Here is a 113,519-nt window from a genome sequence, read left to right on the forward strand (position 1 = left end):
TGAGCGGCGCACGCCCGCCGGCGCGGTCATGTCCAGTGGTGCCGGATCCGCCGGTACGCCTCGCCGAGCGGCAGGCCGGGCCGGACGGCCGCGGACTCGACGACGCCGAGCGCGGCGTCGAGGAACGGCGCGCCGTCGGGCAGCACGCGCGGGTCGTGCTCGATGCGGAAGATCAAGGGAGCGTCCATGTCCTGGACCAGCCGGACGCGCAGCGGGAACCGCGCGGACTGGTCATCCGGCTCCATCTCGGCGGCCAGTTCCGGCGGACACGGCAGGATCCGCAGTCCGGCGGCGGCCGGCCGGCCCAGCGGGGGAAGGAAGTTGAAGACGGCGATGCGGTTGTGCTCGCTCGCCGGGGTCTCCAGTTCGCGCAGCGAAAGACCGTGGAACGGCGGCGCACCGGCATTGGCGCGTACGAACCCGGTCAGCCAGTCGCCGAGCGTGCCCGCCTCCTGCTCAGTAGGGACGGTGACGGCGTGCTCGGCCAGCGGGCCCGGGACATTGAGCCACTCACGCAGGTGGCGGCCGTTGCGGAAATAGTTGAACGGTACAAACCGCGGCTCGCTCTCGTCGGTCCAGGCGTTCAGGACCAGCTGCACCGCCGCGAGCAGCAGTCGGTGCCGGTCCGAACCGACGCCCTGCGCAACGGAGTTGAGCCTCGCGACGTATTCGGCATCCAGGGCCCGCTGCGCGGCGGCGTCGGTGCTGAAGGAGACGACGCCGCTGTCGGCTGCACCGGGGAAGCGTGGCCGTCGCCGGACGTCCTCGGCCCGGGCGAGAGCCGTCGTCCAGTACGCCCGGGACACGGCGCGCCCGGGGAGCGCTTCGCCGAACTGCCCGGCAAAGGTGCCGAACGAGGGCAGCCTGGCCGGGGCCGGGACCTGCTCACCGGCCAGCACCGCGTATCGGTGCAGCAGATGACGGACGAGGAGCACCAGAGTGCGGCCGTCGGCGCAGGCGTGGTCGAGAGCGATCAGCAGCAGATGCTCGTCCGGTCCCGTCCGCGCGAGCAGAAACCGGGCGGCCGGATCGTGCTGGAGGTCGAACGACGCCTCGGCCGCCTCGCGCAGCACATCCCGGATCACCTGGCGCGGCGGACCCGGCTCGATCTCCTCGAGCCGGGCCGTCGGACGGCCCAGATCCGGCAGCCAGCGCACCGTGCCGCCGCACAGGCGCAGCCGGCCGCGCAGCACATCGACGCCCTCCGTCGCCTGCCGCACGGCATGAGCGAGCAGTCCCGGGTCCAACGGGCCGCGCAGCAAAAGGAGTTCATGCACCGGCGGATAGCGGTGCCCGGTCGGATGACCGTCGGTGCCGAACTCCGCGCGCAGCAGCATCTCCCGTTGCAGGCCGTACGGAAGGGCGCCCGGCAGCGGATCGACGGCGGGCGCGCGGCTGCTGCGCCCGTGCGGCACGGTGTCCATCGGCTATCGCTCCTCGGCCGTGACGGCGGCTGCGGGCTCCGGATCGGGGCTCGGCTTCCGGGCGCTGAGCAGCCCGGGTGCGAGCAGCAGCGCGGGACCGGCCATGACGAACGCGATCAGCGCGGCCAGACTCAGCTCGCCGAAGCCGGTCAGCGCACCCGAGACCCAGACGCCGAGCACCAGGAACGCATCGCACAGCGGGATCAGCAGGGCGAAGTAGCGTCCGGTCATCCGCGGGGCGAGCCGGCTCTGCACCTCGGCGTAGAAGACGACCGTGCCCACCGCCTCGAACGCGCCCGCCAGCACGAGGACCGCAATCGCCGGGGCCGGATGGTCCAGCAGCGGCAGCATCAGCCAGCAGATTCCCTCGATCACATTCACCGTCATATAGACGGCGCCCTGCCTGAAGCGTCCGAAAGCGGCGGCGAGAAAGCCGCCGAGCGACGCACCGAGTCCGATTCCGGCGGCCAGATAGCCGAACATTCCCGGGACTTCGGAGTAGTGGTGGAGGGCGTAGAGCGGCAGAAAGAGTTTGCTGATTCCGAAGCCGAACATATACGTGAAGGAGGTGAGCGTCATCACCGCGAGGAATCGGTCCTTGGTGACGAGCCGCGTCAGCTCCCGTACGTTGTCGACGAACATCCGACGCAGCGTGGCCGACAGTGTCTGTCCGCCGGGAACCGCCTTGACGTCCTCGTCCGGCGGCTCAGGAGCGGGCATGCCGACCAGCAGCAGCGCCGCGACCAGTGCGAAGGCCGCGTCCGTGAAGAACAGCACGGAAAGACCGAACGGCACCAGCGCGCCGGCGACGGCGGGACCGAGCAGATTCGGCAGCCGCTGGGCCGAGACCAGCATTGCGTTCCCGCGCAGTTCGGCCCCGGCGGGCACGGCCACCGTGCGCAGCGACATCCGGGCCGGCACACCGAAGGCGTACGCCACACCCGAGGCGACGGCCAGCACCTGGACCTGCCACAGCTCGTTCGCCGCCGGCAGGAGCGGGATCACCAGCGCGCCGCCGAGTGCGCCGCCCATCGCATAGCGCCGCGGGTCGCCGCGGTCGACCAGATCCCCGACCACCGCGCCGAACAGCACATTCGGCAGCAGCTCCAGAGCGAGCGTGAGCGCCGCCTGCAGCCCCGAGCCGTACTCCTGGAGTACCAGCAGTGGCAGACCGACCGCCGTCATGGTCGCGCCGAGCCGCAGCGTGAACAGCGAGCTCGCAAGGCGCAGAAGCGGCCAGTTCCGCGGTGACTCACGCATAGTCGCGCTCCTGTTGAACGTTGCGGACGGCCGCTGCACGCTAGCGGGACGGCCTCGAGAACAACTGGAGGCGAAGCCTCTGCCTCTGGGCGATCAGCTCCGGACGGTCAGTTCCAGGTGAGGACGGCGTTCTCCGAGGCGCCGAACGCGCTGACGCTGACCACTCCGGCCGCCTCGGGGTTCGGTGCCGCGTAGTAGCGGGCCATGCAGCCGCCGGGGCGGTCGCCGAAGAGCATCGGGCTGAGGACGGGAGCCACCTGCGCGGTGAACGTCGAGGTCCCGTCGGTGAGTTCGATGGGGCAGACGGCGGGCTCGACGTACTCCTGGACGATGCTGTGTCCTGTCGCGAACGCAGCATCGACCGCCGTCCGCCAGTCCTCGGGCTCGGCATGACGGCCGACGAGTACTTCGCGGCCCATCATCCCGATGGCCTTCTTCAGCACGAACCGCTCCGGCTCCGCGAGGATCAGTCCGGGCAGCTCATGTTCCAGGCCGTGCCATCTGGTGCGTCCCGGGATGGTCAGCCGCGTCCACGGCAGATGCCGGTCGGCCAGGGCGCGTTCGGCCCGGGTCATCCACGGACGGCCTTCCGAGACGAGTGCCAGTGCTTTCTTGTTGGCGAGGAGGCCGCTGCTCTGCGGCGGGAGCAGGAGCATGCCGGAGCGTTGTGCGTCGCGGACCGGTTCGAGGCTGATGCCGCGTTCCGTCCAGTCCGCGGGTGCGAAGTTGCGCAGTCCGAGCGGGTAGCGGAGGCTGCCTGGCCTGCCGAGTGCTTCGGTCAGCCGGTCGGGTTCGAAGAAGTCGGCGGTGAAGCCACGCCGCCGGAACTGAGCCAGCTCCCGCTCCTGGAAGCGCGTGTCCGCCGTGTCGAGCAGATCGCCGATACTTCCGACGATCGCGACCGCCCTGGGCAGTCCGCGGCTCGCGCACACGTCCTCGAAGGCCTCGACCCGCGCGGCCAGTGGATCGTGCCCGAAGAGGGTCTCCCGGTGGGTGTGCCGCCAGACCTCGGTCAGACCGTGGGTCTCGTTCGGCCCGCCGAAAGTGCCGCTGACGTTGAACTCCAGTAGCTGCGGGCCGTTTTCGCCGATGACGATGTCGGGCCGCGCCATCATCGAGCAGTACGCAGTCTCCGTGTTGTCCTGACCGGAGAGCAGCGGATAGTCGTCCGGATCCGCTCCCAGCGCCTCGACGCGGCCGGGCCAGCCGCCGTCGAGCGCGAGTACGGCGCGGCGCACCAGCGCCAGCAGCGTACGGGCGACGGTGAACAGCTCCTCGTACGAACGCCGCGGCAGCACGAACGGCTGGGCGGGCAGCGGTCCTTCGAGCGGCACGCTCAGGCCCGCCAGTTGCCGGTGCAGCAGCTCGTACGTCTCGGCGGCGGACAGCCGCCGCAAGGACGCGGGATCAGGACGGTCACCGTCCCTGAACCACGGGTGGACGGTGCCGGACGGCGTGGACGTGGTGCTGGTCATGGCCCCTCCTCGGCTGACAGGCCCCATCGGACTCTCTAGCGGACGAACTCGCCGCGCAGAGTGCCGGCTACGGGCTCGGCGAGGTCCGCTCCGGTGCCGGTGATGCGGTTCTCGCTGTCGACGAAGACGACCCGCGGGCGATGGGACTCCAGCTCCGAGTCGTGCAGCATCCCGTAACCGATGATGATCACCAGATCTCCGGGCGAGACCAGCCGGGCGGCCGCGCCGTTGATGCCGATCACACCCGACCCCGGCTCGCCCTCGATCGCATATGTGGTCAGCCGGGCACCGTTGTTGATGTCCACCACGTCGACCTTTTCGCCGCTGACGAGGCCGGCCGCGTCCAGGAGTTCGGTGTCGATGGTGATGGACCCGACGTAGTGGAGATCGGCGTGGGTGACCGTGGCGCGATGGATCTTCGATTTGAGCAGTTCCCTGAACATGCTTGTTCCCTCCGGGAGTTCGGCCGTCGGCATCGTCGGCATCGTTCGGCTGGTGCGGGTGGCTTCTCGGCGTCGTGCCGCGCTCACCCCCAGCCCGCGCGGACGAACCGGCACGCCTCGGCCGTCGAGATCTCCGGCCGCCGGCCGGCAAGAGCGATCACGTCCAGCAGCGCGGCGACGAACGGACCGCCGTCGGGCAGCACCCGTGGATCGTGGTCGACATGCAGCACCAACGGCCCCTCGAGGTCCTGGAGCAGCCGGACGTAGATCCCGAAGCGGTTCCTCGCGTCGTCCGGTTCCAGCGCGTCGGACAGCTCCGCGGAGCAGGGCGTCACCCGCAGCCCCTCGGCGCGCAGCCGGCCCAGCGGAGGAAGGAAGTTGAACAGCACCAGCCGGTCGGCCTCGGTCTCAGGTGTCTCGAACTCGCGCAGCGCTTGCCCGAAGAACGGCGGCGACGCGGCGTTGGCCGCGGCGAAACCGGCCAGCCACGCGCCGAGTCCGTGAGGTTCCTCGCCGTGTGCACTGTCCGGTGCGACAGTCACCGCGGGCTCGGCGAGCGGTCCCGGCACATTCAGCCAGTCGCGTCGATGGCGGCCGTTGCGGAAGTAGTTGAGCGGTACGAAGCGTGGCGCGCCGCTGCCGTCCTCGCTCTCGCACCAGGCGGAGACGACCAGCTCGGTCGCGGCGAGAAACAGCTGATGCCGGTCGGTCCCGAGCGCCGCGGCCGTCTCCCGTACGCCTCGCAACTCCTGCTCGCTCAGCGCATGCCGGGTACGCAGCTCGGTGAAGCGGTCGTGCAGCGGCTGCCAGCGGCCGCCGGGAAAGGCGGGCCTGCGGCGGCCGGGCTCGGCCGCAGGGCGCAGCGCCCGGTACCAGTACTCGGCGGCCGCCGACCGCTCGCGGGCCATTGCGGCGAACTGTCCGGCGAACTCGAGGAACGACGGAAAGCCGCCGGGCGCGGCGCCCGGACCGCCGCACAGCGCGGAGTACCAGCGCAGCATCCGCCGGATCAGCAGCACCAGAGTGCGCCCGTCGGCGCAGGCGTGGTCCAGCGCGATCAGCAGCAGATGGTGGTCCGGCGCTGTCCGCGCGAGCAGGAAACGCGCCGCCGGATCGTTCTGCAGATGGAACGGCTCGTAGGCCGGGGCGCGCAACGAACGAGCGGCCACCATCAGCGGCGGGCCGGAGTCGACCTCCTTGAGACGGACCGGCGGTCGCTCCGGCCCGGGCACCCAGCGCACGGTGGAGCCACAGGTGCGCAGCCGGCCGCGCAGGGCGTCGACGTCATCGGTGGCGAGCCGCACGGCGGCGGCGAGCAGTTCACGGTCCAGCGGGCCGTGCAGCTCGATGAGTTCATGGACCGGTGGATACCGATGAAGCGCCGGATGTCCTTCTTCGTCGAATGTGGCGCGCGCCAGAATGGCCCGCTGCAATCCGTACGGCTCGACACCGGGAAGGGTTTCTCCGGTCAGGTTGCCGCGAGCGGGAATTGAGGGTGTCGCCTTTTTATCGAGAGGTAATTCTTCGGCCCGCTCTCTCTCCTTCTGCCTTCTGGACACGTATTCCTTCTTCTGTTTATCCTCTGATTCATCGCTGCACCGGGCTGAGTTGCGCGCTCTCGTGCCAAGAGCCGCAGGCAAGTTAGTCGGACCCTCTCGAGAACGGCTGGAGGCGTCCGGCTGCCCCGGTTCCGTCGGCCCCGCCCGACATCCCTGTGCCGCGAGGAGACAGCTCGATGAGCCATCCGTCCATGCCAGTTCTGGAGTCCTTCACCCGCACCTGGCCCAATCTCGAAGCCGCGCACGAGAAGGCGATGCGGTCCGCCTCCGCCCTGCTGAGCTGCCGCGACGAGGTGCTGTCGCTGCTGACCAGGGTCGCCACCTACAGCAGTGCCCGGGACGAACTCCTGCGTTCCGTGGGCGCGTTGACCGGAGCTCCCTGGGAGCTGGCGCGCAACTGCCCGCCGCAGCTGTCACGACTCTCGGTGTTTCTGCCGTCGAACAACATCCTCTACTCGTACGCGCTCTACGGACTCATTCCCGCGCTCTACTGCGACGAGGTGATCATCCGGCCCTCCGCCCGCATCCGGGACACCGCGTACGCCGTGCACAAGCTGATCAGCAGCCGCCTCGAACCCGATGTCGCGCAGCGGATCAAGATGGTCGATGTCTCGCAGCGGCAGTTCAAGCCGATCTGCTCGGAGTCCGACGCGGTCGTCTTCACCGGTCAGCCGTCCAATGCCTATGACGTGATGAAGTCCGTCGGCGACCGGCCGCTCTTCTTCGTGATGGGATCCGGCCCCAACCCGCTGGTCATCGGACCGCGCACCGACCCCGGCGCCGCCTGCCGCGCCATCCTGCGTGCCCGGCTCTACAACTCCGGCCAGGACTGCCTGTGCCCCGACGTCATCTTCGTGCACCGGCTGCGGCTTGACGCGATCGTGGAGCAGCTGCGTGCCGAGCTGTCCGTGCTGACCGTCGGCGCGCGCAGCTGGCCGGACACCGTGCTGACGCCGCTGGTGTACGAGGACGCCGCCGAAGGCGCGGCCCAGTTCCTCACCGAGAACGCGGACCAGGTGGTCAGCGGCGGCGACGTGGATGTGGAGCGGCTGCTGGTCGAGCCGTCGCTGCTGGTCTTCCCGGAGGGCGTGGACTTCCATCCGCCGGAGCTCTTCTCGCCGGTCTTCTGCATCGTGCCGTACGAGGACCCGGAGATGCTCCGCGAATGGGCGCGCAGCCCCGAGGAGCTGGAGCGCGGCATGTACGTCTCGGTGCTCGGCGAGCCGCGGCTGACGGGCGAGACGCTGGGCACCGGCGTCATCGGGCGCAACGCCACCACGTTGGACGCGGAGGACGGCAACCAGCCGTTCGGTGGCTACGGAGTGCACGCCAGCAGCGTCCGGCGGGACGGCCGGCTGATCGGCCGGCCGCTGCTGCTGTCCGCGGAGGCCGGGCTGCGGCAGTCCGTCATCACCGGGCCGCTGCGGTGAGCGTCGCGACCGAGGCGCACGGCAGCGGGCACGGCGCGGGCGCGGACCTCGGGACAGCGGCGGGCTTCGCCGGGCCCGCGGTCGCCGGGACGGGGCGGCCGGGCCCCGGAACCGTACAACTGGTCACCCGTGTCCTCACGGCGCTCGTGGCGGAGACCGGTCCGCAGCGGCACGCGCCCATCGTGCTCGCCGCGACCGACCACTGCCTGCGGGCCGTTGCGGAGTTCGTGGCGAAGTGCGAGGACTCCACGCGACGGCTGCGCCCCTCGGTGTCGCTCGCGCTGGAACCCTCCCTGCTGCTCGGCCGGTTCACCGTGGAGCAGGACTGGGCGGCGCCGTGCTACGCACTCGTGACGCCGGGCGGCGCCGGCGCGTCCGCGCTGCGGTGGGCGACGGCGGCGGTCGGCAGCGGCACCGCGCCCGCGGTGGTGGTCTGCGAGGTCGTGCACGCCCAGCAGGCCGACGGGGAACGGGTGGTGGCGCTGGCCGCGCTCATCGGGCCGGGCGGCAGCGCGGCGACCGAGGTCCGGACCATCGACGACGACGTGCTTGAGGACGGCCTGGACAGCGCACTGCGGCGGGCGGCACTCGGCGGCGTGGAAGAGGGGACATGAGCGGCATCCCTTCCGCCTGGCGGCACGCCGCCGACGCCCTCGCCGAGGCGGGCTGCGAGACCGTCTTCGGACTCCCGACCGATGAACCGGGCCTGCTGGACGCGGCCGACGAACACCCGAAGCTGCGTGCCGTCGGTGTGCGCGGCCATCGGGCCGGTGCCTGTATGGCGATCGGCCACGCCCAGGTCACCGGCCGGCCCGTGGTGCTCGCGCTCGGTGCGGGACCGCCGTTCGGAGACGCGGTCACGGCCCTCGTCGAAGCCGACTCGGTGTGCGCTCCGGTGATTGTGGTGACCACCCGCATCCCGGCCGACGGTGTTGGCCGAGGCGGTTTCCAGGACGTCGACCAGGCGGCCCTCGCGGCCGCGTTCACCACCACCTACTTGCGGGTCCAGGACGCGGACACGCTGACCTGGGCGCTGCGCAGAGCGGTGGGCATGTCGGTGAACGGGCGGCCGGGCGTCAGCGTCGTCGAGGTCGCCCACGAAGCCACCGAAGCCGCCTTCCCCGTCGACGGTCCCGCAGGCAACGGGCCGGTACGCAGGCTGCGTTCCGTGCCGGACGAGGCCGAGCTGCACCGCGCCGCCGCGATCCTGGCCGCCGCAAAGCGGCCGCTGCTGCTTCTCGGCGGCGGCGCTCGTGCGGCCGGAGCGGGCCCCGCAGCCCTCGAACTCGCCGAGCGCTGGGCGTCCCCGGTGATGACCACCGCCGCGGGACGCGGCACCGTGCCCGAGGACCATCCGCTCGTCTGCGGATCGGTCGGCCTGTACGCCACGCCTCCGCTGGAATCCGTGCAGTGTGGCGCGGACACCGTTCTCGCGGTCGGCAGCAGGCTGGAGGAGACCGCTCGCATGGGCTGGGACACGCTCGAAACGGTCCGGCTGGTGCAGATCGACTGCGACCCGGCCGCGTTCGGCGCAGGAGTGGCGGAGCCCGTCGCCGCGCTGCTCGGCGACGGGGCCGCGACGCTGGCCCGGCTCACCGCGCTGCTGCCCGTGCCGAGCGCCGGCCGGGCCGGCTGGGTGGAGCGCGCCGCGCAGGCCCGCCGTACCGCCTGGCTGAGCTGGACGGCCGACGGGGACCTCGCCGCGTCGCCCGCCCGGACCGCGCTGCACGCGCTCGCGGAGATCCTCCCGGACGCGACCACGGTCCACGACAACGGCATGAACGACATCTGGTCGTACCACTGGCCCGTTCACCGGGTCGGGCCGCGGTCACGGACCGTCGTCCCCGGCGAGCAGACCATGCTCGGCTTCGGTGCGGCCGCCGCGGCCGGCGCCGCGCTTGCCTCCGACGGCCGGCCGACGGTGGTGATCTGCGGCGACGGCGGCGTGGAGATGGGCATCGACGCACTGCCGACCGCCGCCGAACTCGGCCTCGGACTGGTGCTGTTGGTCTTCGACAACGAGGGCTACGGCTGGCCCCGGCTGCTGCGGCAGCAGCTCGACGCCCCCGCCGGGCTGACCCGGTTCGCCCTGCCGCTGCCCGTGGACGACATCGTCCGCGCGCTCGGCGGACAGGCCGAGACGCCGGACAGCGTTGCCGGGATACCGGACGCGCTGCGCCGGGCGCGGAAGGCCGCGGCCGCGGGACGTATCGCGCTGGTGCGGATCAAGGTGCCCGACGACGATGTGCCGCCGGGCATCAGGCGGCTCTTTCTGAGCGAGGGAGACGGGAAGGGGGACAGGCCATGAGAGGCGTTCCCGGTCCACTGGTCATCGACGGCGACATCGTCACACCGGGCGTACTGGGCACCGCGGTCGAGCGGACGGTCGCTTCGCTGCGGCGGATGTCCGCCGGTTCCGCGCGGGCGGTCGGCGTCGACGCGACGACCGGGCCCGCGGTGATCGTCACCGCGCTGGCCGCGGAACGGTTGCGGCGGCCGCTGTTCCTGCGCGGTCACTCCGCCGCGGTGACGTCCTGGCCGCCGCAGGTCGGCGTGGTCGCCTCGCCGAACGGGCGGGACCTCGCGCCCGTCGTCGAGCCCACCGTCGCCCGCCCGGACGCCGCTGCGCTCGACCCCGGCACCGGCGCGGTGTTCTGGACGTCCGGCAGCTCCGGTGCGGCCAAGGCGGTCGAACTGTCGTGGTCCGCCCTCGAATACCAGGCCGAAGCCACCGCTCGCCATCTCGGCATCGACAGCGGCGACAACGCGCTGCTGCTGCCGCTGCCGCTCAACCACGCCTACGGCTTCAGCGTGCTGGGCATCTGGCGACGCTTCGGCGGCGAGCTCAATCTGCACACGCTGCTGCGCCCGGAGGCGGTCGCCGCCGATGTGACCGGACGACGGACGACCTCACTCGACGGTGTGCCGTTCCTCTACACGCTGCTCGCCAAGGCAGCAGGATCCGATCGCCGACTGCGGGCATCGCTGGGGGAGTCGACGGTACGCGGTTGCGGCGGCGCGGTTCTGCCCGCCACCGTCGCGGAACACTTTCTCGACGTCGTGGGCGCGCCCGTGCACGACGGCTACGGACTCACCGAGGCGGGCCCCAATGTGGCCCTGTCCTCTTCCGCGGTCTGCCGTGCGGGCACGGTCGGCACGCCACTGCCCGGCACGGAGGTGCGGATCGCTCCGGGCACGAACGAAGTCCTCGTCCGCGGGCCCGGTCTGATGACCGGCTACCTGGGCCGCCCGGACGCCACGCGGGAGGCGCTGCCCGGTGACGGCTGGCTGCGCACCGGAGACACCGGCGCACTCGACGCCGACGGACATCTGAGCGTGCTCGGCAGGCTGAAGGACATCATCATCGTCCTCGGCGAGAACCACGCGCCGGCCACGATCGAGGACGTACTGCGGACGGACGAACAGGTCGCGGACGCGGTGGTCGTCGGAGTGCCGACGCAAAAGGCCCACGGAGACGCGGTCTTCGCCTTCGTCGAGCCGGCCGACCCGCATCGCCCGCCGACCGAACGCGCCCTGCGCACCCGCTGCTACCAGGGCCTTCCGCCGCTGCTCCGACCCCGCGCCATTCACGTCGGCACGCTGCCCCGCCTGCCGGGCGGCAAGGCGGACCGCCAGCGGCTGCGACGCCTGGCCGCGACGACGGGAGCACGCTGATGACGGTCATCACCGGCATGGGCCTGATCACCGCGTACGGCTCCGGCACGGCCGCGTACTGGAAGGCCCTGCTGACCGGGGCCCGCGCACTGCGCCCCCATCCCGCACTCGCGGCCGAGGGCTTCGAGCGCACGGTGACGGCGGCGATCGACGACGCACTGTTCGGCGACGCCCCTGCCGTCCGCGTTCCCGCCGCCCGCGTCCTTGGCGGCACGGCCGGCGATCAGGCCCGGGCACGGGACGAAGGCCCGGCCCGGCGCAGCCGCCTCGCCCGTGTCGCCGCTCAACAGGCCCTGGACCATGCCGGGTTGACGGGTCTCGGCCACGCCGCGCTGGTCGTGACCGTCGGCCAGACTCCGTACGCCGAACCCGGCCCCAACCCTCGCTGGCGCAGCCACGATCTCGCCGGGCCCCATCCCGACGAGCTGCCCGGACTGTCTCCGCACACCGAGACCGTCTATCTCTCCCAGGCCTGCGCCTCCGTCTCCTTCGCCCTCGACTACGCCCGCAGCTGGCTCCGCTCAGGTTGCGGCACCACCGCTCTCGTCGTCGGGACCTCCGTGCTCAACGCCTATGAGTACGCGGGCATGGCCATCACCGGGGCTCTCAGCCCTCTCGGGGCCCGGCCCTTCGACACCGGACGGGACGGGACGAGCCTCGGTGAAGGTGCGGGCGCGATCGTGCTGGAGCGGGCGGATGCCGCCGAGCGGCGGGGAGCGCGGGCGTACGCCGTGCTCGCCGGCGTTGCCGCGCGGATCAACGGACGCAGTCCGGCCGCGTCCGACGAGGACGCCATCGCCGACTGCGTGTCCGCCGCCCTCGACGACGCCGGGCTCGACCGCGTCGGCTATGTCCACGCCCACGCCACCGGCACCGTGCAGGGCGACACCGTCGAGCTCGCGGCTCGACGCCGTGGGCGGTGGCCGCGGCTGGCACGCCGTGCCGGTCAGCGGCCACAAGGGCGGCGTCGGTCACCTCATGCACGCCTCCTCCGCCCCCGGCATCGCCGCCGCCCTCGGCTTTCTGCGCACCGGCACCGCTCCCGGCACTCCGGGACTGCACCACCCGGAACCGGCAGGCCCGGCCCTGCGGTTGCTCACCGCGGCCGAGCAACTGACCGATGCCCCGCGCAGCGCCCTCGTCAACAGCTTCGGCTTCGCCGGGAACAACTCCTCCCTCGTCCTGACCGCACCGGATGGGAGCACCGCATGATCCGCAGGCTGCGCGCCCGCGCCGACTACGCCTGGCGGCACAGCGCCGAGCCCGCCGTCGCTCAGCTGCGCCGGCTGTACGAGGGCGAGCTCAGGGCCGCGCTGCCCCGCCGTGCCGTGCACACCCGCGGCGCGGACGGCGGACCGACCGCCTCCTACACCGGCCCGTACGAGATCGGCAAAGGGCTCATGGCGCAGGTCGAGACCCACACCGGAAGCGCCGGCGCCCCCGCGGCCGGCGGTCCCGAGCTGGTGCTGGTCGCCGCGTCGGCGCGCCGCCTGGCCGCCCTGCCGCGCGCCCGTGCACTGCTGCTGCCCGCCCGGGTCCATCAGATCGTGCCGATCCGGGGCGACCTGGCGACCGTGCTGGCCGGCCGCAGCCGCCGCAACCTCGACGGATTCCGGCGCAACCGGCGGAAGCACGGCTGGACCTTGGAGCACGCCGGGAGTGATCAGGACCTCGACTTCTTCCACCGCCGGATGCTGCTGCCCACCGTCCGCGACCGCTACGGCGCGTACGCCGTCAGCGAGGACCCCACCGTGATGCGGGAGTGCCTGCTGCGCCAGGGACATCTCTTCTTCGTACGGGCGGGCGGGCCGGACGGCGAGCGCATCGCCGGAGCACTCTGCCGCTGGGACGAGCGGCGTCGCACCCTGCGCTTCCGGCTCACCGGCGTCCTGGACGCCGATCCGGCGCTGCGCAAGGCGGGCGCGCTGATCGCCGCCGAGTACTTCGTCTTCGACTGGGCGTGGCGCAACGGCGTCGCCGCCGTCGACCTGTCCGGCGGCGCGCCCTTCCTGGCCCGTCCGATCGTCCAGTACAAGATGCGCCTCAACGCCGAGCTGGTCCCCGCGCCGACTCCCGTACGGCATCTGGCCGTCCGTCTCCATGCCGCGCGGGACACCCCGGCGGTACGCGACTTCCTCAGCGCCAACCCCCTGCTCGCCAAGGCGGCCGGTGGCGGGCTGGAAGCCGTCTACTTCCACGACCGGACCCGGCCCGTCCGTGACGACGTGGCCTGGCGAAGCCCCGGCGTCGTCCGCTCGCGCATCGTGGACCTCGATGAATTCCTCACCGGGCAGCCGGAATTGGACGGTGGATCGAGCAGTGCTCCAGCGCCGGCTGCCACGGTTGTGGCAAGCCCGCCAACCGCAGGGCTTCCCAGCACATTCCACGAAGGAGGCCGACGGTGGCACACCGGACGCTCATAGTGGCTCGGATGGAGCCGGGCAAGGCCGGCGACATCGCCAAGATCTTCGAGGAGTCGGACTCGAGCGAGCTGCCCCACATGATCGGTGTGACGAGGCGGTCGCTGTTCACCTTCCACGATCTGTATTTCCATCTGGTCGAGGCCGACGAGGACATCAGCCCCCGCCTGTACCAGGCCCGCAGCCACCCGCTGTACGACGACATCAACACCCGGCTCGCCGAGTGCGTTTCGCCGTACGACCCGAACTGGCAGGAGCCCAAGGACGCGATGGCGCAGTCCTTTTACATCTGGACCAAAGAGGGAGGAAGGATCCAGTGAGCGAGTTCACCCTGACGGAGCTTGCCGACAAGCTCCGCGAATGCGCCGGCGAGTCCGAGGGCATCGACCTCGACAGCGACGCCGTGCTGGACGTTGCCTTCATCGACCTCGGCTATGACTCGCTGGCGCTGCTCCAGGTCACCGGAGTCATCAAGCGCGAGCGCGGCGTCGAGCTCTCCGACGACGCTGTGGTGGAGGCCGAGACCCCGCGGCTCCTGCTGAAGATGATCAATGCCAACCTCCCTGAGGCGGCATGAGCACGGAAGATGCCCTCACCTCGGGACTGGCCGGCAAGCGTGTGCTCATCACCGGCGGGACCCGCGGCATCGGACGGGCGACGGCTCTGGCCTTCGCCCGTGCCGGGGCACAGGTGGTGGCGGGACACAGCAGGGACGGCGAGGCCGCCGAGTCCCTCGGGCGGGAGCTGGACGAGATCGGCCCCGGCCATGTGACGGTGCGCGCGGACGTCACCACCGCTGACGGAGCCACCGCGCTCGCCGACGCCTGCCGGGACGGCTTCGGCGAGCTCGACGTGCTGGTGAACAATGTCGGCATCGATGGTCACGCCAAGTTCGGCGACCTCGAACCCGCCGAGTGGCAACGGCTGTTCGACCACAATGTCACCTCCGCGTATCTCGTCACCCAGGCCGTGCTCGACCTGCTGACCGAGGGCGCGTCCATCGTCAACATCGGCTCGTCGGTCGCGCTCCGGGGCCGCCCGTTCAGCGCGCACTACTCGGCCTCCAAGGCGGCCCTCGTCGGCTTCGGACGGGCGCTGTGCAAGGAGCTCGGGCCGCGCGGCATCCGCGTCAACACCGTCGCGCCGGGCGTCACCGAGAGCGAGGCCGGCGAGGACCTGCCGCCGCAACTGCGGGAGCGGATCGCCGCGATGACCGCTCTCGGCCGGCTCGGCCGGCCCGAGGACGTGGCCGGGGCCGTGCTCTTCCTGGCCGGGGACGCCTCCCGCTATGTCTCCGGTGCCACGATCACCGTCGATGGAGGAATCTGATGCCGTACGCAGCGATCACCTACCGGGTCAAGCCCGGCCACGAGGACGAGATCGCCGAGATCTTCTCGCAGTTCACCCGGGTCGACACACCCGACTACAAGGGCGACGACGGTGCGGCCGCCGGACGCCTGCTGGGCACCGGCGTGTTCATCAAGGACGACGTGATGGTGCGCGTCATCCACTACGAGGGCGACTTCGCCGCCGTGGGACGGCACATGGCCACACAGAAGGGCGTGCACATCCTGGAGGAGAAGCTGCAGAAGTATCTGGCGGAGGAGCGGGACACCTCATCGCCGGCGGCCTTCGCGCAGTACTTCCGCAACGCCACGATGCGCTCGATCGCGCAGCTCACCGTCGACTCCCACCCGGCGGGGGCCTGAGCGTCATGACCGAGGTGCTGGGGACAGCGGTTCTCCTCGGCAGCGGTCTCACCGCGGGCGTGCTCTTCGCCGTCGCGCTGAGCGTCCTCCCGGCGCTCTTCGCCATGGAGACGGGCACCTACGTGTACGCGCACAAACTGCTGGGCCGCAACTGGGACCCGACCATGCCGGTCGTCGTCCTCACCACCACGCTGCTCGCCGCGGTGCTCGCCCTGACCGCCGACGACGGCGCGGCCCAGAGCCTGTTCGGCGCCGCCGCGGTACTGCTGCTCGGCGTTTCCGCCGTGTCCCATCTGTGCAATGTCCCGATCAACCGCCGGGTGAAGTCCGTGGAGAACCCGGACGAGCTGCCCGCGGACTGGGAGGACCCGCGACCGCTGTGGCGGCGCTGGCATCTGCTCCGCACGCTGCTCGCGGTGCTGGCCCTGGCGCTCAACGCCGTGGCGGTCACCGCGCTGTGAAACGGCCCTGTACGGAACATGCGAAACGGCCCTGTACGGAAAATCCGTACAGGGCCGTTCGCTGTGCCGGTCTCAGCCGACGATCTCCATCTGGCCCATCATGCCCATCATCTGATGGCCCAGCATGTGGCAGTGGTACATGTACGGCCCGGTGTAGTCGGTGAACCGCAGCGCGATCTCCGCGGACTGCCCGGCCATCACCGTGATCGTGTCCTTCAGCCCGGCCTCGTCCGGTCCCGGAGCCCGCCCGTCCCGGCTCAGCACCCGGAACTGCTCCAGATGCGGATGGATCGAGTGCGGTATGCCGAGCGAGTCGGTGTTGCGGATCGTCCACACCTCCGTGACGTTCAGCCGCGGACGGATGTCGATCCGGTTGATGTCGAACGCCTTGCCGTTGATGAGATGTTCACCGCTCGCCGGGTCGAAGGCGAGATGCAGATCCCGCCGCACCTGCGGTGTGCCGAGGTCCGGCGCCGGACGCAGGGCTGGCGGCACCGAGCTCGGGTCGGCCGCCGTGCGCACCACGTCGAAGCGCATGACCTCCGGCGTCTCGCCCTCGAACGCGGCCAGATTCTCCAGCACCAGCTTGCTGCCCACCGGATAGCGGGAGAAGTCGACGACGACCTCCTGGCGCTCGCCGGGCCACAGCCCCAGCGCACCGGTCGGCGCGGGTGCCGGCAGCAGTCCGCCGTCGGTCGCGATGTGCACCAGCTCGCCGCCGGCCTGCGTGCCGTCGTTCAGCCGCAGGAAGAAGCCGCGCTCATTGGCGGTGTTCACCAGCCGCAGCCGGTACTTGCGGGCCGCCACCTCGAAGTACGGCTTGGGACGGCCGTTGACCAGGATCGTCGGCCGGTCCTCCGGCTTGTGCATGTCGTAGACGAAGGCTCCGCCGCCGTCGAACTTGGCGTCCCGCAGCTGCAGCACCACGTCGTACTGCCCCTTGGGCAGCGGCAGTCCCTCCTCGAACCGGTCGGTGAGGAGATAGGTCGCCGCGAGACCGCGGTAGATGCTCTCCGCGTGCGCGTGATGCGTGTGGTCGTGCATCCACAGCGTCGACGCGCGCTGCGTGTTCGGATAGAAGTAGCTGCGCCGCTCGCCCGGTTCGATCTGGTCCCGGGGATGGCCGTCGGAGCGCACCGGGACATGGCCGCCGTGCAGATGCAGCGCGAACGGCTCGGCCAGCCGATTGCTCAGCTCGACCAGTACGGGACGGTCCCGGCGGGCCACGATCAGCGGGGCCAGCGCGCCGTTGAAGCCGCGGATCCTGGTCCGGGTGCCCGGCAGGATCGTCACTTCCGCTTCCCGCGTCGCCAGCTGGTACAGATCGTGGCCGGCCAGCCGCATCGGCCGCAGCGGCTTCGGCACCGTCAGCGGCACCGTGAACGGATCGGTGGCGGCGGCGACGGCTTTGCCGGGCCGCCCGCCCACGATCAGTCCGGCGGGCGCCGCGGCCAGCAGCCCGACGGCCGCGCCTCTTCTGAGTAACTGCCTGCGGTTGAGCACGAGTTCTCCCTCAGTTGGCGGACGGTGCCGCCGCGTCACGTACGGACATCTGCGCCATGCAGGTGAGCAGGGACCGCTTGAACGTGGCCACGAAACCCTCGACGGTGTCCGTCTCCCGCGGCCTGGTCAGATAAGGAGCGAGCTTCTCCTCGACCTCGCGGACCCCGGGCTGGGTGGCCATGTGCCGTGCGATGGCGTCCAGATCGCCCTCGTACTCGATGACGCGGACCATGGTGTCGTCGCGGATGAAGACGGCGGTGGACAGAATCCGGGCCGTCTCGCCGCCTTCCTCGCGCTTGACGACAGGAGACCCCACCCGGCGGAAGTTGCCGAAGATCTCGGTGAGCTCCTTCTCGTAACCGGCCTTGATGTCATAGGTGATCGCGGCGAACGGCATGACAGCTCCTTCGGTGGGCGAGTCTGGGGGGTGTCTTTGGGATCTTGCCGGGCTCGCGTGCCCTGGCACGGCACCTCGCTGCGTTGTCGTCAGTCGCCGACGCTCCGCGTCGGCTCCTTCCTCCGCCTTGCGATGCACCACGCCAGACCCCGCTCACTGATCCGGCCTGATCCCAAAGACACCCCCCGTCAGACATCACGCCGCACCCCGCTCGCTCGGTGCTTGAGCGCGAGTACACCGGTTCTCCGCCGGGCCGAGGACGCGTTTCCGTCGCTTTTGCGTCAACGCGGCTTCGAGCCGCCCTGTAGGTACGGCTGCGAACGTATCGGCGCTGGAGAACAGGCTGTTGAGGAGGCGGGCAGTGACCACCGAGATCACGCGGACCGTCCGGGTCCACGCCGACGAGGTCGAGCACAACACTCGGCGCGGCGGGGACATCCGGACGACGCTCAGCCCCAAGACCGTGGGGTGCACCTCCGGTTTCGGCGGAGTGCTGAGCCTGGAACCGGGCGACTTCATAACGACGCACTATCACCCGTACTCCGAGGAGTTCCTGCATGTCGTCTCCGGGGAACTGGAGATGACCCTGGACGGGACGCCCATCAGCCTCGGGCCGGGCGACTCGTTGCTGGTACCCATCGGAGTACGCCACCGACTGGTCAACACGGGCACGGAGACGGCGCACGCCGCGTTCCATCTCTCCCCGCTCGCGCCGCGTCCCGAGCTCGGGCACGTGGACATCGAAGAGGTTCAGCGGCCGCAGGAGCCCAATCCTCAGGTGGGCGGTGCCGCGTGAGCCGCAGCGCCGTCATCACCGGGATCGGGGTGGTGGCGCCGGGCGGGGTGGGCCGGGAGGCCTTCTGGGACCTGCTGTCCGCCGGACGCACCGCGACCCGCAGAATCTCGCTCTTCGACCCGAGTTCCTTCCGGTCCCAGGTGGCCGCCGAGGCCGACTTCGACCCGGTGGCAGCGGGACTCTCGCCGCGCCAGGTGCGGCGGATGGACCGGGCCGCGCAGTTCGCGGTGGTCTCCACGCGGGAGGCCGTCGCGGACAGCGGATACGACTTCGCGAACACTCCTCCCGAGCGCATCGGCGTCAGCATCGGCAGCGCCGTCGGCTGCACCATGGGCCTGGAGGAGGAGTACGTCCTGCTCAGCGACGCCGGCAAACACTGGCTGGTGGACCACACCTATGGCGTGCCGCATCTGTACGGATACATGGTGCCGAGCACGCTCGCCGTCGAAGTGGCGTGGGAGGTGGGCGCCGAAGGACCTGTCGCGCTGATCTCCACCGGCTGCACCTCAGGACTGGACTCCATCGGCCATGCCATCCAGCTCATTGAGGAAGGCACCGCCGACGTCGTGCTCGCGGGCGCGACCGACGCGCCGCTCTCTCCGATCACCTCGGCCTGTTTCGACGCCATCAAGGCCACCTCGCCGAGCAACGACGACCCCGAGCACGCCTCGCGGCCGTTCGACCAGAACCGCGACGGGTTCGTGCTCGCCGAGGGCTCGGCCGTGCTGGTCCTGGAGGAGAAGGAGGCCGCGCAGCGCCGCGGCGCCCGGATCTACGGCGAGCTCGTCGGCTTCGCGGGACGCAGCAACGCCTTCCACATGACCGGCCTCAAGGCCAATGGACGCGAGATGGCCGAGGCGATCAAGGTGGCCCTCGACCAGGCCAGGCTCGCGCCGACCGCCGTGGACTACATCAACGCCCACGGCTCCGGCACCAAGCAGAACGACCGCCACGAGACCGCCGCCTTCAAGCGCTCGCTCGGCGAGCACGCCTACGACGTGCCGGTCAGCTCGATCAAGTCGATGGTGGGCCACTCCCTGGGCGCCATCGGCTCCATCGAGGTCGCGGCCTGCGCACTCGCGCTGGACCGCCAGGTCGTGCCGCCCACCGCCAACCTCCGGACCTCCGACCCGGAGTGCGATCTGGACTATGTGCCGGTGACCGCTCGCGAGCACCGGATGGACGTGGTGCTCAGCGTCGGCAGCGGCTTCGGCGGCTTCCAGAGCGCCATGCTGCTGGCCCGCCCGGGCGTGGTCGAAAACGGGAGGAGCTGACGGTGAGTACCACCGCTGCACAGGCCCCGGTCGTCACCGGCCTCGGCGTCGTCGCGCCGACCGGGCTCACCGCCGAGGCCCACTGGGCCTCCGTACTCGCCGGCAAGACGGCCATCGGACGCATCAGCCGCTTCGACCCGTCGACCTATCCGGTGCGACTGGCCGGTGAGGTGCCGGACTTCGTCGCCAAGGAACAGGTCCCGAGCCGGCTGATCCAGCAGACCGACCGCTGGACCCATCTCGGTCTCGCCGCCGCCGAGGCGGCGATCAACGACGCCGACGTGGTCCCGGCCGAACTGCCCGAGTACGAACTCGCCGTGGTGACCGCCAGCTCGTCCGGCGGCACCGAATTCGGCCAGCAGGAAATGGAACGCCTCTACCAGCACGCCCCGGACTGGGTCGGCGCCTATCAGTCGATCGCCTGGTTCTACGCCGCCACCACCGGCCAGGTCTCCATCCGGCACGGACTGCGCGGCCCGTGCGGCGTCATCTGCAGCGAACAGGCCGGCGGGCTCGACGCCATCGGCCAGGCGCGGCGGTTGATCCGCGGTGGCTCGCGGCTCGTCGTCACCGGCGGGACCGACGCGTCGCTGTGCCCGTACGGCCTGACCGCGCAGCTCTCCACGGGCCGGCTGTCCACCGTGCCCGACCCGGCGCGCGCCTATCTGCCGTTCGACTCCGAGGCATCCGGCTATCTGCCCGGCGAGGGCGGCGCGATGCTGCTCGTGGAGAGCGCCGAGGCCGCGGAAGCCCGCGGCGCCCAGCAGATCTACGGCCGGATCCTCGGGTACGCGGCCGGCTTCGACCCGGCACCGGGATCGGAGCGCCCGCCGGCCCTGCGCCGTACCATCGCCGCCGCCCTCGCGGACGCCGGAGTCGAACCGGCCGCCGTGGACGTCGTCTTCGCCGACGCCTTCGGCGTCCCCGGCGACGACCTCGCCGAAGCCGAGGCGCTCACCGAAGTGTTCGGCCCGCGCGCCGTCCCGGTGACCGCACCCAAGACGCTGACCGGCCGGCTGTACGGGGGAGGGGCGGCGCTCGACGTCGCCACCGCGCTGCTCGCCCTGCGCGACCAGATCGTCCCGCACACCGTGGGACCCAGCGCACCGGCGCCCCGGTACGAGATCGACCTCGTCCTGGGCGAACCGCGCCGCAAGGAACTGAACACCGCGCTCGTCGTCGCCCGCGGCCACGGCGGCTTCAACGCCGCGCTCGTCGTCGGGCGGGCCGGCTGACACCACACAGGCACACCGACTATCCGGCAATCCGGGAGGAGGCCACCATGGCGGGCCACACCGACAACAGCATTGTGATCGACGCCCCGATGGATCTGGTCTGGGACATCACCAACGATCTGAAGGGCTGGCCGCAGCTCTTCAGCGAGTACGCCTCCGTCGAGGTGCTCGAGGAGAAGGGCTCCGAGGTCACCTTCCGGCTGACCATGCACCCGGACGAGGACGGCAATGTCTGGAGCTGGGTCTCGCGGCGGATCCCCGACGCGGAAGCCAGGACCGTGCACGCGCACCGCGTCGAGACCGGTCCCTTCGAATTCATGCGCATCTACTGGGAGTACATCCAGGAGAAGGACGGCGTGCGGATGCGCTGGGTCCAGGACTTCCACATGAAGCCCGAGGCACCGGCCAGCGACTCCGGCATGACCGAACACCTCAACCGCAACACGGCCGTCCAGATGAACCTCATCAAGCAGAAGGTCGAGGCCGCGGCGGCGAGCCGGACCGCGGCGGGCTAGGAGGAAGCAGGTGCTCGCCTTCCTGGTCCCGGTGGTCGTGCTGCTCAACGGGCTTGCGGCCGGAGTGCTGTTCGGCACCCAGCTCGGCGGCTGGCCACTGCTCGCGGCGCTGCCGGCCGACCGCTATGTCCACGCCCACGCCTTCTTCGCCACCCGCTACGACCCGGCGATGCCGCTGTGCCTGCTCGGCACGCTGATCGGCGATGTCGTGCTGGCGGTGATCGCGCCCGACGCGCCGGTGCGCGCCCTGTTCATCGTCGGGGCCGTGCTCGCCGCCATCACGGTCACCATCTCGCTCACCAAGAACGTCCCGGTCAACAAGTGGGTGCAGACCCTCGATCCGGACAATCTGCCCGACGACTTCGAGGCGAACGACCCGCGCTGGAACTGGGGCGCGTGGAACCAGCGGCGCAGCGTGATCACCGTGCTCGCCCTCTTCGTCAACTGCACGGCGCTCGCCCTGCTGCTCTAAGGCTCAGACGATGCTTACGGAGGAAACCATGGATCTCGGCCTCAGGGGCAAGAAAGCCCTGGTCACCGGCGGCACCCGAGGGGTGGGCCGAGGAATCGTACGGGCGCTGGCAGAGGCCGGCGTCGATGTGCTCACCTGCTACCGGCAGGAGAGCGAGGCGGTGGCCTCGCTGGAGAACGAACTCAAGGAGACGGGCGGAGCACACCATGTGGTGCGCGCCGACATCGCCTACCCGGAGGACGTCACCGCCCTGATCGAGCACGCCCGTACCGAGTACGGACACCTCGACCTGGTGGTCAACAACGCGGGCGCCATCAGCCACATACCGTACGAATCCCTGTCGCTGGAGGAGTGGCGGCGCATCGTCGACACCAATCTCACCGGCTCCCATCTCGTCGTCCAGAAGTCCCTGCCGCTGCTCGACGCCGGATCGTCCGTCATCAGCATCGGATCGAAGGCCGTCGACGCCGGCATACCGCTGCGCTCCCACTACACCGCCACCAAGGCCGCGATCGCCGGTCTGAACCGCTCGCTGGCCAAGGAGTTCGGCGGCCGCGGCATCCGGTTCAACATCGTCGCGCTCGGTGTGGTGGAGACCGAGAACCTGTACGCGCTGCCCGAGGACCAGCAGAAGCTGATGATCGAGCGGTACAGCGCGAAGACGGCACTCGGCCGCCTCGGCACACCGGACGAGGTCGCCGGCGCGATCCTGTGGCTCGCCAGCGATCTGGCCCGCTATGTCACCGGCGCGACGATCAGCGTGGACGGAGGGATCTCCTGATGTCCTCCACCGTCTTCCGGGTACTGCTGCGCATGGACATCGAGCCGGGACGCGAGGCGGAGTTCGAGCGCGAGTGGCTGGCCGGCACCGACGCCGTCACCGGCCACCCCGCCAACCTCGGCCAGTGGCTCTCCAAGGCAACGGACGCGGAGAGCAGTTACTACATCATCAGCGACTGGGTCGACGAGCCGCGGTTCCGCGCGTTCGAGGAGAGCCCGGCCCATCTGGAACACCGCGCCAAGCTCCACCCCTACCGCCGCGGCGGCGAGTTCCACACCATGCGCGTCGTCACGCACATCGAGGGCAAGGCGTCCGCGGATGCCCGGTGAAGTGCGGGTGCTGGTCTACCAGGCGGCCCACGACGAGGAGCAGCTCCAGGCGGTGCGCGCGGCGTACCACCTGGTCAGCAAGCGGCTGGCGGCGGTCCCCGGGATGCTCGGCAACGAACTGCTGCGCTCGCCGGCCGACCCCACGGCCCTGATCGTGGTGAGCCGCTGGGTGGACCTCGCCGCATTCCAGCGCTGGGAGCAGGGCGACGGGCACCGCGAGGACACCGCGCCTCTGCGTCCGTACCGAGACACCCGGCTCGCCGTGCCGTTCGGCATCTACGAGGTCGATGCGTCCTACTGAGGCGATGCGTCCTACTGAAGGGCAAGTTCCGATGACCACCACCGCACGACCGGCCAGGACCGCCGCGGAGAGCGAGCCGGCGGCCTGGGTGACCTGCTCCCAGTGCCGTTCCCTGGTCTACGGCAAACGCTACATACGGCTGCTGCAGGTCTGTCCCGAGTGCGGCGCGCACGCCCGCCTCGACGCCCCGAGCCGGATCCGACAGCTCTTCGACGGCGGCACGGCACAGCCGGTCTCCGTGCCCGAGACCCTCAACAACCCCCTGGACTTCGTCGACCAGCGGCCGTACGGCGAACGCCTCGACCAGGCCCGCCGCAAGACCGGCCAGCGCGACTCGGTGCTGGTGGTGCGCGGCCGGATCGACGGACGGCCGCTGGTGGCCGCCGTCATGGACTTCCGCTTCTTCGGCGGCAGCCTCGGCGTCGCCGCCGGAGAGGCCATCACCACCGCCGCCGAGACCGCGCTCAAGGACCGCACGCCGCTGCTGATCGTCACCGCCTCGGGCGGCGCGCGCATGCAGGAGGGCGCGCTGTCCCTGATGCAGATGGCCAAGACCAGCAACGCGCTCGCCGAACTCGACGAGGCGGGACTGCTCACCGTCACGCTGGTCACCGACCCGACCTACGGCGGGGTCGCGGCATCCTTCGCCACGCTCTCCGACGTGGTCGTCGCCGAGCCCGGCGCGCGAATGGGCTTTGCCGGGCCGCGGGTCATCGAGCAGACCATCCGCCAAAAGCTCCCGCCCGGCTTCCAGACCGCCGAATTTCTGCTGGAACACGGCCTGGTGGACGACGTCTGGCAGCGCACCGAACTGCGCGCCAGGCTCAGCCGGCTGCTGGCGGCCACCGAAATGCCCGGCGCCGCCTGGGGCACGGGCGAGGAGGACCCGGTCGTCCGGGACAGCCAGCTCCTCGACCAGCTGCCGGCCTGGGAGTGCGTGCAGCTCGCCCGCGAGGCGGGCAGGCCCACCGCGCTGGAGCACATCGGCTACTGGCTGGACGGCTTCGTCGAACTGCACGGCGACCGCGCCGGCGAGGAGTGCACCGCGATCGTCGGCGGCATCGGCCGGCTCGACGGACTGCCGGTCATGGTGATCGGACACCAGAAGGGCCACAACACCGCCGAACTCGTCGGCCGCAACTTCGGCATGCCGTCGCCCGCCGGATACCGCAAGGCCGCCCGGCTGATGCGGCTCGCGGCCAAGCTCGGCATCCCCGTGGTCACTCTCATCGACACTCCCGGCGCCTACCCGGGCCTCACCGCCGAGGAGAGCGGCCAGTCCAACGCCATCGCCGAGAACCTGCGGCTGATGGGCTCGCTGCCCGTGCCCGTGGTGGCCGTGGTGACCGGCGAAGGCGGCAGCGGCGGCGCACTCGCGCTCGGCGTCGCCGACCGCGTGCTGCTGTGCGCCAACGCCACCTACTCGGTGATCAGCCCCGAAGGCTGCGCCGCGATCCTCTGGAAGAACGCCGCCGAAGCCGCCGTCGCCGCCGACGAACTCGCTCTCGACGCGGCCTCGTTGCTGCGCCTGGGAGTCGTCGACGGCGTCATCCCGGAGCCGGAGGGCGGCGGCCATCTCGACACCACCCGGATGAGCGACGCGGTACGCCGGGCGGTCGTCGTGGCGCTGCGCGAACTGCGCGGCACCAATGAACCCACCTCGCGCCGGGCCCGCTTCCGCGCCTTCGGCCTGGCGGACGGCGCGCATCTGCAGACATCGACAGGCGCATCCGCAACGGCAGGCACTACGGAGAGAGACCGATGACCGAAGTCACCAAGGACAGCGTGCGAAACGGGTCCGGCGACCCGCTCGCCGGACTGGACTACGACACCAGTGGGCTGGCCCTCACCGACATCTGCCGCTCCATCGCGGAGGTCGTACGGGTCGGACCGAGCCACCCCCGCCGGGTACGGGTGGCACTGGGCGCGGCCAGCGTGGAGGTCGAATGGGACGAGGGCCAGAGCGGCCCCGGAGCCCTCTCGGCCACCGCCGCGCCGGCCCGCGAGGAAGAGGAGTCGCTCGACGGATTCCGCGAATGCGCCCCGCTGGTCGGCACGTTCTACGCCGCTCCCGCACCGGGCGCACCGCCGTTCGTCCAGGTCGGCGACCATGTCGAGATCGGCCAGCAGCTCGGCATCATCGAGGCGATGAAGCTGATGAACCCGCTCGAGGCCACCCGGCCCGGCAAGGTCGTCGAGGTGCTGATCCAGGACGGCGAGCCCGTCGAGTACGGACAGCCGCTCGTGCTGCTCGACCCGACGGACTACCGCGGCGACAAGGAGGACTGACCGTGGCCATCGACACCGTCCTGGTGGCCAACCGGGGCGAGATCGCCCTGCGCGTCATCAGGTCCTGCCGCGAGATGGGCATCCGCACCGTCGCCGTCCACTCCACCGCCGACCAGGACAGCGCCCATGTACGGGCCGCCGACGTCGCCGTGCAGATCGGCCCCGGCGCGCCGCGCAAGAGCTATCTGTCCGCGCCCGCGGTGATCGAGGCCGCGCTGCGCACCGGCGCGGACGCCGTCCACCCCGGCTACGGCTTCCTCTCCGAGGATCCCGACTTCGCCGAGATCTGCGCCGACAACGGCCTTGTCTTCATCGGCCCCAGGCCCGAAGTCCTCTCCCGGCTCGGCGACAAGGCCGTGGCACGTGCGCTGATGACGGACGCCGGGCTTCCGGTGCTGCCCGGCAGCCCGGGCACCGTGGACAGCGCCACCGAGGCCACCGACCTCGCGAACCGCATCGGCTATCCGCTGATCATCAAGGCGGCCGCGGGCGGCGGCGGCCGGGGCATGACCGTCGTACGGCAGTCCTGCGACCTGCTGCCCGCCTACCGCCAGACCCGGGCCACGGCACAGGCCGTCTTCGGCGACAACCGCGTCTATCTGGAGCGGTTCTGCGACAGCGCCCGCCATATCGAGGTGCAGGTGCTGGCCGACGGCCATGGCTCGGTGCTGCATCTCGGCGAACGCGACTGCTCCGTACAGCGCCGGCACCAGAAGCTCATCGAGGAGAGCCCGGCGCCCGGGCTGCACCCGGGACTGTCCGAGGCCATGGCCAAGGCGGCGGTGCGCGGCGCCCGTGCGGTCGGCTACACCGGCGCGGGCACCTTCGAGTTCCTCGTCCACGACGAGGGCTTCTCCTTCATGGAGATGAACTGCCGCATCCAGGTCGAACACCCGGTGACCGAGGCCGTGTTCGGCGTCGACCTGGTGCGCGAGCAGATCCGGGTCGCCGCCGGCGAGGCCCTCGGCTACCGCCAGCAGGACCTGGTGCCGCGCGGCACGGCGGTCGAGTGCCGGGTCAACGCCGAGGACCCGGCCCGCAACTTCGCGCCGTGCCCGGGCACGCTGGAGGAGTTCGTGCCGCCCGGCGGGCCCTTCGTCCGCGTGGACACGCACGGCTACTCGGGCTGGCGGGTGCCGTCCCAGTACGACTCGCTGCTCGCCAAGGTGATCACCTGGGCGCCGGAGCGCGGCCAGGCCCTGGACCGGATGGACCGGGCGCTTGCCGAGTTCCGCGTCGCGGGGCCGGGGGTGCACACCACGATTCCGCTGCTGCGGGACGTGCTCGCCGACCCGGTCTTCCGCGACGGCAAGCACAACACCTCGTTCCTCGACGAGCGCCGCTGAGCTCCACGCACACCGCGTACGCCGAAGGCCCGGCCCCCTTTCGGGGCCGGGCCTTCGGCCTGGACCGGAGGTCACTCAGGCCGGTTGTGCTTGTCTCCGCCGACCGCGTACGGAGTGGTGACGCCCTCGTACGTCAGATGCATCACCATGCCGAGACCGGTGTGGACGAAGTTGTGGCAGTGGTCCATCCAGATCCCGGGGTTGTCGGCCTTGAAGGCGACCTCCCACTTCTCGCCGGGCCGGACGTTGATGGTGTCCAGCCAGACCGGGCTGCCGGTGGTCTTCTTGCCGTCCTTGCTCAGCACCAGCATGTGGTGGCCGTGCAGATGGATCGGATGGTCCTCCTCACCGCGGTTGATGAACGTGGTGCGGACCAGATCGCCCTCCTTGACCATCAGCATCGGCGCGTCCGGGAACACCTTGCCGTTGATGGTCTGGCGCAGACCGAACTTGCCGTTGTAGAAGCCCAGCCAGTCGTCGAAGACCAGCTTGAAGCTGCGCTGGGTCTTGGTGTCCGCGGTGAAAGGCGTGGTGGCGGACTCGCCGTAGCCGGTCAGGTCGAACTCCGGTCCGTCCAGCTTCGGTTCGAGCTCGCCCTTGCCGTCCGGCGAGAAGAGGATTCCCGCGCCGGCCGCCGCCGTGTCCGTGAGCCGGACCGGTGAGGCGGGCATGGTGAACTCGACGTCGACGCGCTGGGCGCCGCCCACCACGAGGAGCTCGTCCTTGAGCTCGCCGGGCTTGTTGATGTCGGTGCCGTCCAGCGCGCTGACCTTGAACGGGACTCCGTTGAGCCCGAACGACTTGGTGAGGTTGCTGGAGTTGACCACCCGCAGCCGGACCTTCTCGCCCGCCTTCGCGGTGCGCCGCTCGAGCTTGTCGGAGGTGCCGAACGCCGGGAACGTGCCCTGCGGCGTCTCCCAGTCGTGGGCGACGACGGTGACGTCCTGGTCGACGGGGCGCGGCTGCTCCGCCGGCTCAATCACCAGCGGACCGAACAGACCGCGCTTGACCTGCTCGGACGCCTGCTGGTGCGAGTGGTACCAACGGGTGCCGGACTCCTCCACCTTGAACCGGTAGGTGTACGACTGACCCGGCTGCACCGCGTCCTGGGTGGCTCCGGCCACTCCGTCCTCACCGTTGGGGACGTCCACGCCGTGCCAGTGGACGGTGACCGGGATCTCGCCGGGCAGCTTGTTGGTGAGCCGGATCTCGACCAGCTCGCCTTCCTTCATGCGCAGTTCGGGGCCGGGGATCTGCCCGTTGTACGTCCATGCTGTGAAGGTCCTGCCGGATGCCAGCTTCACCTCCTTCTCCTGCGCGGTGAGGTTGAAGACCCGGTCCGGCTTGCCCTGGCGCGGGCCCTTGAGCGAGTCGACGCTCACGGGCGCTGCGACACCGGAGCCGCCGTGCATCTGCGGTCCGCCGGCGATGTGGTTGTGGCCGCCGGCCGGGCCGCCGCCGTAGTCGGGCTCGCCCTGCATCATCGAGAACGTGCCCGGCAGCTTGCTGCTACTCAGCCCGAAGGTGACCAGGCCGAAGACGGCGCCGAGCGCGACGACCGTGGTGCCCAGGCGTACGCCCCAGGCCCGGCCGCGCGAGCGCTGCACCGAGATGACACCGCTCGCCAGCCGGGCTGCCCGGCCCCTGGCGCGCCAGGTGAGCAGCGCGCCGAGCAGAACCAGCAGGCCGAGGCCCACCGCGAGGTTCAGCAGCGTGGAGCGGTGCGGCGGAAGGAATTTCTCGAAGAATCCGCCCAGCGCGCCGACGGCGGCGATCTGCGGCGGCAGCACTGTGCGCACCGAGGCCGCCCGCGCATGCTCAGCGACGGGCACCCGCGCGTCACGGTCGTCCACACTCCGCCTGGCCGCGGAGACCACCTTCGGCAGCGTGAGTACGACCGTGGCGAGGACGCCCGGCAGCAGCAGGACCAGGATGGTGAGCGCCCGCCGGTCGGCGACGAACACCCAGTCCATGGCGGCCAGTTGGACGAAGCCGACCACCCTGCCGACGGTGACCAGCAGTGCGAGGACGAGCAGTGCGAGGGCGATGCGTGCGGTGCGCCGCATCTTTCCGGCAGTCGGGCGGCCGGCCTGCCGTCGCACCAGTAACGCCGCGGCGAGCCACGCGGGGAACAGGACGAGGCCCAGGATGAAATCCAGCCTCGAAAGGGTCAGATACATGAGAGTTCTCCGGTGTCCCTGCTGTGAGGGACTGTCAGGGGCGATCGACGGTGAGTGAGCTTGCGCCGCCGACGACCTCGATGTCGTAGCGGTCCTCCGTGGTCTCGTAGTCCGGGGAGGTCAGATCCAGGCCGCCGCCGACGGCGTCCAGATGCTGGTTGTCGAGGGTCAGATGGGACGCGCCGCCGCTGACCGAAACCCGGGCCGCCACGTCGTGCGGCCGGCGCAGCGTCACATTGCTGGCCCCGCCGCCGATCCGGACGCGCACCGTGCCGCTCGGCCTCGGCAGCACGACGGAGACATGGCTGGCGCCGCCGCCGAGTTCGAGGCGGGTCAGCTGGAGCGAGGACAGATCGGCGGTGACGCGTCCCGCGCCGCCGTCGATCTCCACCGCCCACGGCACGGACGCGTTGACCGTCAGCTGTCCGTTGTGCTTGCGGAAGGTGAAGGGGTGCAGCCGGCGCGGGTACCGCACGGTCACCACGCCGGCGGCGGTGTGCACTTCGGGGACCAGCCCGGCGAACCGCGCCCGGTACAGGTCCTCGCTGTTCTTCTCCTCGGCGGCGAGGGTGAGTTCGGACGCTCCTCCGACGAACTTCAGCAGCCCCGTCGTCACCGCTCCCAGAACCTCGCTGAACTTCTGTTCCTGGTCCTTGGCCATGGTGGATCAATCCTTTCGTCTGACACCTGCGTGGTTCACACCAGCCGGTCGAGCACCTGGCCCAGGACCTTTTCGAGTTCCTGCTGGGGCTCGGCGGCAGCGCCGTCGCTGCGCCAGGCCACAAATCCGTCGGGCCGCACCAGCACCGCTCCGTCGGGGCCCACGGGGTAGGCGGCCGACCAGGAGTCGTCCGGGCCGGCGGGCGCGACGCCGTTGCCGATCCGGTGGACGTCGAGGTCGACGCCGAGCCGCTGTGCGGCGGGTCCCGCCGCGTGCTCCCAGCCGGTGCCGTCGGGCCCGGTGAGCAGCACCAGCGACTCGCCGAACAGATCGAGTACGGACAGCTCCTTGCCGTCGCGGCGCAGCGCGAGATGCGGTGCGCGGGTGCCGGGGCGGCCGAGCCGGCGCGGGTCGGTCGCGGGCGGCGCCTGCTCTTCGCCCTGCTCCGGAAGGAGCGCTCCGCTGGTGTAGCGGTAGCCGAGGATGGCGGCGGCGTAGCTGACCTGCTGGCCGTCCTCGTGTCCGTCGGTCGCCGAGCGGCCCTGCAGTTCGGCGAGTGCGTAGTCGATGGTGAACCGGCCGACGGGCCGCCGCTCCGCCTCGTACGTGTCGAGCAGTCCTTCGCCCGCGGTGCGGTCGAGCACGGCGGCCAGCTTCCAGGTCAGGTTGTGCGCGTCCTGTATTCCGGTGCTGGCGCCGAACGCGCCGGTGGGCGGCATGGAATGGGCGGCGTCGCCGACCAGGAAGACCCGGCCTTCGCCGTACCGCTCGGCCAGTTGGGCCGCGATCTCGAAGCCGAGGATCTTCTCGCCGGTCTTGTCGATCTGCACCTCCAGGCCCTCGACATGCAGGTCCGGCACGCCGACGGCGGCGCGGATGGCCTCGATGCAGCGGGCCTCGTCGAAGTCCTCGAGCCGCTCGCCCTTCTCCGGGTGGTACGGCGTGTAGAACACCCAGCGCGAACCGTCCAGCGGCATCAGCAGCGTGCCGGAGTCGGGCTGGTCGAAGTAGCCGAGGCCGAGGTCCCGGCCGCGCAGCGGACCGGTCAGATCCGCCTTGAACACCACGCTCACGGTGTGCACCAGGGTGCCGGGCCCCTCGGCGGCGATGCCGAGCCGCTCCCGCACGGCGCTGCGGCTGCCGTCCGCGCCCACCAGATAGTCGGCGTGGACGGTGCGCTCCTCACCGGTGACGGTGTCGCGGATCACGGCGGTGACCTTGGATTCGGTCTGCTCGAACGACACCAGCTCGGTCGACCAGCGGATGTCGGCGCCCTCGTCGGCGGCCCGGGCCGCCACGATGCGCTCCAGCTTGTCCTGGTCGATGGAGCACCAAGTGACGGGCGTGACGTCGGAGTTGAGTTCCGGAGCCTCGTCCTGCATGGGTGCGGAGAAGATCTCGGGCCCGGCGAGGTTCTCGGCGCGGACCATGAGCTTGACGCTGAGATCGGAGGTGAGGGACCGGTCTGCGAAGATCGCCTCTTCGAGTCCCGCGGACCGGTAGACCTCGACGGTACGGGGGTTGATGACCCGGGCCCTCGGATGCAGCAGGGCACTGGGGTGGCGCTCGACCAGCAGGGTGCGGATGCCCTTGCGGGCGAGGAACAGCGCGGTGGACAGTCCGACGACCGCGCCGCCGACGATCAGCACCTGCACCTGCTCCGTGTTCTGTTCCGACATGGGATTGACCTCCTCGACGGGGGTGGAGGGGTCCCGCGGACCGTGCCGCGGGACCCCGAGGTGGGGCGGATCAGGACGTGCTCTGCGGGGACGGCTGGGCGGACGCCTGGCCGGGGACCTCGGTCCCGGCTCCGGCCTCCTCGTCGTCCTCGAACGTCTCCTCGTGGTGCTGCGCCTTGCGCGGCAGCAGGAAGATCAGCAGGAAGACGATGGCGACCAGGCCGATCTGCGCGAGGATCGTGCGCTGCAGCGCGGTGCTGAAGGCGATCCGCCGTGCGTCCTGCGCCGCTTCGCCGATCGCGGCCTGAACGGCCGCGCCCTGCGCGGAGTCCAGCGCCTCGCAGCTCTTCGGCGTCTCGGACGGGTCGGCCGCGGAGGTGCGGTCGGCGAAGCACTGGGTGAAGCTCGCGGTGATCTCGCCCTGCTGGGCCTCGGCCACCGCGGCCTTCTCCAGACCGGCCCGCAGCTGTGGTGTGACGTCCTTGGTGGCGCTGTCCGCGGCTCCGCCGAGGAAGCCGAGGAAGATCGCGCCGATGACGGCGATGCCGATGGCCCCGCCGACCTGCTGGACGGCGTTGACCACACCGGATCCGGAGCCGGAGTGCTCGGGCGGCACGTCGGAGAGGATGAAGTCCAGGATCGGGGCGATGATCATGCCCATTCCCAGGCCGCCGACGAGCAGCGTGGGCAGCAGCCACCAGGAACCGATCTCCTCGCCGCGCCAGTCGATGGTCAGCGAGATTCCGTACAGACCGGCCGCCAGCAGCACCGCGCCGATGACCAGTACCTTCCGGCCGAGCTTGGCGGTGAGCACGGTGGCCGAGAACGCCGCGCCGAAGCTGACGCCGAAGGACCACGGCAGACCGGTCAGACCCGCCCGCAGCGTGGAGAAGCCGAGGCCCGTCTGCAGGAAGATGATGAAGATCAGGAAGTGCCCGATGACCACGGCGAAGAAGACGATGTTCGCCACCAGGCCCGCGGAGAACGAGCGGCTGCGGAACAGCCCCGGCAGGATCAGCGCCGAACCGCTGGTGGCGTGCCGCCGCTTCTGGTGCAGCGCGAAGACGACCAGCACCGGCACGGAGGCGACCATCGAGACGAACGCCCAGGCCGGCCAGCCCGATTCACGGCCCTGCACCAGCGGGAACAGCAGCAGCAGAAGGCCGAGCGTGACCAGCGTGGTGCCGACGACGTCGAGCTTGATGGGCTGCGGCGACTTGGAGTCCCGTACCACCATGAAGGCGGCGGCCAGCAGCGCGATCCCGACCGGGATGTTCAGCAGGAAGATGACCCGCCAGCCGAGGTCGAAGAAGTCGGCGTTGATCAGTACCGCTCCGACGATCGGCCCGCCGACCGTGGCCAGGCCCGCGACGCCGCCGAAGGCGCCGAGTGCCGCGCCGCGCTCCTTCGGCGGGAAGGTGGCGGTGATGATGGACAGCACCTGAGGCACCATCAGCGCCGCGGACGCGCCCTGCAGGGCACGTGAGGCGATCAGCATCTCCGGGCTCTGGGCCATGCCGCACAGCGCCGATGTGACCGTGAAGGCGGCGACGCCGATGAGGAACAGCTTCTTGCGCCCGTACATGTCGCCGAGCCGGCCGCCGAGGATGAGCAGCACGGCGAAGGACAGCAGATACGCAGCGACGACCCACTGGACCGCCGAGTAGCTTGCGCCCAGGTCCCGTTGGATCGGCGGGATGGCGATATTGACGATCGTGGAGTCGAGGAGATCCATGAACGCCGCGAAGAGCACCACGATGAGCGCCTTCTTGCGCTGTGGATCAGCCCCGGCGGCGGTTGCCTGTACGGCAGGGGACTCGGACATGATGCGACCTTTCGGTGATCTTCACTGCGTCCGGTGGGGAATCGCCCGGTACTAAACTGAGCGAGTAGGTCAGCGGCTAAAAATCTCTCGATGAGAGTATCTTAGTCGCTAAGAGAATCACTTGGCTAGATGATACGGAAGGCGGGACACATGTCAAGCGAGGGCGGCCGCGAGGCACTGGTGCGCGAACTCGACCGGGAGCTGCGCAACTTGGTGTCCCGCTCGGTGCTCTTCCAGCAGGCGGTCGCCGACCGCCTCAAGGTGAGCGTTCTGGACCTCAACTGCCTCGGCGCCCTGGTCCAGCGGGGCCCCATGACCGCCGGGCAGCTGGCCGAGGAGAACGGCGTCACCACCGGCGCGATCACCGGCGTGATCGACCGGCTGGAAAACGCCGGTTTCGTCCGCAGGGACAAGGACCCCAAGGACCGCAGGCGGGTCATCGTGACCCCGCTGCCCAACCTCGAGGCGCAGATCTTCCCGCTCTTCGAAGGACTCGCGACCTCGCTCGTCCAGCTGTCCGAGAAGTACCGCGACGACGAGCTGCGCACCGTCGTGGAGTTCATGCGCGGCGCCGCCCCGCTCACCCAGGAGGAGACCGCGAAACTGCGGTCCGCCGGCCGCGTGAAGAAATGATGAGGTCCTGTCCGGTCGATCAGGCCGGGCTCGCGTGCCCTGGCACGCCCATCTGCCGCGTTGTCGTCAGTCGCCGACGCTCCGCGTCGTCCCCCTCCTCCGCCTTGCAGCTGCACGCACCAGACCCCGCTCGCTGATCCGGCCCGATCGACCGGACAGGACCTACCGCAAGGCGGCCGGTGCGCCCCGAAGGATGCACCGGCCACCACGTCGCACTCCATGAACCCGGATAAGGCGTTCACTAGGGGATCCTGCCCTCGATCAGACGCAGCGGCGTACCCGTGGGCGTGACTCCGGCGAACTCCATACCGGCCCGTTCGAACATCACCTTGTACTCGTCGGCCGTACGTTCCCAGCCGCCCATCACCAGCAGCATGTGCAGATCCATCAGCGCGTCCCACGGCGTCTCCGGCGGATCCGCGACGAGCTGCTCCAGAAGCACCACCCGGCCGCCGGAGTGCCCGGCCGCCACGCAGTTGCGCAGCACCGTGTTGCAGGCGTCGTCCTCCCACATGTGCAGCACCTGGCGGATCAGATGGACGTCCGCGGCTGGCACCCGCTCGAAGCAGTCGCCGATCTCCAGCTCACATCGGTCACCGAGCGAACCGCCCTTGCGCAGCTCCGGCAGCGCCGCGTCGATCGCGTGGGGCCGGTCGTACAGCACCGCGTTGACGTGCGGGTTGCCCTCCAACAGGCTGCGCACCAGGCTGCCGTGGCCGCCGCCGACGTCGCAGAAGGTCGAGACTCCGCTCAGATCGAGCGCCTTGACGACACCCGGGTTCATCGCCTGGGACTGCGCCGCGTATCCGCGCAGGCACTGCTCGCCCGCGGCGTTGTCGTCCTCGTGGAAATAGGTGAACAGGTCCTTGCCGTATGTCTCCTGGAAGGCGCAGTTGCCGCTGCGGACGCTCTCGGCGAGCTTGCCCCACATCGCCCAGCCCCAGCTTCCGCCGGTCAGCATGATGTCGGTCAGCGACGCCGGAGCGTCCGAACGCATCGCCCGCGAGGCCTCGCTGTGCGAATACCGGCCGGGACCTTCCTGACGGAAGATGCCGAAGCCGACGAGCGCCCGCATCAGCCGGGTGAGCGCGGAGGCATCCGCGCCGACGGCCTTCGCCAGCTCCTCCACCGTGATCGGGGCGTCGTTCACCGCGTCCGCCAGGCCCAGTTGGGCCGCGGCCTGCACGGTGGCGCTGGCCCACATGCCCCAGCCGAGTTCGGCGACCGCCTGGGCCGGCGGCGGCCCTATCACCGGAGCGCCCTCGCACGCGGGAACCTGACCTGCCGTCACTTCACTGGTCATCACAAACCACCTCTGATTCTCCTCCGGCCTCAGGGGCGGACGGATTCGAGCAACACGATCGGGGCCCGTTCATGGCCGGCCAGCGGAAGTCGCCTGGCCGGACCGAAACCGGCCGCGGCCAGCAGGTCCTCGTACTCCGATGCCGTACGGGCCCGGCCACCGGTCAGCACCATGAACTCCACGTCATTGGCGTGGACGTGCGAGGAGTGCTCGGTGTACTCCCAGTCCAGGAGCAGCAGCCGGCTCCCCGCGGGTGTGGCCTTGAAGCAGTTGGCCAGCAGCCGCGCGGCGCGTGCGTCGTCGAGATCGCACAGCACGTTCTTGAGCAGATAGTGCGAGCCGCCCGCGGGCACCTCGCGCAGAAAGTCACCGGCGACGATCTCCGTCCGGCCCGCGAAGGCGCCGAGGGTCTCCTCGGCGTACGGCACGGCCCAGTCGAGATCGACCAGCACTCCGCGGGCCGCCGGAACTTCCGTCAGCAGCCTGGCGAGTACGGTGCCGGGACTGCCGCCGACATCGACGACCGTCTCGGCGGCGGCGAAGTCGTAGCTGGCCACCAACGCGTCCGCCGCCTCCAGGGACAGCGACGCCGAGGTCTCGGCATAACTGCGCGCCTCCTCGGGATTGGCGGCGTAGTACTCCCAGTGGTCCATGCCCCACACCGCCTGCGTGGCCGGCTCGCCCGTACGCACCACATCGGCGATCCGCTCCCAAGGGCGGGTCATTCCGGGCGCGTTGACCGCGATGGAGAATCCGCGCAGCGACGGCACGTCGGAGCGCAGCAGTTCACCGGCCTCGGTCAGCTGCCAGCGGTCGGGAGCGACCGGGGCGATGAGTTCATGGAGTTCGCACACGCGCAGAAAGCGGGTCAGGCTCGGCTCGTGCGCGCCGATCGAGGCGGCCAGCTCGGACGCCGTACGCGGCTTCTCGGCCAGCTGGTCGGCGATGCGCAGCTCCGCCATGCCCCGGATGACCAGGCCGGCGGACCAGTGAAAGGGGTTCAGCCGGCGCAGCGCGCCGAGCGGGGAGAACGTCACTCGTGACCTCCTGTCGCCTTCGCGTCGGCACGGATTGTGCGGACGGCGGCACTGTCCTCGGGAGCGGTCGCGAACGGCTCGCGCCGCGGGCGATCAGTGGCCGCCGTCGACGTTGATCACATTCCCGGTGATGTTTCCGTTGGCCGCCGAGGCCAGGAACAGCACCGTGTTGTTGACGTCGTCGACCGTGGAGAACCGCAGATGCGGCATGCCCTCGTTGAGCAGGCGCTTGGCCTCCTCGGGAGCGACGTCCGCGATACGCGCCTTGAGAGCGTCCGGCAGCTTGCCGAGCAGTCCTTCGGTGACCGTGGGCCCGGGGGCCACCACATTGCTGAAGATGCCGTCCGAGAACAGCTCGGTGGCCAGCGTGCGGCTCAGCCCGTGCAGCGCCGCCTTGCTCGCGGTGTACGCCTCTTCGCCCTTGCGTCCGCGGTGCACGATGCTCGCGGACATGAACACGATGCGGCCCCAGCCACCGGACTTCATCACCGGAAGCACCGACTGCACCGTGTGGAACGCGCCCTCGATCTCGCTGCGCAGCAGCGGCAGCCAGACGTCGGAGGAGATCTCCTCGAAGCCGACGGGCTTCGGATTCGGCCCGCCGGTCGCCGAGGCGTTGACGACCAGCACATCGATCCCGCCCCACCGGTCGACCACTTGGCCGACCGCGGCGTCGATGGACTCCCGGTCGGTGAGATCGAGTTGCACCGGCAGCGCCTCGCCGCCGGCCTCCTCGATCGAGGCGGCCACTTCCTTGGCGGCGTCGGCACGCCGCAGATAGGTGAGCGCCACCTTGGCGCCCTCGCGGCCGAAGGAGCGCGCGAGCGGTCGGCCGATACCGCCGCTGCCACCGGTGAGCAGCACGACCTTGCCGGTCAGTCCCAACTCCATGCCATGCTCCGTCCCCCCGGCCGTGGCCGGCTCGGCAACACTTCCAGCCCCGGCCGTCACCGGCACGGAGCTGATTCATGGCTACCGGACGCCACTCAAGATCCACTCGAGGATCAATGGACCGCTGCCGAGCACCGCTGGGCGGCGCCGTGTTCTGTCCGGTCTCCAGGTGTCTTCGAGGCGCGCCGCCAATAGTGCTCCCGGCTCTCACCGCGCCAATTCCGGCATTGCGGGAGGCCGCGCGCATACACGTCTCTCCGTCCCACCGGGAAAGGAACTGGCGCATGACAAGCACACCCGAAAAGCAGGGTTCGCTGAGCCTCCAAGACATCGTCGGACTGGGCATGGCCTTCGGAAGCGCCAAGGTCCTGCTGACGGCCACCGAACTCGAGCTCTTCACCAAGCTGAGCGAGACCGGTCCCGCCTCCGAGGCGGAGATCCGCGAGCGGCTGGGCCTGCACTCCCGCGGCTCCCGCGAGTTCCTCAACGCGCTGGTCCGGCTCGGTCTCCTGGAGCGCAAGGACGGCAAGTACGGAAACTCCGAGCCGGCCGAGACCCACCTGGTCAAGGGCAAGCGCACCTACGTCGGCCGCTTCCTCGACCGCTCGAACGCCGTGCTCTACCCGGCGTGGGGCGGGTTCACCGAGTCGCTGAAGACCGGTGAGTCGCAGATCGAGGGCCACGGCGACGACAACATGTTCAAGCACCTGTACAAGAGCGAAGAGCAGATGCGCGACTTCGTCGCCATGATGGACGCCCTCAACTGGGCCGTCGGCCCGGAGCTGGCCAAGGCGTTTGACTGGAGCTCCGTCAAGACCGTCACCGACGTCGGTGGCGCGCGCGGCAACCTCCTCGCCACCATCATCGACGCCCACCCGCACCTCACCGGCACCGTCTTCGACCTGCCGACCGTGCAGCCGGCGTACGAGGACCACATCGGCGGCCTCGGCCTCAAGGACAAGATCGCCTTCCACGGCGGCGACTTCTTCGCCGACCCGGTGCCGACGGCCGACGTCGTCATCATCGGACACGTCCTCGAGGACTGGTCGCCCGAGCGCCGCCAGCAGCTGATCAAGAGCGCGTACGCCGGCCTGAAGCCGGGCGGCTTCCTGCTCGTGTACGACCCCATGCTGGACGACGAACTCAGCCCGCTGAACAACCTGCTGACCAGCCTGACGATGCTCGTGGTCACGCACGGCGGCTCCGAGTACCACGTCGACGACGCCAAGAAGTGGTTCGCGGAGGCCGGCTTCGCCGAGGTCACCGCGGAGCTCCTGCCCACCAACGACATCCTCCTGGTCGGCCGCAAGAAGTGAGGGACGCCGCGTTCCGGCCGCCTCACGGCGGCCGCCGCGGCGCTTCACATACATCAAGAAGGGGTAGCGATGTCGATCGACGAGGACCTCCTCACGTTTCCGTTCCCGGCGCCCCCGCCCGAAGGCTTTGTGCCGCCGGAGGAGTTCGCGCGGCTGCGTGAGAAGGCTCCGGTGAGCCGGGTGACCCTGCCGACCGGTGACCGGGCGTGGCTGCTGACCCGCTACGCGGACGTACGCCAGGCGCTGGTCGACCCGCGGCTGAGCCGTGCCGCCGCCGAGCGGCCCGAAGCGCCGCGGATGGGCAACACCAGCCCCGGGCCCAAGACCATCCTCGGGATGGACCCGCCGGACCACTCCCGGCTGCGCCGGCTGGTGATGCAGGCCTTCACCGCCCGCCGCGTCGAGTCGCTGCGTCCGCGCATCCAGCAACTCGCCGACGAGCAGGTCGGACTGGTGCTCGTGGCACCGCACCCGGTCGACCTGATGTCGTGCTTCGCGCTCAATCTGCCGATCAAGGTCATCTTCGAGCTGCTCGGCGTTCCGTACGAGGACTGCGACCGGCTGCACGCGTGGAGCGAGGTCATCTTCAGCCTCGGCGGACACACCAAGGAAGAGGTCGGCGAGGCCCGCGGCAATATCGTCGGCTATCTGCGCGGACTGATCGAGGTCCGCCGCGAGGAGCCCACCGACGATCTGCTCAGCGTCCTGGTGCACGCCCGCGACGAAGGACAGTCACTGTCCGAGGACGAACTCCTCGACTTCGCGATGATCCTGATGACGGTCGGCCACCAGTCCACCTCCAACTCGCTCGGCATCGCGCTGTTCACCCTGCTCCAGCACCCCGAACAGCTCGAACTGCTCCGCAAGAAGCCCGAGTTGATCCCGGGTGCGGTCGAGGAGCTGCTCCGCCACAACCCGTTCGTCTTCACCGGCACGCAACTGCGCGTCGCCACCGAGGACCTCGAGATCGGCGGAGTGCAGGTCCGCCAGGGCGAAGCGGTGATCGCCGCGCTCGGCTCCGCCAACCACGACGAAGAGATCTTCGCCGATCCCGACAGGTTCGACGTGGAGCGCACCCCGAACACCCATCTGTCCTTCGGCTACGGCGTGCACCACTGCCTCGGCGCCCAGCTCGCCCGGCTCGAGATGCAGATCGCGCTCCGCACGCTGATCGAGAAGGTGCCCGACACGCTGCGGCTCGCCGTGCCGGTGGAGTGGCTGACCTGGAAGACCGGCCTCACCGCCCGCGCACTGGCGAACCTGCCGGTCACCTGGTGAGGGCGGACCGCCATGACAACGCCCCAGTGGCGGATCGCGGTCGACCGCGCCTGTAAGCGCAGCGGCATCTGCACCGCGCAGGCCCCGCGCTACTTCACCGTCGACGACCGACTCCGCACCCGTCCGGTCGCCGAACTTGTCGACCCGGACGGTGAGTTGATCGAGGTCGTCGAAGCCTGCCCGGCGGAGGCCATCTCCGTCACCGACCACACCGGTCGGCCCGTAGTCCCCAGCGAGGAGTGACCATGACCGGCAGATCGTCGACCACCCGCCGCCGGCTGCTCATGGGAACGGGCGCCGCGACAGCCGCGGGCCTGACCACCGCCGTCGCCGCGCCGGCCGCCGGCGCCCAAGCGGCCCCCAGCGGCCCCATGGGCGCCTGGGCGGTCCAGGTGACCATCACGCCGGGTCCCGGCACCGTCGAGCGGGCGCACTTCTCGTTCGGCGCGGACGGGCAGCTCGTCGTGCAGACCGCCAACGCCTCGCACACCGGGCTCGGCGTCTGGCGCAGGGTCAGCGAGACACGCTTCGTCTTCGTCCTGCGCCACCTGTGGACCGACGCACTCGGCGACTTCCAGTACGAGGTCAGGATCCGGCACGAAGGGAGGCTGACCTCGCCGACGACCTTCGTCTCGGAGGGAACCGGGACCGCCGTCGACGCCGACGGCAACGTCCTGCTGACGGTCCACGCCGGCGCGAAGGCCACCCGCTTCGGCATCGACGACGCTTGAGGGTCTGACGACTCTTCACGGTCTGAAGGAGAGAACCACATGTGCGGCATCGCCGGTTGGGTGGACTTCACACGTGATCTGCGCCAAGAGGTCGCCGCCGTACAGGCGATGACCGACACGATGGCCCTGCGCGGGCCGGACGCCGGTGACGTCTGGATCACCGAGCACGCCGCCCTCGGGCACCGGCGGCTGTCCATCATCGACCTCGAAGGCGGCCGCCAGCCCATGGTGGCCGAGGAGAACGGCCAGGTCCTCGCCAGCCTCACGTACAGCGGCGAGGTCTACAACTTCCAGGAGCTGCGCGAGGAACTGGCCGGCCTCGGACACCGCTTCCGCACCCGCAGCGACACCGAAGTGGTGCTCCGCGCCTACCTCGAGTGGGGCGAGGGCTTCGTGGAGCGCCTCAACGGCATGTACGCCTTCGCCATCTGGGACGCACGCAGCGAAGAACTCCTGCTGGTGCGCGACCGGGTGGGCATCAAGCCGCTCTACTACCAGCAACTGCCCGGCGGGGGAGTGCTGTTCGGCTCCGAGCCCAAGGCCATCCTCGCCAACCGGCTGGCCAGCCGCACCGTCGACGCCGACGGCCTGCGGGAGATCCTCGCCGGTACCAAGGCTCCGGGCGTCGGCGCCATCCGCGACATGCCGGAGCTGACCCCCGGATACATCCTGAAGGTCGGCCGTCACGGCTCCCGGCTCAGCCGGTACTGGAAGCTGGAGGCGCACGAGCACGAGGACGACCTGCCGACCACCATCCGCACCGTGCGGGAGCTGCTCGAAGACATCGTGACCCGGCAGATCGTCAGCGATGTGCCGCTGTGCACCATGCTCTCCGGCGGTCTCGACTCCAGCACCCTCACCGCACTCGCCGCCATCGCCAAACGGCAGGACGGCAGCGGAAAGGTCCGCTCGTTCGCGGTCGACTTCGCCGGCTATCTCGACAACTTCGAGCCCGACCTCACCCACCCGACGCCGGACTCGCCGTACGTCCACGAGGTCGTCGAACACGTCGGCGCCGACCACAATCACATCGTGCTCGGCAACGACGACATGATCGAGGCGTCGGTACGGCGCGACGTGGTGCGGGCCATGGACTGGCCGGTGCTCATCGCGGGCCCCGGCTCCATGGACATCTCGCTGTATCTGCTCTTCCGCGCGATCCGTGGCCAGTCCACGGTGGCGCTGACCGGCGAGTCCGCCGACGAACTCTTCGGCGGCTACCCGTGGTTCCACCACCCGGAGTACGGCCGTCCCGGCACACTGCCGTGGACGCTCGCGCACAACCTCGGGCTGCCCGCGCTGTTCGGCCCGCTCTCCGCCCATCTCGACGTCACGTCCTACCAGGCGGACCAGTACCGCCAGGCCGTCGCCGGGATGCCGAACCTGCCGGGCGAAACCGGCCGCGACAAGCAGTTCCGCGAATGCACCTACTTCTTCCTGACCCGCTTCATGCGCACTCTGCTGGACCGCAAGGACCGGCTCAGCATGTCGCTGGGCCTGGAGGTGCGGGTGCCGTTCTGCGACCACCGGCTGCAGGAGTACGTCTTCAACGCGCCGCGCGAGTTCAAGACCTTCGACGGCCAGTGGAAGAGCCTGCTGCGTGCCGCCGTGAAGGATCTGCTGCCCGAGTCGATCCTGAACCGGCCCAAGACGGGCTATCCGATCTCCAACGACACGTCGTACGACGCCTATGTGCAGGAGCAGTTCGGCAAGCTGCTGGCCGGCGGGGACGCGCCGGTGCTGCCGCTGCTGAACCCGACGGTCGTCGAGGACATCCGCAGGGATCAGACAGTGGCCGGCAAACTGACCCGCATCGAGGTCGACATGGCGCTGCACGTCAACGAGTGGCTGTCGGCGTACGACCTGGTGCTCGACTTCTGACCCTGTTCACGGCAGTGCCCCCGGCCCTTTCGAAGGGCCGGGGGCACTGGCGTACGTGTACTGAGCCTCACCAGGTCACGGGCAGCGTCTGCGGACGCTTGAACGCCGAGCCCCTCACCCACTCCAACTCCTCGGCGGGAACCGCGAGACGCAACCCCGGCAGCCCGTCCAGCAGCGCGCCGAGCGCCTCCTGGAGCTCGATCCGGCCCAGCTGCGCGCCCAGGCAGTGGTGCAGCCCGTGCCCGAAGGTCAGATGCGGGTTGTGCTCGCGGGCGATGTCGACCTCGGCGGCCTGCTCGAAGACCGACTCGTCGCGGTTGGCGGACGTGATCGCGGGAAGCACCGCCTCGCCCGCACGGATCAGCGCGCCGCCCAGCTCCATGTCCTCGGTGGCGATCCGCATCGCGCCGGCGCCGCCGCCCGCCAGCGAGTAGCGGAACAGCTCCTCGACCGCGCTGGGCACCAACTCCCGGTCGGCGAGCAGCCGTTCCCAGAGATCCGGCTTGCGCAGCAGCGTGATCAGCGCGCCGACGATCTCACCGGTCGTGGCGTGATATCCGGCCACCAGCAACGTATGACCGAAGGCCAGCAGCTCCTCCTCGGACAGCCGGTCGCCCTCCTCCCGGGCGTCGATCAGCACGGTCAGCAGATCGTCGGCCGGATTCGCCTTCTTCGTCTCGATCAGCTCGGCGAGATAGGCGTTGAGGCTGATCCGCGCCTCCATCACCGCGTCGTGCTGCGCCGCGGAGATGCTGAGCATGACGTCGGTCCACTCCCGGAACCGCTCGTGGTCCTCGTACGGGACTCCCAGCAGCTCACAGATGACCGTGATCGGCAGCGGCTGCGCCAGATGCCCGATCAGATCCGCGGGCGCCCCCTCGGCGGCCATGCCCGCCACCAGCCGGTCGGCGGTCTGCCGAACGGCCGGGCGCAGCTGCTCGATCCGTCGCGCGGTGAACGCCTTGGTGACCAGCTTCCGCAACCGGGTGTGCTCCGGCGGGTCCATCACAAAGATGGACTTCGAGCCCTTGGCGACCGGCAGCAGCCGAGGCGCGTCCGGCGCGGTCAGCGCTTCCTTGCTGAACCGCGGGTCGGCGAGCACATGACGTACGTCCTCATAGCGGGTCACCACCCACGCGCGATGGCCTGTGGGCAGCGTCAGCGGCGCGACGGGCTCCGACTCGCGCAGCTTCGCGAACTCCGGCGCGGGCTCGAGCGGATCGGGCGCGGGGAGCGGAAAGGTGCGCGGAGGATCCTCAGCGGTCATCGCGTGACTCCTTAGTGGTTCCGGCTGCTTGGGTCTCTTGGTGGGGGCGCACTGCGTCAGGCCGGATCGTGACAGCCGCGGTTCGACCCGCGATGGAGCCCGGCTCGATGCGGGCGGCGACATCGAGTCCGCTTCAAGCACCTCGTAAGCACGCCGTGTCAGCCTGCGCGCACATACGCGTACGAGGAGGACCGATGACTACCGATGCCACTGCTCCGGTGGCCGGCGAGCAGCAGCCCGAGCCGGTCCGGCGCGGCTTCCTCGGCTGGCCGCGCTGGTTCACCACGCTGTTCGGCACCGACATGTGGGAGCGGTTCAGCTTCTACGGCATGGCCGCGCTGCTCTTCCTGTACGCCTCGGAGTCGAAGGCGGACGGCGGCCTGGGGCTCGGCAACAGCACGGCAGCGGCCCTGTTCGGGGTCTATCTCTCCACCGTCTTCATGGCATCGCTGCCCGGCGGCTGGATCGGCGACCGGATACTCGGCGCCCGAAAGGCCGTCCTGTACGGCGGGATCGTCATCGCTCTCGGACATGTCTGCATGGCCGTGCCGAGCCTGCCGACGTTCTACGGCGGCCTCGGCCTGCTGGCCGTCGGCACCGGTCTGCTCAAGCCGAACCTCGCCTCGATGCTCGCCGCGTTCTATCCGCGCGACGCGCACGCCGAGCGGGACGCGGGCTTCTCGATCTTCTACATGAGCATCCAGATCAGCGCTGTGGTCGCCCCGCTGGTCACCGGAGCGCTCGGCGAACTCGTCGACTGGCACCTGGGCTTCGGCGTGGCCGCGCTCGGCATGGCGATCGGCGTACTGCAGTACGTCCGCGGCAGCGCGAGCTTCGGCGACGTCGGCAAGGAACCGACCCGCAGGGCGGCACCGGACGAGCGCCGGCGCGTGGTGCGCGGCGGCCTCGTCATCGTCGCCGCGGTGACCGTGATCCTCGGCGCGGACGCGGCGGCCGGCACGCTGAAACTGCGCCATGTGCTGATGCTGGCGGGCCTGTTCGCGATCGGCTCGACGATCGCCTGCTTCTGGTACCTGCTGCGCAGCCGGGAGGTCACGCACGAGGAGCGGGGCCGGGTGAGGGCGTACATCTGGGTCTTCCTGAGTGCCGCGATCTTCTGGATGATCTTCGTCCAGGGCGGCTCCGTCTTCACGCTCTTCGCCAAGGTCTCCACCGATCGCACGGTGGGCGGCTTCACGATCCCGGCCAGCTGGTTCCATGCTGCCGTCCCGCTGTTCATGATCGCCGTCGCCCCGTTCTTCGCCCGCCTCTGGGTCCGCCTCGGCGACCGCGTGGCCGCCCCGACGAAGCTCGCTCTCGGTCTGGGCTTCATGGGCTCGAGCCTGCTCGTGATGGCCCTGGCCACGGTGGCCGCGTCGGACGGCCACGACGTCACCCCGCTGTGGCTGCTGGTCGCGTATCTGCTTCAGGCGTGCGGCGAGATGTCCTTCGCCCCGGTCGGCATGAGCGTGACCACCAAGGTCGCCCCGGCGACTTTCATCAGCCAGATGATCGGTGTCTTCTGGCTGGCCGCGGCACTGGGAGCGGGCGTCGGCGGCCAGGCGGTCCGCTTCTCGGAGGACAACCTGCCGGGCCCGGGCTACTTCCTCATCCTCGCGGCGCTGGCGGCGGCGGTGGGGACGGCGCTGGCGCTGGGGGCCGGACGGCTGCGGCGGCGCCTGGGCGTCTAGGGCGCGGGCGCCCGGGCGCCCGGGCGTACCGGGCGTACCGGGCGTGCAGGCCTACCAGGCGTACCGGGTCAGCGTCTCGCGCGCCGGTGGGCAAAGAGCATGCCAATGGCCACCCCGACCACCAGGGTCACTGTCAGTACCGCCCAGAGGGGGAGTGTGACGGTGGGGATCCACAGCCTGACCTCGACCGACTCGGTATTTGCGGCGATGAACCAGATGGCCAGGGCGGCCAGCGCCACGAGCCCTATGGTGCGTATCCGCACGTCCCGACCCTTGACGGTCAGGGTCGGCGGGTCGTGCGGGCCGGATGTTTTCTGTGCCATGGTCCCAGTATCGAATGTTCTGGGCCATTAGTCCTGATCGGCCGCCTTCGCAGGCCACGCCGCCAGCGCCAGACCGGCGACTTCGCCCAGCTCGGCCGCCTTGGCGCCGTCCCGGGCACGTTGTGACATGCCCTGGATGACCGCGGCGAAGTACGAGGCGAGCGCGCGGGGGTCGGCCTCCGCGGGCAGCTCGCCCGCCTGCTGCGCCGTCCGCAGGCGGTCCTCGAACGCGATCAGGTTCTCCTTGCGCAGATTACGGAGAAAGATCTCGACTTCGGCGTCCTGCGGGGTGACGTTGGTGGCCGCGCTGATGGTCAGGCAGCCGGCCGGGTGCGAGGGGTCGGGGTAGCTGACCGCTGCTTCGCGCAGGATGCGGGCGAAGGCGCCGTGGGTGGTGGCCTCCTCCCGCAGGGCCACGCCGATGAAGGCGCCGACGGGTGAGCGCCGGTAGCTGTGGACCACTTCCCTGAACAGGGTCTTCTTGTCCCCGAAGGCCGCATACAGGCTGCCGGGCCTGATGCCCATGGCCGCGGTCAGCTCGCCGATGGAGGTGGCCTCGTAGCCGCGCTCCCAGAACAGCCGGGTCGCGGCCGCCAGTGCGGCGGCACGGTCGAAGCCCCGTGGCCGCCCTCGCCTCGCACTGGTTTCGCTCACATCCACATTTTAGAGCGTCCGCTCAAGAATGCGGCATTTGCTGAGTCATCGCTCAACAAATGGAGAGATTTGCCCAGTCATGGGGCTACGCACACCGCACCAGCTCCGACATCACGGCCGGCGGAAGCGACGGGTTGGCGGCCGCCGCTTCCGCCACCCGCCACTCGTCGTCGGCGAGCAGTTCGACGATGACCTGATGCGGCAGGGCCGGGTGGCCCGCGGCAATGGGCCTCGCCTGCCGGTCCGTCAGGCAGCCGAGCAGCGCCGGGGCCGTCGCATGGCGATTTCGTGCTATCACCCGGAACGCCTTCTGCACCGGCGGCTCGTGGCGGGCCAGGTCCTCCAACAGGCCCGGCGAAGCCTCCGGGTTGGCCGCGACCTTGGCGACGACCCGGACTCCGTGCAGGTCGACCATGGCACGCAGCCGGGCTTCGGAGAGACCGGGATGCGGCGCGACGGACTTGACCACCTTTGCGTCCGGGTCGGCGGCCAGCGCGTCGCGGATCACCGGCGGCAGATCGCGCCGTTCGGCCAGCAGCATCCGCACGGCCGCATTCCGCGACGTCGCCAACTCCTGGACCTCAAAGGGAGTGGCGCCTGCGATCCGCGGCAGCAGCGTTGAACCGATCCTGGTGGCACCGGCCAGGTAGGTGAGCACGTCGAGTGGCACGTTCGGGTGGTGCGCCAGCCTGCGCTGTACGTCGTGGCCTTCGTCGGTGGCCAACGCGCGGATCAGGGCTTCATCGATCGCGGGGTTCTCGGCGAGCGTGGCCCGGACGCCGGGCCGGGGATCACCGGCGAGCTGTTCGCAGACGGCCGGCGGCAGATCGGGACGGGCGGCGAGCGCCCAGCGCAGGTGCACCGACGGGTGGTCGGCGAAGGCGACGACGGCTTCGGTCGGCGTGGCCGGGTTCAGCAGAGCCATCCGCTGCGTCTCGTGCACCGTGGACTCGTGGGAGCCGTCACACGAGTCACCCGGCAGCAGATCGCAGTCGAGCCGCGGGCAGTGCGGATCATGTACGAACGGGGTCGCTTCGCGGTCGCAGACCAGGCACGACTGTGCCGGCGGCAGTCCCTCGCCGGTGATCAGCATCGCCAGCACGGCCGGCGGCGTCGCCTCGTTGGCCGCCACCGCGCGGCGGACCTCGGCATGCGGATGCCGCGCAAGCCGGGCGGCCGTTTCCGGCGTCGTCCACAACGCGAGCTCCGTGCGCACCCGTACATCCGTGTCGGCGGCGAGCTTGTCCACCACATCGGGCGGGAGGCCGGAGCAGGCGGCCAGCTTCTCCCGGCGTTCGACGACCGGATCTGCCGCGAACAGGCGCGCCCACTCCGGGCGGCCGACACCCTCGTCCAGCAGGGCGAGCGCGGCGCGCGGCTGTGCCACGGGATCGACGTCGGCGGCCGTCAGCCGGCCCGCGTAGGCAAGCTGCACGGCGACGTCCTCATGGCGCGACACCAGTGCAACCGCCTGTGCGTGGCTGAGGTCGGCGCGATCAGCGAGATGGCCGGCGACGTCGGCGTCCGCAACCGCGATCAGCAGGTCGACAAACTCGGACGGCAGGGCCGGGTTGGCGGCGAGCCCGCACAGGACATGGTTCACAGAGGCATGGTGCCTGGACCGGGATCGATTGGCTCGTGGATTTTGACGGCGGAGAGCACGCCCCAAGAACACCCCCGCCCCGGCGGGCCGCTTCACCGCCGGGGCAGGGGGAGTTCTCGGGACATGACTTACAGATCTGCGCTCACCAGCCCACCACCGACCCGCTGCGGAAGAACACTCCGCTCGGCCCGCCTTCCGGAAGCGTCGCCGCGTACACGATGTCCGCCGCCGCATCCTCCGGCGACCGCTCCGCCTCCGGGCGCATCCGCGTCCGCACCAGGCCCGGGTTGACCGCGTTCACCAACACCCCTGTGCCCGCCGTCTCCTTCGCCAGCAGCACGGTCACCGCGTTCAGCCCGGCCTTCGACACCGAGTACGCCGGCGCCTGCGGGAACAGGCCGTTCGTGAAGGAGCCCGTGCCGCTCGAAACCATCACCACCCGGCCCCAGCCGCCCGCCACCATCGCCGGCAGAAACGCCTGGGAGACCCGCCACGCGCCGAGTACGTTCACCGCGAGCGTGGCCTCGACCAGCGCCAGCGGTACGGCCGACGGCGGATCGCCGCGGTCCAGGAACGTGCCCGCGTTGTTGACCAGGACGTCCACCCGGCCCACCCGTTCCGCCGCGCGTTTGACCGACGCGTCGTCCGAGACGTCGAGGACGACCGCCTCCGCGTCCGCGCCGAGTTCGGACGCCGCCGCCGTCACCGCCTCTTCGTCGCGACCGCCGAGCACCACACGGAAGCCGCGTCCGTGCAGCAGCGTGCTGACCGCCAGGCCGAGACCCCGGTTCGCGCCGGTCACCAGCGCGGTCCGCGCTCCGGCCCGTGCTCCGGCCCGTGCTCCGTTCAGCGACGCCATCACAGCACCGCGTCCGCGAGGAGTTCGAGCTGCTCCGTCTCGCTGCCGCACGGCATGAACACGATCTCGTCGCAGCCGGCTTCCTCGTACTCCTTCACCGCCCGCCGCAGCCGGTCGGCGTCCGTGAACGCCATGCCCACGATCGACTCGGCCCGCCCGCTGAACGCGTAGTAGTCCAGCAAGTAGCCGCGAGCCCGGTCTCCCGCATCCGCGCCCAGCGAGAAGTACAGCAGGGTCACCAGATGCGGCCGGTCCTTCCGGCCCGCCTTCTCCCAAGCGGCCGTCACCCGCTCGGCGTTGGCCCGGTAGCCGGACGGGGAGCTTCCGCCGGCGATCCAGCCGCGGCCGTACTGCGCCGCACGCCGGAACGCCGCGTCCGAGGTGCCGCCGATCAGCAGCGGCGGCGGCGGACTCGGCGTCGGGCCGACCGCGCGGTCGCTGCCGAGCCCGTCGCCGCGCCAGATGCGGTCCAGGTCCACCAGCAGCGAGTCCAGCACCCGGCCGCGCGCCGAGTGCGGCACTCCGGACACCTGGAAGTCGTCCTCCCGGTTGCCGGCTGCAACGCCGAGCGTCAGCCTCCCGCCCGAGAGGGCGTCGAGCGACGCCAACTGCTTGGCCAGCAACGGGGTGTTGTTGCGGTACGGCGGAGTCAGCACCGTCGTGGCAAGACCGATCCGTTCGGTCACCGCGGCCGCCGCCGTCAGCGCGATCAGCGGCTCGTAGTTGTCGTACACCAGACGGTCGAGGACGCCGAGCGTGGAGAAGCCGAACAGCTCCGCCTGGCGCGACCAGTCGATGATCTGGTCCCGGCGGGCACCGGGCACGGTCGAGGGCAGTCCCACACCGATCTGCATCAGTGGCCTCCTTCGGCCGGGGGAGTGGACGGGGGAGTGGCCGGGCCCGCGGCAGCGAGCCCGGTGAGGACGTCGACGATCCGGGCCGGTGCCGGACGCAGTTCGATCTCGTCCCGCACCTCCTGCGCCGCCTTCCGGTACGCCGGCTGCTCCAGCAGCTCGAGCACCGCCGTACGGATCCGTTCGGGCTCCTCGGCCTCGGACTTGGTGAGGCTCAGTCCGGCCCCGGTCGCCGTGAACCGCTGGGCGTTGAAGGTGTGGTCGATCAGCTGCGGCACCACCAGCTGCGGCAGACCCGCGGCGAGTGAGGTGAGGATCGTCCCGGCGCCGCCGTGTGCCACCACCGCGTCGCAGTACGGCAGTACGGCATGCAGCGGCACCGACTCCAGCACCTTCACCCGCTCCGGGACCGCGCCGAGAAGGTGCCGCTGCTCGCGTGCGACCGCCACCACGATCCCGACGTCCAGCGAGTCGAGCGCGGCGACGATCCGCGGCGCCAGATACATGTCGTCGTGGAGCCGACCCACGGTCGTGCCCCAGGTGACGCAGACCCGCGGCCTGCGGCGCTCGGCCGGCGGCAGCGGGACGGGCAGTGATCCGGAGCCGTTGTACGGAACCGGGCGCACGGGCTGCCGCACGATGGGCCGGGACGCCTCCGCCGCCGGCACCTGCATCGCGGCCGGGCACGGATCGACGGTCAGTGAGCCGAGCAGATCCACGCCGTCCAGGCCGAAGCGCTCGCACAGCGGGGCCATCACCTCGCGCTCCAGCTCCACCGCTCCGGCGCGGTGCATCAGATCCGCACCCCACGGGAAGCGCACGGCAGGCACGCCGAGCACCGCGGCCGCCAACGGACCGGCGTACGCCGTGGGTTCGTAGACGATGACATCGGGCCGCCAGGCGCGGCAGTACGCCACGAGGTCGTCCGCCATGGCCGTGGCCAGATCCGCGAACAGCCCCACAGCACGTGGCCCCTTGGCCCGGGTCGGCCGGTCGCCGGGAGTGCCGGTCGGCGCGCGGCCCGGAATGTAGTCGCGGATCCGCGCGACGGCGTCGACGCTGTCGTCCCCGACCGCCACCGCGGGCACGCCGGACGCCGCGATCGTCGCGCTCAGCGAGGGCGAACTGGCCGCCCGCACCTCGTGACCGGCCGCCCGCAGCGCCCAGGCCAGCGGAACCATCTGGTAGTAGTGGGTCGGCCAGGCCCAGCTCGTGAACAGCACCCGCATGTGTCCATCGCCCTTCCGGTGCGTCAGGGGAGGCCCCCTGCTCTTCAGTCGCCGAGCCCCGCCTGCCGGTGCGCCTCCGCCGCGGCGCGCACCAGGACCAACTGGCCCTCCAGCGTGGGCGCGTAGGGCGAGATTCCGAGCGTGGTCACGCCCGCCGCCGCGAAGTCGGCCATCCGGCGCGCGATCCGGTCCGGCGGCCCCAGCAGTGAGGTGGAGTCGATGAACTCGACGGGCACGGCCGCCGCCGCGCCCCGCGCGTCACCGGCCTTGAAGCGGTCCTGGACCTCGTCCGCCGCCCGCTCGTGGCCCATCCGCACGGCCAGCCGGTAGTAGAAGTTGTTGTCCTTGTCGCCGAGGCTCATGAAGCGCGCGACATAGTGGCTGATGGCCTCGGCCGCGGTCCGCACGTCGTCGCCGACCGCCATCGGAGCGGACACGAACGCGTCGAACCCGTCCAGCTCCAGACCGGCCCGCTGCCGTCCCGTACGCAGCTGGACCAGCGCCTCCTTGGCGAGCTCCGGGGAGCAGAACACACCCACCCAGCCGTCCGCGATCTCACCGGTCAGCTGCAGACTGCGCGGCCCGACCGCCGCCAGATACACCGGCAGCCGGGGCTGCGCGGGCTCGGTGGTGAGCCGGAACGCTCCGCCGTTGCCGCCGGGCAGCGGCAGCGCGAAGTGCTCGCCCGCGTACACGACTTCCTCGCGCGCCAGCGTCCGCCGCACCACCTCCACGTACTCCTTGGTGCGTGCCAGCGGCCTCGCGAACGGCGCGCCGTGCCAGCCCTCGGTCACATGCGCGTTGGAGATGCCGAGCCCGAGCCGGAACCTGCCGCCGGACAGACCGTCCAGCGTGGCCGCGGTCAGCGCCATGCTCACCGGAGTGCGGGCCGGGATCTGGATGACCGTGGAGAGCAGGCCGATACGGCTGGTGCGCGCGGCGACCCAGCCCAGCACGGAGATCGCGTCCGAACGGAAACCCTCCGGCGCCGCGGCCACGTCGTAGCCCAGCCGCTCCGCCTCCTGCGCCGTCTCGGCGCACCCCTGGGGGACGAGATTGATCCCGAGTCGCATCGCGCGTCACTCGTCCTTGTAGGCGATGACGAGCGAGTCCGTGTTGCTGAGCACCTTGGACTCGGTGCGTGAGAAGCCGGCCGAACGCGCCCACCCGGCACACTCGTCGGCGCTGTACTCCGAGCCGGTGTGCGTGACCAGCAGCATGTCCAGGCTGATCAGGATGTTGACCAGATCGGTCGGCTGCTCGGTGACCATCCGGTCGTACACCAGCAGCGCACCGCCCGGACGGACGGCCCGGAACGCCTTGGTGATCAGGCCCTGGCGCTCCTCGGCGTTCCAGTTGTGCAGCACATGCCCCATGATCAGTACGTCGCCCTCGGGCAGCTCGTCGACGAAGAAGTTGCCGCCCACGAAGCTGATGTGCTCGCGCGTGCCGAGCTTCTCCATGTGCTCGTCGAACGCCCAGCCCATGTGCGGCAGATCGAAGACGGTCGCCTTCGGCTTCGGGTGCGTCTCCAGCAGCAGTGCGGAGAGGTTGCCGCGCGCGCCGCCGACGTCGACGAAGGTCTCGTACGCGGAGAAGTCGAAGGCCGCGGCCAGCTTCGGCGCGACCAGGCTGTTGAGCGAGTCCATCATGCCGAGGAACTGCCGCAGATGGTCGGGGTCGTCGCCCATCTGCCCGACGATGTCCCCCTCCTTGCCCTTGACCTGCGGCTCTCCGGTGCGCAGCGCCTCGGTGAGATTGGTCCACGCCGGGTAGAGCATCGAGTTGGCGCGCTCCAGGAAACCGCCGGCGTAGCTGCGCTTGTTGCGGTCGAGGAAGCGGTCGGCGGCCGGGCTGTTGCGGTAGCGGCCGTCCGCCTGCTCGACCAGGCCGAGCGTCACCAGCGCGGCGACGAAGTCCTCCGCACCGCGCGGGTGCAGGCCCGCGGACTCGACCAGTTCGTCCTTGGTGACAGGTCCGGCGGCGAGGGTGGAGAAGACATCCAGCTCCAGCGCGCTCAGCAGGATCTTGGCCGTGCAGAAGGCGGTGCCGAGACGGATGAGCGCCTCCGGGCTGGACGTGTCCGTGAGGGAAGCGTGAGTCGTCACAGACGGACTCCTTTCTCGGTTTCCGGACAGGTTTCTCGGTTCCGGGCGGGTTTCGCTTACCGGGCGGGGTCATGGCGTGCTCGGGCCATGTTTTGGCACCGGCCTCGAAGTCCTCTTGAGCGGGGATCGCTCCCGCGTCCCACGCAGGCCGGAGCGGCCCTCGATCGGACGTTGAGCGGCGGCGGAGACGGTGACGCCGAATCCCCGTGCTCTTGGAGGCAGACGACATGGCCGACAAACCACCGTTCCGCGTGATCCTGCGGATGGAGATCCTTCCGGGCGTGCAGGAGGAGTTCGAGAAGATCTGGTGGGAGGTGGGCTCGGCCATCGCCAGGCAGCCCGCCAATCGAGGACAGACGCTGGTGCGCTCGGTCGACGAGGACCGCGTCTATTACGTCATCACGGACTGGGCCGACGAGCCCTCGTTCCGCGCCTTCGAGCGCAGCGAGGCCCATGTCGAGCACCGGCGCAGGCTGAAGCCGTACCGCGGCGGCGGCCATATGACCCTGACGGAGACGGTGTACGAGCTGCCGCCCGCGCCGCCGGCCGCCGAGGTGCCCGAGCCGCGGACCTCGCCGGAGACGGACCGCATCGCCTTCATCGGCCTCGGCAACATGGGCGCCGGGATGGCCCACAGCCTGATCGACGCGGGCAACGCGCTGACCGTCTACAACCGCACCGCCGCCAAGACCGAGCCGCTGGCCGAGGCGGGCGCGACCGTGGCCGCGAACGCGGCCGAGGCGGCCGCGGGTCGGTCCGTCGTCGTGCTCAGCCTCAGCGACGAACCGGCCGTCGAGGACGTGCTGTTCGGCCAGATCGTGCCCGTCCTCGCGCCAGGCGCGATCGTCGTCGACACCTCCACCGTCTCCCCGGCGTACGCGAAGGAGTCCGCCGCCAGGCTGTCGGCCGCCGGGCTGCGCCGGGTCGAGGCCTGTGTCGTCGGCAACCCCTTCCAGGCCCGCGAGGGCAAACTGCGCGTCTACACCAGCGGCAACCAGGACGACATCGACGAGGTGCACGCGCTGCTGCACACCATCGGCAGCGAGGTCGTCCATCTCGGGGAGCCCGGCACCGCCGCCACCATCAAGCTCATCTTCAACCTGCTGCTCGGCGCCCAGGTCGCGTCGCTCGCCGAGGCCGTCGCGTACGGCATCGAGGCCGGACTCGACCGGGACCGGCTGCTCGGCGCCATCGCAGGCAGCGGATTCAGCTCCGTCGTCATGCGGTTCCGTGCCGAGCTGATGCGCAAGTCCAGCTACGAGCCGGCCTTCTTCCGTTCCACGCTGATGGAGAAGGACCTGCGGCTCGCCATCGATGACGCCGGCCTGGCCGGCGTCCGGCTGCCGGTGCTCGACACCGTGCGGGCGAGCTTCGCCGCGGCGGTCGCGGCCGGCGACGGCGACAAGGACGCCTCGGTCCTCATCGAGCACACCACCGCCGCGGCGCAGAAGGAGGAAGCGGCGAAGGGGGAACGGCAGTGACCGGCGACGACGCGGAACACCTGCGGCTGAAGGAGATCGCCGAGGTCGCCGAGGCGTCGGGCGAACTCGTCGGAGAGCTTCCGCTCGACGACGACGACCGGATGCTCGACCTCGTCTTCGTCTGGTTCCGCGCCTGTTTCCGGCCCGAACGTGCCCACGGCAGAGGCGGCATCTTCCACTACGAGGTCAACACGCCTTCCGGCGTACGGCATCGCTATGTCACCGTCGCCGACGGCCACTGCACATCGGCCCGCGACGCCGCGACCCCGAACGCCACCATCGGCGTCGACATGCAGGACCTTCTCTCCCTGGCGACCGGTGAACTGAAAGGCACCGACGCGTTCATCAGCGGCCGCCTGAAAATCTCCGGCGACGTCTTCTTCGCCATGAACTGGATCGAGTGGTTCGGATCCCGCAGTGCACAGCCCACGGCGGAATAGCCCATGAGCGACGGCGAATTCGTTTAGCCGCCTTCGAGCCCTCTTGCAGGACCCAGGCGCAGCCTGGCCGAACGAAGCGCAGCCCACGCCCGGTAATTGGAGGATTCGTGTCCCTTCGCCTGTTCACCTCGGAATCAGTGACCGAGGGCCACCCCGACAAGATCGCCGACCAGATCAGCGACGCCGTCCTCGACGCGCTGCTCGCGCAGGACCCCAAGTCCCGGGTCGCCGTCGAGACGCTGATCACCACCGGCCAGGTCCACCTGGCCGGCGAGGTCACCACCAACGCGTACGCCGACATCCAGCAACTGGTCCGCGACACGGTGCTGAAGATCGGTTACGACTCGTCGGCGAAGGGCTTCGACGGCGCGTCCTGCGGCGTCTCGGTCTCCATCGGCGCGCAGTCGCCGGACATCGCGCAGGGCGTCGACACCGCGTACGAGAAGCGGGTCGAGGGCGATGAGGACGCCCTGCGCGAGCAGGGCGCCGGCGACCAGGGCCTGATGTTCGGCTACGCGTCCGACGAGACGCCCGAACTGATGCCGCTGCCCATCACGCTCGCCCACCGCCTCGCCAAGCGCCTCACCGAGGTGCGCAAGAACGGGACCGTGCCGTATCTGCGGCCCGACGGCAAGACCCAGGTCACCATCGAGTACGACGGCGACGAGGCGGTCCGCCTGGACACCGTGGTCGTCTCCTCGCAGCACGCGCCCGGCATCGACCTCGACACGCTGCTCATCCCGGACATCCGCGACTGCGTCGTGCGCCCGGTGCTCCAGGAGCTCGTCGAGGACGGCGTGCAGCTGCGTACTGAGGGCTACCGGCTGCTGGTGAACCCGACCGGCCGCTTTGAGATCGGCGGCCCGGTCGGCGACGCCGGCCTCACCGGTCGCAAGATCATCATCGACACGTACGGCGGCATGGCGCGCCACGGCGGTGGCGCGTTCTCCGGCAAGGACCCGTCCAAGGTGGACCGTTCGGCGGCGTACGCGATGCGCTGGGTCGCCAAGAACGTGGTCGCCGCGGGTCTGGCCAAGCGCTGCGAGGTCCAGGTCGCGTACGCGATCGGCAAGGCGGACCCGGTCGGTCTGTTCGTCGAGACCTTCGGCACCGAGACCGTGCCGGTCACCCGCATCCAGTCCGCCATCACCGACGTCTTCGACCTGCGGCCGGCCGCCATCATCCGCGACCTCGACCTGCTGCGGCCGATCTACGCGCAGACCGCGGCGTACGGCCACTTCGGCCGCGACCTTCCCGAGTTCACCTGGGAGTCCACCGACCGCGCGGAGAAGCTGCGCCAGGCAGCCATCGCCGACTGAACCAAGGAGTCAAGACCGTGCGCATAGCCGTGACAGGTTCGATCGCAACGGACCATCTGATGGTCTTTCCCGGCCGGTTCACCGAGCAGCTGATCGCCGGAAGCCTCGACAAGGTGTCGCTCTCCTTCCTCGTCGAAGAGCTGGACATCCGGCGCGGCGGCGTCGGAGCGAACATCGCCTTCGGCCTGGGACGGCTGGGCATCGGCCCCTACCTCGTCGGAGCGGTGGGCGCGGACTTCGCCGACTACCAGATCTGGCTCAAGGAGAACGGCGTCGACACAGACTCCGTGCGCATCAGCGAGACGCTGCACACCGCGCGTTTCGTGTGCACGACGGACGCCGACAACAACCAGATCGGCTCCTTCTATCCCGGAGCCATGAGCGAGGCCCGCACCATCGAGCTGGCACCGGTACGGGACCGGGCCGGCGGTCTCGACCTGGTGGTCATCTCGCCCAACGACCCGGGCGCGATGATCCGCCACACCCGTGAATGCAACAGCCTGGGACTGGCGTTCGCCGCCGATCCCTCGCAGCAGCTCGCTTTCATGGGCCGCGACGACATCCGCGAACTCCTCGACCACCCGGCCTATCTGTTCACCAACGAGTACGAGAGCGTGCTCATCCAGGAGAAGACCGGCTGGACCGAACAGCAGCTCCTGGGCCGGGTCGGCACCTGGGTCACCACACTGGGCGCGGACGGCGTCCGCATCTCACGCGCCGGGCTGCTGCCCGTCGAGGTGGGCTCGGTGCCGCCGAACGGCACGCTGGAGCCGACTGGCGCCGGAGACGCCTTCCGGGCGGGCTTCCTCGCGGCGACCGCCTGGGGCCTCGGGCTGGAGAGCGCGGCCCGGCTGGGCAGCGCACTGGCGACGACCGTGCTGGAGACCACGGGCCCGCAGCCGGCCGAGCTGAACGGCGCCGAACTGCTGGCACGCATCCGTGACGCATACGGAGAAGCAGCCGCCGCCGAACTGGCTCCGCACGTGGCGGCACTGGGATGAGCGGGACCCGTGCCGACGCCCTGCGCGAGGCCTTTGCCACCCGTGTGGTGGTGGCGGACGGGGCCATGGGCACGATGCTGCAGGAGCAGGATCCGACGCTCGAGGACTTCGAGAATCTTGAAGGCTGCAACGAGATTCTGAATGTGACCCGCCCGGACATCGTCCGGTCCGTCCACGAGGCGTATTTCGAGGTCGGGGTCGACTGCGTCGAGACGAATACGTTCGGTGCGAATTTCGCGGCGCTGGGGGAGTACGACATTCCTGAGCGGGTCTACGAACTGTCGGAATCTGGTGCGCGTATTGCCCGGGAGGTTGCGGACGAGTTCACGGCGTCGACCGGGCAGCAGCGGTGGGTGCTGGGTTCGATGGGTCCGGGCACGAAGCTGCCGACGCTGGGCCACGCTCCGTATGTGAAGCTGCGGGATGCCTATCAGCAGAATGCCGAGGGCATGATCGCCGGCGGTGCGGATGCGCTGCTGGTGGAGACGACGCAGGACCTGCTGCAGACCAAGGCCTCGATCATCGGGGCCCGGAGGGCGCTGGACGCCACCGGCAGCGATCTGCCGCTGCTGTGTTCGGTGACGGTCGAGACGACCGGCACGATGCTGCTCGGTTCGGAGATCGGTGCGGCGCTGACGGCGCTGGAGCCGCTGGGCATCGACATGATCGGCCTGAACTGCGCGACCGGACCGGCGGAAATGAATGAACACCTCCGCTATCTGGCCCGGCATGCGCGCACCCGGGTGTCGGCGATGCCCAATGCCGGCCTGCCGGTACTGACCAAGGACGGCGCGCACTACCCGTTGAGCCCCGCCGAACTGGCCGACGCCCACGAGGCATTCGTGCGCGAACACGGTGTGTCGCTGGTCGGTGGCTGCTGTGGTACGACGCCGGAGCATCTGCGGCAGGTGGTGGAGCGGGTGCGTGGTCTTGCTCCGACCGAGCGGGAGCCGCGTCCGGAGCCGGGTGCGGCGTCGTTGTACCAGACGGTGCCGTTCCGGCAGGACACGGCGTATATGGCGATCGGTGAGCGGACGAACGCGAACGGGTCGAAGAAGTTCCGTGAGGCGATGCTGGAGGCCCGCTGGGACGACTGTGTGGAGATGGCGCGGGACCAGATCCGTGAAGGCGCGCACATGCTGGACCTGTGTGTGGACTATGTCGGCCGTGACGGTGTGGCGGACATGGAGGAGCTGGCGGGCCGGTTCGCGACTGCCTCGACGCTGCCGATCGTGCTGGACTCGACGGAGGTCGAGGTGATCCGGGCGGGGCTGGAGAAGCTCGGCGGCCGTGCGGTGATCAACTCGGTGAACTACGAGGACGGCGACGGACCCGAGTCACGCTTCGCCAAGGTCACCGCCCTGGCCCGGGAGCACGGTGCCGCACTGATGGCGCTCACCATCGACGAGGAGGGCCAGGCCCGCACCGTCGAGAACAAGGTGGCCATCGCCGAGCGGCTCATCGACGACTTGACCGGCAACTGGGGCATCCACGAGTCGGACATCCTGATCGACATGCTGACCTTCACGATCTGCACCGGTCAGGAAGAGTCCCGCAAGGACGGCATCAACACCATTGAGGCGATACGGGAGTTGAAACGCCGGCACCCGGACGTCCAGACGACTCTTGGTCTGTCGAACATTTCCTTCGGCCTGAATCCGGCCGCTCGGATCGTGCTGAACTCGGTGTTCCTGGACGAATGCGTGAAGGCCGGTCTGGACTCGGCGATCGTGCATGCCAGCAAGATTCTGCCGATCGCCAGGCTGGAAGAAGAACACGTCCGGGTCGCCCTCGACTTGATTCACGACCGGCGTGCGGACGGCTACGACCCGCTGCAGAAATACCTCGAACTCTTCGAGGGCGTGAACACGAAGTCGATGAAGGCGGGCAAGGCGGAGGAACTGCTCGCGCTGCCGCTGGACGAGCGGCTGCAGCGCCGGATCATCGACGGCGAGAAGAACGGTCTCAACGAGGATCTGGCCGAGGCCCTGACCACGCGTCCCGCCCTGGAGATCGTGAATGACACGTTGCTGGCGGGCATGAAGGTGGTCGGTGAGCTGTTCGGTTCGGGCCAGATGCAGCTGCCGTTCGTTTTGCAGTCGGCCGAGGTGATGAAGAACGCGGTGGCCTATCTGGAGCCGCACATGGAGAAGTCGGATGCGGAAGGCAAGGGCACGATCGTGCTGGCCACGGTCCGTGGCGACGTCCATGACATCGGCAAGAACCTGGTCGACATCATCCTGTCGAACAACGGCTACAACGTCGTCAACCTGGGCATCAAACAGCCGGTCTCCGCGATCCTGGAAGCCGCTGAGGAGCACCGGGCGGATGTCATCGGCATGTCCGGTCTGCTGGTGAAGTCCACGGTGATCATGAAGGAGAACCTGGAGGAGCTGAACCAGCGCAAGCTGGCGGCGGACTATCCGGTGATCCTCGGTGGTGCGGCGCTGACCCGGGCGTATGTGGAGCAGGATCTGCATGAGATCTACGAGGGCGAAGTGCGTTATGCGCGGGACGCGTTCGAGGGTCTGCGGCTGATGGACGCGCTGATCGCGGTCAAGCGCGGAGTGCCCGGGGCCGTCCTGCCCGAACTCAAGCAACGCCGCGTGGCCAAGCGGGACACGCCCGTACTGGATGTCACCGAGCCCGAGGGGGCCGCGCGTTCGGACGTCGCCATCGACAATCCTGTCCCCGAGCCGCCGTTCTGGGGCACCCGGGTGATCAAGGGAATCCAGCTGAAGGAGTACGCCTCCTGGCTGGACGAGGGCGCGCTGTTCAAGGGCCAGTGGGGCCTGAAGGATGCCAGGACGATCGAGGAGGAGGGCCGGCCGCGGCTGCGGGGCTGGCTGGACCGGCTGCACACCGACGGCCTGCTCGAAGCCGCCGTGGTCCACGGCTACTTCCCGTGCGTGTCCAAGGGCGACGACCTGATCCTGCTCAACGAGGACGGCTCCGAGCGCACCCGGTTCACCTTCCCTCGCCAGCAGCGCGGCCGCCGCCTCTGCCTCGCCGACTACTTCCGTCCCGAGGAGTCCGGCGAGACCGACGTCGTGGGACTACAGATCGTCACCGTCGGCTCCAGGATCGGCGAGGCGACGGCCAAGCTGTTCGAGGCCGACGCCTACCGCGACTATCTCGAACTGCACGGTCTGTCCGTCCAGTTGGCCGAGGCGCTCGCCGAGTACTGGCACGCCCGCGTCCGCGGCGAACTGGGCATCTCCGGTGCCGATCCGGACAACCTCAGCGACATGTTCCGCACCGAGTACCAGGGCTGCCGCTACTCGCTCGGCTACCCGGCCTGCCCCGACCTCGAGGACCGGGCCAAGATCGCCGACCTGCTGGAGCCGGAGCGGATCGGCGTCCAGCTGTCGGAGGAGTTCCAGCTCCATCCCGAGCAGTCCACCGACGCGATCGTCATGCACCACCCCGAGGCCACCTACTTCAACGCGGGAGGCGGCCGCTCATGACAACTGTCCGTGATCTCCGGGACGTTCTGGCGGCGGGGGAGCGGTCGTACTCCTTCGAGTTCTTCCCGCCCAAGACCGACGCCGGCGAGGAGCGCCTCTGGAGCGCCATCCGCAGGATCGAAGGCCTCTCGCCGGCGTTCGTCTCGGTGACGTACGGCGCCGGAGGATCGTCCCGGGACCGTACGGTCGCCGTGACGAAGAAGATCGCCGCACAGACCACGCTGCGCCCGGTCGCCCATCTGACGGCCGTCGGCCACTCGGTGGCCGAGCTGCGGCACATCATTGGCCAGTACGCCGACGCGGGCATCCGCGACGTCCTCGCGCTGCGCGGCGACCCGCCCGGCGACCCGAACGGCGAGTGGATCGCCCACCCCCAGGGCCTGAGCCATGCGGTCGAACTCGTCGAACTCGTCCATGAACTGGGCGACTTCAGCGTCGGCGTCGCCGCCTTCCCGGAGCGCCACCCCCGCTCACCGGACTGGGACAGCGACATCCGCCATTTCGCCGCCAAGTGCCGTGCGGGCGCCGACTACGCGATCACGCAGATGTTCTTCGACGTCGAGTACTACCTGCGGCTGCGCGATCTGGCCGCCGCGGCGGGGTGCGACACCCCGATCATTCCCGAAATCATGCCGGCGACCGACTACCGGCAGATCAGCCGCTTCGCCGAACTCAGCGGAGCGGCATTCCCGGACGACCTCGCGCGGCGGCTGCACGCCGCACGGGACAGGCCGGACGAAGCTCATCGGATCGGTGTCGACCATGCGATCGCGATGGCGGAGCGGCTGCTCGACGAAGGCGCTCCAGGACTGCACTACATCACCCTGAACCGATCGCCTGCGACGGTGGAGATACACCGGAGCGTCACAAAGACGAGGAGTACTCATGCCCTCTCAGTCCGCCACTGAGTTCACCGATTTCAAGGTGGCCGACCTCTCCCTCGCGGAATTCGGCCGCAAGGAGATCACTCTCGCCGAGCATGAGATGCCCGGTCTGATGTCGATCCGCAAGGAGTACGCCGCGACGCAGCCGCTCGCCGGTGCCCGCATCACCGGCTCGCTGCACATGACGGTGCAGACCGCGGTCCTCATCGAGACGCTGATCGCGCTGGGCGCGGAGGTCCGCTGGGTCTCCTGCAACATCTTCTCCACGCAGGACCACGCGGCCGCCGCCATCGCCGCCGCCGGGATCCCGGTCTTCGCCTGGAAGGGCGAGACGCTGGAGGAGTACTGGTGGTGCACGGAGCAGGCGCTCAAGTGGCCCGGCCACGCGGGCCCGAACATGATCCTCGACGACGGCGGTGACGCCACCCTGCTGGTCCACAAGGGCGTCGAGTTCGAGAAGGCCGGCGCCGTGCCGGACCCGTCCACCGCGGACAACGACGAATTCCGCGTCGTACTGGAGCTGTTGAACAACTCCGGCCTCAAGTGGTCCGAGCTCGCCGCGGAGATCCGCGGTGTGACGGAGGAGACCACGACCGGTGTTCACCGTCTGTACGAGATGCACCGCGACGGGTCGCTGCTGTTCCCGGCGATCAATGTCAATGACGCCGTCACCAAGTCGAAGTTCGACAACAAGTACGGCTGCCGGCACTCGCTGGTCGACGGCATCAACCGCGCCACTGACGTGCTGATCGGCGGCAAGGTCGCCGTGATCTGCGGTTACGGCGACGTGGGCAAGGGCTGCGCGGAGTCGCTCCGCGGCCAGGGCGCGCGGGTGATCGTGACGGAGATCGACCCGATCTGCGCGCTGCAGGCGGCGATGGACGGCTACCAGGTCGCGACCCTCGACGACGTGGTGGAGAGCGCGGACATCTTCGTCACCACGACCGGCAACAAGGACATCATCCTGGCGTCGGACATGACCAGGATGAAGCACCAGGCGATCGTGGGGAACATCGGTCACTTCGACAACGAGATCGACATGGCGGGCCTGGCGAAGATTCCGGGCATTGTGAAGGACGAGGTCAAGCCGCAGGTCCACACGTGGACGTTCGCGGACGGCAAGGTGATCATCGTGCTGTCCGAGGGCCGTCTGCTGAACCTGGGCAACGCGACGGGCCACCCGTCGTTCGTGATGTCCAACAGCTTCGCGGACCAGACGCTGGCGCAGATCGAGCTGTTCACGAAGCCGCAGGAGTACCCGACCGACGTGTATGTGCTGCCGAAGCACCTGGACGAGAAGGTGGCCCGGCTGCACCTGGACGCGCTCGGCGTGAAGCTGACCACGCTCCGTCCCGAGCAGGCCGCGTACATCGGCGTCGAGGTCGAGGGCCCGTACAAGCCCGACCACTACCGCTACTGACCCGGCCGACGTACCACCATCGAGACCAGGCCCCCGCCTATCCCCCGGGCGGGGGCCTGACCCCTTCCCCCATCTCCCCCTCTTCCCCCCGTTCCCCCCGTTCCCCCATCCCCCTGGCTTTCGCAGCGCCGGCTCAGCGCTCCCGGTGCTCGCTCAGCTCAGCGACGCCACGGCCCACTCCCCGGCGGCCGCCAGTGCGATACCCGCACCGAGCACCGCGGTCGCGACCCTGGTACGCCCCTGACGGCTGAGGACCAGCGCGCTGCCGGAAAGGATCAGCGCGATTCCGTAGAAACCCATCGTCAGTACGGAGTGCGTGGAGCCGAGCCGGAGTACGAGTGTCAGGCCGACGGCGATCATGATGACCGCCGACAAGGCGATCCGGATACCGCGTGCCTGACGTGGTGTGAGCCCCTGCCGTTCCGGGCCCGAATTGGCTTCTGACATGCACAGGAGCCTATCCGTCTCGTCCCCGCTCAGGCGGTCGGGGGCGAGACTCCCGCTGCTCATGCGCTCCGTGCGCTGCCTACGCCGGCCGTCCACAGAGGAGCGGTTCCGGTGAGCTGGCAGGCCATCAGATACAGCGGGATCGGTGGTGTGTAGGGGCTGGTTCCGTCGGGCCGGCGGAGCAGCCGCGGGTCGGTGGCCGGTACGTACGCGCCACGGGCGTAGTGCGAGGGCAGCGGCCAGGTCAGTTCGTGGTCGGAGCCGGCGGGCACGATCCACCACCACCAGTCGGTGTCGGCGAAGACGCAGCCGGTGCGCGGCAGCCGCCCGAGGAGGCGGAAGGCGTGCCGCGCGGGCACGCCCACGGCGTCGCAGCCCAGGGTGGGCTCCAGCGGAGGCGGGAGAGTGAGCCGGGTCAGCCCGCTCTCGTTCTCGTTGTTGCTTCGGCGGCCGCTCCGGGTCAGGAGCGTCGCCAGGTTCTTCAGCACTGACTTTCCGGTCCGCGTGCGTAACGCGACTGGCGGGGCATGAAGTGCGGCAGTTCCGCCCAGACGACGCGGCCCGTGCCGTGCGGGGCCTGGTGTGCGCCCCAGGAGGTGCTCACCGCCTCGACCAGCAGCAGCCCGCGCCCGCGCTCCTCCTCCAGACCCTCGCAGACGTGCGGGCCTGTCGGCGTGTGCCCCTGGTCCTGCACGGTTATCCGCAGGTGCTCGATGTTGTTCAGCAGCTCGCAGGCCACGAGATGGCCGTCGGTGTGCACGACCGCGTTGGTGACCAGCTCGGAGACCACCAGCATGGCCGTTTCATGGACATCGCCCCCGATGCCCCAGCAGCGGAGTCGTTCGCGTGCCAGCCGTCTCGCCCGGGAGACGTATTCGACGCGCGCAGGCAGCTCGAAGCCGTACCGGTGGAGGTCGACCCCCGAGCACGGGTCCAAGAGTGGGGCAAGGAGCGCGTCCTGGTTCACCGGACCACTGTCCCGCCGCACTGGCCACCTTGGCAAGGCCCACTGTGAAAAATCCAGAGTGGGCATATTCAGTTTCGCCGGGGCCGTGGCACACTGCTCGCAACAGCACGTGGGGAGGTCTCGAAGTGAGTGAACCGCGGTCCGCCCCCACCGTGGGGCAGGTCGTACTCGGCAAGCGCTTGCAGGATCTGCGGGAGCGGGCCGGGCTGAGGCGCGAGGAGGCCGCAAAGGTCCTCCGTGTGGCCGCGGGGACCATCCGTCGGATGGAGACCGCCGAGGTCGCACTGAAAATCCCTTATGTCCAGCTGTTGCTGAACGCATACGGGATCACCGACGACGAGGCCCGCGGATTCATCGAGCTGGCCGAGGAGGCCAACAAGCCGGGCTGGTGGCAGCGCTTTCACGACGTTCTGCCGGGCTGGTTCAGCATGTACGTCAGCCTGGAGGGGGCGGCCGGCCTCATCCGCTGTTACGAGCCGCACTTCGTGCCGGGGCTGCTGCAGACGGAGGACTACGCGCGGGCGATCATGCTCGGCGGAGCCGTCGGGCAGACCGACCCCGCGGACATCGAGCGCCATGTGGCGCTGCGCATGGAACGCCAGGCCCTGCTCACCCGCCAGCAGGCGCCCAGGCTGTGGGTGATCATGGACGAGACGGTGTTCCGCAGACCGGTCGGAGGTCCCGGCGTCATGCGAGCCCAGATCGACAAGCTGCTCGAAGGCGCCCAGCTGCCGAACGTCACCCTGCAGATCGCCGAGTTCAAGACCGGACACCACCCGGGCACGTACGGGCCCTTCGTCCTCTTCCGGTTCGCCGTCCCCGAGCTCCCGGACATGGTCTACAGCGAGTATCTGACCGGCGCCGTCTATCTGGACGCACGTCAGGAGGTCGCCTCCCATCTGGAGGTGCTGGACCGCATGGCGGCCCAGGCCGCGACTGCACAACGCACGAAGGAGATCCTCCGGGATCTCCGCAAGGAGCTGTGAATGGATCACATATACAACGGCATGCCTGCCGCCGAGCTGGGCGAGGTGGGCTGGCGCAAGCCGTGGAGCGGCGGGAACGGCGGAAACTGCTTCGAGACGATGAAGCTCGCCGACGGCCGCGTCGCGGTGCGCCAGTCCGCCGACCCGGACGGCCCCGCGCTGATCTACACCTCCGGCGAGATCGAAGCGTTCATCCAAGGGGCCAAGTCCGGGCAGGCGGACTTCCTGCTCACCTGACCGTTCGCGCCTCACTGTCCGTGGCCGAGGGCGGGAGCAGCGTGGCGAGGAACTTCCCCGGCGCCGAGACATTGCCTGCCGCGTCGATCGTCCGGTACTCGATCGTGTGCGTGCCGTAATCGGGAGTCGCGTCGTCCCACGGCACGGCCCGCGTCGTGCCGAGCTTTCCGTAGACGAGATCGTCGATGACCGTTCCGCCGGGCGTGAAGCGGAACGGCGCCTCGGCGTCGGTCGGCCAGCCGTAGTACGTCTGCCAGCCGTCGCCGTCGACCCGGAACTGCGAGACCACATAGCCGTCGCGGTCGTCCCGGGACGTCAGTTTCATCGTGAACGGGCCGTCGTAGACGTACTCCACCGGCCTGCCGGGCCGGTGGACCGTCCGCAGCGGCTTGGACAGCGCGTACTGACCGTGCGCCGGCGTCCCGTCGACCGTCCAGGTCAGCGCGGTGTGCGTACCGGCGATCCGGGCCGTGAGCGTATGGCTGCCCGGACGCAGGCGCAGCGCACCGAGATCGAGATCGCGGTCGTTGCCCGGGTTGGCCACCGGCCGGCCGTCGAGCGTCCAGCGGACGGAGAGCGTCCGGTCCGCCGGGTGTGTGGTGTCGGCGTACACCACCGACTCCGCGCCCACGGGAGCCGTCGTGTCCGTGTGGCCGGTGAAGGCCGCCGCGACGGGTTCGGGCCGCGTGACGACCTGGGTGTCCACGGTCCAGGAGACGGTACGGGTCAGTGCCTGGGACCCGCGGACCTTCGGGTCACGCACAAACGGCGTCGGGTCGGTGACGGTCGCCGTCAGCGTGTGCGTACCGCGCGACAGACCGAGCCGGCGCAGATCCAGCGTCCGCGCGTCACCGGCTTCCGGCAGCGGGCGGCCGTCGAGCCGCCATGCGACATCGAGTTCACCGCCGACCGGATGCAGCGTCTCCAGCCACACCGTGCGGTCGTCGCCGATCGGGGCGGAGTTCGGCGTGTGGCCCTGGAGAAGATTCACCTTGCCGGAGATCTTCTCCACCATCACCTCGCGCCCGACCTGGTCGAAGGCGTATCCGAGGGTCTTCATGATGGAGTGCTTGCTGGGCCGCCAGACGCCCTTGGTGGAGTACATCCCGCCCTCGAACCGGCCGATGACGCCGCCCGATTCGCTCTTCTCGCCGAGCCAGCGCCACCACTTGGCGCGCTGCTGCTTCATCTGCTCCTCGGTGAGGACGGTGTGGTGGGCCGACTCCGGCTCGCCGTCTGCGTATGTGCCGCCGGGGACACCGCGACCGTAGTAGTCGTACTCGTCCTGCAACTTGCCGAGCGAGTGGCCTATCTCGTGCGGTGTGATCAGCGAGGACAGCGCGTTGCCGCCGGAGGCCGTGGCGTAGGTGCCGCCGGCGCCGCCGTAGGTGTCGCTGTGGGCGAGCGCGACGATCTGCCGGTTCGCGGCAGTCGAGCCGGACACGAGATCGGCGAGCGCGCTCGCCGACGCGCTGTCGACGGTGAGCAGGCGCTGCACGCTGTTCGCGTTGCAGCCGCCCCAGAAGCCCATGCCCAGCGCGGTGTCACGGCGCGGTGAGTCCAGCGCGGGGTCGCAGTCCACACCCGACTCGGCGGACGGAACCTCGACGGCCCACACATTGACGTACGAGCGGTACGAGGCGAACGGCTCGGTGGACCACAGCACATTGAGGTGCTTGTCGACATCGGCGCGGAAGGCCGGCATCTCGTCGGCGGTGTAACCGTCGCCCATGACGATGATGTTGAAGCGCTTGTCGGCCGGTCCCGTGGTCTGGACGGGTACGACGGTGGCGGCTTCGGTGACCGGTGGCGGCGTCTGTTCGGCGGTGGCCACGGGTGCGGTGCCCAGCAGGCAGCCGGCCAGCAGCGCGCCCGCGGTGGCGAGCAGCGCAGTTCTTCGGGTTCGTGTGCCGGGTGAGGTCATGAGGCCGGAGCGTACGACGACGCCCAACGGGGCGTAAAGACAGCTGAGTTGCCACAGATGCGGCTAGGGGGTGTCTTTCGGATCTTGCCGGGCTCGCGGGGTCTGGCACGGCACCTCGCCGCGTTGTCGTCAGTCGCCGACGCTCCGCGTCGTCTCCTTCCTCCGCCTTGCGCTGCACCGCACCAGACCCCGCTCACTGATCCGGCCTGATCCAAAAGACACCCCCGGGAACATGCCGTGGCGCGAAGCCGCGCATCGCATCGCCTCACATTGCTCGCCGCACACCCCTTGCCGCCCTCAGCCCCTCTTTGTAACTTGGCGCAGGCGCTCTGTGGAAGCGCTTTCTATGTGCTCCCGACCGGACGAGGTGAGCTGGATGTCCAAGCCAGGAAGAGGCCGGTTAGCGATTTCTGCGGGTGTGCTGCTGATGGCGCTGGTCGCGCAGCCGGCACTCGCACAGGACGACGCACCGATACCCGACCCGCTGCCGGATCCCGCCGTGTCCCGGCAGGGCCTGGTGCTGGAGGAGTTCGCGACGCTGCCGAAGTCCGAGCCGGTGCCGCCGCCGACGGACGCCCGGCTCAAGCGCTGGGCCCGGATCAACTACCTCGGCGAACTGCCCGACCGCTCACGGCGGTTGTACGTACCCGACCTCAACGGCAAGCTCTATCTGCTGGACCGCAAGGGCACGGCCCGCGAATACCTCGACGTCGGCGCGGCCGCGGGACCCGACTTCTGGTCGCACCAAGGGCTCGGCAGCGGCTTCGGTTTCGTCGCCTTCCACCCGGCCTTCGCCAAGAACGGCAAGTTCTACACCGTCCACACCGAGGCGCGCGCCGCGCTCACGGACAAGACGCCCGACCTGCCGTATCCGGCCGGCACCCGCATTCACAGCGTGATCACCGAGTGGACCGCCGCCGACCCGGCCGCGCCCACCTTCAGCGGCACCCGCCGCGAAGTCATGCGGCTCGGCTTCCTGAACACCTATCACGACATCCAGGAGATCAACTTCAACCCGAACGCCCGGCCGCGCGACAAGGACTACGGACTCCTCTACATCGCGGCCGGTGACGGCGCGGCCGGCGCCGGCGGCACCGTCCCGCAGGATCTGACAGCCCCACAGGGCAAGATCCTGCGCATCGACCCGCTCGGAAGCAACGGCCCGGGCGGCAAGTACGGCATCCCGGCCGACAACCCTTTCGTGGGCCGGCCCGGCGCGCTCGGCGAGATCTTCGCGTACGGACTGCGCGACCCGCACCGCTTCAGCTGGGACACCGGCGGCCGGCACCAGATGTTCATCGGCCACATCGGCGAGCACCGCGTCGAGTCCGTCTACGAGGCGAAGGCGGGCGACAACTTCGGCTGGAGCCTGCGCGAAGGCCCCTTCGCCTACCGCAAGGCGGACAACCCGACGTGCGGAGTCTTCCCGCTGCCCGCCGACGACGCGAAGAACGGCTACACCTATCCCGTCGCCGCCTTCGACCACAACCCGCCTCCGGACAAGCCCTGTTCGGACAGCGGCAACGCCCTGATCGGCGGGTTCGTCTACCGCGGCTGCGAGATCCCCGAGCTGTACGGCAAGTACATCTACTCCGAAGGCGTCGGCGGCCGCATCTTCTACTCCGACGTCCGCGAGATGCGCCGCGGCGGACCGCTCGCAAAGGTCCACCAGCTCCAGATCCTCGACGCGGCCGGGACCGCCACCACCATGAAGGCGCTCGCCGGGCACGAGCGCGTGGACCTGCGCTTCGGCACCGACCGCGCCGGTGAGCTCTATGTACTCGCCAAGGCCAACGGGAAGATCTGGAAGGTCACCGATGCACGCTAGAGGAATCCTCACGGCAGCTCTCGTCCTGGCCCTGCTGCCCCTGACGCTCACACCGGCCGGGGCGAGCGGCCACCACGGCCCCGTCCAGCCCAGCCTGAAGCGGAACCTCGTCGCGTACTACGACTTCGGCCATCCGGTGCACGGCGACCCGGGCCGGGAACGCGACCAGGGCCGCTCCGGCACCGACATCCACCTGGTCAACGGCGGCTCGCAGATGCGCGTACGCGACAGCCGGCGCGGCCATGTCCTCGAGACGCGGCAGATCTCACCGGCCACCGCGGGCAACGACGACTGGAAGGCCGGCGTCTACGGCCCGGACGGCGTGCCCACCCTGCACGCCTTCAACGCGGTGCGCGAGACGACCGTCATGGGCTGGTTCAAGATGACCGGCGAGAACCCCAGCCCCAACTCCGGCTCCGCCAACCCCGACGACCGCTACGGCGCCATCGGACTGGCCGGAGTGCTCTCCGGCAATTCCAACGGCCATGACGTCCGCGCGCTGCTCGAACTCATCACCGTCGAGGGCGAGATGAAGGTCGTCGCACTCGGCCGCCGGATCGACGGCAGCAGTTCACAGACCTTCGCGGCCGACGCCGACTGGCAGACGCTGCTCCCGCAGGACACCTGGGTCCATCTCGCCGCCACCTTCGACTACGACGACGGCACCATGGCCCTGTATCGCAACGGCCGCGCGGTGCCCGGCTTCTACACCCTCACCGGCGACCCGTGGGGCGTCGCAGGGCCGCCGGAACCGGACACGGCGTCGCCGAGCGACCCGCGCGGCATCAAGATCGGCGGCAGCTATCCGCAGAACACCAAGGAAGGCAACCCCTGCAACTGCCGGATGGACGAGCTGATGTTCCTCGACCGGGCGCTGACCCCGGGCGAGATCCGTGCCCAGTACGTCAGGAGCCTGCGATGAGGACGCACAGGCCGGGATTGCTGAAACCACTCGTCGCGCTCCTCGGACTCGCCCTGGTCTGGACGCCGTTCATGGCACCCGCGCAGCAGGCCCAGGCACTGCCCGACGGACTCGCGCTCACCCCGCCGATGGGCTTCAACAACTGGAACTCCACCGGCTGCGCCATCGACGAGCAGATGATCCGGGACACCGCCGACTTGTTCGTGACGACCGGACTGAAGGACGCCGGGTACGAGTACGTCAACGTCGACGACTGCTGGGCCGCCGAGAAACGTGACCCGGTCACCGGACGTCTCACCCACCATCCGACGCGCTTCCCGAGCGGCATCAAGGCGCTGGCCGACTATGTCCACTCCAAGGGGCTGAAGTTCGGCATCTACACCAGCGCCGGCACGCTCACCTGCGCCAAGACCATGCCCGGCGCACTCGACCACGAGGAGACCGACGCCCAGACCTTCGCGGACTGGGGCGTCGACTACCTCAAGTACGACAACTGCAACAACCAGGGGCGGCCCGCGCTGGAGCGCTACACCAGGATGCGCGACGCGCTCAAGAAGACCGGCCGCCCGATCGTCTACTCGCTCTGCGAATGGGGCCAGAACAAGCCCTGGGAGTGGGGCTCGGACGTCGGCCATCTGTGGCGGACCACCGGCGACATCAACGACAGCTGGCAGTCCATGCTGACGCTGTTCAAGACCAACGCACCGCTCGCGCCGCACGCCGGACCGGGCCGCTGGAACGACCCCGACATGCTGGAGGTCGGCAACGGCGGCATGACCGCGACTGAGTACCGCTCGCACTTCAGCCTCTGGTCGGTGATGGCCGCGCCGCTGCTCATCGGCACCGATCTGCGCAAGGCCACCCCGGAAACCCTGAAGATCCTTTCCAACAAGGAGGTCATCGCGGTCGACCAGGACCGGCTCGGAGTCCAGGCCAAGGTGCTGCGCGGCGACGACGGCCACTGGGTCCTCGTAAAACCGCTCGCCGACGGGGACTTCGCCGTCGCGCTCTTCAACGAGACCGAGACGACCGCGACCTTCGGCACGACAGCGAAGGAACTCGGTCTGCCGAAGCGGGCCGGATACGCCGTCCGCGACCTGTGGCAGCACCGTACGAACGAGACGGCCGGCGCGGTGAGCGCGACCGTACCGCCGCACGGCACCGCGCTGTTCCGGGTCTCGGCGGACGACGACTGGTGGAAGTCGCCGCCCGCAGCCGAGCTCGGAGTCGACCTGCCGCAGCCCGCCGTGGGCATTCCCGGCAACCTCACTCCCGCCGGCCGCAGCTTCACCGCCAAGGTCACCACCACCGCTCAGGGCCGCGCCCCGCTCATCGCGCCCAGGCTGGAGCTGACCGCACCGGCCGGCTGGAAGGTGAAACAGACCGGCCGCACCAGCACCCCGGTCCTCACCACCGGCCGTTCGCTGACCGCCGCGTGGGAGATCACCCCGCCTGCCGACACCCCGCCGGGCACAGCACCGCTGAGCACCCGGCTCAGCTACCGGGCCATCGGCCACGGCGAACAACGGCAGTCCACCGACGACACGCTGATCGTGCCGAAGGCCGTGCCCGCCGGAACCACCCAGCTGTCCGACGACGACTGGGCCTGGGCGAGCAATGGCTACGGCCACGTCGAACGCGACATGTCCAACGGCGGCGCCAAAGGCGGTGACGGCAAGACCCTCACCATCAACGGCACTTCGTACGCCAAGGGCATCGGCACCCATGCCCCGGTGCAGCTCGTCTACTACCTGGCCGGACGGTGCACCGGACTCGCCACGGACGTGGGCGTGGACGACGAACGCGATCCGCGCGAGCCGGAGCAGGGCACGATCACCGCGGAGATCTGGGCCGACGGCAGCAAACGCGCGGACAGCGGACTGCGCACCTGGCAGGACCCGGCGCTCTCGCTGAACGCCGATCTCGGCGGGGCGCAGTATCTGCGGCTCGTCGGCACGATCGGCCCGGACACCAATCGCTACGACCGGATCGACTGGGCGGGGCCGGTGCTGACCTGCACTTCCTGAGGCGCTTTCGGTCCTCGAAGGCGTAGTTGACACCGATGACGCAGTACGCAGCCGGTGAGCACCACGCCGGCTGCGGCTGCGTACGCCGGAGTGCCCACGGCCTCCGGCTCGACGCCCAGGTACACGGTCGCGTACTTCGCCGCACCGGCCGCCGCGACCGCGAGCCACTCCCACCGGCCGTCGAGCGCGACCAGTGCCACCAGCAGCAGTGCGTACCAGGAGTAGCCCGGAGTCAGCAGCAGAAAGGCCGTGCCGGTGACCAACAGCGCGCCGCTCCAAGGCCGGTGCGGATCGCCGCGCCACAGCACGTACGCGGTGACCGCGAGCATCCCCGCGAGTACGGCCGCGGGCGCCCAGCCGTCCGGCAGCACCAGCCGCAACAGGGCATAGCGGTTGCTGGCCGAGGGGTCGTCGTAGCCCTCCTCCTCCATGTAGCCGCCGAGGAATCCGAAGACGGAGTCCTTCGAGGCCAGCGCGTACGGCAGATAGCTGAGCGCGACCACGGCCGCGGCCGGCAGCAGTACGAACGCCGCGTCCCGCACCCGCCGCACGCCTGACAGCGCGCCCGGCAGCACCACGGCGGGCATCAGCTTGGTCGCGACGGCGGCGCCGAGTAGCGCTCCGCCTGCGGACCGCCGGCGCACGACCACACCGAGGCCTGCGACCGCGAGCAGCGCGCCGAGCACATCGGCATGCGCGTTGTTCACCGCCTCGATCGGCACGATCGGACACCAGGCCCAGTACGCCGCCTGCCGCGGATCGCCGCGCCGCCGCAGGACCAGCAGCAGAGCGGCGGTCGCACCGAGCGACAGCAGCGCACCGCCCGTCTGCAGGGACTTGTGCCGCGCGCCGTCCGGCGAGAGCGCGTGGACGAGCAGAAAGTAGCCCTCCGAGACCGGTGGGTAGATGGTGTGCACCTGCGGCCGGTTGATCCGCGTGCAGTGCACTTCGCCTTCGGGGCCCGGAATCCGCGCCCGGTCCGGGCCCGCGCACGCGGCCCCGGCCGGGAAGAGCCAGCCATCGCGCAGCCCGGAGAGCGCAGGATCGGCGGGAGCGTGGTCGTACGGCGAGATCCCGGCGGCCTGGACCCTGCCGTCCCAGGCATAGCGGTACGAGTCGGTGCTGGTGCGCGGCGGAGCGAGCAGCCCGGTCGCCGCCACCGCGACACCGCCCGCGACGATCAGCGCCACGGCATGGCGCACCGGGGCTTTGCGCACGGCGATCACCGCGGCGGCGAACAGCGCCCAGCACGTCGCGTACCACCATGAAAGACCCGCGGAATCGGTGAAATAGCCGTCCTTGCGGATGGTCAGGGCGAGCACGGCGGTGAGGGCGGCCAACAGGGTGCCTGCGGCGAGCGTGCGCGGGTTGACCACGGGCTGGTTGATCACAGACTCAGCGTCGCAGCCGGAGCGCACGCCGAGCGGATGACGCCCCCTGACGTCCGCATTCCGTAAGGTGTCACAGCAGCCCACGAGGGTCTCGGCGGGGTTCTCATGGATGCATGAAGCTACTGCCGACATTCTCGGGCAGGCTGCACGACGCACGCACGGCCACCATGATCGGCCGCTGGCTGGGCGCGGCGATCGCCGTCTGCTTCGTGACCGGTGTCTTGAGCCACTATCTGCAGCACCCGCCGGACTGGCTGGAGAACGTGCTGCCGAGCCGGCCGTACTGGGGCTACCGGGTCACGCAAGGCCTGCATGTGGCCAGCGGCATCGCGGCGATCCCGCTGCTGCTCGCCAAGTTGTGGACGGTCTATCCGCGGCTGTTCGTGTGGCCGCCGCTGAAGTCGCTGCGGCACGCGCTGGAGCGGCTGTCCGTGGCGGTACTGGTCGCCGCGGCCCTCTTCCAGCTGTTCACCGGGCTGCTGAACACCATCCAGTGGTACCCGTGGCCGTTCTCCTTCGTACCCGTGCACTTCGCCGTCGCCTGGCTGCTGGCGGGTGCGGTGGTCCTGCATGTAGCGGTCAAGTACCCGGAGATCAAGGCACATTGGAGCAGCCGCGCGGCGGGCACGCTCGAACTCCCGGCGGCCGACGGACCCGACCGCCGCTCCTTGCTCACCGGCGTCGCCGCCGCCGTCGGCGCGGTCACGCTGACGACCGTCGGCCAGTCCTTCACCCCGCTCAAACGGTTCGACCTGCTCGCGCCACGGCATCCGGACCACGGGCCGCAGGGACTGCCGGTCAACCGCACGGCCGCCGCCGCTGGTCTCGCGGGTGTGAGCACGGTCCACTGGCGGCTCACGGTGGTCGGCGACCGGTCCTACGCCCTGACCCTCGACGAACTCGCCGCGTTGGCCCAGCACACCGTGACCCTGCCGATCGCCTGCGTCGAGGGCTGGAGCAAGTCGGCCCGGTGGACCGGCGTGCGCGTACGGGACCTGGTGCGGAGCGCCGGCGGCCGGCCCGACTCGACGGTGCGGGTCGTCTCGCTGGAGAAGCGCGGCACCTACCGCGTGATGGAGATGGGCGCCGACTACACCGAGGATCCGCTGACCCTGCTGGCCCTGCGACTCAACGGCCAGGTGCTGAGCCTCGACCACGGCTTCCCGGCACGGATCATCGCGCCGAACCGGCCGGGTGTGCTGCAGACCAAGTGGGTCACCAGAATGGAGATCATCTGATGCGGATCGTGCTGGGCGCTCTCGGTCTCGCGCTGATGACGGCCGGAGCGACGCTCCTGTTCACCGGCGGGCAGATCAAGGACGTCGCGGTCTGGCTCGCGGGCGCGGTGGTGCTGCACGACGGGATCATCGCGCCGCTGGTCATCGGCGTCGGCCTGCTGCTCGCCGGCATCCCGGCCCGCGGCACGGTCCGCGGCGCGCTGATCGTGGCCGGCTCGCTGACGGTGATCGCGCTGCCGCTGCTGCTGCGACCGGGTGCGCCGACGAACCCGTCCGCGCTGCCGCTCGACTATCTGCGCAACTGGCTGCTGTTGCTGGCGGCGGTGGCCGTGCTCACCGGGGGGTTGATGGTGGCCAGGTGGTTGCTGCGACGCGTACCGCCGCCGCGGCGGGTGCCGCGCCGCTGAACATCTGTTGAACGGGTCACCGGGCCGGCGGGATTCGCCGCGCTCCCGGGCATAGTGGCAGGTGAGTGCCCTTCCACAGTGCCCATTCACGCCGGGCAGCGGGTCGCGAACGGGGGACCGGCCATGGTCAGATTCGTCCACAAACAGCTCGCCACCGCCTTGGTCTGCATCCTCTCGGGCGTGACCGGCTGGGCGGTCGCGTCCGCGGTCAACGGCCCGCCGGATCTGCCGGGTTGGTGGTTCCCGCTCGCGATGCTGGGCTGGGCGGTCCTGTGGAGCCTGCTCTCCACGACCAGGCTCCTGGGCGGCGGCGATGTCACGCTGTTCCGCACGGCCGTCCCGCTCGCCGACCCGGCCACCGCGGGACGCGCCCCGTTCGTCAGGGCGTACGGACTGCTCCTGGCGGCGGCCACGCTGCTGACGACGGCGGTGGCGCTGTACGAGCCGCTGGCGGTCGTCTTCAACTTGTTCTGGGCGATGGACCCACTGATGCGGGCGGAGCGGGCGGCGCGCTGGGAACGGGGGAGGGGTGTCCTGCTCTGGCAGGGCCGTACGGTTCCTCCGGACCAGCGGGTCCGTGCGGGCTCGGTCTTCACCACCCCGCGCGGGGCTACGCCGGTCGCGGGCTGACTTCGGCTCCGGACTGCTTGGTGGCGGAAGCCATGGCGCGCACCACGAGCCGGCGGCTCAGCAGCCGTCCGGCGACCGTCGCCATCCGGTTCAGCCGGCCGACGACCACGCTCGGCGGGGGGTTGCGGCGGTCGAGCGTGCGCAGGGCCGTGTCGACAACTTCCTTCGGGGTCTGCAGCCTGCGCCCGTTGGACGTGTCCATCGTGCCGACGACGTCGAAGAACTCGGTCGCGGTTGCGCCGGGGGACAGGGCGATCACCCGCAGCCCCGTGCCGCGGGACTCCTGCCAGAGCGCCTCGGTGAAGTTCAGCACGAAGGCCTTCGTCGCCGCGTAGACGGCCATGTTGGGCGTCGGCGCGTATGCGGCCATGCTCGCCACATTGATCAGCACGCCATTGCCCGCAGCGCGAAGTTGGTCGATGAACGCGCGGCTGAGGTCCACCACCGCCGCCACATCGACGGCGATCTCCTGCTCCAGCCGATCGGCGTGCTCCTCGTGGAACGGGCCGAAGGTCCCGAACCCGGCACAGTTGACCAGGCTGGACAGCCGTATGCCCCGCCGCGAGACCTCGCCGGCGAGCGTGAGGCCCGCGCTCGGGGCGCTCAGGTCGAGCGGGATCACCGTCACCCGGATCCCGTGCGCGGAGATCAATTCCTTGGCCAGCGTCTCGAGCCGGTCGCGCCGGCGGGCGACGAGCACGAGGTCCGAGCCCCGCCGCGCGAGCTGATGGGCAAACTCCGTGCCGATGCCTGAACTGGCGCCGGTGAGGAGGGTGGTCCCGTTGCGGTAGTCGACTGCGGTCATGACAGCTCTCCCAGGGGTCGGGCGGACAGAGGCGCGTTCCGGCGCAGTGGTCAGACCGTACGCCATTCTGACACCGAGTGCCAGGTAGTCCTTGAGTGCGCGCCTGGCAGTGTATTCTGTCGCCATGGAAGAGCAGACCGCCCCGGCCCCGAGCCTGTGGGAACGCAGTCGTCAGGCCGCGTACGCCGAGATCGTCGAGACGGCGATGCGGCTGTTCATGGAGCAGGGCTTCGAGAACACGACGATCGACCAGATCGCGTCTGCGGTCGGAATCTCCCGCCGGTCGTTCTTCCGCTACTTCGGAACCAAAGAGGACATCGTCTTCGGCGACCTCAACGAACTCGGCCATGTGGTCAAGGCGGCTCTCGAAGAGCGCCCGCCGGAAGAATCGCCCTGGGACGCCCTGCTCGCCGCGATGGGCGCGCTGTCCGGAGCCACGGGTTTCTCACCGGAACGAGGCTTCGAGATCGCGAAACTGACGCTGGACAACCCGTCGTTGCGGGCCCGCCACATCGAGAAACACCTTCGCTGGCAGGAGATCCTGGTCCCCGAGATCGAGAAGCGCCTCGGCATCAAGAGCGGCCCCGTCCCGGACCCCCGCGCCCACGCCATCGTGGGCGCGGCCCTCACCTGCCTCGACACGGCCATGGAAATCTGGGCCCGCCAGGACGGCCGGGGCAGCCTTGAGGACCTCTACCTCCAGGCGGTCACGGCCATCCGGTCGTGAGCCTTGCGCAGGGCCACAAACCACCGGCCCGCGGCCTGCCATCGGTCCGACGCCACCCAGCCGGACTTTCCCGCGTAGTCCAGCAGCGCCGGTATCCCCACCCGCGCCCACGGGAACGCCGCCCCCTCCGCCGTACCGTCGAAGACCCGGACCTCCACCCGCTCGTCCACATCCAGCGCTGCCGCCTCCACCAGCAGCACTCCGCCGGGCGTGACCAGTTCACCCACCCGGGACAGCAGCGCGTGCGGGTCCCCGCCGATGCCTATGTTTCCGTCGAGCAGCAGCGCTGTGGTCCAGGCGCCCTCCCGTGGCAGCGGGTCGAAGACCGAGCGGTGCAGCGCGGATCCGCCGCTGCGGACCGTGCGCGCCACTGCCTCCGGGCTCACGTCGATGCCGAGCGTGGGCCGTCCCAGCGCGGCGAGCGCCGCGACCAGCCGGCCCGGGCCGCAGCCGATGTCGAGCACAGTGCCCAGGCAGCGCTCAAGCACGGTCCGGTCCGCCGCGTCCGGTGCGGCGCACCACCGCTCCACTTCCAGCGGGAGCAGCCACCCGTCGGGACGGCGCAGAAACAGCGGGCCGCGGCCGGTGCGCAGTGCGTCGTTGTACGGATCGGCCTGCCAAGCGGTGGCGGCGGCGGTGGTGGTGGCGGCTGTGGCGGTCATCGCGCCCCGGTCGGTGCGAGCGCGCGGAGAACCGCGGCGAAGCGGGTGCGCGGCGCAGCCGCCGCGACCAGCCGGGCGTCCGGTGCGGTGTCGACGTCCCGCAGCCGCGGCAGCTCACGCACCGTCAACCCCGCGCCGACCAGCCGGTGCCGCTGTATCGCACCGGTCTCGGGTACGGACATCGGCACGCCGCGCAGCAGCGCGGGATCCGGCTCGGCCAGCCCGAGCGCCCAGAATCCGCCGTCGTCGGCCGGTCCGAAGGTGGCCTCGCCGGTGTCCAACGGCAGCCCGGACGCCAGGAGTTCCGGCGTCACCTGCGGGGTGTCCATGCCGATCAGCAGGGCCGGTCCGTCGCACAGCGAGAAGGCATGAGCCAGCCGCGCGTCGAGGCCGCCGGAGCACTGTGCGACCACCTCGACACCCGACGGCAGCCAGTCGCCGGGTGCGCCGTCCAGCACCAGGAGCCGGCGGCGTACGGGAGTGGCGAGGACGGCATGGAGCGTGTCGGCCAGCGCGGCCTCGGCGAGCCGGGCGGCCTCCTCGGCGGAGTAGACGGGCTGCAGCCGTGTCTTGACCCGCCCGGCGACGGGAGCCTTCGCGATGACGACGAGAGTTCCGTGCCCCTCCGAAGCCGCGTTCACCGCACCCCACCGCCGACCAGATCCATCGGCCGCTGTGCCAGGACCCGGCGCATGTCCCGTACCGCGTGCCAGGTGCCCCGCCAGGTGCCCGTCACCTTCGACTTCCCCGATCTCGGGAGGTATGGGACGTCCACCTCGCTCACTCGCAGGCCCGCATCCGACGCGCGAACCACCATCTGGAGCGGATAGCCGCTGCGCCGGTCGGTCAGGGCCAGGGCCAGCAGTTCCGTGCGGCGTGCCGCCCGCATCGGGCCAAGGTCCTTGAGGCGAAGGCCGGTTCGCCTGCGCAGCATCACCGAAAGAGCCAGATTCGCCGCCCGCGCGTGCGGCGGCCAGGCCCTGAGGCCCTGCGGCCTGCGCCGGCCCAGCACCAGGTCGCTCTCGCCGTCCTCGACGCGCCGTACGAAACCGGTCAGCAGGCCCGGGTCGAGCGACGCGTCACAGTCGCAGAAGCACACGAACTCGGCTTCGGACGCCAGCAGTCCCGCATGGCATGCCGCGCCGAAGCCGCGCCGCGGTTCGTGCACCACGGTCGCGCCCAGCGAGTGGGCGATGTCCGCCGAGCCGTCCGTCGATCCGTTGTCCACGACGATCGCCCGCCATCCGGCCGGAATGCGTTCCAGCACCCACGGCAGCGCCTCCGCCTCGTCCAGACACGGCAGTACGACGTCCACGTCCGCGATCACGACCCCGCACCCCGCAGCCCGCTCGCGGCGAACTCCGCCATGCCTTCGGCGAAGCCGACCCGGGCCTTCCAGCCGAGATCGGCCCCCAACCGCCGCGAGTCCGCGGTGATATGCCGTACGTCGCCGAGCCGGAATTCGCCGGTGACGACCGGCGCGGGCCCGCCGTGCGCCCGCGCGAGTGCCTCCGCCATCTCCCGGACGGTGTGCGGAGCGCCGCTGCCGGTGTTGTACGCAGTCAGCAGGCCCGGCTCCCGGTCCCGCATCGCTTCCACGGCGATCGCATTTGCGTCCGCGACATCCCGCACATGGACGAAGTCCCGCCGCTGCCGCCCGTCCTCGAAGACCCGGGGCGCTTCTCCGCGTTCGAGTGCTGACCGGAAGAAGGACGCGACGCCCGCGTACGGGGTGTTCTGCGGCATGCCGGGGCCGTACACATTGTGGTAGCGCAGCGCGACCGCGTGTCCGCCGGTGGCTCTCGCCCATGCCGCGGCCAGATGCTCCTGCGCCAGTTTGGTCGTCGCGTACACATTGCGCGGATCCGTCGGCGCGTCCTCGTCCACCAGGCCCGGAGTGAGCTGCGCCGCGCACTCGGGGCACCGGGGCTCGAAGCGGCCCGCAACGAGATCGGCTTCAAAGCGCGGCCCGGGACGTACCCGGCCGTGGCGCGGGCAGTCGTAGCGGCCCTCGCCGTAGACGACCATGGAACCGGCCAGCACCAGTTCGCTCACTCCCACCCCGGCCATCTCGGCCAGCAGCACCGCGGTGCCGAGATCATTGCAGCCCACATACTCCGGTGCGTCCGCAAAGTCCTTGCCGAGGCCGACCATGGCCGCCTGATGGCAGACCGCGTCGACGCCGCTCAGCGCCCGGGCGACCGCCGCCCGGTCCCGTACATCGCCATGGATCCATTCGGCATCGGGCAGCGGCGGCGGCACCGGATGTGCCGCGGGCAGCAGGGCGTCGAGCACGACCGGGTCGTGGCCGCGCGCGGAAAGAGCCGCGACGACCTGCGAGCCGATGAAGCCCGCGCCTCCTGTGACAAGTACACGCATACAGGCGACGCTACGGCCGTAAAGTCGCCCCACCACGATCACGCGCCGTCCCGTCACAGGTCCGTAAGGACTTGGGCCGGGCCGACCGCACATCGGACCGCCGGACGACGCCCATGGTCCGGCTGGCCTCGGACTCTGCTACTTTCCTGGAGCGAGAAACCGGTTTCTCGGCCGCGCGTGCGCCGTGCGTGCATGAAGGGGAGCGTCCTGATGGTTGCCTCGAAGCGTGCGAAAAGGGTCACGATCGCCGATGTCGCACGGGAGGCCGGCGCATCCGTCGCCACCGTCTCGCGCGTGCTGAACGGCGTGGACACCGTCGCCCCGGGACTCGCCGAGCGGGTCAAGGCCGCCATCGTCGACCTCGGATACCGGCCCAGCGCGGCCGCACAGGGCCTGGCGCGCGGCCGCTCCGGGACCATCGGCGTCCTCGTTCCCGATCTCGCCAACCCGTACTTCCACGACATCATCAAGTCGGTCTCGATCGTGGCCCGCGAGGCCGGCACCCGGGTCCTCGTCATGGACTCCAACGAGGACCCGGACGTGGAACGTGAGCTGACGGAGGATCTGATCCGCTACGCGGACGGCCTGTTGCTCTGCTCGCCGCGCATGCCGCGCGCCGACCTGGCCGCTCTGGCGGGCCGGGGCACCCCGATGCTGGTCACCAACCGCCAGGTCCAGGGCCTGGCGCTGCACTCGATCACGGTCGACTTCTTCCGCGGGATCATGGCGCTGTGCGGGCATCTCGCCCAGCTCGGCCACCGCAAGGTCGTCTATCTGGAGGGCCCCCAGCACGCGTGGGCCAACAGCGAGCGGCTGCGCGCGCTCTCCGGGGCCGAGGCCTTCGGGCTCGAGGTGGTTTCGGTGCCGTGCGGCTCCACCACGGACGAGGGGTACGCGGCGGCGCCCGCCGCCCTCGGCAGCGGCGCCACCGCCGTGATCGCGTACAACGACTTTGTCGCGCTCGGTGTGCTGGCCCGCTTCTCCGAGCTGGGCGTGAAGGTGCCCGACGACATGTCGCTGACCGGCTTCGACGAAATCGACATGGCCCGTTTCTCCGCGCCGCCGCTGACCACGGTAGCGGTTCCGCGGGACAGGCTGGGCCAGATCGCGGGCGAGGCGCTCGGCCGGATCATGGGCGGGGACGAGGACATCGAGCCTGCAACTGTCCCTGTTGAGCTGCGAGTTCGCAGTTCCACCGGCGCACTCTCTTGACACGGCCTCTGGCCGGGTGGACCTTGTTCGGGCACAAGGTCGAGTAAGCGCTATCTCACCAGAGGGGTGCGAGTCGCCATGTCCCGTCCACTGCGCCACCGAACAGCCAGGATCGCGCTTGCGGGACTGCTGCTCGCGGTGGCCGCCGCCGGCTGCGGCGCCCCCGACTCCGGGAGTTCGGAGTCCAAGGACAAGAGCCCGCAGCAGATCCCGGCGAAGCCCAGCAAGCCGGTGACGCTGGACATCCTGGATGTCGCGGGCAATCTCCAGCTGACCCAGGGCATGATCGACGAGTTCGTCGAGAAGCACCCGGACATCATCGGCAAGGTCACCTACTCCAAGGCCCCGGCACCCGATCTGGCCGGCAAGATCAAGGCGCAGCAGCAGGCCGGCCGCGTCCAGATCGATCTCGTGCTCACCGGCACGGACGGGCTGGCAGCCGGTCTCTCGCAGGATCTGTGGAGCTCCATGACGGAGCATCAGTCACTGATCGGAACTCCGGACTACCTTCCGCCCGCGGCCGAGATGCAGAAGCTGGCGCAGGGCAAGGGCACGGCGGTCGTGTACTACCCGTCGGGCCCGCTCTTCGAGTACAACCCGGACAAGGTCAAGAACCCGCCGAAGACGCCGCAGGAACTGCTCGCCTGGGCGAAGGCGAACCCGAAGAAGTTCCAGTACGCCGACCCGGCCAACTCCGGCCCCGGCCGCACCTTTTTGATGGGCCTGCCCTATCTGCTCGGCGACAAGGATCCCAGCGATCCCGAAAAGGGCTGGGACAAGACCTGGGCGTACCTCAAGGAACTCGACAAGTACGTCGGGGTGTACGGCTCCGGCACGACCGAGACCATGAAGAACCTGGCCTCCGGCCAGCACGACATGATCATGTCGACGACCGGCTGGTACATCAACCCGCGGGCGCTCGGCACCGTGCCGAAGAAGATGAAGGCCGGGCACTTCGACAACATGACCTGGGTGACCGACGCGCAGTACGCGGTGGTCCCGAAAGGCGTCGACGCCGACACCATGTCCGCGGCGCTCGCCCTGATCAAGTGGATGCTGACGCCCGAGCAGCAGGCCAAGGCGTACGACGACGGGTACTTCTACCCGGGTCCCGCGATCAAGAACGTGCCGCTTTCGATGGCGCCGGAGAAGTCGCAGAACACGCTGAAGGAGTTCGGTGTCCCTGAGTTCGACTCATGGATCGACCGGTTCCCGAAGAAGCCGTCGCTGCCGGCCGAGCAGCAGGTCAAGGCGTTCGACCTGTGGAACCGCCAGGTGGCGGGCCGCTGATGTCCCGTTTCTCCACGCTCCGGCTGGACCGGGTCTCGCGCAGCTTCGGCCGCCACGCGGCCCTCAAGGAGCTGCAACTCGAGATCGGCGGCGGCGAGTTCGTCGCTCTCCTCGGCCCGTCCGGGTGCGGCAAGTCCACCGCGCTGAACTGCCTCGCCGGTCTGCTCCCGCTCACCGGAGGCGCGATCTGGCTCGACGAGCAGCGCATCGACCGGATCGCGCCGGAGCGCCGCGGCTTCGGCATGGTGTTCCAGAACTATGCGCTCTTCCCGCACCTCACCGTCCGCGGCAATGTCGCCTTCGGCCTGAAGATGGCCAGGGTCCCGAAGGCTGACATCGCCCGCCGTACGGACCGTGCGCTGGAGATGGTGCAGCTGACCGGCCACGCGCACAAACGGCCCGGCCAGCTCTCCGGCGGCCAGCAGCAGCGCGTGGCCATCGCCCGCGCGATCGTCCTGGAGCCGCGGCTGGTCCTGATGGACGAGCCGCTGTCCAATCTGGACGCGTCGCTGCGGCTGGAGATGCGCACCGAGATCCGGCGGCTGCACCAGAGCCTGGGACTGACGACGGTGTACGTCACGCACGACCAGGAGGAGGCGCTGTCGCTGGCCGACCGCCTGGTGGTGCTGCGCGACGGCGTCATGCAGCAGGTCGGCACGCCCGAGGAGGTCTACGGCAGGCCCGCCAACCGCTATGTCGCGGGCTTCATGGGCTACCGCAACATGCTGGAGGTCACCGTCGCCTCGGCGGACGGCGACCGGCTCTCGCTCAGGTTGGCGGGCGCTCGGCTGACCGGCCTGGACCGTGACGGGCTCACGGCGGGAGGCCGGGCCATCGCGGCGATACGGCCCGAGGACCTGGACGTCGCGGGCGACGACGCCGACGGCCGTATCCCGGCGGACATCGAGGTCGTCGAGTACCACGGCCGTGAACTCGCTGTACAGGCACGGCTGTCGAACGGGCAGCAGGTCCACTTCCGTACGGCCGGCCGGCTCGCGCCCGGCGACCACGTGGAGCTGGCCGCGGCACCCGAAAGGGTCCTGGTCTTCGCTCCGGACGCCGGGGAGAAACCGCAGCCGGCGGACGAGCCGGCGAAGGACGTGCCGCGCCAGAAGGCGGCGACTCCATGACCACGGCACCGGCTTCCGCGCCGGTCCAGGGACGCCCCGCGCTGCGTCACCGCCTCGCGGAGCGCGGCGTCGACCGCACGCTGCTGCTGCTCGTGCCCGGTGCGCTCTTTCTCGTCCTGCTCTTCTGCTATCCGTTCCTCTACGGCCTCCAGCTCTCCTTCCAGCCCATGGAGGGCGGCGGCCCGCTCGCCAACTACCGGGAGTTCTTCGCGGATCCGTATCTCCGCGAGACGATCTGGCTCACGCTCCGGCTGGCCGTCCCGGTCGCCCTGGTGAACTGCCTGGCCGCCGTCCCGGTCGCCTTCCGCACGCGGGGCCCGTTCCGCGGCCGGCGGCTGATCACCATCCTGCTGGTCATGCCGATCACTCTCGGCACGGTGCTCACCGCCCAGGGTCTGCTCGGCTATCTCGGACCCAACGGCTGGCTCAACAAGGCCCTGTTGGGCATCGGGATCATCGATCAGCCACTCAAACTGGTGCACAACTACTGGGGCGTCTTCGCCTCGCTGGTGATCACCGGTTTCCCGTTCTCGTATCTGCTCACGCTCTCCTACCTCACCGGTATCGATCCCAGCCTCGAGCACGCCGCGGCGACGCTCGGGGCGAACCGGCGGCAGCGCTTCCGCCATGTGATGCTGCCGCTGCTCGCCCCGGGGCTCGCGATCACCTTCTGTCTCTCCTTCGTCCTGGCCTTCGCGGTCTTTCCGTCCGCGCAGCTCGTCGGTGATCCGCGGGGGAGTACGCATGTGATCTCGATCGAGGCGTACCAGGCGGCCTTCCAGAAGTTCGACTACTCCCTCGGCTCGGCGATCGCCATGATCATGGCCGCCGTGATGATGGCCGTGGTGGTCCTCGTGCTGGCCTGGCGCTCGATGCTGTACCGCGGCTCCACGGGAGGCAAGGGCTGATGGCCGACGTCCTGGACACCCGCGACCAGCTGACCGCACCCGCGCCCGCACCCGAGAAGCCCGAGCGCCGCAAGCACCGCTTCGGGCGGCCCGTCACCTGGGTGACCGCGCTGGTCTTCGGGTTCTTCTTCGTCAATCTCGCCGGCGTCATCGGCGTGCCGCTGGTGGACTCCTTCGGCACCCGCTGGTTCACCAGCTGGCTGCCGGACGGCTGGACGACCAAGTGGTACGGATCGGCCTGGCAGGAGTTCTCGCTCGGCCAGGTCTTCTGGACGACGGCCCTTGTGTCCGTACTCGTCGTCGCCATCTCGGTGGTCGTCGGCGTCCCGGCCGCCTACGCACTCGCCCGCCGCGACTTTCCCGGCAAGCGGCTGGTCCTGCTGCTGTTCCTGCTGCCGATCCTGGTCCCGCCGATCACCTACGGCATTCCGCTGGCGACCGTGCTCTACAAGTTCCAGCTCGCCGGCACGCTCACCGGAGTTGTGCTGGCCAATCTGGTGCCGTCGGTGCCGTTCGTGGTGCTCACGATGACTCCGTTCATCGAGCAGATCGATCCGCGCATCGAGGCCGCGGCCCGGATGTGCGGGGCGGGCACCAGCGCCGTGCTGCTGCGGATCCTCGCGCCGCTGCTGGTGCCGGGAATCCTGGCCGCGTCCGTACTCGTCCTGGTCAGAACGGTCGGCATGTTCGAGCTGACCTTCCTCACCGCGGGCCCCGACAGCCAGACGCTGATCGTGGCGCTCTACTACGCCGTGTTCTCTGCGGGCATCCGCACCCAGCAGTCGATCGACGCCATGGCCGTGATGTACACGCTGTCGATGCTGGTGCTGCTGGTGATCGCGCTGCGGTTTGTGAATCCGACGCAGCTGGTGACTCGCGTGAAGGAGGACACCGGCAGCCACTGACTCCCCTTTCCCACCCCCTGATGGAGAGGTGAAGTGCCATGCATCCGCACCCTTCGCGCCGCTCGGCCCTCAAGGCGGGCGGAGCGCTGACCGCGGGCACGATGCTGCCCGCGTTGGCGGCCGGTGCCGCCGCCGCATCGCCCTTTGACGCCCTGACTTCGGGCGACGGCTGGAGACAGGTGCCGCGCATACTCGCCCGGATCCGACCGCCGCGCTTCAGACGCCGGTATTTCCTGATCACCGACTACGGCGCGGTCGGCGACGGCGTCACCAAGAACACCGCCGCCATCCGCAGGGCCGTCGAAGCCTGCCACCGCTCCGGCGGCGGCCATGTGGTGGTGCCGGCCGGCCGCTTTCTGACCGGTGCGATCCATCTGCTCAGCAATGTGGATCTGCATGTCAGCGAGGGCGGGATCGTCGCCTTCAGTCCTGACCCGGCCGACTTCCTGCCCGCGGTGCTCACCCGCTGGGAGGGCACCGAGTGCTACAACTACTCGCCCTTCATCTATGCCTACGGGCAGCAGAACGTCGGCGTCACCGGCCGCGGCATCCTCGACGGCCAGGCCCGCCTCGGACCGTGGGAGAGCTGGTACCGCACCAGCGGACTCCAGGGACCCGACCAGAAGCTGCTGCGGCAGATGGGCACCACAGGAATGCCGGTCAAGGACCGGGTCTTCGGTGCGGACCACTATCTGCGCCCGAAGATGGTGCAGTTCTACCGCTGCCGGAATGTGCTGGTGAGCGATCTGACGATCGTCGACCCGCCGATGTGGACCGTCCATCCGGTGCTCTCCACCAATGTGACGGTCCGTGACATCACCGTCGAGTCCGTCCTCTACAACACCGACGGCTGTGACCCCGAGGCGTCGAGCTATGTCCATATCAGCAGCTGTCGCTTCAACACCAATGACGACTGTGTGGCCGTGAAGTCGGGACGCGACGAGGACGGGCTGCGGGTCGGTGTGCCGAGCGAGAACATCGTCGTCCAGGACTGCGCCTTCTCCGGCCGCTGGGGCGGGATCACGGTCGGCAGCGAGATGTCGGGCGGCGTACGGAATGTGTTCGCGGAACGCTGCCGGGTCAACGCGCCGGATTTCCCCGGCCATTACCCCGTGAAGTATCCGCTCTACGTCAAGGCGAGCAAGAAGCGCGGCAGTTATATCGACGGCGTGTACGTCCGGAGGTTCACCGGGCGCGCGGTGGAGCGGGAAGTCGCCTTCGTCAATATGAACTACAACAACGGCGAGGGCGGCATCCGGCCCGTGTCCGTCGCGAATATCCATCTCTCCGAGATGCAGATCGACGGCGCACGCGCGGTCCTCAATCTGGTGGGTCTGGAGACGGACCGGTTGCGGGGAGTGCATCTGTCGAACTGCACGTTCACCGGGGTCCGCGGCCCGGACTCGATCGCCTTCACCGACGACCTGACCTTCCACAAGGTCTCCGTGAACGGGGTTGAGGTGTCATGATCATGACTACTCGCGCGATTCGGCGCTGGGTGACCCTGCTCGCCGTCCTCTGTCTCGCCCTGGCCGGTGCCGTCCAGCCCGTGGGCGCCGAGGGCCGGCCGGATGCGCAAGGTCACGGCGGATCCCCGGTCCGCGGCTGGACCATCCTCTCCGACAGCGACCAGGGCGCCGACGAAGTGATCGCCGCCGCACCCAAGTACGACATCAACCATCTCCAGATCAGCCACGAGATCGTGCACGACCTCAGGGAGGTGCGCGAGGAGAAGAAGCGCGTCCAGGCCAATCGCATCACGGCCGCCGCGCACCGGGCCGGCATCGGCGAGGTCGCGATCTGGGACCACGCGCTCTACAAGCTCGACTACTACCCGGCCGAATTCCGCACCGGCCCCGACGGCACCATCGACCTCGACAACCCCGCCTTCTGGGAATGGTTCAAGAACGACTACCGGCAGATGCTCGACCTGGTGCCGGACGTCGACGCGGTCGTCCTGACCTTCATCGAGACCGGAGCCCGTGTGGAGCGCCAGCACTCCACCCGGCTCACCACCGAGGAGGCGAAACTCGCCCATCTGGTGGACCAAGTCGCCGACGTGGTCAACGAGGAACGCGGCCTCAATCTCTATCTGCGGACCTTCGGTTACTTCCCGAAGGAGATGGAACGCACCATCAAGGCCATCGACCTGGTCACCAACAAAGCCGCCCGGGTCATGATCAAGGCCCAGCCGCACGACTTCTTCCTCACACACCCGGTGGACACCACCGTCACCCGCATCAAGCGCCCGGTCCTCGTCGAGTACGACACCACCGGCGAGTACAACGGCCAGGGAAAGATCGCGAACGCGTTCACCGAGGAACACGTCGACCGGATGCGGTACTTCCAGCAGCAGCGGAATGTCATCGGCTATGTGGCGCGCACCGACCGCTACAAGGAGTCGAGAATCATCGGCACGCCGACCGAGATCAATCTCTACGCACTGGCACGCGCCGACAAGGACCGCAGAGCACGGCCCGAGGACATGTACCGCGAATTCGCCGCGCGTGCCTATGGAAAGCGAGCGGCGCCGAAGGTCGCGTCCGCGCTCTCCAAGTCGTACGACATCGTCACCTCGACGCTCTACACGCTCGGCACCAACAACGCCAACCACTCGCGGCTCGACTACGACCCGTACTGCTCCAGCTATGACCGCAGCATCTCCGGGAAATGGATCGACCCGCCCGTGACCCGGGTCCGCCACACGGTCAACAAGACGTTCCACTTCTGGACCGGGGTCGTCGAGCATCTCGCGCCCGCCTACTGCAAGACGTCGGCCACGATGAAACGCGAGAACCCGCACGTCCTGGAGAACGGCTGGCTCACCGACAAGAACACCATGAACCACACCTATCTCCGCGATGTGCTGAAGGAGAAGGCGTACGGAGTGCACCTGGCGCGCGCCGCCCTGCGCGACATCCAGCGCGCCGAGCCCGACCTGTCGGCCGCCGACTACCGGGAGCTGAACGCCTACTTCGAGCGGACCCTGCTGACCGCCCGTCTCCATCTCGCCATCACCACCGCGTACTTCGGCTACCGGATCTACGTCCAGGGGCCCGAGCAGCAGACCGAGCCGATGAAGCGGCTCATCTGGAGCGGACTCGACGAGTCCAAGAAGATCGCCGACGAGATGCGCGCCTATCCCGACAAGGCCGCCACCGGCGAATGGGACTGGATCCGCGACGCGGCCGAGGCCGACAAGTACCACACCCGCATTTCCCAGGGCTGGGACCGCTACGACCTGATCGCCGTTCCCCGGCCGACGTCCTGAGAGGTGACAGTGACCCCGCACCCGTCCAGACGCTCACTCCTCGGCTACGGAGGCGCGCTTGCCGCCGCCGTGGCCCTGCCGCCGGCGCTCTCCGCGCAGAGCGCGGCGGCGGCAGCAGCGGCCGAAGCCGCCGTCGCCGAACTCGCCTGCGACCCCTGGGACCAGGTCCCGGAGATCCTCGCCCGGATCAAGCCACCACGCTTCCCGGACCGCTGGTTCGACATCCGCACGTACGGCGCGGTCGGCGACGGAACCACCAAGAACACCGCCGCGTTCCGCAAGGCGATCGAAGCCTGCAACAGGGCGGGCGGCGGCCATGTCCTCGTTCCCGAAGGCAGGTATCTCACCGGGGCGATCCATCTGCTCAGCAATGTGGATCTACGGGTGGAGGGCACCGTCCTGTTCTCCACCGACCCCAAGGACTACCTTCCGGTCGTGCTGACCCGCTGGGAAGGCACCGAGTGCTACAACTACTCGTCGTTCATCTACGCCCACGGCCAGAAGAACCTCGCCATCACGGGCCACGGCACGCTCGACGGACAGGGCATGGCAGGGCCCTGGAAGAGCTGGCGCGACCCGGGCGGCGGACAGCCCGCCGACCAGGCGGAGCTGCGGAGAATGGGCACCGAAGGCGTGCCGGTCAAGCAGCGGATCTTCGGCGAAGGCCACTATCTGCGGCCGAACATGGTGCAGTTCTACCGCTGCCACAACATCCTGATGCGGGACGTGACCGTACTCGAACCCGCCATGTGGACCCTGCATCCGGTCCTGTGCACCAATGTCCTGCTCAAGGACGTCGATGTCATCGGCCGGATCAACAACAGCGACGGCGTGGACCCCGAATGCTGCCGCGACGTGCACATCATCGGCTGCCGCTTCCACACCGAGGACGACTCGATCGCGGTCAAGTCCGGCCGTGACGAGGACGGCATCCGCGTGGGCGTGCCCAGCGAGAACATCGTCGTGCAGAACTGCGTCTTCTCCGGCCGCTGGGGCGGCATCGCCGTCGGCAGCGAGATGTCCGGCGGCGCACGGAACATCTTCGCCGAGAACTGCGAGATCAACCCGCTCGATTTCCCGGGCCGTTTCAACCCGCGCCATCCCGTCTTCCTGAAGACCAACAAGAAGCGCGGCGGCTATATCGACGGTGTGTACGTACGCCGCTTCAAGGGCCGTCAGATCGACCGGGACTGCATCTATCTCACCACCAGGTACTCCAACCAGGAGGGCGACCGCCCGGCGATCATCCGCAATGTGCGCGTCGAGCAGATGACCCACGACGGAGCCCGCCACGCCATCAACCTCGAGGGCCTCGAATCCGACCCGTTCACCAATGTCCACATCGAGCGCTGCGAGTTCACGAACATCACCGAGCCGAATGTCATCGGCCCGGCCAAGAACCTGACGATCCGCAAGGTGTTCGTCAACGGAACCGAGGTGACACATCCATGAGACGTGCCAGCCGAGTGCTCTGGCTCGCCGTACTCGCCCTGCTCTGCGGCCTGTTCACCGCACCCGCGGCCACGGCGGGCGCCGCTCCCGATCCAGCGCCCGCCGCCGTGTCCGCGGCCCCCGTGTCCGCCGCACCCGTACCGCCACGCCAGAACATGCTGCAGAACGCCACCGCCGGACTCTTCCTGCACTGGGGCATGTTCACCCGCCCCCTGCACAAAGACTGCCGCGAATGGGAGAAAGCCGTCACCGACGGCGGCTGGAGCGCCGACTACTGGGTCGACGAGGCGAAGAAACTCAAGGCAAGCTATATCGTCCTCGCCACCTTCCACTCACGCCTCGGCTATGCCCGGCCCTGGCCGTCGAAGATTCCCGGCAGCTGCGCCACCGAGCGCGACATTCTCGGAGAGCTCGTCAAGGCCGCGAACGCGAAGGGGCTCAAGGTCATTCTCTATATGACCGACGACCCGCAGTGGCACAACGAGCAGGGCTTCGAGACCCTCGACTCCAAGGCCTACTCCGCCTACAAGGGCAAGGACGTAGACCTCACCACCCGGCCCGGATTCGGTGAGTACTCCTACGACCTCTTCTTCGAGGTGATGGCCAACTACCCGAAGCTGTCGGGGTTCTGGATCGACAACGACAACGCCTACTGGGAAGAGAACAAGCTCTATGAGCAGATCCGGGAGAAGCGCCCGGACATGACGCTCAGCAACAACAATGAGGACACCGCGATCATGGACATGGTGTCCCATGAGCAGAAGACCGGCATGACGCCGCCGTACGACCAGCCCTCCGCGATCTGGACGCCGATGCCTCGGCTCACCGAGTCCTGCTACAAGGTCCCGGACACCGGCTCCTGGTGGTACGACGGCCAGGACCGGCCCGTCTCCACCGGGCTCAATGTCGGCCGCTATGTCGCCAACGCCGGCACCTCCATCAAATCGCTGATGAACCTCACCGCCATGACCAACGGCAAACTCCCGCCCCAGCAGCAGAAGTTCACCGACTTCATGCAGGGCTATCTGCCACCGGTCTGGGAATCGCTGCACGGAGTGCACGGCGGCGGCTACATGTACGGCGGAATGCAGCCGGGCGCCTGGAACGACGGCGCGTACGGCTACATCACGGTGAGCAAGCAGGACCGGGCCCGCCAGTACGTCCATGTCACCACCCGGCCGACCAGCGGCGACGAGGTGAAACTCCGCGACAACGGCTACCGCGTCAAGCGGATCACCGATCTGCGGACCGGCAAGCGGATGCCGTTCAGCCAGCGCGACGGCAGTGTCACGATCAAGGGCATCAGCGCCTGGGACGCATACGACACCGTCTTCAAGGTCGACACCGGCCGGAACCGCGAAGGCGTCTACCCGACGCGTCTGGTCACGGCGAACGAACCGGCAGTTGCCGACGGCGACTTCACGACCTACTACGACAACAAGGGCGTGTTGCCCGTCGCGCTGACGCTGGACCTGGGCAGGGTCCGGCGAGCGCAGTATCTGGCCATCAACCAGCGCGAGTGGTCGCCGACGTACAACCGGGAGACCTTCGGCAGGCCGGAGGACTCGGCGCGCATCAAGGACTACCGGATCTCCGTCAGCAACGACGGCAAAGGGTGGCGGCAGATCAAGGCCGGTGTGCTGGAGAGCGCCCGCGGTGTCCGGTTCCTCGACCTCGGTGTGAGCGCGCGCTATCTGAAGCTGGACGTGGACACCACCTGGGCGGCGGCGACCGTGCCGCGCTTCTATCAGCAGCTGCAGATCGACGAGATCCAGGTCGGGTACGGCTACCCGAGGAAATAGGACCCGAGGAAACAGGACCACCACTGAGGGGGTGGGTGGGAGCCGGTGTGCCCGGGCGCGTCTCCCCGGGCACACCGGCCCACCCCCGGATCCCCTGTCCATTTCCGCCACCCGCCCGGGGAAGTGCGTGGTAGACCGGACGCGGACATGGCGGGGAAGAGGAATCGGGGGGTTCGGTGCGGGGACGACGACTGCTCAGTTACAGCGACGCGGTGGCGATTCTGACCGGCGACAGCGCGGGGCTGGCGGCGGCGGACCGCGCGCTCGGCGGAGCGCTGTCGGTGGCGACGGGCGGGGTCAGCGACACGGTGCTGAGCGTGTTCGACGCACAGGGGCGGATCCTGCGGCTCGGGCGGGATCTGACCGCGGGGCTGAGGGGGAGTCTGGGGTCGGCGGACCGGGCGTCGCGTACGGAGCGGATTGCCGCGGCGCACACGGTGCTGGTGGTGACGGCGTACTTCGAGGCGCTGGCCGAGCAGGAACTGCCTTTCCGGATGAGGGAGGTGGACCTCACCGGGCGTGAGCAGATCACTGTCGCCGGGGGAGACACAGGGTCCCCCTTCGTGCAGACACTGCTCGGCACCGGTGTACCTCTGCCGGCCCCGCACCTGCCGTACGAACTCGTCCAAGAGACACTCCACGCCTGGTACATGCGGCTGTCAGCGCGTCTGTGGCGCTTCCTCCGCGGGCTGGAGCTGGTCGACCAGCTCGATGCGGCACAACGTGAATCGGCCGGGCAGATCATCGCCCGGCTCCCCGATCCGGCAGTCGCTCGCTATGCGGAGCTGTACGCCCAACTCGCCCAGGAGGTCCCCGAGTTCGGGTTCTGGTCCGGCCAGATCGAGCACCAGGCGACCCGCGTCACCGTCCGCAACGCGCTCACCGGCATCGAGACGGCCCTCGCCGGACTCACCGCGGCCAGCCCGCTCCGGCACGCGGCTGCCGCGCTGGCCACCGGCTATCAGGCAGCTCTGCCCCGGCCGATCCTCTCCGAGGGGCAGGCCCCGGCGGGGATCTGTCTGCCCACCCTCGGCGAGGGCTACGTCGACCCCGACTTCCGCGTCTGTGAGGTGCTCGAAGGGACTCATGGCCCGGCGGAGGAGGCCTGGTGGGATTCCGAGCCCGTACGGTCCGACCTCACCGAGTATCTGGCAGGCGTCCTCACCTCCGTCGGCTCGACCAATGTGCCGCTGGTCGTTCTCGGCCAGCCCGGCGCAGGCAAGTCCGTGCTGACCAAGATTCTCGCGGCCAGGCTGCCCGCGGCGGGCTATCTGCCTGTGCGGATCGTGCTGCGCGAAGTGCCCGCCGACGCCGATATCCAGGACCAGATCGAGCACGCGGTGCGGGCCGCGACCGGGGAGCGGGTCTCCTGGCCCGAGCTGGTACGGGCGGCCGAAGGCGCGGTGCCGGTGCTGCTCTTCGACGGCTTCGACGAACTGCTCCAGGCCACCGGCGTCAACCAGTCCGACTTCCTGGTCCGCGTCGCCCGCTTCCAGGAGCGCGAGGCGGACCAGGGGCGGCCGGTGTTCGCTCTGGTGACCAGCCGAACCGCTGTCGCGGACCGCGCGCGTTACCCGGAAGGCGCGGTGGCGCTGCGGCTCGAACCCTTCAGGCAGCAGCAGATCCAGCGCTGGCTCGACCTGTGGAACGGCCTCAACGAGCCCTATCTCACCGCACGCGGCCTGCTGCCGCTGCCCGCCGCCGTGGCCGTGCGCCACCAGGTCCTCGCTTCCCAGCCGCTGCTGCTGATGATGCTGGCCCTGTACGACGTGTCCGAAAACGCCCTGCAGCGTGTCGCCGCAGGGGATGAACCGCTCGGCGAGGCGCAGTTGTACGAGGAACTGCTGACGTCCTTCGCCGTGCGCGAGGTGGGCAAGTCGTCCGGGGCGTGCACGGACCGGGAGCTGGCTCGGCGCGCCGAGCAGGAACTGCAAAGGCTGTCGCTGATCTCCTTCGGCATGCTCAACCGCCGCCGTCAGTGGATCACCGCCGCTGAGGCGGAGCAGGACCTGGCCGTGCTGCTCGGCCGGCCGGAACCCGTGCGGGACGGCTTCCGCGCACCGCTGGACCAGGGAGAGATCGCGCTCGGCCGGTTCTTCTTCGTGCAGCGGGCCCAGGCGATGCGCGACGAACAGCGGCTGGCGACCTATGAGTTCCTGCACGCCACCTTCGGCGAGTACCTCGCCGCCCGGCTCGCCGTACACCTGCTCGCCGGACTGCTCGACCAACGCCCTGCTCTTTCCGTCGGCCGGACGAGCGTCGACGACGACCTGCTGTACGTACTGCTGTCGTACGCACCGCTCTCCTCCCGCCAGATGCTCCGCTTCGTGGGCGCGCGGATCGGGAAGATCGCCCCGGAGGACCGAGTGCGGCTCGGGGAACTCCTCATCACGGTGGCGACCGACCACCGCTACCGCACCGAGCACCGGTTCGCGGACTACCGGCCCGCGGTGCGGGCCACATCGTCGCGGCACGGCATCTACTCCGCGAACCTGCTGCTGGTCACGCTGCTGGTCACCGGCGGCCTCAAAGCGAGCGAGCTGTTCCCCGACTGGACCAAACCAGTCGGGACCTGGCACCGTCGCGTGATGCTGTGGCGATCGGCCCTGACCGAGCCCGAATGGACCGACTTCGCGCTGGCCCTCAGCATCCGCAGCACGTGGAGCGGCGACCGTCAGGAGCTCGACATCCGGCCGGCACAGGACCTGGTCGACGCTCCGCAACCGGTGGACGCGTACTGGCTGTACGAACGCCCGCCGGGCAGCGAGGACCGCGGCAGAAGGATCAGCTGGGTGCGGCCGTACCCGGATCAGATCCGCCACAAGCTGGCGGTCTCGGGCGGCACCAACGACGCGATGGTCCTGCATGCCGTGGACCCGGTCTTCAACTGGCTGGCTCCTACGGTCACCGCGTTCGTGGGCACGTCGAAGGGCGTCGCGACGTCGATCGCCAACGGTTTGACGTCACTGTGGCTCGCCAGCGGACTGGGCGCGTCCGACGACGAGCTCGCGGTGCTGTACGACCACTGCGCCGAGTTGATCGAATCGCCGAACGGTCTCGACGACGTGTCCCGGGACCGCGTGATCAGGCTCGTCTTCCGGCAACTGGTCACGGATGCCGGCAGGCTCCCGGCGGCCGTCGTGTGCAACGTGCTGAAGGCTGTGGACTTGGGACGGCATGACACCACCTCCAGGGAACTGAGGGCGCGGGCGGCGCTTATGGCGCTCCAGGCGCATGGAGATGACCCCGTACTCCAGGCGTTTGCGCTGGAGTCCCTCAACGGCCTGGCTTTCGCCTCCCCCGAAGGGCTGCTGACCCTGTACTCCGAGAGCGCGGGCTCCGCGCCGGCCCAGGCGGTGCTCGCCGACGCGGTCTCGCACCTGCTGGCCAGCCTCCCGGCCGACAGTTGGAGTGCCGGATTTCCGGAGGAACTTCTCGACCAGACGCTCAGACTGCTCGACCGCCAGACCGCTCCGCCGCCCGACGCACCCTGACCCTCCCGCCGTCAGGCGATGCGCCGCAGCAGGGCGGCGGCTGCTCGGACCGGCCGCCGCCCAGGCAGGATCACCCCAGGTCGAACAGGTTCCGCCACCCCAACCGGTACCGCGTCCGGTCGTGCCGCTTCATCAGCTCGATCTCCGGGGCCCGGAACAGCGGCTTCACCGTGCACCGGGCTGCCGGTGAACCGACCCTGTCCAGCAGGCCGTTGACCGCCGCCCGCGCCGACGCGTTCGCGCCCTCCATCGTCGCCAGGTCGATGTCGACCGCGACATAGTCACCGGCCAGGAAGAAGTTCGGGATCGCCGTCGCGGCCTGCGGGCGGTTGTGGAAGGTGCCGACCGGGTGGATCAGCAGTTCGTCGTCGTTCGTCGGGTTCGGCGTGCCGAGTCCGTCCACGCCCGGGTCGAGGAACCACGAGTGCAGCGCGCTGTCCTTGAGCACGGTCTTGCCGGTGTCGTTGAGCGCCGCCTTCAGCTGTGCCCACACCTCACGCGCCACCTGCTCGCGGGTGCACTGTTTGGCGGTCTTGCCGTACAGGATGCCGGGGACGTCCCACTCGGAGATGTCCACCGACACGCAGTCCACCGCGATGCCGTCGCCGTAGTCGGCCGGGAAGTCGCGCGACGGCCAGTGTCCGGCCTGCTGAATCGCCGTCAGGGACCAGGGTGAGTCGATGCAGTTGAGATGGCCCTTCAGCAGCGGCGCGCTCTCGGTGAGATAGAACTGGATGCCCGTCATCCAGTCCGTCTCCAGCTTGTCGCAGCGCGCCAGTTGCGGGTCAGCCGCCCGCAGCTCGGAGCCCCAGGTCCGGCGCGCGTGCTCGACCGGCATCGCGGAGATGTAGTGGTCGGCGGTCACCGTGCGGCGAACGCCCTGCGGGTCCTCGATCAGCGTGGCGGCCACCCTTCCGCCGCCGTACTTCACCTCGCGTACCGTCCAGCCCACCCGGAACTCCACGCCGAGCGCCTTCAGATGCTCCACCCACGGGTCGATCCACGCCTCGTTGGTGGGCGCGTTGAGTATCCGGTCGAGAGGGCCGTCGGCCCCTCGGCCCAGAGCGTTGAAGACAAAGGCCTCCAGCAGTGTGGCGACCGTGCGGGTGCTGGCCTCCTCCGCCTTGGTGGCGACGATGTTCCTGGTCAGTCCGATGGCGAGGATGCGCTGGTAGTCGTAGCTCCTTCGCTCGGCCCCGATGAACTCCCACCACGGGGTGTCCTCCCAGGTGCCGTCGCGCCGCTCGTCGCAGCTGGTCAGGAAGACCAGTCCGCGATTGACGAAGTACGCCGCCTCATGCGCCGGGATGCCGTGCAGCGTCTCCAGCGCGGCGGTCAGCGCGCGGCGGATCTCGTCGAGCGTGAGCTCGGCGGGCTTGTGTCCGGGCCAGGGGAGCGGGATCCGCAGATCCTCCCGGCCGGTGCGGGTGAAGGACATCTCGGGCGGGGCGACCAGGTTGTCCCAGACGCCGTTGGCGTTTCCCGGGAACGGGATGCGGCGCATCGTGTCCGGGAGGTTGTGGTAGATGCCGGGGATGAAGCGGAAGCCGTGCTCCGCGGGTAACGGCCTCCGGGTGCCCTTGGCGCTGTTCGGTACGTCCATGCTGCGGGCCTTGCCGCCGAGCGCGCGGCGCTCGTAGACCGTGACCTTGAAGCCGCGTTCGGCCAGTTCGTGTGCGGCCGTGAGGCCGGCCACCCCGCCGCCGAGCACGGCGACCGACTGCGCGGCCCGTGTCCCGTCGACCGCGGCCCGGGCCGCCGGAGCGGCCGCGGCGGCCGGGACGGCGCCGGCCGCCGTGGCCAGTGCCGCAGTTCCGCCGGCCGCGGCCGCTCCGGCCACGAAGGTGCGTCGCGTGCTGCCCACCCGATCCATCCCCAACCCCTTACCGACGGTAACTGTCATGTACGGCGCAGGAGCTTACGGAGATCCCCGACGACCTGGAACCCACCCGTGGGCCCATTCGCCCAATGGCTGGAAAATGGATGCATGGCCAAACGCAGCTCCCGCTCCGGACGCACCCAGGCGCCCGCACTCACCGACGCCTCGCCGTGCCCCTGCGGGCTGCCCGCGTCCTACGGCGAGTGCTGCGGCCGCTTCCACACGGGAGCCCACGCCGCCCCCACCGCCGAACTGCTGATGCGCTCCCGCTACAGCGCGTTCGTGGCGCACGACACGGCCTATCTGCTGCGCACCTGGCACCCGGCCACCAGGCCGCGCCATCTGGAGCTCGACCCGGGAATGCACTGGACGAGCCTGGAGATCCTGGAGACCACGGACGGCAGCCCGTTCCACTCCTCCGGCACGGTCACCTTCCGCGTCCGCTTCCGCCACCACGGCAAGCGCGGCGCCATGCACGAACGCAGCAGGTTCGAGCGGCAGGACGGCGCCTGGGTCTATGTGGACGGCACGTTCCTGGAGTGATCTCCTCGGCCTCGCGCTCGCACATCGCTCCAGGTCCGGCGCGTGGAGGCGGTCTGTGCGGGTCAGGCCCCCGTGGTGGATCCGGGACGGACGATCATCAGCACCGTGACGGTCGCCCAGAGCAGGTTGAACAGTCCCGTGGACATCGCGAGCCGCGCGGAGGCGACCGAGCCGAGGTTCTCCAGGACAGCGCTCTGACCCGGCAGCACCAGCAGCCCCAGAATCCCGGCAGCCGCGACGGTGAGCACGATCGAGACGATCAGCCAGGTGTCGCCCAGCACATGCAGGCTGTTGGCGGTCGCCAGGCCGAAGACCGGCACCGCGACCCCGACGAGCGCGTAGACCCGGCAGATGCGGTGCAGATTGCGTACGGCCCCGATCGCCTGCTCGCTCTCGGGCTCGGCGGCGGCTCGCCGCGCGGCGGCCGGAAAGGCGCTGGCCGCGACGGTGACCGGGCCCACGGCGACGATCGCGGCCAGGACATGAACGATGAGCAGGAACTTGGTCATGCCGGCACCTCGTAAGGGGCGATGACGTCCGACGAGTCGAAGTCGTCGAACGGAACGAGCTGGGCGGGCATCCTGCACCAGTCCTTGTCTCGGGGAGTCTCGGGGAGTCTCAGGGACGGCGGCGCCGGTTGGGCCGCCGGGTCCGACGTTATGGAGTGCGGACGGTGGCGGAACAGTGGCGGTAATGCCTGCTTCCAACGGATTCTCGCCAGTGCCTCCCGCGATGCCGACGCGGCCGGAGAGGCAGGTCACAGCCGCTTGGCCGGAACTCGGGGAGCACTTACGTTATGGCCATGCACACCGTGGCCGTACTCGCTCTGGACGGCGTCATCCCCTTCGATCTGTCCACACCGCTCGAGGTGTTCGCCCGCACCCGGCTTCCCGACGGCCGCGCCGCCTACCGGGTCCGGGTCTGCGCACCGGCGGAAGAGGTCGACGCGGGTCTGTTCACGCTGCGCGCGCCATGGGGCCTGGACGCGCTCGCCGACGCGGACACGATCATCCTGCCCGGCTGCGCGGACCCGACGGTCCCGGTCCCGCCGGTGGCGCTCGACGCGCTGCGGGCGGCGGCCGTCCGCGGCACGCGCATCGCATCGATCTGTGCGGGAGCGTTCGTCCTCGCTGCCACCGGGCTGCTGGACGGGCGGCGGGCCACCACGCACTGGCTCGCCGCGGCCGCGCTCGCCGCGCTCCATCCCGAGATCGACGTGGACCCGGACGTGCTCTATGTCGACAACGGCCAGTTCCTGACCTCGGCCGGGGCCGCCGCCGGACTCGATCTGTGTCTGCACATGATCCGCGGCGACTACGGCTCCGCGGTCGCGGCGGACGCGGCCAGGCTCTCGGTGATGCCACTGGAACGCGAGGGCGGACAGGCGCAGTTCATCGTCCACGAACAGCCGCCGAGCCCGGACGGCGCGGCCCTGGAGCCGCTGCTGCGCTGGATGGAGGAGAACGCGGCGCGCGAACTGACGCTCGCCGAGATCGCGGCACGGGCCGGCATGTCGACCCGGACGCTCAACCGCCGCTTCCGCCAGCAGACGGGCACCACGCCGTTGCAGTGGCTGCACCGGGCGCGCATCCGGCAGGCGCAGCATCTGCTGGAGACGACGGCGCACGCGGTGGACCGGATCGCGTCGCAGGTCGGTTTCGGCTCACCGACCGCCTTCCGGGACCGCTTCAAGCGCCAGGTGGGGACGAGCCCGCACGCGTACCGCCGCGCATTCCGGGGAACGCCGGAGCCGCAACGGGTCTGACGACGCGCAGGGCGATCTGTCGCTCGCGCTCGCGGGAGCCGAGCTGATCGACCTGTCGACACCGGGAAGCGCCGTACGAGTCGGTCGGCGACCGGCTGCGGCGCGGGTGCCTGGGCGCCTGTCAGTACGTGGGGCCCGTCGTGATGATCAGCCCCGGGTTGTAGGCGGCCAGGATCTTGTTGGCCCGCGCCAGTGCCGACAGTGCGTGCTCCCGGTCGGCCCGGTCCTCGTTGCAGAGCGGCCCACGGAACCGATAGACCTCACGTATCGCGCAGTCCGCGTCGACCTCCGCCTGCAGGATGTCTATCGGCATGCAGGACCCGATCATCGCTGCCACACGGTCTGGGATCGGCACGGGGATGAGGGGCGACGCGGTCACGGTGTAGTCCTTCTCTGCTTCTCTCTCGGGTGCCGGCGGTCGGCTGCCCACCCCTCCATACGTACCGGACGAGTTTCCTCGTACGTCGGCGGGGATGTCTCTGTGCGGCAACCGTTTCGGATCGCCCGTTGATTTCTCATTACGCGGGAGTAAGTTGACTCCCGCGTCACTGCCGAGTCCCGTCAACTCCCCACCCGCGAGCCGCGAACAGGAGCCGACCATGGGTGTGCGCAAGGACCTCAAGAGGGCGAAGCAGCGCGGCGACCTCGCCGACCGCGCCCCGGCCGAACTGATCAGGGACGACGGGGTCGTACGTGAAGTGCGCACGGCGCGGCTCGCCCGGCCCGCGGCCTCCGGCAGCACCGCCGACATACCTTACGCGAACGCAGACGAGGCTCCCCAATCGGCCGTGCTGCGCCGAAAGGGCCGTGACGGACAGTGGCGGACCGTCACAGCCGCCGCCTTCGCGCGCGAAGTGACGGACGTCGCAAAGGGCTTGATCGCCACCGGGCTGGAGCCCGGCGGACGCGTCGCGATCATGTCGCGCACCCGCTACGAGTGGACCGTGCTCGACTTCGCCGTCTGGGCCGCCGGCGGCCAGAGCGTGCCGATCTACGCCACCTCCTCCCCGGACCAGATCGAATGGATCCTCCGCGACTCCGGCACGCACCGGCTGATCGCCGAGAACGACGAACTGGCGGAAACCGTGGCCGTGGCCGCGAACCGGCTGTCCGAGCCGCCGCGGGTGTGGCGCATCGACGCCGGCGCGCTGGACGAACTGACCGAACTGGGCCGGGATCTGCCCATCGAGGAAGTGGCCAAGCGGCGGGCCGCGCTCACCCCGGACACCATCGCCACCATCTGCTACACCTCCGGCACTACCGGCAGGCCCAAGGGCTGTGTGCTCACCCACGGCAATCTGCACGCCGAAGCGGCCAACACCGTGGAACTGCTCCACCCCGTGTTCCGTGCGGTCACCGGGCAGACGGCGTCGACACTGCTCTTTCTCCCGCTGGCGCACATCCTGGGCCGCACGCTCCAGATCGCCTGTCTGCTGGGGCGCATCGAACTCGGCCACTGCCCGAGCATCAAGCCCGATGAACTCCGTCCGGAGCTGCGGAAGTTCCGGCCGACCTTTCTGGTCGGCGTGCCGTATCTCTTCGAGAAGATCCATGACACGGGCCGGGCGACCGCGGAGAAGCTGGGCCGCGGTTCGTCGTTCGAGCGGGCCGACCGGATCGCCGTCCGGTTCGCCGAGGCCCATCTCGCCAAGTACCTCGGCACCGGCAAAGGCCCGGGCCCCGGACTCACCGCGGCCTGGGCGCTGTACGACCTGCTCGTCTACCGGCGCATCCGCAAGGAACTCGGCGGCCGGCTGCACTACGCGATCAGCGGTGGCTCCCCGCTGGACCGGCGGCTCAGCCTCTTCTTCTATGCCGCGGGCATCGTGATCTACGAGGGCTACGGCCTCACCGAGACCACCGCGGCCGCGACCATCTCCCCGCCGCTGTCGCCGCGCCCGGGCACGGTCGGCCGCCCCGTGCCCGGCACCGCCGTCCGTATCGCCGCCGACGGAGAGGTCCTGGTCAGCGGCGGCATCGTGTTCGGTTCGTACTGGAACAACCCGGCGGCCACCGGCGACGTGCTCGACGACGAGTGGTTCGCCACCGGCGATCTCGGCAGCCTCGACGAGGACGGCTATCTGACGATCACCGGACGGAAGAAGGACATCCTTGTCACCTCCGGCGGCAAGAACGTCGCGCCCGCCGTGCTGGAGGACCGGCTCCGCAGCCGCCCGCCGGTCGGCCAGTGCATCGTGGTCGGCGACAACCGTCCGTACATCGCCGCTCTGGTCACGCTGGAGCAGGACGCGGTCGAGCACTGGCTCGCCGTCCGCAAACGGCCGAAGGACACCCCGCTCGCCGAGCTGTGCGAGGACCCGGCGCTGATCGCCGAAGTGCAGCGCGCCGTCGACTACGCCAACGAGGCGGTCTCCAGGGCCGAGTCGATCCGCCGGTTCCGCGTCGTGGCAGGCGAATTCTCCGAGGAGAACGGGCTGCTGACACCGTCACTGAAGATCAAGCGCCATGCCGTGGCGCATGCGTACGCGGCGGAGATCGAGTCGCTCTACGACTAGGGCGCATATCGAGTCGTGATCAATGGGTGGTCCGGGTGAGGTCTTTGATCCGCCCGCGCGTCCTCGCCTTCACCGGGATCAACAACAACCTCTATTCTCAACGGCGTTACACCGATCGACCGGGCGGCAAGAGGCGGGGGAGTCATACCAGTATGAGCGGTGCGAATGGGGACGGGCGCGGCGAGCGAGAGACCCGGCGGGACGACCGCTTAGGCGGGGGCATCGAACCGCTCACCGCCTTGGACCCGGCGCGGATCGGGCCGTACCTGCTGCTCGGGCGGCTCGGTGCCGGTGGCATGGGGAGGGTGTTCCTCGCACGGTCCGACAGAGGGCGCACCGTCGCCGTGAAGGTGGTGCACGAGGAGCATGTGTCGGACGCGCGGTTCCGGGCGCGGTTCCGGCGGGAGATCGAGGCCGCGAGCCGGGTCGCCGAGCGGTACACGGCACCCGTGCTCGACGCCGGGCCCGACGAGGAGCCACCGTGGGTCGCCACCGGGTATGTGCCGGGTCTCTCGCTGGAGCAGGTCGTGCGGGGGTACGGCCCGTTGCCCGCAGAGTCCCTGCACACCCTCGCCGACGGGTTGCTGCGCGCCCTGGAGGACATCCATGACGCGGGGATCGTGCACCGCGACCTGAAGCCGTCGAACGTCATGCTGACCGTGGACGGGGTCAAGGTCATCGACTTCGGGATCGCGCGGGCCCTGGAGACCTCCGTCGAGTCGCTTCTGACCAGTACGGGGATGGTCATCGGCTCGCCCGGCTTCATGTCGCCGGAGCAGATCCGGGGACAGAGCGCCGAGCCCAAGAGCGATGTGTTCACCCTCGGGTGTGTGCTCACGTACGCGGCGACGGGGCGGCTGCCTTTCGGGCACGGGGCCAGCAACCAGCACGCGGTCATGTACCAGATCGTGCAGGACGAGCCGGATCTGGAGGGCGTCGAGGACCCCGCTGTGCGGGCGCTCATCACGCGGTGTCTGACCAAGGACCCCGGGCAACGGCCCGATGTGGGCGAGCTGCTGGCCGACCCGGAGCGGGCCCGGCCGTCGGCCGCCGGCAAGGCGTGGCTGCCCGCCGACGTCCTCGCGCGCATCGCGCAGCAGGCCGCCGAGCTGCTCGACGCCGAGGTACGGCCGCTGCGCGAGGAGTCCGTGGACCGGGCGACCGCGGACCTGCGCCCGCGGTCCGAGCGGCCCGTGGTCGTCGCGCCGGGCAGCGGCGGCGCCGAGCCGAAAGAGCGTGAACGCCGTCCGCGCCGCCGCCGCACCTTCATCGCCCTGCCCGTGGTCGTCGTCCTCACCGTCGGTGGGACCACGATGGTCGTGCTCCAGCCCTGGAGCAGCGATCGGGGCGGATCCCGCGCCCAGGGGCCGGGCAGCAGCGCGAGTCCCACGCCGGATGGCAGTAACTCGCCTGTGACGCCCAGCGGTTCACCGTCCAAGACGTCCGACGGGAAGGACAAGAAGGAAAAGGCTTCCGATGACGGCGAAGACGCCACGAACGGCGACAAGGTTGAGGGAGGCAACGGGAGCGCAGGGGCGGCCGGAGGGGACACGTCCGGCAGTGGCTCGTCCGACTCGGGTGACCCGTCCTCTGGTTCCTCCCCCTCGAGTTCCTCCGGTTCGTCTGCCGGCTCCCCGCCGCCCGACCTGAAGAGCTACAGACTCGACTACACGAATTCCTGCGTCGGAGCGTGCAACATGCCGATCAAGGCGAGCTGGACGGCGGTCTCCCGCGCGACCCGCTACGACATCCACTACACCAACAAGGGCAGCAACTTCACCGCGAAGAACGTCGACATCGTCTACTCCACCAGGAACACCAGCTACACGATCAACGGCCCGTACTCGGGCGACGAGATCTGCATCACCGTGCGCGCGGCCAACAAATACGGCGCCTCCGCCTGGGCGGAGACCTGGTGCGACACAGTGCCCTACTAGGACGCGTATCGAGCCGTGATCAATGGGCGGTCCGGGTGAGGTCTTTGATCCAGATCATCGAGGCGCGCAGGTGTATGCCGGCAAGGTAGCTGTCTGGGGTCTTGTCGTATCGGGTGGCGACGCCTCGCCATGCCTTGAGCTCGTCGTGCTCCCGCGACGCTGGGTTGTCGAACGCAGTCTGGCCTGGATGATGCATGCACGTCGGCATGCGCGGGACTACGAGCGGCTCGTCCAGCACTCGGAGACCCTGATCACTTGGGCCGCAATCACGCTCATGACCCGCTGTCTCACCCGGGGCAAGAAGACCCTGACGCCCCCAGCCACGCGAGCCGCCTGACCTGGGGTGCCGGTAAGAATCGTGTCACCAGCCGCAAACGTCAGTGATCAATCCTCGGACCTGGCAGGCCCAGGCAGTTCCGCCGTGTTGGTCGCCTCGGCGAGTGCGAGGCGATCGCTTGGGCGTCGGCACGCATCCGCGTCCACTCCACCGGGGCCGGTCAGGTCCCGCAAGGCGACCGGGTCCGAATGGCTGGAGCCCCGTGCTCACGCCACCCGACGCGACACCGGCGCCAGCAGTTCCGAGCCCGGACCAGGTACTTCGCGGCGCAATACCGGCCTAAGACGATGTGGGCAGTAGCTCCGCCATTCGGCCCCGGTTCGCTCGCGCGCCTTGCCGGACCGAGGTGTTGTTGACCGGATGCGTGCCGACGTCCAGCGCATGGGTGGCGTCGGGCCCTCAACCGGGAAGGACAAGACATGCACATATCTGCACCGACAGCGGGCCGTCGGCATCATGCCGCGGCCCTCGCCGCGGTGGTGATCTGCTCGACGGCATTTACGGGACCGGTTCACGCTCCGGCCGGTGGCGCGCCGTCCCCTTCCGCGCTCGCCCCGCAGCTGGACTGGAAACCCTGCGTCCAGGGCAGTCCGTTCGACTGCGCGACCGGGAAGGTCCCGCTCGACTACGACGACCCAGGTGGCCGCACCATCGAACTCGCCGTCGTCAAGCGGAAGGCCACCGGCCCCGGACAGCGCATCGGCACCTTGTTCTTCAACCCCGGCGGCCCCGGCGGCCCCGGAACGGTCCAGATGCCACAGAACTACGAGTCCTTCCCGCGCGAGGTGCGGGAGCGGTTCGACATCGTCAGCTGGGACCCCCGCGGCATCGGCAACAGCACCGCGGTGAACTGCTTCGCGAGTCCCGAGGAAGCCGCAGACTGGGATGCGAGCAAAGCGGCAGGCTTCCCGGTGGGAGAGAAGGAGCGGGCGGCCTTCGCCGCCGCGTACGAGGAACTGGGCCGGCGCTGTGAGCAGCGTGCCCCCGAGCTGCTGCGCCATGTGTCGACCGCCGAGAACGCTCGCGACCTCGACCAGCTTCGCAAGGCGGTGGGTGACCAGCAGCTCACCTACTACGGGATCTCTTACGGCACGTACCTGGGCGCCACCTACGCGAACCTTTTCCCCGGCAGGGTCCGCGCCATGGTCTTCGACGCCAACTGGGACCCGCGGGCCTGGACGAACAACGCCTCCGACGAGGCCCCCCAGACCACGTCGTTCCAGCGCTTGGGCTCCGGCCGCAGCGCCGCGGAGACCGTGAACCGGTTCCTCACGTTGTGCGGATCCGCGACGACCGCCCGCTGCGCGTTCTCCGCCGGCAACCCGAAGGCGACCCAGGACAAGTACGACCAGCTGCTGCAGCGGCTCCGAAAGGAGCCCGTGGGCTCGTGGACCTACGCCGGCACGGTGGCTAACGTGGTGAACAGCCTCTACGCCGTCCAGCTCGGGGGGACGGAACTCGCCGGCAGGCTGCAGGACCTGTGGCAGGGCCGCGTCCCGGAGCCGTCCCCCCTCCCGCCCCCGCCACCGGTCCCCAACCCGAATCCGTACCTGGGCGAGGAACAGAGCACCGCGGTCGTCTGCGGCGACAGCCCCAACCCGCGGGACCCCGGTGTGTACCACACCCTGGCAGAGGCCGCGGCCGCCCGTGCGGGGGACACCGGACGCTACTGGATTTGGGCCTCCGCGGGCTGTGCCTCCTGGCCGGCGGTCGCCGAGGACCGCTACCGCGGCCCATGGAACAAGCCGACGGCGAACCCCATCCTGGTGGTCGGGAACACCTACGACCCCTCCACTCCCCTGTCGGCCGCGCAGGCGTTGGCGAAGGAGCTGGCCAATGCCCGCCTGCTGACAAACGATGCAGTCGGGCACACGGCACTGCTCAACCCCAGCAGCTGCGTCAACGCTTATGCAAGCCGCTACCTCATCGACGGCGCCCTCCCGCCGGCCGGAACAATGTGCCGCCAGGACGCGCCTCCCTTCGCCGCACCCAAGCCGCGCGGCGGTGTGGACACCGGTGGGGGCGGGTTGGCCGTCGCCGCGCAGTAGGACGACACGCTGGCCGAGACCGGTTCGGGAACGACACCAACCCCACGCCGCCCGCGCCCGAGGCACCCGGCTCGGCCGCCCGCCGGCCATGACCGACGAACAGGTACGTCACGCCCGCGACCTGCTCGCCCGCCCGGCGAACACCGTCACCTCGATCGCGAAGCTCCTCGGAGTCTCCCGCAACACCATCTACAACCAGTGCCCGAACTGAAGGGCGGCCGTCTCGCGCTCGCCGAGTCGACCAACACGGCAGAACTGCCCCGACCCTCCAGGTCAAAGGACTGATCACCGCCGTTTGCGGCTGGTGACACGGGTCTTACCGGCACCCCGACCTGCGAGATCAGTCCTTACCTGCCCGGACCCCGCCACGAGGGCGAATCCCACGATGGATCACGACTCGATACGCGCCCTAGGGCGTGTCCGGCGATCTTGCCCAGCTCCAGGCCGTGCGTGCGGTGCCCGTCCACGCCGTGGCGGCTGCGGCCGGGCGCTGTCTGAGGATGTGTCGTTCGGCGGGCAGGTGCGGCTCCGTGTGCGGTTAATGGCGCACATCGAACGAGGACGAATGTGAGCCGCCACATCTCGGCGCCGAGTCAGGTCATGTCAATAGATCGGGCGTGGCCCGGGGCGAGGGCGCGCTCGCTCGGCACACACGAAAACGATTGCCGCGGGAGTGACGTGCGCATGTATGTTCGGGTGCTGATGCCCAATCGGGGCACCCAACGGGAGGCAACTCATGAATATCCGCAGGGCACTTCAGGGATTAGCTGCCGCGACGTCCGTGGCCGCTGTCTCGCTCCTTGGGGCTTCCCCCGCCTCCGCCTATCCGAATTGGCAGACAGTCGGCAGCACCAACAGCAACTGGCACTGCGGCACGACCAAACACCATCCGGCGTCGGACAACGTCAACATGCGCATGTGCATCGTCATGAACGCGAGCAAGGAGGCCCAGGCGGTTCTCGTCGTCGTCAACCATGCGAGCGTCGCCGTCAAGATCGAGGCGCCGGGCATCCACACCACATGGGGTGCCGGCGGCAGCTGCAACGAGTATCGCCTTGCGTCCGGGGTCCAGCGTGCGTGCTTCACCAACACGTGGCCGCTGGACTGTTCGCAGGACAACACGTATGCGGTGGAGTACCTCAAGATGAACGGCTTCACCGGCTCGGTGAGCCACCGGGTGACCACTCCCTGCTGACACCGGTGTCCGGCCTGCTGGGGATTCCCCGGCAGGCCGGGCGCGGGCGCACTCCCACAGCCGTCCGTCGAGTACGTCGAGACCCTGGCGGAATCTGCAAGCGAGGTTACGCACCGGCACGCAGCTGGAGTGCGCGCAGTACCACTTCGATCGCGAACCGCCGCTCAGGGTCGACGAGTTGATCGCCGAGAATGGACTCGAGACTGCGCATCCGGTAGCGGACGGTCTGCGGATGGACGTCGAGGAGTTCACCCATCTGTGCCGCCGTTCCCCTGGTGAGTTCCGTCCGATTCGCCCTCGCCGACTCCGAGTCCGTCCCCGGACCCGTCCCCGAGCGGCAGTCCGAGCGACGGCCCCTGCTCACCGGGCGGGAGCTGACAGCACCTCCGCCAGGTCGTACCGCACCGGCTCCTCCAGCTGCGCGTACGTACAGCTCGAGGGCTCGCGGTCCGGCCGCCAGCGGCGGAACTGCGCCGTGTGCCGGAACCGGTCGCCCTCCATGTGGTCATAGGCGACCTCGATCACCCGCTCCGGCCGCAGCGCCACCCAGGACAGGTCCTTCTTGCCCGTCCAGCGGCTCTGCGCGCCCGGCAGCCTGGCCCCCTCGTGCGCCGCCTCCTCGGCCCAGGCGGCCCAGGGGTGGCCGTCCGGCGGGTCCATCCGCAGCGGTTCCAGCTCCTCGATCAGTTCCTCGCGCTTCTTCATGGAGAAGGCCGCGCAGACCCCCACGTGCTGCAGCCCGCCCGATTCGTCGTACAGACCGAGGAGCAGCGAGCCGACGATCGGGCCGCTCTTGTGGAAGCGATAGCCCGCGACGACCGCATCGGCCGTCCTTTCATGCTTGATCTTGAACATCAGCCGGGCGTCCGGCCGGTACGGCAGATCCAGTGGCTTGGCGATGATCCCGTCGAGCCCGGCGCCTTCGTACTGCTCGAACCACTGCTGTGCCAGCGCGGCATCCGTGGTCGCGGGCGCGAGGTGGACAGGTGGCTGCGCGTCGCCGAGTGCCTCGGTCAGCAGGGAGCGCCGCTCGGCCAGCGGCGTGTCCAGCAGCGCCTGGTCGGCGAGGGCGAGCAGGTCGAAGGCGATGAAGCTGGCCGGTGTGTGCTCGGCGAGCATCCGCACCCGCGAGTCGGCCGGGTGGATGCGTTCGGTGAGCTTGTCGAAGTCGAGCCGGCCCTCGTGGGCGATGACGATCTCGCCGTCGACGACACAGCGGTCAGGGAGATTGGCCGCCAGATCGGCGACCAGCTCGGGGAAGTAGCGGGTGAGCGGCTTGCCCGTACGGCTGCCGATCACCACCTCGTCGCCGTCCCGGTGCACGATCGCGCGGAAGCCGTCCCACTTGGCCTCGTACTGCATGCCGGGCGGGATCTTCTTCACGGACTTGGCGAGCATCGGCTTCACGGGCGGCATCACCGGCAGATCCATGAAGCGATTGTCCGGCATGCACGGCGGCTCGGCACGGCCTACGCTGACGGGCATGGCCGGAGCGGTGGAACTGGAAGTCGGAGAGCGGACCGTACGCGTGTCCAATCCGGACAAGGTCTACTTCCCGGAGCACGGCTACACCAAGCTGGACATGGTCCAGTACTACCTCGCCGTCGGCGACGGAATCACCCGTGCTCTGCGGAACCGTCCCACCACGCTGGAGCGCTACCCCGATGGGGTGACCGGCGAGTCGTTCTTCCAGAAGCGCGCGCCCAAGTATCTGCCCGACTGGATTCCGACGGCGCACATCACCTTCCCGAGCGGCCGGTCCGCCGACGAGATGTGCCCGACCGAACCGGCGGCCGTCCTGTGGGCCGCCAACCTCGGAGCCGTCACCTTCCATCCGTGGCCGGTCCGCCGCGACGACACCGACCATCCGGACGAACTGCGCATTGACCTCGACCCGCAGCCCGGCACCGACTACGCCGACGCCGTGCGCGCCGCGCACGAACTGCGTGCCGTCCTCGACGAGGCCGGTCTGCGCGGCTGGCCCAAGACGTCCGGCGGACGCGGCATCCATGTCTTTGTGCCGATCGAACCGAACTGGACGTTCACCCAGGTCAGGCGGGCGGCCATCGCCGTCGGCCGGCAGCTGGAGGGCCGTATGCCGGACCGGGTGACCATCAAGTGGTGGAAGGAGGAGCGCGGCGAGCGGATCTTCGTCGACTACAACCAGACCGCCCGGGACCGCACCATCGCCTCCGCCTACTCCGTCCGCCCGCGCCCGCACGCTCCGGTCTCCGCTCCGCTGCGCTGGGAGGAGATCGACGACGCGAGGCCGCAGGACTTCGACATCAAGACGATGCCCGGCCGGTACGCCGAGGTCGGCGACGTCCACGCGGACATGGACGAGCACCGCTTCAGCCTGGAGACCCTGCTGGAGATGGCCCGCAAGGACGAGGCCGAGCACGGCCTGGGCGACCTGCCGTATCCGCCGGAGTATCCGAAGATGCCGGGCGAGCCCAAGCGGGTGCAGCCGAGCCGCGCCAAGAAGACCGACTGACGACGGCCCGCATCCCATGCGCGGGATACGGGCCGTCGCGGGTGTGCCAGGGAGCTACAACTCCTGGATGCGGATGTTGCGGTAGGAGATCACATCCGTGGTGCCGTGGACCTGGAGCCCGACATAGCCCGAGGAGTAACGGCGGCCGTCCGTGCCCGGGTCGTCGCCCCGGGGCGGGACGAACGCCTGGCCGCCGGCGTTCTCGAACTCATTGATCAGGACACCGTTGCGGTAGACCGAGTAGTGCTGGCCCACCACCCGGATCTCGTAGTCGTTCCAGGTGCCCTTCGGTGTGACGCCGGCGCCGCCGAGTCCGACGCGGTCGAATCCGTAGATCGAGCCGGTCTTGTACATGTCGCCGTCCGGCCGGTCCAGGACCTGGACCTCATGGCCGTACTTGATGGCGACCCACTCGGGACGCGGCTCCTCGGGGTTGTCGTGGACGTACGGGAAGCGGACGAAGACACCGCTGTTGGCGTTGCCGGCGCCCGGCGCGTCGTCCCGCCACTGCAGCTTGAGCGAGAAGTCGCCGTACTGCCGCTGCGGGAACCACAGCATCCCGAGGCCGCCCTTGGTGGTGCCGCTGGTCATCGACCCGTCGGCGTTGAGTCCGAACGAACCGCCGCCCACGTGCTGCCACTTGGCGAACGACGATGCCGTGCCGTCGAACAGATCGCGGTAGCCGGCGTTCTGGCCCGGCTTGCCGATGCCGGACTGCTTGGCCGCCTTGTAGATCTTGTTGAACTCGCGCTGGTCGATCACACCGTCCGCGAGCAGCTTGTCGAGCACCTTGTCCACGTGCTTGAGGAACAGCGCGTGCGAGGACCAGTCCTTCTCGTCCTCGATCAGCTCGTTGATGGTGCAGCGGGAGCGGCTGATGCGGTTGGGCACACCGGTGTCGACCGTGCCGACGATCACCGTCAACCGCTCGTCCCACTCGGGGCAGTTGGGCGCCGGAACCCCGCCGCCTTCGGCGACCGTGAAGGACACCTTCTGGGCCGCGGAGGTGTTGCCCGCCTTGTCCGTCGCCCGGTGCAGGACGGTGTGGAAGCCCACCCGGTCGACGACAACGGCGGCGGTGTACGCGAGATACGGACCGCCGTCGAGCGAGTACTCCACCTTGTCGACGCCGGAGCCCTCGTCCGTCGCGGTCACCGTCACCTTGGCGCTGCCGATGAACGCGTCGTCGGAGTTCTTCACGCCGGTGACTCCGACGTCGGTCACCGGCGGTGTCTTGTCCTCGGTCGGCGGCGCGACGACGGTGAAGTCCACGGACTTCTCCGCGGCCGCGTTACCGGCCTTGTCGGTCGCCTTGAAGCGGACCTTGTGCGTGCCGAGCTCGTGCACCATCACCGGGGCCGTGTACGGCTGCCAGGCGCCGCTCGCACCGATCGCGTACTCGATGGTGTTGACGCCGGATCCGGTGTCGGACGCGGTCACGGTGACCGTGGCCATGCCCAGATACTGGCCCTGCTCGTTCTTCTCACCACTGACCGTCGCCGAGGTCTCCGGCGGCGTCTTGTCGTCCGTCGGCGGCGGGACGACCGTGAAGTCGGCCGCCTTGTCCACGGCGATGTTCCCGGCCTTGTCGATGGCCCGGTAGCGGATCTTGTGCGTGCCGACCTCGTTGACCACGACCGGAGTGGTGTACGCCTGCCAGGCTCCTTCGGCCCCGACCGCGTACTCGATCTTGTCCACTCCGGAGCCCTCGTCGGTCGCCGACACCGTGACGGTGGCCTGGCCGACGTACGCGCCGTCGGCGTTCTTGTCGCCGTCGACCTTCACCGCCGTGTCCGGCGGGGTGGTGTCCTCGCCGCTGCCTTCGGTGACCGTCAGGATGCCCTGCATCGAGCCGTGGCCGGGGATGGTGCAGTGGAAGCGGTAACGGCCCGGTGTGAGCGTGACCTCGGCGGTGTGCTTGCCGCCCTGGGCGTCACTCGGATTGGCCAGGATGTTCAGCGGTACGTCGTTGTTGTACTCGGGGTCCGAGACGTCGAAGGTCAGCGTGTGCGGCATACCGGTGGTGTTGCCGGTCGCCGCGCTGTTCTCGAACACGATCGTCGTCGGGCCCGCCTCCGCCGTGCTCGGGAAGGTGAGATAGCGGTCGATCGGATCGCCGGCCGTCCAGGTCAGCACCTGAGCGGCCGCCCGTTCGGCGGTCTGGCCGTACGCGACCGCCGACATCAGTCCGAGGACCATCGCCACGGCGGCCAGCAAGGCGGTCCACACACTCGCCGTTCTGTGTCTCACGAGACTCATGCCTCTCACTGCGCCGCCTTCCGTGCCAGCTTGTCGGCGGACGGCGTCGGCTCGCCGCCCTTGTACGTGACGCGCCACAGCGCCGACTTGGGGTCGGAGGTGAAGAAGCCGCGCCCGTAGTCGAGGACATAGAGCGAGCCGTCCGGCGCGAACTTCCAGTCCATGAGGTTGCGGATACCGGTGTTGCCGACCGGGATGATCTTCTTCAGGGTTTCGGCGTGCACCGGAATCCCGCCCTTTCCGACGGTCTTCGGGTCGGTCAGCACCGCGTGCCGCGGCTGGTCGCCGTCGTAGAAGTCGCCGACGAACCACTTGCCGTCCCAGTACGACGGCCACTTCTCGGCGCTGGTGTTCGCCGGGTCGAAGCGGTAGACCGGGCCGTTCATGGTCGCCTGG

Annotated in this window: 102 protein-coding genes and 2 pseudogenes (1 of these 104 cut by a window edge); 63 read left to right on the forward strand and 41 right to left on the reverse strand. The window is 69.8% G+C overall.

The window, feature by feature from the left end:
* Positions 1 to 26: 26 nt before the first annotated feature.
* The 5 genes from ACH4YL_RS10940 to ACH4YL_RS10960 form a co-directional block, all read right to left on the reverse strand.
* Positions 27 to 1,424 (reverse strand): condensation domain-containing protein, encoded by a 1,398-nt coding sequence (locus tag ACH4YL_RS10940; RefSeq protein ID WP_398506883.1) that lies wholly within the window; start codon positions 1,422 to 1,424, stop codon positions 27 to 29.
* Positions 1,425 to 1,427: 3 nt separating this feature from the next.
* On the reverse strand, positions 1,428 to 2,684 hold the full coding sequence (locus tag ACH4YL_RS10945; RefSeq protein WP_398506885.1) for an MFS transporter: 1,257 nt from the start codon (positions 2,682 to 2,684) through the stop codon (positions 1,428 to 1,430).
* A gap of 107 nt (positions 2,685 to 2,791) precedes the next feature.
* Complete coding sequence (locus tag ACH4YL_RS10950; protein ID WP_398506887.1) at positions 2,792 to 4,159, reverse strand: hypothetical protein; 1,368 nt, start codon at positions 4,157 to 4,159, stop codon at positions 2,792 to 2,794.
* A gap of 35 nt (positions 4,160 to 4,194) precedes the next feature.
* On the reverse strand, positions 4,195 to 4,602 hold the full coding sequence (panD, locus tag ACH4YL_RS10955; protein ID WP_398506889.1) for an aspartate 1-decarboxylase: 408 nt from the start codon (positions 4,600 to 4,602) through the stop codon (positions 4,195 to 4,197).
* A gap of 83 nt (positions 4,603 to 4,685) precedes the next feature.
* Positions 4,686 to 6,035 (reverse strand): condensation domain-containing protein, encoded by a 1,350-nt coding sequence (locus ACH4YL_RS10960; protein WP_398506891.1) that lies wholly within the window; start codon positions 6,033 to 6,035, stop codon positions 4,686 to 4,688.
* 302 nt (positions 6,036 to 6,337) lie between these two features.
* On the opposite strand from ACH4YL_RS10960, the gene ACH4YL_RS10965 reads away from it, so the two are divergent.
* From ACH4YL_RS10965 to ACH4YL_RS11010, 10 genes are read left to right on the forward strand one after another with little or no spacing between them, the layout of a single operon-like run.
* Complete coding sequence (locus tag ACH4YL_RS10965) at positions 6,338 to 7,591, forward strand: aldehyde dehydrogenase family protein (protein ID WP_398506893.1); 1,254 nt, start codon at positions 6,338 to 6,340, stop codon at positions 7,589 to 7,591.
* A complete protein-coding gene (locus ACH4YL_RS10970; protein WP_398506895.1) occupies positions 7,588 to 8,205 on the forward strand; it encodes a hypothetical protein in 618 nt (205 codons plus the stop codon). The genes ACH4YL_RS10965 and ACH4YL_RS10970 overlap by 4 nt, the downstream gene beginning before the upstream one ends.
* Positions 8,202 to 9,899 (forward strand): thiamine pyrophosphate-binding protein, encoded by a 1,698-nt coding sequence (locus ACH4YL_RS10975; RefSeq protein ID WP_398506897.1) that lies wholly within the window; start codon positions 8,202 to 8,204, stop codon positions 9,897 to 9,899. Before ACH4YL_RS10970 ends, ACH4YL_RS10975 begins: the two co-directional genes overlap by 4 nt.
* A complete protein-coding gene (locus tag ACH4YL_RS10980; RefSeq protein ID WP_398506899.1) occupies positions 9,896 to 11,266 on the forward strand; it encodes a class I adenylate-forming enzyme family protein in 1,371 nt (456 codons plus the stop codon). The genes ACH4YL_RS10975 and ACH4YL_RS10980 overlap by 4 nt, the downstream gene beginning before the upstream one ends.
* On the forward strand, positions 11,266 to 13,689 hold the full coding sequence (locus ACH4YL_RS10985; protein WP_398506901.1) for a beta-ketoacyl synthase N-terminal-like domain-containing protein: 2,424 nt from the start codon (positions 11,266 to 11,268) through the stop codon (positions 13,687 to 13,689). Before ACH4YL_RS10980 ends, ACH4YL_RS10985 begins: the two co-directional genes overlap by 1 nt.
* A complete protein-coding gene (locus ACH4YL_RS10990) occupies positions 13,668 to 14,006 on the forward strand; it encodes a TcmI family type II polyketide cyclase (RefSeq protein ID WP_360881366.1) in 339 nt (112 codons plus the stop codon). The genes ACH4YL_RS10985 and ACH4YL_RS10990 overlap by 22 nt, the downstream gene beginning before the upstream one ends.
* Complete coding sequence (locus ACH4YL_RS10995) at positions 14,003 to 14,263, forward strand: acyl carrier protein (RefSeq protein WP_398506903.1); 261 nt, start codon at positions 14,003 to 14,005, stop codon at positions 14,261 to 14,263. The genes ACH4YL_RS10990 and ACH4YL_RS10995 overlap by 4 nt, the downstream gene beginning before the upstream one ends.
* Entirely contained in the window at positions 14,260 to 15,015 is a 756-nt protein-coding gene (locus ACH4YL_RS11000; protein WP_398506904.1) for an SDR family NAD(P)-dependent oxidoreductase, read from the forward strand. Before ACH4YL_RS10995 ends, ACH4YL_RS11000 begins: the two co-directional genes overlap by 4 nt.
* Positions 15,015 to 15,395 carry a SchA/CurD-like domain-containing protein gene (locus ACH4YL_RS11005; RefSeq protein WP_398506906.1) on the forward strand — a complete coding sequence of 127 codons (381 nt, stop codon included), beginning with the start codon at positions 15,015 to 15,017 and terminating at the stop codon, positions 15,393 to 15,395. Before ACH4YL_RS11000 ends, ACH4YL_RS11005 begins: the two co-directional genes overlap by 1 nt.
* A gap of 5 nt (positions 15,396 to 15,400) precedes the next feature.
* On the forward strand, positions 15,401 to 15,856 hold the full coding sequence (locus ACH4YL_RS11010; RefSeq protein WP_398506908.1) for an anthrone oxygenase family protein: 456 nt from the start codon (positions 15,401 to 15,403) through the stop codon (positions 15,854 to 15,856).
* Positions 15,857 to 15,928: 72 nt separating this feature from the next.
* Here the strand turns inward: ACH4YL_RS11010 and ACH4YL_RS11015 are convergent, their stop codons facing one another.
* Complete coding sequence (locus tag ACH4YL_RS11015; protein WP_398506910.1) at positions 15,929 to 17,359, reverse strand: multicopper oxidase family protein; 1,431 nt, start codon at positions 17,357 to 17,359, stop codon at positions 15,929 to 15,931.
* Positions 17,360 to 17,369: 10 nt separating this feature from the next.
* Positions 17,370 to 17,756 (reverse strand): SchA/CurD-like domain-containing protein, encoded by a 387-nt coding sequence (locus ACH4YL_RS11020; RefSeq protein ID WP_398506911.1) that lies wholly within the window; start codon positions 17,754 to 17,756, stop codon positions 17,370 to 17,372.
* 361 nt (positions 17,757 to 18,117) lie between these two features.
* On the opposite strand from ACH4YL_RS11020, the gene ACH4YL_RS11025 reads away from it, so the two are divergent.
* From ACH4YL_RS11025 to ACH4YL_RS11075, 11 genes are read left to right on the forward strand one after another with little or no spacing between them, the layout of a single operon-like run.
* On the forward strand, positions 18,118 to 18,552 hold the full coding sequence (locus ACH4YL_RS11025) for a cupin domain-containing protein (RefSeq protein WP_398506912.1): 435 nt from the start codon (positions 18,118 to 18,120) through the stop codon (positions 18,550 to 18,552).
* Positions 18,549 to 19,826 (forward strand): beta-ketoacyl-[acyl-carrier-protein] synthase family protein, encoded by a 1,278-nt coding sequence (locus tag ACH4YL_RS11030; RefSeq protein WP_398506914.1) that lies wholly within the window; start codon positions 18,549 to 18,551, stop codon positions 19,824 to 19,826. The genes ACH4YL_RS11025 and ACH4YL_RS11030 overlap by 4 nt, the downstream gene beginning before the upstream one ends.
* Before the next feature lie 2 nt (positions 19,827 to 19,828).
* Positions 19,829 to 21,061 carry a ketosynthase chain-length factor gene (locus ACH4YL_RS11035; RefSeq protein WP_398506916.1) on the forward strand — a complete coding sequence of 411 codons (1,233 nt, stop codon included), beginning with the start codon at positions 19,829 to 19,831 and terminating at the stop codon, positions 21,059 to 21,061.
* Positions 21,062 to 21,108: 47 nt separating this feature from the next.
* Entirely contained in the window at positions 21,109 to 21,576 is a 468-nt protein-coding gene (locus tag ACH4YL_RS11040; RefSeq protein WP_398506918.1) for an SRPBCC family protein, read from the forward strand.
* Positions 21,577 to 21,586: 10 nt separating this feature from the next.
* Positions 21,587 to 22,048, forward strand: coding sequence for an anthrone oxygenase family protein (locus ACH4YL_RS11045; RefSeq protein ID WP_398506920.1), 462 nt, complete (start codon positions 21,587 to 21,589; stop codon positions 22,046 to 22,048).
* 28 nt (positions 22,049 to 22,076) lie between these two features.
* Positions 22,077 to 22,829 (forward strand): SDR family NAD(P)-dependent oxidoreductase, encoded by a 753-nt coding sequence (locus ACH4YL_RS11050; RefSeq protein ID WP_398507332.1) that lies wholly within the window; start codon positions 22,077 to 22,079, stop codon positions 22,827 to 22,829.
* Positions 22,829 to 23,158, forward strand: coding sequence for an antibiotic biosynthesis monooxygenase family protein (locus tag ACH4YL_RS11055; protein ID WP_398506922.1), 330 nt, complete (start codon positions 22,829 to 22,831; stop codon positions 23,156 to 23,158). The genes ACH4YL_RS11050 and ACH4YL_RS11055 overlap by 1 nt, the downstream gene beginning before the upstream one ends.
* Positions 23,148 to 23,459 carry an antibiotic biosynthesis monooxygenase family protein gene (locus ACH4YL_RS11060; protein WP_398506923.1) on the forward strand — a complete coding sequence of 104 codons (312 nt, stop codon included), beginning with the start codon at positions 23,148 to 23,150 and terminating at the stop codon, positions 23,457 to 23,459. Before ACH4YL_RS11055 ends, ACH4YL_RS11060 begins: the two co-directional genes overlap by 11 nt.
* A gap of 31 nt (positions 23,460 to 23,490) precedes the next feature.
* Positions 23,491 to 25,224, forward strand: coding sequence for an acetyl-CoA carboxylase, carboxyltransferase subunit beta (gene accD / locus ACH4YL_RS11065; protein WP_398506925.1), 1,734 nt, complete (start codon positions 23,491 to 23,493; stop codon positions 25,222 to 25,224).
* A complete protein-coding gene (gene accB, locus ACH4YL_RS11070; protein ID WP_398506927.1) occupies positions 25,221 to 25,748 on the forward strand; it encodes an acetyl-CoA carboxylase biotin carboxyl carrier protein in 528 nt (175 codons plus the stop codon). The genes accD and accB overlap by 4 nt, the downstream gene beginning before the upstream one ends.
* Before the next feature lie 2 nt (positions 25,749 to 25,750).
* On the forward strand, positions 25,751 to 27,094 hold the full coding sequence (locus tag ACH4YL_RS11075) for an acetyl/propionyl/methylcrotonyl-CoA carboxylase subunit alpha (RefSeq protein ID WP_398506929.1): 1,344 nt from the start codon (positions 25,751 to 25,753) through the stop codon (positions 27,092 to 27,094).
* Positions 27,095 to 27,165: 71 nt separating this feature from the next.
* Here the strand turns inward: ACH4YL_RS11075 and ACH4YL_RS11080 are convergent, their stop codons facing one another.
* The 4 genes from ACH4YL_RS11080 to ACH4YL_RS11095 all read right to left on the reverse strand — a co-directional run bounded on the left by ACH4YL_RS11080 (position 27,166) and on the right by ACH4YL_RS11095 (position 33,439).
* Positions 27,166 to 29,274 carry a multicopper oxidase family protein gene (locus ACH4YL_RS11080; RefSeq protein ID WP_398506931.1) on the reverse strand — a complete coding sequence of 703 codons (2,109 nt, stop codon included), beginning with the start codon at positions 29,272 to 29,274 and terminating at the stop codon, positions 27,166 to 27,168.
* A 34-nt stretch (positions 29,275 to 29,308) separates the two neighbouring features.
* Positions 29,309 to 29,935, reverse strand: a complete 627-nt coding sequence (locus ACH4YL_RS11085) for a hypothetical protein (RefSeq protein WP_398506933.1) — start codon at positions 29,933 to 29,935, stop codon at positions 29,309 to 29,311.
* 35 nt (positions 29,936 to 29,970) lie between these two features.
* Positions 29,971 to 31,614, reverse strand: coding sequence for an FAD-dependent oxidoreductase (locus tag ACH4YL_RS11090; RefSeq protein ID WP_398506934.1), 1,644 nt, complete (start codon positions 31,612 to 31,614; stop codon positions 29,971 to 29,973).
* Between the two features lie 70 nt (positions 31,615 to 31,684).
* Positions 31,685 to 33,439, reverse strand: a complete 1,755-nt coding sequence (locus ACH4YL_RS11095) for an MFS transporter (protein WP_398506936.1) — start codon at positions 33,437 to 33,439, stop codon at positions 31,685 to 31,687.
* Positions 33,440 to 33,589: 150 nt separating this feature from the next.
* On the opposite strand from ACH4YL_RS11095, the gene ACH4YL_RS11100 reads away from it, so the two are divergent.
* Positions 33,590 to 34,072 (forward strand): MarR family transcriptional regulator, encoded by a 483-nt coding sequence (locus ACH4YL_RS11100; protein WP_398506938.1) that lies wholly within the window; start codon positions 33,590 to 33,592, stop codon positions 34,070 to 34,072.
* Between the two features lie 241 nt (positions 34,073 to 34,313).
* On the opposite strand, the gene ACH4YL_RS11105 is transcribed toward ACH4YL_RS11100, so the two are convergent.
* The 3 genes from ACH4YL_RS11105 to ACH4YL_RS11115 all read right to left on the reverse strand — a co-directional run bounded on the left by ACH4YL_RS11105 (position 34,314) and on the right by ACH4YL_RS11115 (position 37,303).
* Positions 34,314 to 35,375, reverse strand: coding sequence for a methyltransferase (locus ACH4YL_RS11105; RefSeq protein ID WP_398506940.1), 1,062 nt, complete (start codon positions 35,373 to 35,375; stop codon positions 34,314 to 34,316).
* A gap of 29 nt (positions 35,376 to 35,404) precedes the next feature.
* Positions 35,405 to 36,412, reverse strand: coding sequence for a methyltransferase (locus tag ACH4YL_RS11110; RefSeq protein WP_398506942.1), 1,008 nt, complete (start codon positions 36,410 to 36,412; stop codon positions 35,405 to 35,407).
* 93 nt (positions 36,413 to 36,505) lie between these two features.
* A complete protein-coding gene (locus ACH4YL_RS11115; protein ID WP_398506944.1) occupies positions 36,506 to 37,303 on the reverse strand; it encodes an SDR family NAD(P)-dependent oxidoreductase in 798 nt (265 codons plus the stop codon).
* 284 nt (positions 37,304 to 37,587) lie between these two features.
* On the opposite strand from ACH4YL_RS11115, the gene ACH4YL_RS11120 reads away from it, so the two are divergent.
* From ACH4YL_RS11120 to asnB, 5 genes are all read left to right on the forward strand, one after another.
* The gene (locus tag ACH4YL_RS11120) at positions 37,588 to 38,619 is read left to right on the forward strand and encodes a methyltransferase (protein WP_398506946.1); all 1,032 of its coding nucleotides are present in this window, start codon (positions 37,588 to 37,590) and stop codon (positions 38,617 to 38,619) included.
* 69 nt (positions 38,620 to 38,688) lie between these two features.
* Complete coding sequence (locus tag ACH4YL_RS11125) at positions 38,689 to 39,897, forward strand: cytochrome P450 (RefSeq protein ID WP_398506948.1); 1,209 nt, start codon at positions 38,689 to 38,691, stop codon at positions 39,895 to 39,897.
* A 12-nt stretch (positions 39,898 to 39,909) separates the two neighbouring features.
* A complete protein-coding gene (locus tag ACH4YL_RS11130) occupies positions 39,910 to 40,140 on the forward strand; it encodes a ferredoxin (RefSeq protein ID WP_398506950.1) in 231 nt (76 codons plus the stop codon).
* A gap of 2 nt (positions 40,141 to 40,142) precedes the next feature.
* On the forward strand, positions 40,143 to 40,628 hold the full coding sequence (locus ACH4YL_RS11135; protein WP_398506952.1) for a hypothetical protein: 486 nt from the start codon (positions 40,143 to 40,145) through the stop codon (positions 40,626 to 40,628).
* Between the two features lie 39 nt (positions 40,629 to 40,667).
* Positions 40,668 to 42,509, forward strand: a complete 1,842-nt coding sequence (asnB, locus tag ACH4YL_RS11140) for an asparagine synthase (glutamine-hydrolyzing) (protein ID WP_398506954.1) — start codon at positions 40,668 to 40,670, stop codon at positions 42,507 to 42,509.
* 67 nt (positions 42,510 to 42,576) lie between these two features.
* On the opposite strand, the gene ACH4YL_RS11145 is transcribed toward asnB, so the two are convergent.
* On the reverse strand, positions 42,577 to 43,776 hold the full coding sequence (locus ACH4YL_RS11145; protein ID WP_398506956.1) for a cytochrome P450: 1,200 nt from the start codon (positions 43,774 to 43,776) through the stop codon (positions 42,577 to 42,579).
* Positions 43,777 to 43,970: 194 nt separating this feature from the next.
* Here ACH4YL_RS11145 and ACH4YL_RS11150 point away from each other — a divergent pair, with 194 nt between their 5' ends.
* On the forward strand, positions 43,971 to 45,467 hold the full coding sequence (locus ACH4YL_RS11150; protein WP_398506958.1) for a peptide MFS transporter: 1,497 nt from the start codon (positions 43,971 to 43,973) through the stop codon (positions 45,465 to 45,467).
* Between the two features lie 68 nt (positions 45,468 to 45,535).
* Here the strand turns inward: ACH4YL_RS11150 and ACH4YL_RS11155 are convergent, their stop codons facing one another.
* The 8 genes from ACH4YL_RS11155 to ACH4YL_RS11190 form a co-directional block, all read right to left on the reverse strand.
* On the reverse strand, positions 45,536 to 45,790 hold the full coding sequence (locus tag ACH4YL_RS11155) for a lipopolysaccharide assembly protein LapA domain-containing protein (RefSeq protein WP_398506960.1): 255 nt from the start codon (positions 45,788 to 45,790) through the stop codon (positions 45,536 to 45,538).
* Between the two features lie 27 nt (positions 45,791 to 45,817).
* Positions 45,818 to 46,444 carry a TetR/AcrR family transcriptional regulator gene (locus ACH4YL_RS11160; protein ID WP_398506962.1) on the reverse strand — a complete coding sequence of 209 codons (627 nt, stop codon included), beginning with the start codon at positions 46,442 to 46,444 and terminating at the stop codon, positions 45,818 to 45,820.
* A gap of 85 nt (positions 46,445 to 46,529) precedes the next feature.
* Positions 46,530 to 48,047, reverse strand: coding sequence for a hypothetical protein (locus tag ACH4YL_RS11165; protein ID WP_398506964.1), 1,518 nt, complete (start codon positions 48,045 to 48,047; stop codon positions 46,530 to 46,532).
* A 142-nt stretch (positions 48,048 to 48,189) separates the two neighbouring features.
* Positions 48,190 to 48,906 (reverse strand): SDR family NAD(P)-dependent oxidoreductase, encoded by a 717-nt coding sequence (locus ACH4YL_RS11170; RefSeq protein WP_398506966.1) that lies wholly within the window; start codon positions 48,904 to 48,906, stop codon positions 48,190 to 48,192.
* Complete coding sequence (locus ACH4YL_RS11175) at positions 48,906 to 49,760, reverse strand: LLM class flavin-dependent oxidoreductase (protein WP_398506967.1); 855 nt, start codon at positions 49,758 to 49,760, stop codon at positions 48,906 to 48,908. The genes ACH4YL_RS11170 and ACH4YL_RS11175 overlap by 1 nt, the downstream gene beginning before the upstream one ends.
* Positions 49,760 to 50,989, reverse strand: coding sequence for a nucleotide disphospho-sugar-binding domain-containing protein (locus ACH4YL_RS11180; RefSeq protein ID WP_398506969.1), 1,230 nt, complete (start codon positions 50,987 to 50,989; stop codon positions 49,760 to 49,762). The genes ACH4YL_RS11175 and ACH4YL_RS11180 overlap by 1 nt, the downstream gene beginning before the upstream one ends.
* 44 nt (positions 50,990 to 51,033) lie before the next feature.
* The gene (locus ACH4YL_RS11185) at positions 51,034 to 52,062 is read right to left on the reverse strand and encodes an LLM class flavin-dependent oxidoreductase (protein WP_398506971.1); all 1,029 of its coding nucleotides are present in this window, start codon (positions 52,060 to 52,062) and stop codon (positions 51,034 to 51,036) included.
* 6 nt (positions 52,063 to 52,068) lie between these two features.
* Complete coding sequence (locus ACH4YL_RS11190) at positions 52,069 to 53,097, reverse strand: methyltransferase (protein WP_398506973.1); 1,029 nt, start codon at positions 53,095 to 53,097, stop codon at positions 52,069 to 52,071.
* Between the two features lie 227 nt (positions 53,098 to 53,324).
* Here ACH4YL_RS11190 and ACH4YL_RS11195 point away from each other — a divergent pair, with 227 nt between their 5' ends.
* The 7 genes from ACH4YL_RS11195 (at position 53,325) to ahcY (ending at position 63,109) form a co-directional block, all read left to right on the forward strand.
* Positions 53,325 to 54,578: an NAD(P)-binding domain-containing protein gene (locus tag ACH4YL_RS11195; RefSeq protein WP_398506975.1), complete on the forward strand. Its 1,254-nt coding sequence runs from the start codon at positions 53,325 to 53,327 to the stop codon at positions 54,576 to 54,578.
* The gene (locus ACH4YL_RS11200; protein ID WP_398506977.1) at positions 54,575 to 55,018 is read left to right on the forward strand and encodes an SCP2 sterol-binding domain-containing protein; all 444 of its coding nucleotides are present in this window, start codon (positions 54,575 to 54,577) and stop codon (positions 55,016 to 55,018) included. The genes ACH4YL_RS11195 and ACH4YL_RS11200 overlap by 4 nt, the downstream gene beginning before the upstream one ends.
* 107 nt (positions 55,019 to 55,125) lie before the next feature.
* Positions 55,126 to 56,337, forward strand: a complete 1,212-nt coding sequence (gene metK, locus ACH4YL_RS11205; protein WP_398506979.1) for a methionine adenosyltransferase — start codon at positions 55,126 to 55,128, stop codon at positions 56,335 to 56,337.
* Positions 56,338 to 56,354: 17 nt separating this feature from the next.
* On the forward strand, positions 56,355 to 57,338 hold the full coding sequence (locus ACH4YL_RS11210; RefSeq protein ID WP_398506980.1) for a carbohydrate kinase family protein: 984 nt from the start codon (positions 56,355 to 56,357) through the stop codon (positions 57,336 to 57,338).
* Positions 57,335 to 60,805, forward strand: a complete 3,471-nt coding sequence (metH, locus tag ACH4YL_RS11215) for a methionine synthase (RefSeq protein WP_398506982.1) — start codon at positions 57,335 to 57,337, stop codon at positions 60,803 to 60,805. The genes ACH4YL_RS11210 and metH overlap by 4 nt, the downstream gene beginning before the upstream one ends.
* Complete coding sequence (gene metF, locus ACH4YL_RS11220; RefSeq protein ID WP_398506984.1) at positions 60,802 to 61,713, forward strand: methylenetetrahydrofolate reductase [NAD(P)H]; 912 nt, start codon at positions 60,802 to 60,804, stop codon at positions 61,711 to 61,713. Before metH ends, metF begins: the two co-directional genes overlap by 4 nt.
* Positions 61,691 to 63,109, forward strand: coding sequence for an adenosylhomocysteinase (ahcY, locus tag ACH4YL_RS11225; protein WP_398506986.1), 1,419 nt, complete (start codon positions 61,691 to 61,693; stop codon positions 63,107 to 63,109). Before metF ends, ahcY begins: the two co-directional genes overlap by 23 nt.
* A 153-nt stretch (positions 63,110 to 63,262) precedes the next feature.
* Here the strand turns inward: ahcY and ACH4YL_RS11230 are convergent, their stop codons facing one another.
* From ACH4YL_RS11230 to ACH4YL_RS11240, 3 genes are read right to left on the reverse strand one after another with little or no spacing between them, the layout of a single operon-like run.
* Positions 63,263 to 63,556, reverse strand: coding sequence for a hypothetical protein (locus ACH4YL_RS11230; RefSeq protein ID WP_398506988.1), 294 nt, complete (start codon positions 63,554 to 63,556; stop codon positions 63,263 to 63,265).
* Between the two features lie 59 nt (positions 63,557 to 63,615).
* Positions 63,616 to 64,044 (reverse strand): hypothetical protein, encoded by a 429-nt coding sequence (locus ACH4YL_RS11235; protein ID WP_398506990.1) that lies wholly within the window; start codon positions 64,042 to 64,044, stop codon positions 63,616 to 63,618.
* Entirely contained in the window at positions 64,038 to 64,523 is a 486-nt protein-coding gene (locus tag ACH4YL_RS11240) for an ATP-binding protein (protein ID WP_398506991.1), read from the reverse strand. Before ACH4YL_RS11240 ends, ACH4YL_RS11235 begins: the two co-directional genes overlap by 7 nt.
* 125 nt (positions 64,524 to 64,648) lie before the next feature.
* Between ACH4YL_RS11240 and ACH4YL_RS11245 the strand changes: the two genes are divergently transcribed.
* Complete coding sequence (locus tag ACH4YL_RS11245) at positions 64,649 to 65,509, forward strand: helix-turn-helix domain-containing protein (RefSeq protein ID WP_398506993.1); 861 nt, start codon at positions 64,649 to 64,651, stop codon at positions 65,507 to 65,509.
* A complete protein-coding gene (locus tag ACH4YL_RS11250; protein WP_398506995.1) occupies positions 65,510 to 65,746 on the forward strand; it encodes a DUF397 domain-containing protein in 237 nt (78 codons plus the stop codon).
* Here ACH4YL_RS11250 and ACH4YL_RS11255 read toward each other — a convergent pair.
* Positions 65,739 to 67,670 (reverse strand): M64 family metallopeptidase, encoded by a 1,932-nt coding sequence (locus ACH4YL_RS11255; protein WP_398506997.1) that lies wholly within the window; start codon positions 67,668 to 67,670, stop codon positions 65,739 to 65,741. The two genes, ACH4YL_RS11250 and ACH4YL_RS11255, sit on opposite strands and share 8 nt — an antisense overlap.
* 376 nt (positions 67,671 to 68,046) lie before the next feature.
* Here ACH4YL_RS11255 and ACH4YL_RS11260 point away from each other — a divergent pair, with 376 nt between their 5' ends.
* From ACH4YL_RS11260 to ACH4YL_RS11270, 3 genes are read left to right on the forward strand one after another with little or no spacing between them, the layout of a single operon-like run.
* A complete protein-coding gene (locus tag ACH4YL_RS11260; protein WP_398506999.1) occupies positions 68,047 to 69,498 on the forward strand; it encodes a PQQ-dependent sugar dehydrogenase in 1,452 nt (483 codons plus the stop codon).
* Entirely contained in the window at positions 69,488 to 70,420 is a 933-nt protein-coding gene (locus ACH4YL_RS11265; RefSeq protein WP_398507001.1) for a LamG-like jellyroll fold domain-containing protein, read from the forward strand. Before ACH4YL_RS11260 ends, ACH4YL_RS11265 begins: the two co-directional genes overlap by 11 nt.
* Positions 70,417 to 72,447: an NPCBM/NEW2 domain-containing protein gene (locus tag ACH4YL_RS11270; RefSeq protein ID WP_398507003.1), complete on the forward strand. Its 2,031-nt coding sequence runs from the start codon at positions 70,417 to 70,419 to the stop codon at positions 72,445 to 72,447. Before ACH4YL_RS11265 ends, ACH4YL_RS11270 begins: the two co-directional genes overlap by 4 nt.
* On the opposite strand, the gene ACH4YL_RS11275 is transcribed toward ACH4YL_RS11270, so the two are convergent.
* Positions 72,399 to 73,838 carry a glycosyltransferase 87 family protein gene (locus ACH4YL_RS11275; protein ID WP_398507005.1) on the reverse strand — a complete coding sequence of 480 codons (1,440 nt, stop codon included), beginning with the start codon at positions 73,836 to 73,838 and terminating at the stop codon, positions 72,399 to 72,401. The genes ACH4YL_RS11270 and ACH4YL_RS11275 overlap by 49 nt on opposite strands.
* Before the next feature lie 113 nt (positions 73,839 to 73,951).
* On the opposite strand from ACH4YL_RS11275, the gene ACH4YL_RS11280 reads away from it, so the two are divergent.
* The 3 genes from ACH4YL_RS11280 (at position 73,952) to ACH4YL_RS11290 (ending at position 76,113) form a co-directional block, all read left to right on the forward strand.
* A complete protein-coding gene (locus ACH4YL_RS11280) occupies positions 73,952 to 75,076 on the forward strand; it encodes a molybdopterin-dependent oxidoreductase (RefSeq protein ID WP_398507007.1) in 1,125 nt (374 codons plus the stop codon).
* Complete coding sequence (locus ACH4YL_RS11285) at positions 75,076 to 75,483, forward strand: hypothetical protein (RefSeq protein ID WP_398507009.1); 408 nt, start codon at positions 75,076 to 75,078, stop codon at positions 75,481 to 75,483. The genes ACH4YL_RS11280 and ACH4YL_RS11285 overlap by 1 nt, the downstream gene beginning before the upstream one ends.
* 123 nt (positions 75,484 to 75,606) lie before the next feature.
* Positions 75,607 to 76,113, forward strand: coding sequence for a hypothetical protein (locus tag ACH4YL_RS11290; protein WP_398507010.1), 507 nt, complete (start codon positions 75,607 to 75,609; stop codon positions 76,111 to 76,113).
* On the opposite strand, the gene ACH4YL_RS11295 is transcribed toward ACH4YL_RS11290, so the two are convergent.
* The gene (locus ACH4YL_RS11295; protein WP_398507012.1) at positions 76,094 to 76,918 is read right to left on the reverse strand and encodes an SDR family NAD(P)-dependent oxidoreductase; all 825 of its coding nucleotides are present in this window, start codon (positions 76,916 to 76,918) and stop codon (positions 76,094 to 76,096) included. The genes ACH4YL_RS11290 and ACH4YL_RS11295 overlap by 20 nt on opposite strands.
* Before the next feature lie 124 nt (positions 76,919 to 77,042).
* On the opposite strand from ACH4YL_RS11295, the gene ACH4YL_RS11300 reads away from it, so the two are divergent.
* On the forward strand, positions 77,043 to 77,645 hold the full coding sequence (locus ACH4YL_RS11300; RefSeq protein ID WP_398507013.1) for a TetR/AcrR family transcriptional regulator: 603 nt from the start codon (positions 77,043 to 77,045) through the stop codon (positions 77,643 to 77,645).
* Here the strand turns inward: ACH4YL_RS11300 and ACH4YL_RS11305 are convergent.
* The 4 genes from ACH4YL_RS11305 to ACH4YL_RS11320 are packed head-to-tail and all read right to left on the reverse strand — an operon-like array spanning position 77,612 to position 80,686.
* Positions 77,612 to 78,307, reverse strand: coding sequence for a methyltransferase domain-containing protein (locus tag ACH4YL_RS11305; RefSeq protein WP_398507014.1), 696 nt, complete (start codon positions 78,305 to 78,307; stop codon positions 77,612 to 77,614). The two genes, ACH4YL_RS11300 and ACH4YL_RS11305, sit on opposite strands and share 34 nt — an antisense overlap.
* A complete protein-coding gene (locus tag ACH4YL_RS11310; RefSeq protein WP_398507015.1) occupies positions 78,304 to 78,948 on the reverse strand; it encodes a DUF2064 domain-containing protein in 645 nt (214 codons plus the stop codon). The genes ACH4YL_RS11305 and ACH4YL_RS11310 overlap by 4 nt, the downstream gene beginning before the upstream one ends.
* The gene (locus tag ACH4YL_RS11315) at positions 78,945 to 79,634 is read right to left on the reverse strand and encodes a glycosyltransferase family 2 protein (RefSeq protein WP_398507016.1); all 690 of its coding nucleotides are present in this window, start codon (positions 79,632 to 79,634) and stop codon (positions 78,945 to 78,947) included. Before ACH4YL_RS11315 ends, ACH4YL_RS11310 begins: the two co-directional genes overlap by 4 nt.
* Complete coding sequence (locus ACH4YL_RS11320; protein ID WP_398507017.1) at positions 79,631 to 80,686, reverse strand: NAD-dependent epimerase/dehydratase family protein; 1,056 nt, start codon at positions 80,684 to 80,686, stop codon at positions 79,631 to 79,633. The genes ACH4YL_RS11315 and ACH4YL_RS11320 overlap by 4 nt, the downstream gene beginning before the upstream one ends.
* 210 nt (positions 80,687 to 80,896) lie before the next feature.
* Between ACH4YL_RS11320 and ACH4YL_RS11325 the strand changes: the two genes are divergently transcribed.
* The 10 genes from ACH4YL_RS11325 to ACH4YL_RS11370 all read left to right on the forward strand — a co-directional run bounded on the left by ACH4YL_RS11325 (position 80,897) and on the right by ACH4YL_RS11370 (position 96,150).
* On the forward strand, positions 80,897 to 81,898 hold the full coding sequence (locus ACH4YL_RS11325; RefSeq protein ID WP_398507018.1) for a LacI family DNA-binding transcriptional regulator: 1,002 nt from the start codon (positions 80,897 to 80,899) through the stop codon (positions 81,896 to 81,898).
* 78 nt (positions 81,899 to 81,976) lie between these two features.
* Positions 81,977 to 83,188 (forward strand): ABC transporter substrate-binding protein, encoded by a 1,212-nt coding sequence (locus ACH4YL_RS11330; RefSeq protein ID WP_398507019.1) that lies wholly within the window; start codon positions 81,977 to 81,979, stop codon positions 83,186 to 83,188.
* On the forward strand, positions 83,188 to 84,318 hold the full coding sequence (locus ACH4YL_RS11335; RefSeq protein WP_398507020.1) for an ABC transporter ATP-binding protein: 1,131 nt from the start codon (positions 83,188 to 83,190) through the stop codon (positions 84,316 to 84,318). Before ACH4YL_RS11330 ends, ACH4YL_RS11335 begins: the two co-directional genes overlap by 1 nt.
* Positions 84,315 to 85,226, forward strand: a complete 912-nt coding sequence (locus ACH4YL_RS11340) for an ABC transporter permease (RefSeq protein WP_398507021.1) — start codon at positions 84,315 to 84,317, stop codon at positions 85,224 to 85,226. The genes ACH4YL_RS11335 and ACH4YL_RS11340 overlap by 4 nt, the downstream gene beginning before the upstream one ends.
* The gene (locus ACH4YL_RS11345) at positions 85,226 to 86,131 is read left to right on the forward strand and encodes an ABC transporter permease (protein ID WP_398507022.1); all 906 of its coding nucleotides are present in this window, start codon (positions 85,226 to 85,228) and stop codon (positions 86,129 to 86,131) included. The genes ACH4YL_RS11340 and ACH4YL_RS11345 overlap by 1 nt, the downstream gene beginning before the upstream one ends.
* A gap of 38 nt (positions 86,132 to 86,169) precedes the next feature.
* Positions 86,170 to 87,600, forward strand: coding sequence for a glycoside hydrolase family 28 protein (locus ACH4YL_RS11350; RefSeq protein ID WP_398507023.1), 1,431 nt, complete (start codon positions 86,170 to 86,172; stop codon positions 87,598 to 87,600).
* Between the two features lie 2 nt (positions 87,601 to 87,602).
* Positions 87,603 to 89,402: a hypothetical protein gene (locus tag ACH4YL_RS11355; RefSeq protein ID WP_398507024.1), complete on the forward strand. Its 1,800-nt coding sequence runs from the start codon at positions 87,603 to 87,605 to the stop codon at positions 89,400 to 89,402.
* A 9-nt stretch (positions 89,403 to 89,411) separates the two neighbouring features.
* Complete coding sequence (locus ACH4YL_RS11360; RefSeq protein WP_398507025.1) at positions 89,412 to 90,854, forward strand: glycoside hydrolase family 28 protein; 1,443 nt, start codon at positions 89,412 to 89,414, stop codon at positions 90,852 to 90,854.
* The gene (locus ACH4YL_RS11365; protein ID WP_398507026.1) at positions 90,851 to 92,656 is read left to right on the forward strand and encodes an alpha-L-fucosidase; all 1,806 of its coding nucleotides are present in this window, start codon (positions 90,851 to 90,853) and stop codon (positions 92,654 to 92,656) included. Before ACH4YL_RS11360 ends, ACH4YL_RS11365 begins: the two co-directional genes overlap by 4 nt.
* A 212-nt stretch (positions 92,657 to 92,868) precedes the next feature.
* The gene (locus ACH4YL_RS11370; protein ID WP_398507027.1) at positions 92,869 to 96,150 is read left to right on the forward strand and encodes an NACHT domain-containing protein; all 3,282 of its coding nucleotides are present in this window, start codon (positions 92,869 to 92,871) and stop codon (positions 96,148 to 96,150) included.
* 70 nt (positions 96,151 to 96,220) lie between these two features.
* Here ACH4YL_RS11370 and ACH4YL_RS11375 read toward each other — a convergent pair whose 3' ends face one another.
* Positions 96,221 to 98,023 (reverse strand): FAD-dependent oxidoreductase, encoded by a 1,803-nt coding sequence (locus ACH4YL_RS11375; RefSeq protein ID WP_398507028.1) that lies wholly within the window; start codon positions 98,021 to 98,023, stop codon positions 96,221 to 96,223.
* A 114-nt stretch (positions 98,024 to 98,137) separates the two neighbouring features.
* Between ACH4YL_RS11375 and ACH4YL_RS11380 the strand changes: the two genes are divergently transcribed.
* Positions 98,138 to 98,572 (forward strand): YchJ family protein, encoded by a 435-nt coding sequence (locus tag ACH4YL_RS11380; protein ID WP_398507029.1) that lies wholly within the window; start codon positions 98,138 to 98,140, stop codon positions 98,570 to 98,572.
* 62 nt (positions 98,573 to 98,634) lie between these two features.
* Here ACH4YL_RS11380 and ACH4YL_RS11385 read toward each other — a convergent pair whose 3' ends face one another.
* Complete coding sequence (locus tag ACH4YL_RS11385) at positions 98,635 to 99,081, reverse strand: hypothetical protein (protein WP_398507030.1); 447 nt, start codon at positions 99,079 to 99,081, stop codon at positions 98,635 to 98,637.
* A 293-nt stretch (positions 99,082 to 99,374) separates the two neighbouring features.
* On the opposite strand from ACH4YL_RS11385, the gene ACH4YL_RS11390 reads away from it, so the two are divergent.
* Positions 99,375 to 100,337, forward strand: a complete 963-nt coding sequence (locus ACH4YL_RS11390) for a GlxA family transcriptional regulator (protein ID WP_398507031.1) — start codon at positions 99,375 to 99,377, stop codon at positions 100,335 to 100,337.
* 121 nt (positions 100,338 to 100,458) lie between these two features.
* Here ACH4YL_RS11390 and ACH4YL_RS11395 read toward each other — a convergent pair whose 3' ends face one another.
* A complete protein-coding gene (locus ACH4YL_RS11395) occupies positions 100,459 to 100,716 on the reverse strand; it encodes a hypothetical protein (protein ID WP_398507032.1) in 258 nt (85 codons plus the stop codon).
* 220 nt (positions 100,717 to 100,936) lie between these two features.
* Here ACH4YL_RS11395 and ACH4YL_RS11400 point away from each other — a divergent pair, with 220 nt between their 5' ends.
* Complete coding sequence (locus tag ACH4YL_RS11400; protein ID WP_398507033.1) at positions 100,937 to 102,853, forward strand: AMP-dependent synthetase/ligase; 1,917 nt, start codon at positions 100,937 to 100,939, stop codon at positions 102,851 to 102,853.
* 152 nt (positions 102,854 to 103,005) lie between these two features.
* Positions 103,006 to 104,790, forward strand: a complete 1,785-nt coding sequence (locus tag ACH4YL_RS11405) for a protein kinase (protein WP_398507034.1) — start codon at positions 103,006 to 103,008, stop codon at positions 104,788 to 104,790.
* A 19-nt stretch (positions 104,791 to 104,809) separates the two neighbouring features.
* Here the strand turns inward: ACH4YL_RS11405 and ACH4YL_RS11410 are convergent, their stop codons facing one another.
* The gene (locus ACH4YL_RS11410) at positions 104,810 to 105,028 is read right to left on the reverse strand and encodes a hypothetical protein (RefSeq protein WP_398507348.1); all 219 of its coding nucleotides are present in this window, start codon (positions 105,026 to 105,028) and stop codon (positions 104,810 to 104,812) included.
* Between ACH4YL_RS11410 and ACH4YL_RS11415 the strand changes: the two are divergent.
* The 4 genes and pseudogenes from ACH4YL_RS11415 to ACH4YL_RS11430 all read left to right on the forward strand — a co-directional run.
* A pseudogene (locus tag ACH4YL_RS11415) lies at positions 104,933 to 105,127 on the forward strand (hypothetical protein); the annotation flags it as partial. The gene ACH4YL_RS11410 and the pseudogene ACH4YL_RS11415 sit on opposite strands and share 96 nt — an antisense overlap.
* 419 nt (positions 105,128 to 105,546) lie before the next feature.
* Positions 105,547 to 107,175 carry an alpha/beta hydrolase gene (locus ACH4YL_RS11420; RefSeq protein ID WP_398507035.1) on the forward strand — a complete coding sequence of 543 codons (1,629 nt, stop codon included), beginning with the start codon at positions 105,547 to 105,549 and terminating at the stop codon, positions 107,173 to 107,175.
* Between the two features lie 88 nt (positions 107,176 to 107,263).
* Positions 107,264 to 107,386: a helix-turn-helix domain-containing protein gene (locus ACH4YL_RS11425; protein ID WP_398507036.1), complete on the forward strand. Its 123-nt coding sequence runs from the start codon at positions 107,264 to 107,266 to the stop codon at positions 107,384 to 107,386.
* A 525-nt stretch (positions 107,387 to 107,911) separates the two neighbouring features.
* Positions 107,912 to 108,370 carry a hypothetical protein gene (locus tag ACH4YL_RS11430; RefSeq protein WP_398507037.1) on the forward strand — a complete coding sequence of 153 codons (459 nt, stop codon included), beginning with the start codon at positions 107,912 to 107,914 and terminating at the stop codon, positions 108,368 to 108,370.
* A 106-nt stretch (positions 108,371 to 108,476) separates the two neighbouring features.
* Here the strand turns inward: ACH4YL_RS11430 and ACH4YL_RS11435 are convergent.
* Together ACH4YL_RS11435 and ACH4YL_RS11440 are read right to left on the reverse strand one after the other, a co-directional pair.
* Positions 108,477 to 108,647 (reverse strand): annotated as a pseudogene (locus ACH4YL_RS11435) (helix-turn-helix domain-containing protein); the annotation flags it as partial.
* A gap of 83 nt (positions 108,648 to 108,730) precedes the next feature.
* Positions 108,731 to 109,801 (reverse strand): ATP-dependent DNA ligase, encoded by a 1,071-nt coding sequence (locus ACH4YL_RS11440; RefSeq protein ID WP_398507038.1) that lies wholly within the window; start codon positions 109,799 to 109,801, stop codon positions 108,731 to 108,733.
* Positions 109,802 to 109,853: 52 nt separating this feature from the next.
* Between ACH4YL_RS11440 and ligD the strand changes: the two genes are divergently transcribed.
* Positions 109,854 to 110,864: a non-homologous end-joining DNA ligase gene (gene ligD, locus ACH4YL_RS11445; RefSeq protein WP_398507039.1), complete on the forward strand. Its 1,011-nt coding sequence runs from the start codon at positions 109,854 to 109,856 to the stop codon at positions 110,862 to 110,864.
* A 54-nt stretch (positions 110,865 to 110,918) separates the two neighbouring features.
* On the opposite strand, the gene ACH4YL_RS11450 is transcribed toward ligD, so the two are convergent.
* Together ACH4YL_RS11450 and ACH4YL_RS11455 are read right to left on the reverse strand one after the other, a co-directional pair.
* Positions 110,919 to 113,123, reverse strand: coding sequence for an OmpL47-type beta-barrel domain-containing protein (locus tag ACH4YL_RS11450; protein WP_398507040.1), 2,205 nt, complete (start codon positions 113,121 to 113,123; stop codon positions 110,919 to 110,921).
* Positions 113,124 to 113,128: 5 nt separating this feature from the next.
* A protein-coding gene (locus tag ACH4YL_RS11455; protein ID WP_398507041.1) for a ThuA domain-containing protein crosses the window boundary here: on the reverse strand, positions 113,129 to 113,519 show its 3' end. 2,093 nt of this gene lie beyond the right edge of the window; only the last 391 of its 2,484 coding nucleotides appear in the window; its start codon lies beyond the right edge, outside the window; its stop codon occupies positions 113,129 to 113,131.

The organism is Streptomyces sp. NPDC020681 (assembly GCF_044334895.1).
Taxonomy (GTDB): domain Bacteria; phylum Actinomycetota; class Actinomycetes; order Streptomycetales; family Streptomycetaceae; genus Streptomyces.

Coding starts and splice junctions, on each gene's coding strand:
- ahcY (WP_398506986.1), top strand. CDS start 61,691: ATGCCCTCTCAGTCCGCCACTGAGTTCACCGATTTCAAGGTGGCCGAC.
- ACH4YL_RS11300 (WP_398507013.1), top strand. CDS start 77,043: ATGGAAGAGCAGACCGCCCCGGCCCCGAGCCTGTGGGAACGCAGTCGT.
- ACH4YL_RS11100 (WP_398506938.1), top strand. CDS start 33,590: ATGTCAAGCGAGGGCGGCCGCGAGGCACTGGTGCGCGAACTCGACCGG.
- ACH4YL_RS11365 (WP_398507026.1), top strand. CDS start 90,851: ATGAGACGTGCCAGCCGAGTGCTCTGGCTCGCCGTACTCGCCCTGCTC.
- ACH4YL_RS10940 (WP_398506883.1), bottom strand. CDS start 1,424: ATGGACACCGTGCCGCACGGGCGCAGCAGCCGCGCGCCCGCCGTCGAT.
- ACH4YL_RS11375 (WP_398507028.1), bottom strand. CDS start 98,023: ATGGATCGGGTGGGCAGCACGCGACGCACCTTCGTGGCCGGAGCGGCC.
- ACH4YL_RS11330 (WP_398507019.1), top strand. CDS start 81,977: ATGTCCCGTCCACTGCGCCACCGAACAGCCAGGATCGCGCTTGCGGGA.
- ACH4YL_RS11105 (WP_398506940.1), bottom strand. CDS start 35,375: ATGACCAGTGAAGTGACGGCAGGTCAGGTTCCCGCGTGCGAGGGCGCT.
- ACH4YL_RS11255 (WP_398506997.1), bottom strand. CDS start 67,670: ATGACCTCACCCGGCACACGAACCCGAAGAACTGCGCTGCTCGCCACC.
- ACH4YL_RS11185 (WP_398506971.1), bottom strand. CDS start 52,062: ATGCGACTCGGGATCAATCTCGTCCCCCAGGGGTGCGCCGAGACGGCG.
- ACH4YL_RS11010 (WP_398506908.1), top strand. CDS start 15,401: ATGACCGAGGTGCTGGGGACAGCGGTTCTCCTCGGCAGCGGTCTCACC.
- ACH4YL_RS11040 (WP_398506918.1), top strand. CDS start 21,109: ATGGCGGGCCACACCGACAACAGCATTGTGATCGACGCCCCGATGGAT.
- ACH4YL_RS11125 (WP_398506948.1), top strand. CDS start 38,689: ATGTCGATCGACGAGGACCTCCTCACGTTTCCGTTCCCGGCGCCCCCG.
- ACH4YL_RS10945 (WP_398506885.1), bottom strand. CDS start 2,684: ATGCGTGAGTCACCGCGGAACTGGCCGCTTCTGCGCCTTGCGAGCTCG.
- ACH4YL_RS11055 (WP_398506922.1), top strand. CDS start 22,829: ATGTCCTCCACCGTCTTCCGGGTACTGCTGCGCATGGACATCGAGCCG.
- ACH4YL_RS11150 (WP_398506958.1), top strand. CDS start 43,971: ATGACTACCGATGCCACTGCTCCGGTGGCCGGCGAGCAGCAGCCCGAG.
- ACH4YL_RS11380 (WP_398507029.1), top strand. CDS start 98,138: ATGGCCAAACGCAGCTCCCGCTCCGGACGCACCCAGGCGCCCGCACTC.
- ACH4YL_RS11325 (WP_398507018.1), top strand. CDS start 80,897: ATGGTTGCCTCGAAGCGTGCGAAAAGGGTCACGATCGCCGATGTCGCA.
- ACH4YL_RS10985 (WP_398506901.1), top strand. CDS start 11,266: ATGACGGTCATCACCGGCATGGGCCTGATCACCGCGTACGGCTCCGGC.
- ACH4YL_RS11400 (WP_398507033.1), top strand. CDS start 100,937: ATGGGTGTGCGCAAGGACCTCAAGAGGGCGAAGCAGCGCGGCGACCTC.
- ACH4YL_RS11085 (WP_398506933.1), bottom strand. CDS start 29,935: ATGGCCAAGGACCAGGAACAGAAGTTCAGCGAGGTTCTGGGAGCGGTG.
- ACH4YL_RS10965 (WP_398506893.1), top strand. CDS start 6,338: ATGAGCCATCCGTCCATGCCAGTTCTGGAGTCCTTCACCCGCACCTGG.
- ACH4YL_RS11090 (WP_398506934.1), bottom strand. CDS start 31,614: ATGTCGGAACAGAACACGGAGCAGGTGCAGGTGCTGATCGTCGGCGGC.
- ACH4YL_RS11265 (WP_398507001.1), top strand. CDS start 69,488: ATGCACGCTAGAGGAATCCTCACGGCAGCTCTCGTCCTGGCCCTGCTG.
- ACH4YL_RS11000 (WP_398506904.1), top strand. CDS start 14,260: ATGAGCACGGAAGATGCCCTCACCTCGGGACTGGCCGGCAAGCGTGTG.
- ACH4YL_RS11060 (WP_398506923.1), top strand. CDS start 23,148: ATGCCCGGTGAAGTGCGGGTGCTGGTCTACCAGGCGGCCCACGACGAG.
- ACH4YL_RS11440 (WP_398507038.1), bottom strand. CDS start 109,801: ATGGATCTGCCGGTGATGCCGCCCGTGAAGCCGATGCTCGCCAAGTCC.
- ACH4YL_RS11180 (WP_398506969.1), bottom strand. CDS start 50,989: ATGCGGGTGCTGTTCACGAGCTGGGCCTGGCCGACCCACTACTACCAG.
- ACH4YL_RS11175 (WP_398506967.1), bottom strand. CDS start 49,760: ATGCAGATCGGTGTGGGACTGCCCTCGACCGTGCCCGGTGCCCGCCGG.
- ACH4YL_RS11120 (WP_398506946.1), top strand. CDS start 37,588: ATGACAAGCACACCCGAAAAGCAGGGTTCGCTGAGCCTCCAAGACATC.
- ACH4YL_RS11080 (WP_398506931.1), bottom strand. CDS start 29,274: ATGTATCTGACCCTTTCGAGGCTGGATTTCATCCTGGGCCTCGTCCTG.
- ACH4YL_RS11050 (WP_398507332.1), top strand. CDS start 22,077: ATGGATCTCGGCCTCAGGGGCAAGAAAGCCCTGGTCACCGGCGGCACC.
- ACH4YL_RS11130 (WP_398506950.1), top strand. CDS start 39,910: ATGACAACGCCCCAGTGGCGGATCGCGGTCGACCGCGCCTGTAAGCGC.
- asnB (WP_398506954.1), top strand. CDS start 40,668: ATGTGCGGCATCGCCGGTTGGGTGGACTTCACACGTGATCTGCGCCAA.
- ACH4YL_RS11270 (WP_398507003.1), top strand. CDS start 70,417: ATGAGGACGCACAGGCCGGGATTGCTGAAACCACTCGTCGCGCTCCTC.
- ACH4YL_RS11230 (WP_398506988.1), bottom strand. CDS start 63,556: ATGTCAGAAGCCAATTCGGGCCCGGAACGGCAGGGGCTCACACCACGT.
- ACH4YL_RS11005 (WP_398506906.1), top strand. CDS start 15,015: ATGCCGTACGCAGCGATCACCTACCGGGTCAAGCCCGGCCACGAGGAC.
- ACH4YL_RS11295 (WP_398507012.1), bottom strand. CDS start 76,918: ATGACCGCAGTCGACTACCGCAACGGGACCACCCTCCTCACCGGCGCC.
- metH (WP_398506982.1), top strand. CDS start 57,335: ATGAGCGGGACCCGTGCCGACGCCCTGCGCGAGGCCTTTGCCACCCGT.
- ACH4YL_RS11345 (WP_398507022.1), top strand. CDS start 85,226: ATGGCCGACGTCCTGGACACCCGCGACCAGCTGACCGCACCCGCGCCC.
- ACH4YL_RS11250 (WP_398506995.1), top strand. CDS start 65,510: ATGGATCACATATACAACGGCATGCCTGCCGCCGAGCTGGGCGAGGTG.
- ACH4YL_RS11390 (WP_398507031.1), top strand. CDS start 99,375: ATGCACACCGTGGCCGTACTCGCTCTGGACGGCGTCATCCCCTTCGAT.
- ACH4YL_RS11280 (WP_398507007.1), top strand. CDS start 73,952: ATGAAGCTACTGCCGACATTCTCGGGCAGGCTGCACGACGCACGCACG.
- ACH4YL_RS11260 (WP_398506999.1), top strand. CDS start 68,047: ATGTCCAAGCCAGGAAGAGGCCGGTTAGCGATTTCTGCGGGTGTGCTG.
- ACH4YL_RS11425 (WP_398507036.1), top strand. CDS start 107,264: ATGACCGACGAACAGGTACGTCACGCCCGCGACCTGCTCGCCCGCCCG.
- ACH4YL_RS11405 (WP_398507034.1), top strand. CDS start 103,006: ATGAGCGGTGCGAATGGGGACGGGCGCGGCGAGCGAGAGACCCGGCGG.
- ACH4YL_RS11420 (WP_398507035.1), top strand. CDS start 105,547: ATGCACATATCTGCACCGACAGCGGGCCGTCGGCATCATGCCGCGGCC.
- ACH4YL_RS11135 (WP_398506952.1), top strand. CDS start 40,143: ATGACCGGCAGATCGTCGACCACCCGCCGCCGGCTGCTCATGGGAACG.
- ACH4YL_RS11335 (WP_398507020.1), top strand. CDS start 83,188: ATGTCCCGTTTCTCCACGCTCCGGCTGGACCGGGTCTCGCGCAGCTTC.
- ligD (WP_398507039.1), top strand. CDS start 109,854: ATGGCCGGAGCGGTGGAACTGGAAGTCGGAGAGCGGACCGTACGCGTG.
- ACH4YL_RS11155 (WP_398506960.1), bottom strand. CDS start 45,790: ATGGCACAGAAAACATCCGGCCCGCACGACCCGCCGACCCTGACCGTC.
- ACH4YL_RS11355 (WP_398507024.1), top strand. CDS start 87,603: ATGACTACTCGCGCGATTCGGCGCTGGGTGACCCTGCTCGCCGTCCTC.
- ACH4YL_RS11430 (WP_398507037.1), top strand. CDS start 107,912: ATGAATATCCGCAGGGCACTTCAGGGATTAGCTGCCGCGACGTCCGTG.
- ACH4YL_RS10975 (WP_398506897.1), top strand. CDS start 8,202: ATGAGCGGCATCCCTTCCGCCTGGCGGCACGCCGCCGACGCCCTCGCC.
- panD (WP_398506889.1), bottom strand. CDS start 4,602: ATGTTCAGGGAACTGCTCAAATCGAAGATCCATCGCGCCACGGTCACC.
- ACH4YL_RS10950 (WP_398506887.1), bottom strand. CDS start 4,159: ATGACCAGCACCACGTCCACGCCGTCCGGCACCGTCCACCCGTGGTTC.
- ACH4YL_RS11195 (WP_398506975.1), top strand. CDS start 53,325: ATGGCCGACAAACCACCGTTCCGCGTGATCCTGCGGATGGAGATCCTT.
- ACH4YL_RS11095 (WP_398506936.1), bottom strand. CDS start 33,439: ATGTCCGAGTCCCCTGCCGTACAGGCAACCGCCGCCGGGGCTGATCCA.
- ACH4YL_RS11305 (WP_398507014.1), bottom strand. CDS start 78,307: ATGACCGCCACAGCCGCCACCACCACCGCCGCCGCCACCGCTTGGCAG.
- ACH4YL_RS11320 (WP_398507017.1), bottom strand. CDS start 80,686: ATGCGTGTACTTGTCACAGGAGGCGCGGGCTTCATCGGCTCGCAGGTC.
- ACH4YL_RS11145 (WP_398506956.1), bottom strand. CDS start 43,776: ATGACCGCTGAGGATCCTCCGCGCACCTTTCCGCTCCCCGCGCCCGAT.
- ACH4YL_RS11450 (WP_398507040.1), bottom strand. CDS start 113,123: ATGAGTCTCGTGAGACACAGAACGGCGAGTGTGTGGACCGCCTTGCTG.
- ACH4YL_RS11385 (WP_398507030.1), bottom strand. CDS start 99,081: ATGACCAAGTTCCTGCTCATCGTTCATGTCCTGGCCGCGATCGTCGCC.
- ACH4YL_RS11290 (WP_398507010.1), top strand. CDS start 75,607: ATGGTCAGATTCGTCCACAAACAGCTCGCCACCGCCTTGGTCTGCATC.
- ACH4YL_RS11340 (WP_398507021.1), top strand. CDS start 84,315: ATGACCACGGCACCGGCTTCCGCGCCGGTCCAGGGACGCCCCGCGCTG.
- ACH4YL_RS11020 (WP_398506911.1), bottom strand. CDS start 17,756: ATGCCGTTCGCCGCGATCACCTATGACATCAAGGCCGGTTACGAGAAG.
- ACH4YL_RS11285 (WP_398507009.1), top strand. CDS start 75,076: ATGCGGATCGTGCTGGGCGCTCTCGGTCTCGCGCTGATGACGGCCGGA.
- ACH4YL_RS11115 (WP_398506944.1), bottom strand. CDS start 37,303: ATGGAGTTGGGACTGACCGGCAAGGTCGTGCTGCTCACCGGTGGCAGC.
- ACH4YL_RS11350 (WP_398507023.1), top strand. CDS start 86,170: ATGCATCCGCACCCTTCGCGCCGCTCGGCCCTCAAGGCGGGCGGAGCG.
- ACH4YL_RS10980 (WP_398506899.1), top strand. CDS start 9,896: ATGAGAGGCGTTCCCGGTCCACTGGTCATCGACGGCGACATCGTCACA.
- ACH4YL_RS11170 (WP_398506966.1), bottom strand. CDS start 48,906: ATGGCGTCGCTGAACGGAGCACGGGCCGGAGCACGGGCCGGAGCGCGG.
- metF (WP_398506984.1), top strand. CDS start 60,802: ATGACAACTGTCCGTGATCTCCGGGACGTTCTGGCGGCGGGGGAGCGG.
- accB (WP_398506927.1), top strand. CDS start 25,221: ATGACCGAAGTCACCAAGGACAGCGTGCGAAACGGGTCCGGCGACCCG.
- accD (WP_398506925.1), top strand. CDS start 23,491: ATGACCACCACCGCACGACCGGCCAGGACCGCCGCGGAGAGCGAGCCG.